General features: G+C 59.0%; 106 protein-coding genes, 1 tRNA gene and 3 pseudogenes (1 of these 110 cut by a window edge). 40 read left to right on the top strand and 70 right to left on the bottom strand.

Annotation, left to right across the window (positions count from 1 at the left end; genetic code table 11):
• Both treC and treP read right to left on the bottom strand, forming a co-directional pair.
• Positions 1-1,063, bottom strand: the 5' portion of a protein-coding gene (gene treC, locus J7E41_RS17050; RefSeq protein ID WP_214994533.1) for an alpha,alpha-phosphotrehalase. It extends 584 nt beyond the left edge of the window; 1,063 of the gene's 1,647 nt are visible here — the first part of the coding sequence; the start codon lies at positions 1,061-1,063; the stop codon falls past the left edge of the window.
• A gap of 69 nt (positions 1,064-1,132) precedes the next feature.
• Positions 1,133-2,575, bottom strand: coding sequence for a PTS system trehalose-specific EIIBC component (gene treP, locus J7E41_RS17045; protein WP_214994531.1), 1,443 nt, complete (start codon positions 2,573-2,575; stop codon positions 1,133-1,135).
• Positions 2,576-2,892: 317 nt separating this feature from the next.
• Between treP and treR the strand changes: the two genes are divergently transcribed.
• A complete protein-coding gene (treR, locus tag J7E41_RS17040; protein WP_214994529.1) occupies positions 2,893-3,597 on the top strand; it encodes a trehalose operon repressor in 705 nt (234 codons plus the stop codon).
• 57 nt (positions 3,598-3,654) lie between these two features.
• Here the strand turns inward: treR and J7E41_RS17035 are convergent, their stop codons facing one another.
• The 6 genes from J7E41_RS17035 to J7E41_RS17010 form a co-directional block, all read right to left on the bottom strand.
• Entirely contained in the window at positions 3,655-4,887 is a 1,233-nt protein-coding gene (locus tag J7E41_RS17035) for a type II toxin-antitoxin system HipA family toxin (protein WP_214994527.1), read from the bottom strand.
• Positions 4,880-5,125, bottom strand: a complete 246-nt coding sequence (locus tag J7E41_RS17030; protein WP_214994525.1) for a helix-turn-helix domain-containing protein — start codon at positions 5,123-5,125, stop codon at positions 4,880-4,882. Before J7E41_RS17030 ends, J7E41_RS17035 begins: the two co-directional genes overlap by 8 nt.
• Positions 5,126-5,320: 195 nt before the next feature.
• Complete coding sequence (guaA, locus tag J7E41_RS17025) at positions 5,321-6,898, bottom strand: glutamine-hydrolyzing GMP synthase (RefSeq protein ID WP_214994524.1); 1,578 nt, start codon at positions 6,896-6,898, stop codon at positions 5,321-5,323.
• 82 nt (positions 6,899-6,980) lie between these two features.
• Positions 6,981-8,450: an IMP dehydrogenase gene (guaB, locus tag J7E41_RS17020; RefSeq protein WP_016977684.1), complete on the bottom strand. Its 1,470-nt coding sequence runs from the start codon at positions 8,448-8,450 to the stop codon at positions 6,981-6,983.
• 219 nt (positions 8,451-8,669) lie between these two features.
• On the bottom strand, positions 8,670-9,218 hold the full coding sequence (locus J7E41_RS17015) for a sugar ABC transporter ATPase (protein WP_214994522.1): 549 nt from the start codon (positions 9,216-9,218) through the stop codon (positions 8,670-8,672).
• A gap of 155 nt (positions 9,219-9,373) precedes the next feature.
• Positions 9,374-10,141, bottom strand: a complete 768-nt coding sequence (locus J7E41_RS17010; protein ID WP_214994520.1) for a sulfite exporter TauE/SafE family protein — start codon at positions 10,139-10,141, stop codon at positions 9,374-9,376.
• A gap of 99 nt (positions 10,142-10,240) precedes the next feature.
• Here J7E41_RS17010 and J7E41_RS17005 point away from each other — a divergent pair, with 99 nt between their 5' ends.
• The 4 genes from J7E41_RS17005 (at position 10,241) to leuA (ending at position 15,395) form a co-directional block, all read left to right on the top strand.
• Positions 10,241-11,137, top strand: a complete 897-nt coding sequence (locus J7E41_RS17005; RefSeq protein WP_214994518.1) for a LysR family transcriptional regulator — start codon at positions 10,241-10,243, stop codon at positions 11,135-11,137.
• A gap of 30 nt (positions 11,138-11,167) precedes the next feature.
• The gene (gene xseA, locus J7E41_RS17000) at positions 11,168-12,547 is read left to right on the top strand and encodes an exodeoxyribonuclease VII large subunit (protein ID WP_214994516.1); all 1,380 of its coding nucleotides are present in this window, start codon (positions 11,168-11,170) and stop codon (positions 12,545-12,547) included.
• A gap of 3 nt (positions 12,548-12,550) precedes the next feature.
• Positions 12,551-13,372, top strand: coding sequence for a peptidoglycan DD-metalloendopeptidase family protein (locus J7E41_RS16995; RefSeq protein WP_214994513.1), 822 nt, complete (start codon positions 12,551-12,553; stop codon positions 13,370-13,372).
• 343 nt (positions 13,373-13,715) lie between these two features.
• Entirely contained in the window at positions 13,716-15,395 is a 1,680-nt protein-coding gene (gene leuA, locus J7E41_RS16990) for a 2-isopropylmalate synthase (RefSeq protein WP_214994511.1), read from the top strand.
• 131 nt (positions 15,396-15,526) lie between these two features.
• Here leuA and J7E41_RS16985 read toward each other — a convergent pair whose 3' ends face one another.
• The 21 genes from J7E41_RS16985 to trmJ form a co-directional block, all read right to left on the bottom strand.
• Complete coding sequence (locus J7E41_RS16985) at positions 15,527-16,318, bottom strand: amidohydrolase (RefSeq protein ID WP_214994509.1); 792 nt, start codon at positions 16,316-16,318, stop codon at positions 15,527-15,529.
• Complete coding sequence (locus tag J7E41_RS16980; RefSeq protein WP_214994507.1) at positions 16,306-17,454, bottom strand: pyridoxal phosphate-dependent aminotransferase; 1,149 nt, start codon at positions 17,452-17,454, stop codon at positions 16,306-16,308. The genes J7E41_RS16985 and J7E41_RS16980 overlap by 13 nt, the downstream gene beginning before the upstream one ends.
• 112 nt (positions 17,455-17,566) lie before the next feature.
• Positions 17,567-19,036 (bottom strand): ribosome biogenesis GTPase Der, encoded by a 1,470-nt coding sequence (gene der, locus J7E41_RS16975; protein ID WP_214994505.1) that lies wholly within the window; start codon positions 19,034-19,036, stop codon positions 17,567-17,569.
• A gap of 135 nt (positions 19,037-19,171) precedes the next feature.
• Entirely contained in the window at positions 19,172-20,323 is a 1,152-nt protein-coding gene (bamB, locus tag J7E41_RS16970; protein WP_214994503.1) for an outer membrane protein assembly factor BamB, read from the bottom strand.
• Positions 20,316-20,957, bottom strand: coding sequence for a YfgM family protein (locus J7E41_RS16965; protein WP_169353095.1), 642 nt, complete (start codon positions 20,955-20,957; stop codon positions 20,316-20,318). The genes bamB and J7E41_RS16965 overlap by 8 nt, the downstream gene beginning before the upstream one ends.
• A 40-nt stretch (positions 20,958-20,997) precedes the next feature.
• Positions 20,998-22,287: a histidine--tRNA ligase gene (gene hisS / locus J7E41_RS16960; protein WP_214994501.1), complete on the bottom strand. Its 1,290-nt coding sequence runs from the start codon at positions 22,285-22,287 to the stop codon at positions 20,998-21,000.
• Between the two features lie 23 nt (positions 22,288-22,310).
• Positions 22,311-23,420: a flavodoxin-dependent (E)-4-hydroxy-3-methylbut-2-enyl-diphosphate synthase gene (ispG, locus tag J7E41_RS16955; RefSeq protein ID WP_155581716.1), complete on the bottom strand. Its 1,110-nt coding sequence runs from the start codon at positions 23,418-23,420 to the stop codon at positions 22,311-22,313.
• 2 nt (positions 23,421-23,422) lie between these two features.
• A complete protein-coding gene (locus J7E41_RS16950; RefSeq protein ID WP_214994499.1) occupies positions 23,423-24,427 on the bottom strand; it encodes a RodZ domain-containing protein in 1,005 nt (334 codons plus the stop codon).
• Entirely contained in the window at positions 24,427-25,185 is a 759-nt protein-coding gene (gene pilW, locus J7E41_RS16945; RefSeq protein ID WP_214994497.1) for a type IV pilus biogenesis/stability protein PilW, read from the bottom strand. Before pilW ends, J7E41_RS16950 begins: the two co-directional genes overlap by 1 nt.
• Positions 25,186-25,197: 12 nt before the next feature.
• The gene (gene rlmN / locus J7E41_RS16940) at positions 25,198-26,346 is read right to left on the bottom strand and encodes a 23S rRNA (adenine(2503)-C(2))-methyltransferase RlmN (RefSeq protein ID WP_169353091.1); all 1,149 of its coding nucleotides are present in this window, start codon (positions 26,344-26,346) and stop codon (positions 25,198-25,200) included.
• A gap of 28 nt (positions 26,347-26,374) precedes the next feature.
• Complete coding sequence (gene ndk, locus J7E41_RS16935) at positions 26,375-26,800, bottom strand: nucleoside-diphosphate kinase (protein ID WP_017846179.1); 426 nt, start codon at positions 26,798-26,800, stop codon at positions 26,375-26,377.
• A gap of 88 nt (positions 26,801-26,888) precedes the next feature.
• Positions 26,889-27,089: a Fe-S cluster assembly protein IscX gene (gene iscX, locus J7E41_RS16930; protein WP_214994495.1), complete on the bottom strand. Its 201-nt coding sequence runs from the start codon at positions 27,087-27,089 to the stop codon at positions 26,889-26,891.
• A gap of 14 nt (positions 27,090-27,103) precedes the next feature.
• Complete coding sequence (gene fdx / locus J7E41_RS16925; protein ID WP_214994494.1) at positions 27,104-27,445, bottom strand: ISC system 2Fe-2S type ferredoxin; 342 nt, start codon at positions 27,443-27,445, stop codon at positions 27,104-27,106.
• 3 nt (positions 27,446-27,448) lie between these two features.
• Positions 27,449-29,311: a Fe-S protein assembly chaperone HscA gene (hscA, locus tag J7E41_RS16920; protein ID WP_214994492.1), complete on the bottom strand. Its 1,863-nt coding sequence runs from the start codon at positions 29,309-29,311 to the stop codon at positions 27,449-27,451.
• A 51-nt stretch (positions 29,312-29,362) separates the two neighbouring features.
• Positions 29,363-29,884, bottom strand: coding sequence for a co-chaperone HscB (gene hscB, locus J7E41_RS16915; RefSeq protein ID WP_214994772.1), 522 nt, complete (start codon positions 29,882-29,884; stop codon positions 29,363-29,365).
• A gap of 8 nt (positions 29,885-29,892) precedes the next feature.
• Complete coding sequence (gene iscA / locus J7E41_RS16910) at positions 29,893-30,216, bottom strand: iron-sulfur cluster assembly protein IscA (protein WP_133102080.1); 324 nt, start codon at positions 30,214-30,216, stop codon at positions 29,893-29,895.
• A gap of 27 nt (positions 30,217-30,243) precedes the next feature.
• Positions 30,244-30,630, bottom strand: a complete 387-nt coding sequence (gene iscU / locus J7E41_RS16905) for a Fe-S cluster assembly scaffold IscU (protein ID WP_155581723.1) — start codon at positions 30,628-30,630, stop codon at positions 30,244-30,246.
• Between the two features lie 101 nt (positions 30,631-30,731).
• A complete protein-coding gene (locus J7E41_RS16900) occupies positions 30,732-31,946 on the bottom strand; it encodes an IscS subfamily cysteine desulfurase (RefSeq protein ID WP_155581724.1) in 1,215 nt (404 codons plus the stop codon).
• Positions 31,947-31,996: 50 nt separating this feature from the next.
• On the bottom strand, positions 31,997-32,488 hold the full coding sequence (iscR, locus tag J7E41_RS16895; protein WP_003210305.1) for a Fe-S cluster assembly transcriptional regulator IscR: 492 nt from the start codon (positions 32,486-32,488) through the stop codon (positions 31,997-31,999).
• Positions 32,489-32,786: 298 nt separating this feature from the next.
• The gene (gene cysE / locus J7E41_RS16890) at positions 32,787-33,569 is read right to left on the bottom strand and encodes a serine O-acetyltransferase (RefSeq protein ID WP_214994491.1); all 783 of its coding nucleotides are present in this window, start codon (positions 33,567-33,569) and stop codon (positions 32,787-32,789) included.
• 2 nt (positions 33,570-33,571) lie between these two features.
• On the bottom strand, positions 33,572-34,342 hold the full coding sequence (trmJ, locus tag J7E41_RS16885) for a tRNA (cytosine(32)/uridine(32)-2'-O)-methyltransferase TrmJ (RefSeq protein WP_169353085.1): 771 nt from the start codon (positions 34,340-34,342) through the stop codon (positions 33,572-33,574).
• A gap of 145 nt (positions 34,343-34,487) precedes the next feature.
• Here trmJ and suhB point away from each other — a divergent pair, with 145 nt between their 5' ends.
• Positions 34,488-35,303, top strand: a complete 816-nt coding sequence (gene suhB / locus J7E41_RS16880; protein WP_003175971.1) for a type III secretion system regulator SuhB — start codon at positions 34,488-34,490, stop codon at positions 35,301-35,303.
• An 88-nt stretch (positions 35,304-35,391) separates the two neighbouring features.
• Here the strand turns inward: suhB and J7E41_RS16875 are convergent, their stop codons facing one another.
• The 6 genes from J7E41_RS16875 to queA form a co-directional block, all read right to left on the bottom strand.
• Complete coding sequence (locus J7E41_RS16875; protein WP_214994490.1) at positions 35,392-35,940, bottom strand: glycine zipper 2TM domain-containing protein; 549 nt, start codon at positions 35,938-35,940, stop codon at positions 35,392-35,394.
• Positions 35,941-36,063: 123 nt separating this feature from the next.
• The gene (gene secF / locus J7E41_RS16870; RefSeq protein ID WP_214994489.1) at positions 36,064-36,978 is read right to left on the bottom strand and encodes a protein translocase subunit SecF; all 915 of its coding nucleotides are present in this window, start codon (positions 36,976-36,978) and stop codon (positions 36,064-36,066) included.
• Positions 36,979-36,987: 9 nt separating this feature from the next.
• Complete coding sequence (gene secD, locus J7E41_RS16865; protein ID WP_214994488.1) at positions 36,988-38,856, bottom strand: protein translocase subunit SecD; 1,869 nt, start codon at positions 38,854-38,856, stop codon at positions 36,988-36,990.
• 62 nt (positions 38,857-38,918) lie between these two features.
• Positions 38,919-39,257 (bottom strand): preprotein translocase subunit YajC, encoded by a 339-nt coding sequence (gene yajC, locus J7E41_RS16860; protein ID WP_003175975.1) that lies wholly within the window; start codon positions 39,255-39,257, stop codon positions 38,919-38,921.
• Between the two features lie 43 nt (positions 39,258-39,300).
• Complete coding sequence (gene tgt, locus J7E41_RS16855; protein WP_214994770.1) at positions 39,301-40,416, bottom strand: tRNA guanosine(34) transglycosylase Tgt; 1,116 nt, start codon at positions 40,414-40,416, stop codon at positions 39,301-39,303.
• A 5-nt stretch (positions 40,417-40,421) separates the two neighbouring features.
• Positions 40,422-41,471, bottom strand: coding sequence for a tRNA preQ1(34) S-adenosylmethionine ribosyltransferase-isomerase QueA (gene queA, locus J7E41_RS16850; protein WP_214994487.1), 1,050 nt, complete (start codon positions 41,469-41,471; stop codon positions 40,422-40,424).
• Positions 41,472-41,579: 108 nt separating this feature from the next.
• Here queA and J7E41_RS16845 point away from each other — a divergent pair.
• The 4 genes and pseudogenes from J7E41_RS16845 to tnpC form a co-directional block, all read left to right on the top strand.
• A tRNA-Leu gene (locus J7E41_RS16845) sits at positions 41,580-41,664 on the top strand.
• A gap of 163 nt (positions 41,665-41,827) precedes the next feature.
• Positions 41,828-43,147, top strand: coding sequence for a tyrosine-type recombinase/integrase (locus J7E41_RS16840; RefSeq protein WP_214994486.1), 1,320 nt, complete (start codon positions 41,828-41,830; stop codon positions 43,145-43,147).
• A 989-nt stretch (positions 43,148-44,136) separates the two neighbouring features.
• A pseudogene (locus J7E41_RS16835) lies at positions 44,137-44,526 on the top strand (integrase domain-containing protein); the annotation flags it as partial.
• Positions 44,522-45,169, top strand: a pseudogene (tnpC, locus tag J7E41_RS16830) (IS66 family transposase); the annotation flags it as partial. The pseudogenes J7E41_RS16835 and tnpC, both read left to right, overlap by 5 nt.
• 33 nt (positions 45,170-45,202) lie before the next feature.
• On the opposite strand, the gene J7E41_RS16825 reads toward tnpC, so the two are convergent.
• The 3 genes from J7E41_RS16825 to J7E41_RS16815 form a co-directional block, all read right to left on the bottom strand.
• The gene (locus tag J7E41_RS16825) at positions 45,203-45,736 is read right to left on the bottom strand and encodes an NUDIX domain-containing protein (protein ID WP_131698003.1); all 534 of its coding nucleotides are present in this window, start codon (positions 45,734-45,736) and stop codon (positions 45,203-45,205) included.
• Positions 45,737-45,828: 92 nt separating this feature from the next.
• Positions 45,829-46,680, bottom strand: coding sequence for a universal stress protein (locus tag J7E41_RS16820; RefSeq protein ID WP_214994484.1), 852 nt, complete (start codon positions 46,678-46,680; stop codon positions 45,829-45,831).
• Between the two features lie 11 nt (positions 46,681-46,691).
• Complete coding sequence (locus J7E41_RS16815) at positions 46,692-48,179, bottom strand: SulP family inorganic anion transporter (RefSeq protein ID WP_214994481.1); 1,488 nt, start codon at positions 48,177-48,179, stop codon at positions 46,692-46,694.
• Positions 48,180-48,725: 546 nt separating this feature from the next.
• Here J7E41_RS16815 and J7E41_RS16810 point away from each other — a divergent pair.
• The 7 genes from J7E41_RS16810 to J7E41_RS16780 all read left to right on the top strand — a co-directional run bounded on the left by J7E41_RS16810 (position 48,726) and on the right by J7E41_RS16780 (position 52,567).
• A complete protein-coding gene (locus J7E41_RS16810; RefSeq protein ID WP_131698006.1) occupies positions 48,726-48,935 on the top strand; it encodes a hypothetical protein in 210 nt (69 codons plus the stop codon).
• Between the two features lie 346 nt (positions 48,936-49,281).
• Positions 49,282-49,611, top strand: a complete 330-nt coding sequence (locus tag J7E41_RS16805; protein WP_214994479.1) for a hypothetical protein — start codon at positions 49,282-49,284, stop codon at positions 49,609-49,611.
• A gap of 85 nt (positions 49,612-49,696) precedes the next feature.
• On the top strand, positions 49,697-50,065 hold the full coding sequence (locus tag J7E41_RS16800) for a PH domain-containing protein (protein WP_169353080.1): 369 nt from the start codon (positions 49,697-49,699) through the stop codon (positions 50,063-50,065).
• A gap of 43 nt (positions 50,066-50,108) precedes the next feature.
• Positions 50,109-50,399, top strand: coding sequence for a barstar family protein (locus J7E41_RS16795; protein ID WP_214994478.1), 291 nt, complete (start codon positions 50,109-50,111; stop codon positions 50,397-50,399).
• Between the two features lie 229 nt (positions 50,400-50,628).
• The gene (locus tag J7E41_RS16790) at positions 50,629-51,792 is read left to right on the top strand and encodes an S-type pyocin domain-containing protein (RefSeq protein WP_214994477.1); all 1,164 of its coding nucleotides are present in this window, start codon (positions 50,629-50,631) and stop codon (positions 51,790-51,792) included.
• A gap of 15 nt (positions 51,793-51,807) precedes the next feature.
• Positions 51,808-52,086 (top strand): colicin E3-like toxin immunity protein, encoded by a 279-nt coding sequence (locus J7E41_RS16785; RefSeq protein ID WP_214994476.1) that lies wholly within the window; start codon positions 51,808-51,810, stop codon positions 52,084-52,086.
• Between the two features lie 10 nt (positions 52,087-52,096).
• Positions 52,097-52,567: a hypothetical protein gene (locus J7E41_RS16780; protein WP_214994475.1), complete on the top strand. Its 471-nt coding sequence runs from the start codon at positions 52,097-52,099 to the stop codon at positions 52,565-52,567.
• 342 nt (positions 52,568-52,909) lie between these two features.
• Here the strand turns inward: J7E41_RS16780 and J7E41_RS16775 are convergent, their stop codons facing one another.
• Positions 52,910-53,299, bottom strand: coding sequence for a c-type cytochrome (locus J7E41_RS16775; RefSeq protein WP_214994474.1), 390 nt, complete (start codon positions 53,297-53,299; stop codon positions 52,910-52,912).
• Positions 53,300-53,345: 46 nt separating this feature from the next.
• On the bottom strand, positions 53,346-53,867 hold the full coding sequence (locus tag J7E41_RS16770) for a GNAT family N-acetyltransferase (protein ID WP_214994473.1): 522 nt from the start codon (positions 53,865-53,867) through the stop codon (positions 53,346-53,348).
• 192 nt (positions 53,868-54,059) lie between these two features.
• On the opposite strand from J7E41_RS16770, the gene J7E41_RS16765 reads away from it, so the two are divergent.
• The 6 genes and pseudogenes from J7E41_RS16765 to J7E41_RS16740 all read left to right on the top strand — a co-directional run bounded on the left by J7E41_RS16765 (position 54,060) and on the right by J7E41_RS16740 (position 58,934).
• A complete protein-coding gene (locus J7E41_RS16765) occupies positions 54,060-54,425 on the top strand; it encodes a response regulator (protein ID WP_214994471.1) in 366 nt (121 codons plus the stop codon).
• 256 nt (positions 54,426-54,681) lie between these two features.
• Positions 54,682-54,885, top strand: a complete 204-nt coding sequence (locus tag J7E41_RS16760) for a hypothetical protein (protein WP_214994470.1) — start codon at positions 54,682-54,684, stop codon at positions 54,883-54,885.
• Positions 54,886-55,011: 126 nt separating this feature from the next.
• The gene (locus J7E41_RS16755) at positions 55,012-56,922 is read left to right on the top strand and encodes an alkaline phosphatase D family protein (protein ID WP_214994469.1); all 1,911 of its coding nucleotides are present in this window, start codon (positions 55,012-55,014) and stop codon (positions 56,920-56,922) included.
• Between the two features lie 194 nt (positions 56,923-57,116).
• Positions 57,117-57,451, top strand: a pseudogene (locus tag J7E41_RS16750) (type II toxin-antitoxin system RelE/ParE family toxin).
• 10 nt (positions 57,452-57,461) lie between these two features.
• On the top strand, positions 57,462-57,767 hold the full coding sequence (locus J7E41_RS16745; RefSeq protein WP_214994468.1) for an XRE family transcriptional regulator: 306 nt from the start codon (positions 57,462-57,464) through the stop codon (positions 57,765-57,767).
• A 153-nt stretch (positions 57,768-57,920) separates the two neighbouring features.
• Positions 57,921-58,934: a diguanylate cyclase domain-containing protein gene (locus J7E41_RS16740; protein ID WP_214994467.1), complete on the top strand. Its 1,014-nt coding sequence runs from the start codon at positions 57,921-57,923 to the stop codon at positions 58,932-58,934.
• A gap of 33 nt (positions 58,935-58,967) precedes the next feature.
• Here the strand turns inward: J7E41_RS16740 and J7E41_RS16735 are convergent, their stop codons facing one another.
• Positions 58,968-59,996, bottom strand: coding sequence for an amino acid ABC transporter substrate-binding protein (locus J7E41_RS16735; protein ID WP_214994466.1), 1,029 nt, complete (start codon positions 59,994-59,996; stop codon positions 58,968-58,970).
• 246 nt (positions 59,997-60,242) lie between these two features.
• On the opposite strand from J7E41_RS16735, the gene J7E41_RS16730 reads away from it, so the two are divergent.
• The 6 genes from J7E41_RS16730 (at position 60,243) to J7E41_RS16705 (ending at position 66,803) form a co-directional block, all read left to right on the top strand.
• Positions 60,243-61,493, top strand: a complete 1,251-nt coding sequence (locus J7E41_RS16730; protein ID WP_214994464.1) for a 2-aminoadipate transaminase — start codon at positions 60,243-60,245, stop codon at positions 61,491-61,493.
• A gap of 137 nt (positions 61,494-61,630) precedes the next feature.
• Positions 61,631-62,605 (top strand): amino acid ABC transporter permease, encoded by a 975-nt coding sequence (locus J7E41_RS16725; protein ID WP_214994462.1) that lies wholly within the window; start codon positions 61,631-61,633, stop codon positions 62,603-62,605.
• 51 nt (positions 62,606-62,656) lie between these two features.
• Entirely contained in the window at positions 62,657-63,385 is a 729-nt protein-coding gene (locus J7E41_RS16720) for an amino acid ABC transporter ATP-binding protein (RefSeq protein WP_214994768.1), read from the top strand.
• A gap of 42 nt (positions 63,386-63,427) precedes the next feature.
• Positions 63,428-64,258 (top strand): transporter substrate-binding domain-containing protein, encoded by an 831-nt coding sequence (locus J7E41_RS16715; protein WP_214994460.1) that lies wholly within the window; start codon positions 63,428-63,430, stop codon positions 64,256-64,258.
• Between the two features lie 218 nt (positions 64,259-64,476).
• Positions 64,477-65,760, top strand: a complete 1,284-nt coding sequence (locus J7E41_RS16710; protein WP_214994458.1) for an NAD(P)/FAD-dependent oxidoreductase — start codon at positions 64,477-64,479, stop codon at positions 65,758-65,760.
• Between the two features lie 338 nt (positions 65,761-66,098).
• Positions 66,099-66,803 carry a hypothetical protein gene (locus tag J7E41_RS16705; RefSeq protein WP_214994456.1) on the top strand — a complete coding sequence of 235 codons (705 nt, stop codon included), beginning with the start codon at positions 66,099-66,101 and terminating at the stop codon, positions 66,801-66,803.
• Positions 66,804-66,867: 64 nt separating this feature from the next.
• Here J7E41_RS16705 and queC read toward each other — a convergent pair whose 3' ends face one another.
• The 8 genes from queC to hmpA all read right to left on the bottom strand — a co-directional run bounded on the left by queC (position 66,868) and on the right by hmpA (position 75,263).
• Entirely contained in the window at positions 66,868-67,563 is a 696-nt protein-coding gene (gene queC / locus J7E41_RS16700; protein ID WP_214994766.1) for a 7-cyano-7-deazaguanine synthase QueC, read from the bottom strand.
• Between the two features lie 115 nt (positions 67,564-67,678).
• Positions 67,679-68,566: a heme o synthase gene (cyoE, locus tag J7E41_RS16695; RefSeq protein ID WP_214994455.1), complete on the bottom strand. Its 888-nt coding sequence runs from the start codon at positions 68,564-68,566 to the stop codon at positions 67,679-67,681.
• A gap of 11 nt (positions 68,567-68,577) precedes the next feature.
• Complete coding sequence (cyoD, locus tag J7E41_RS16690) at positions 68,578-68,913, bottom strand: cytochrome o ubiquinol oxidase subunit IV (RefSeq protein ID WP_214994454.1); 336 nt, start codon at positions 68,911-68,913, stop codon at positions 68,578-68,580.
• On the bottom strand, positions 68,913-69,539 hold the full coding sequence (locus J7E41_RS16685; protein ID WP_214994453.1) for a cytochrome o ubiquinol oxidase subunit III: 627 nt from the start codon (positions 69,537-69,539) through the stop codon (positions 68,913-68,915). Before J7E41_RS16685 ends, cyoD begins: the two co-directional genes overlap by 1 nt.
• A 3-nt stretch (positions 69,540-69,542) precedes the next feature.
• Positions 69,543-71,561: a cytochrome o ubiquinol oxidase subunit I gene (cyoB, locus tag J7E41_RS16680; RefSeq protein ID WP_214994452.1), complete on the bottom strand. Its 2,019-nt coding sequence runs from the start codon at positions 71,559-71,561 to the stop codon at positions 69,543-69,545.
• Positions 71,562-71,564: 3 nt separating this feature from the next.
• Positions 71,565-72,506, bottom strand: a complete 942-nt coding sequence (gene cyoA, locus J7E41_RS16675; RefSeq protein ID WP_214994765.1) for a ubiquinol oxidase subunit II — start codon at positions 72,504-72,506, stop codon at positions 71,565-71,567.
• A gap of 798 nt (positions 72,507-73,304) precedes the next feature.
• Complete coding sequence (locus tag J7E41_RS16670; protein ID WP_214994450.1) at positions 73,305-73,811, bottom strand: disulfide bond formation protein B; 507 nt, start codon at positions 73,809-73,811, stop codon at positions 73,305-73,307.
• A gap of 270 nt (positions 73,812-74,081) precedes the next feature.
• Positions 74,082-75,263: an NO-inducible flavohemoprotein gene (gene hmpA, locus J7E41_RS16665; protein ID WP_214994448.1), complete on the bottom strand. Its 1,182-nt coding sequence runs from the start codon at positions 75,261-75,263 to the stop codon at positions 74,082-74,084.
• Positions 75,264-75,410: 147 nt separating this feature from the next.
• On the opposite strand from hmpA, the gene norR reads away from it, so the two are divergent.
• The gene (gene norR / locus J7E41_RS16660; protein WP_214994446.1) at positions 75,411-76,958 is read left to right on the top strand and encodes a nitric oxide reductase transcriptional regulator NorR; all 1,548 of its coding nucleotides are present in this window, start codon (positions 75,411-75,413) and stop codon (positions 76,956-76,958) included.
• Positions 76,959-77,080: 122 nt separating this feature from the next.
• Here the strand turns inward: norR and J7E41_RS16655 are convergent, their stop codons facing one another.
• Complete coding sequence (locus J7E41_RS16655; RefSeq protein WP_214994444.1) at positions 77,081-77,980, bottom strand: DMT family transporter; 900 nt, start codon at positions 77,978-77,980, stop codon at positions 77,081-77,083.
• 137 nt (positions 77,981-78,117) lie between these two features.
• Here J7E41_RS16655 and J7E41_RS16650 point away from each other — a divergent pair, with 137 nt between their 5' ends.
• On the top strand, positions 78,118-78,993 hold the full coding sequence (locus tag J7E41_RS16650) for a helix-turn-helix domain-containing protein (RefSeq protein ID WP_214994442.1): 876 nt from the start codon (positions 78,118-78,120) through the stop codon (positions 78,991-78,993).
• A gap of 128 nt (positions 78,994-79,121) precedes the next feature.
• Here the strand turns inward: J7E41_RS16650 and dacB are convergent, their stop codons facing one another.
• The 8 genes from dacB to J7E41_RS16610 all read right to left on the bottom strand — a co-directional run bounded on the left by dacB (position 79,122) and on the right by J7E41_RS16610 (position 89,711).
• Entirely contained in the window at positions 79,122-80,579 is a 1,458-nt protein-coding gene (gene dacB / locus J7E41_RS16645) for a D-alanyl-D-alanine carboxypeptidase/D-alanyl-D-alanine endopeptidase (RefSeq protein ID WP_214994440.1), read from the bottom strand.
• Positions 80,580-80,654: 75 nt separating this feature from the next.
• A complete protein-coding gene (locus J7E41_RS16640) occupies positions 80,655-83,024 on the bottom strand; it encodes a TonB-dependent siderophore receptor (RefSeq protein ID WP_251029548.1) in 2,370 nt (789 codons plus the stop codon).
• A 418-nt stretch (positions 83,025-83,442) separates the two neighbouring features.
• Positions 83,443-85,683 (bottom strand): TonB-dependent receptor family protein, encoded by a 2,241-nt coding sequence (locus tag J7E41_RS16635; RefSeq protein ID WP_214994436.1) that lies wholly within the window; start codon positions 85,681-85,683, stop codon positions 83,443-83,445.
• A 258-nt stretch (positions 85,684-85,941) separates the two neighbouring features.
• The gene (locus J7E41_RS16630) at positions 85,942-86,931 is read right to left on the bottom strand and encodes a FecR family protein (RefSeq protein WP_353049408.1); all 990 of its coding nucleotides are present in this window, start codon (positions 86,929-86,931) and stop codon (positions 85,942-85,944) included.
• Positions 86,928-87,506 (bottom strand): RNA polymerase sigma factor, encoded by a 579-nt coding sequence (locus J7E41_RS16625; protein ID WP_435304129.1) that lies wholly within the window; start codon positions 87,504-87,506, stop codon positions 86,928-86,930. The genes J7E41_RS16630 and J7E41_RS16625 overlap by 4 nt, the downstream gene beginning before the upstream one ends.
• A gap of 8 nt (positions 87,507-87,514) precedes the next feature.
• Complete coding sequence (locus tag J7E41_RS16620; RefSeq protein ID WP_214994434.1) at positions 87,515-87,841, bottom strand: DUF3325 domain-containing protein; 327 nt, start codon at positions 87,839-87,841, stop codon at positions 87,515-87,517.
• Positions 87,841-89,412 (bottom strand): PepSY-associated TM helix domain-containing protein, encoded by a 1,572-nt coding sequence (locus J7E41_RS16615; protein ID WP_214994432.1) that lies wholly within the window; start codon positions 89,410-89,412, stop codon positions 87,841-87,843. The genes J7E41_RS16620 and J7E41_RS16615 overlap by 1 nt, the downstream gene beginning before the upstream one ends.
• Positions 89,409-89,711, bottom strand: a complete 303-nt coding sequence (locus J7E41_RS16610; RefSeq protein WP_214994430.1) for a DUF3649 domain-containing protein — start codon at positions 89,709-89,711, stop codon at positions 89,409-89,411. The genes J7E41_RS16615 and J7E41_RS16610 overlap by 4 nt, the downstream gene beginning before the upstream one ends.
• Positions 89,712-89,891: 180 nt before the next feature.
• Here J7E41_RS16610 and J7E41_RS16605 point away from each other — a divergent pair, with 180 nt between their 5' ends.
• From J7E41_RS16605 to fecA, 3 genes are all read left to right on the top strand, one after another.
• The gene (locus J7E41_RS16605) at positions 89,892-90,380 is read left to right on the top strand and encodes a sigma-70 family RNA polymerase sigma factor (RefSeq protein WP_214994428.1); all 489 of its coding nucleotides are present in this window, start codon (positions 89,892-89,894) and stop codon (positions 90,378-90,380) included.
• Complete coding sequence (locus J7E41_RS16600; RefSeq protein ID WP_214994426.1) at positions 90,377-91,330, top strand: FecR domain-containing protein; 954 nt, start codon at positions 90,377-90,379, stop codon at positions 91,328-91,330. Before J7E41_RS16605 ends, J7E41_RS16600 begins: the two co-directional genes overlap by 4 nt.
• A 90-nt stretch (positions 91,331-91,420) precedes the next feature.
• A complete protein-coding gene (gene fecA, locus J7E41_RS16595) occupies positions 91,421-93,766 on the top strand; it encodes a TonB-dependent Fe(3+) dicitrate receptor FecA (protein ID WP_214994424.1) in 2,346 nt (781 codons plus the stop codon).
• A 228-nt stretch (positions 93,767-93,994) separates the two neighbouring features.
• Here the strand turns inward: fecA and J7E41_RS16590 are convergent, their stop codons facing one another.
• Both J7E41_RS16590 and J7E41_RS16585 read right to left on the bottom strand, forming a co-directional pair.
• Positions 93,995-94,405 (bottom strand): HPF/RaiA family ribosome-associated protein, encoded by a 411-nt coding sequence (locus J7E41_RS16590; RefSeq protein WP_214994422.1) that lies wholly within the window; start codon positions 94,403-94,405, stop codon positions 93,995-93,997.
• A 212-nt stretch (positions 94,406-94,617) separates the two neighbouring features.
• On the bottom strand, positions 94,618-95,565 hold the full coding sequence (locus J7E41_RS16585) for a LysR substrate-binding domain-containing protein (protein WP_214994420.1): 948 nt from the start codon (positions 95,563-95,565) through the stop codon (positions 94,618-94,620).
• Positions 95,566-95,702: 137 nt separating this feature from the next.
• Between J7E41_RS16585 and J7E41_RS16580 the strand changes: the two genes are divergently transcribed.
• From J7E41_RS16580 to J7E41_RS16570, 3 genes are all read left to right on the top strand, one after another.
• Entirely contained in the window at positions 95,703-97,079 is a 1,377-nt protein-coding gene (locus J7E41_RS16580; protein ID WP_214994418.1) for an L-serine ammonia-lyase, read from the top strand.
• A gap of 60 nt (positions 97,080-97,139) precedes the next feature.
• Positions 97,140-98,435, top strand: a complete 1,296-nt coding sequence (locus tag J7E41_RS16575; protein WP_214994416.1) for a serine/threonine transporter — start codon at positions 97,140-97,142, stop codon at positions 98,433-98,435.
• Positions 98,436-98,775: 340 nt separating this feature from the next.
• Positions 98,776-99,093 carry a DUF3509 domain-containing protein gene (locus J7E41_RS16570; RefSeq protein WP_214994414.1) on the top strand — a complete coding sequence of 106 codons (318 nt, stop codon included), beginning with the start codon at positions 98,776-98,778 and terminating at the stop codon, positions 99,091-99,093.
• Here J7E41_RS16570 and J7E41_RS16565 read toward each other — a convergent pair.
• Both J7E41_RS16565 and J7E41_RS16560 read right to left on the bottom strand, forming a co-directional pair.
• Entirely contained in the window at positions 99,090-99,578 is a 489-nt protein-coding gene (locus J7E41_RS16565) for a phosphate-starvation-inducible protein PsiE (protein ID WP_214994412.1), read from the bottom strand. The genes J7E41_RS16570 and J7E41_RS16565 overlap by 4 nt on opposite strands.
• 266 nt (positions 99,579-99,844) lie before the next feature.
• A complete protein-coding gene (locus J7E41_RS16560; protein ID WP_214994410.1) occupies positions 99,845-100,180 on the bottom strand; it encodes a DUF6124 family protein in 336 nt (111 codons plus the stop codon).
• Between the two features lie 432 nt (positions 100,181-100,612).
• On the opposite strand from J7E41_RS16560, the gene J7E41_RS16555 reads away from it, so the two are divergent.
• Positions 100,613-100,873: a YebG family protein gene (locus J7E41_RS16555; protein WP_214994407.1), complete on the top strand. Its 261-nt coding sequence runs from the start codon at positions 100,613-100,615 to the stop codon at positions 100,871-100,873.
• Between the two features lie 54 nt (positions 100,874-100,927).
• On the opposite strand, the gene J7E41_RS16550 is transcribed toward J7E41_RS16555, so the two are convergent.
• Positions 100,928-101,947 (bottom strand): Glu/Leu/Phe/Val dehydrogenase family protein, encoded by a 1,020-nt coding sequence (locus J7E41_RS16550; RefSeq protein WP_214994405.1) that lies wholly within the window; start codon positions 101,945-101,947, stop codon positions 100,928-100,930.
• 189 nt (positions 101,948-102,136) lie between these two features.
• Between J7E41_RS16550 and J7E41_RS16545 the strand changes: the two genes are divergently transcribed.
• Positions 102,137-102,940: a SirB1 family protein gene (locus tag J7E41_RS16545; protein WP_214994403.1), complete on the top strand. Its 804-nt coding sequence runs from the start codon at positions 102,137-102,139 to the stop codon at positions 102,938-102,940.
• Between the two features lie 9 nt (positions 102,941-102,949).
• On the opposite strand, the gene J7E41_RS16540 is transcribed toward J7E41_RS16545, so the two are convergent.
• The 4 genes from J7E41_RS16540 to hmgA form a co-directional block, all read right to left on the bottom strand.
• Positions 102,950-104,320: an MFS transporter gene (locus J7E41_RS16540; protein WP_214994401.1), complete on the bottom strand. Its 1,371-nt coding sequence runs from the start codon at positions 104,318-104,320 to the stop codon at positions 102,950-102,952.
• Between the two features lie 207 nt (positions 104,321-104,527).
• Entirely contained in the window at positions 104,528-105,172 is a 645-nt protein-coding gene (gene maiA / locus J7E41_RS16535) for a maleylacetoacetate isomerase (protein ID WP_214994400.1), read from the bottom strand.
• A 12-nt stretch (positions 105,173-105,184) separates the two neighbouring features.
• Positions 105,185-106,483, bottom strand: coding sequence for a fumarylacetoacetase (gene fahA / locus J7E41_RS16530; protein ID WP_214994399.1), 1,299 nt, complete (start codon positions 106,481-106,483; stop codon positions 105,185-105,187).
• A gap of 3 nt (positions 106,484-106,486) precedes the next feature.
• Positions 106,487-107,770, bottom strand: coding sequence for a homogentisate 1,2-dioxygenase (hmgA, locus tag J7E41_RS16525; RefSeq protein ID WP_214994398.1), 1,284 nt, complete (start codon positions 107,768-107,770; stop codon positions 106,487-106,489).
• Between the two features lie 118 nt (positions 107,771-107,888).
• Here hmgA and J7E41_RS16520 point away from each other — a divergent pair, with 118 nt between their 5' ends.
• Positions 107,889-108,677 (top strand): IclR family transcriptional regulator, encoded by a 789-nt coding sequence (locus J7E41_RS16520; RefSeq protein ID WP_214994397.1) that lies wholly within the window; start codon positions 107,889-107,891, stop codon positions 108,675-108,677.
• Positions 108,678-108,724: 47 nt separating this feature from the next.
• Here the strand turns inward: J7E41_RS16520 and J7E41_RS16515 are convergent, their stop codons facing one another.
• The 3 genes from J7E41_RS16515 to J7E41_RS16505 all read right to left on the bottom strand — a co-directional run bounded on the left by J7E41_RS16515 (position 108,725) and on the right by J7E41_RS16505 (position 114,999).
• The gene (locus J7E41_RS16515; protein ID WP_214994396.1) at positions 108,725-111,241 is read right to left on the bottom strand and encodes a LuxR C-terminal-related transcriptional regulator; all 2,517 of its coding nucleotides are present in this window, start codon (positions 111,239-111,241) and stop codon (positions 108,725-108,727) included.
• Between the two features lie 573 nt (positions 111,242-111,814).
• Entirely contained in the window at positions 111,815-113,182 is a 1,368-nt protein-coding gene (locus J7E41_RS16510) for a DUF1329 domain-containing protein (RefSeq protein WP_214994395.1), read from the bottom strand.
• A 26-nt stretch (positions 113,183-113,208) separates the two neighbouring features.
• A complete protein-coding gene (locus J7E41_RS16505) occupies positions 113,209-114,999 on the bottom strand; it encodes a DUF1302 domain-containing protein (RefSeq protein WP_214994393.1) in 1,791 nt (596 codons plus the stop codon).
• Positions 115,000-115,343 lie beyond the last annotated feature (344 nt).

Here is a 115,343-nt window from a genome sequence, read left to right as displayed (position 1 = left end):
CTTGGTAGATGAAGGGCGTGCCTTGCAGGAAGTGCAGCGCGGTGGCAAGCATCTTCGCCGAGACCACGCGGTGCTCGCCGTCGTCGCCAAAACGCGAGACCACCCGCGGCTGATCGTGGTTACACCAGAACAGTGCGTTCCAACCACCACCGGCCTGCATGCCCAGTTGCCAGTCGGAAAGAATCTGTTTGAGCTGCAAGAAATCGAAGTCGGCCCGCACCCATTTTTTCAGGTTCGGGTAATCCACTTTCAGGTGATGAAAGTTGAAGGTCATCGACAGTTCTTTGGACTCGGGACGCGAGTAGCGAATGCAGTGCTCAAGGCTGGTGGAGGACATTTCGCCGACGTTGATCAGGTCATGACCTTCGAAGACTTCACGGTGCATTTCCTGCAGGTATTCGTGCACATTCGGGCCGTCAGTGTAGAAACGGCGGCCGTCGCTGTTGTCTTCCGGGAAGTCCTTTGGCTTGGAGATCAGGTTGATCACATCCAGGCGAAAACCTCCCACTCCCTTGTCACGCCAGAAGCGCATCAGCTTGAAGACTTCGGCACGGACTTTCGGGTTATCCCAATTGAGGTCGGCCTGAGTGTGGTCGAACAGGTGCAGGAAGTACTGGCCGGTTTGCGCCTCGTATTCCCAGGCCGAACCGCCGAACTTGGACTCCCAGTTGTTCGGCTGATCACGCCAGATGTAGAAATCGCGGTACGGGTTGTCCAGGCTGCTGCGGGCCTGCTGGAACCACTCGTGTTCGATGGAGGTGTGGTTGACCACGATGTCCAGCATCAGCTTGATGCCACGCTTCGCCGCTTCATTGATCAGCAGGTCACAGTCGGCCATGGTCCCGTAGCTCGGGTCGATGGCGTAGTAGTCACTGATGTCATAGCCGTTATCACGCTGGGGCGAGCGCAGAAACGGCGTGATCCACAGGCAATCGACGCCGAGCCACTTCAGGTAATCGAGTTTGTCCACGACACCCAGCAAGTCACCGGTGGCGTTACCCGCGTGGCTGTGGAAGCTTTTGGGGTAGATCTGGTAGATCACCGAGTGTTGCCAGTCTTGCATGGTGGACTCCTTCAATTGAGTTTTGTGCTGGTCTTGAGACCCCTTCGCGAGCAAGTCGAAAGCGGTAGATCAGGCGACCCGATAACCAGGCCGAACAATCTTCATGCTCAACCCGCAAGTCAGAACAAACGGCACCACCATTGCGATGACCATGCCGATGACAAAACTCGGGATGTATTGCGGAATGATCGAGATAAAACCGGGCAAGCCACCGACCCCGATGGCCGAGGCCTGGACCTTGTTCAGCGAGAGGAAAATGCTGCCCAGCGCCGACCCGGTGAGGGCCGCATAGAACGGAAACTTGAAGCGCAGGTTGACCCCAAACATCGCCGGCTCGGTGATCCCGAAATAAGCGGAAATCGCCGAGGTCGAAGCCATGCTTTTATCCCGCGCATTGCGGCTCATGTAGAACACACCAAGCGCTGCGCTGCCCTGGGCCAGGTTGGACATGACGATCATCGGCCAGATAAACGTGCCGCCCTGAGTTGAAATAAGCTGCAGGTCCACGGCGAGGAACATGTGGTGCATGCCGGTGATCACCAACGGCGCATACAACAGGCCAAAGATCGCTCCGCCGACCATCGGCGCCAGGTCAAACAGAGTGACTACACCTTCGGTGATCAGGATGCCCAGGTGACGGGTCACCGGGCCAATGATCGCCAGCGCCAGCACGCCAGTGACGACAATGGTGGTAATCGGCACCACCAACAATTGAATGGCGTTCGGTACTCGCGCCCGCAGCCATTTCTCAATCACGCTCATGACGTAGGCCGCCATCAGGATCGGCAGAATTTGCCCCTGATAACCGACCTTCTCGATCTTGAACCAACCGAAAATATCGAAGTACGGCAGGCTCTGGCCGTCGAGCCCGGCCACCGCCTTGCCGTAGTTCCAGGCATTGAGCAGGTCCGGGTGTACCAGCATCAGGCCAAGGACGATGCCGAGGATTTCACTGCCGCCAAACCGCTTGGCCGCCGACCAGCCCACCAGCGCCGGCAGGAACACGAACGAGGTGTTGGCCATCAGGTTGATCAGGCTCCACAGGCCATCCAGGTTCGGATAAGCCTCAAGCAAGGTCTTGTCCGCAATGAACATGCCCTTGGCGCCCATCAGGTTGTTCACGCCCATCAACAGGCCGGCAATGATCAGCGCCGGCAGGATGGGCATGAACACATCGGAGAACACCCGTACCAGGCGCTGCATCGGGTTGGTTTTTTCGACGCCCTTCTGCTTCACGTCGGCGATGGTCGAGGCGGCAAGGCCGGTCTGTTCACGCAAGGCGGCGTAGACCTTCTCCACTTCGCCGGGGCCGATCACGATCTGGAACAAGCCGCCGGTAAAAAAAGAGCCCTTGACCAGATCAATCTGGTTCAGCTCCCCGTTCTTGACCAGGCTTGGGTCTTTGAGGGCCAGACGCAGGCGGGTCACGCAGTGGGCCGCTTGCTCAAGGTTGTCGCTGCCCCCCAGGCTCTGGAGAATCTCGCGGGCAATAGTCGGATAGTCGTGGCTCATGCTTGTTCTTCCACTTTAGATTCTTGTTATTGGCAGCACGCCGAGGGCAAAAGTACTCGTACAGACGAGTTAAAGCAACAACTCGTCTGTACGAGTTTAAAAAAATAATGGTTTTCGGTTTTCTGCAGGAGCGAGCTTGCTCGCGAAGAAACTGAGAGCGCTGCGGGGTATCAGGCTCTTCGCGTTATCGTTAACGATCTTCGCGAGCAAGCTCACTCCTACACAGGCCACAGTTTTCCAATGGTTCAATGGACAAACCCCACCTCTGGCTCTAAGGTTCCTGCCTTGAATACAAACGCGGCACAGAGCCCTCCCCCATGAGCAAATACAACCAGATCTATACCGATCTGCTTGCCAGCATCACCACTGAACGCCTGCAACGCGGCACTCGCCTGCCCTCCGAAACCGAACTGATGGACGCCTATCAGGCCAGCCGCGGCACCGTGCGCCGGGCTATCGAGCAGTTGCAGGAACGCGGATTCGCGCAAAAGATTCATGGCAAGGGCACGTTTGTACTGTCGCCCAACCCCATCGAGTTCCAGTTGGGCGGGATTGTCAGCTTCCGCGAAACCCATGCCGACCTTGGGGATGACGTGCGCACCGACGTCGTCGAGTTCTCTCAGTTCCCGCTGGAAGGCGCACTGCTGGAACATATCGAGGCCGAAGCCGGCAGCCTGATCACCCGGATCAAGCGAGTACGGCGCATCGGTGGCAAGCGGGTGATCCTCGACATCAACCACTTCGTCGCTGACCTGATTCCGGGGCTTGATCGGGAGATTGCCGAACAGTCGATCTACGCGTTTATCGAGCAGACACTGCAGCTACAGATCAGCTACGCCCAACGCACCATCGAAGCACTACCGCGCGGCAAGGATGATCAGTTGCACCTGGACCTGGATGGCCAGAGCCATGTGATTGTGGTGAGTAACCAGACGTTTTTGCAGGATGGGCGGCAGTTCGAATACACCGAGTCGCGACATACGTTGGACAAGTTTTACTTTTCGGATATTGCGCGGCGCTGAGCAAAGAAAGCGCCTGGCGAATCACCCAAAGCCCGGCAAAAAAAGCCGGGTTCCTTACTACGCAGCAATACTTCTCACTAGTCCTGTCGTCCAGGCAGCGATCATCTTTTCCCCCACCGCGTCGAACGCTGGATGGGTACTTCGATACTCGGAAAGCTCCTCCATCGCGCGACTCATGCCTTGGTGCACTCTAGCTAGCAATTCGTTGCAGCGAGCCTCTGTCAAACCACAGGAACTACGCCCGAACTGAACCAGCATCTTGCGCTTTGGCCAGGCTTTCGAGCCACCGAGCAACAGTCCCATGATGTCGTTGCCGTTGTACACGGTGGTGGTCACCAGATCGTAAGCCGGGGCGAGCCATACGTCAGCATCCTCGGCACAGTTTTCATAAAGCAGGCCGAAGTTTTTCAGGTGTCCGTCACCATTCTGGATACCGGCAGAGAGCGCCACCATCATGAAGAAGTCCTCCAGCGTCCTGGTTATACGACTTGGCGTGACAAAAGACCGGATCAGCTTCGCGCATCCCTGGTAACTGCCGTCGTATTTCTTCGCGGTTCCCCAACCCGATAGAACGCACATGTCCTCAAACCCGAGGTAGGCGCTTTCACCGATGTCGAAACGCTTCACCACCAGAAGCTTACCCTGCTGGCTGAGCTGAGATTCAGGCACCTCAAGACCGCAATACAATGCGGCCCGCATGCAGAAAAACTCATTGGCCGCCAGTTGCGGAAATTCTGACTCGTTGAACGCCTTCACCAGGTGCGTGGCGCCTCGATGGGTGAGACGCTCAATATCGGGAGCCCCATCGTCAACGTCGCGCACCAGCACCTTCGGTTGAACACCCGATACTCCCGAGTAGGCCGCGTAGGTGTTCAGAAGGTCAGTGAACAGGTCTTGCGCCCCGTCATAGGCCAACAGCTCGGCAAGCTTGACCTGAGGCAACGACCCGCCATCGGCTTCATGGGCAACGCTGATACGACCCAGTTGATGCGGCCCCACAATGCCCAGCAAAGCGAAATCGTCAAAGCCGCGCACTGACTTGCTGAAACGTCTCACAAGCTCGTTCTTGAGATGCCCCTCGGGGATGTGCATCTCGAACAATGGGTGAATCCCATACTCCCAGTTGTAGCTTTCCAGTCGCACCGGCATGGTCAAGGAAACGGCGTTCTCGTCGGCGACTCCTTCGTTATAGGAGAAGACCGAATCATGCCGATTTTCTGCACGTCGCCCGAGCGTTCCGGCAGGCACGCCGCCCGCGCCGATATACAGCCGGTCACGTTGACTAGTCATGGACGTTTCCTGATTTCAGTTCATCGAGGGTCTTGCGCCGACGCATAGGGATGGCGGTCAATTCGTATCCCAAGCCCTCAAGGATCGCAGCTACCTTGCGAATCCCTATTTCAGGGACGGTGTTGTTCTCAATCCCCGAAATGGTTGCGCGACTCATGCCGTGCCGTTGCGCGAGCTGGCTTTGTGAAAGACCAGCGGCTTTGCGGAGACTCTTGATCAGGATTCCTAAATCGCCCATCAACATACATCCTATACAATGCAAAATAGATAAAATCACATAAATGAACCATATACGATGCAATCTATCCTGAATAGTCCTTTATTCGAGTAAACGACCCAGTGCGACTCTCGCTTAAACATCCACACCCCAGAAACACAAAACCCCGGCCAAGGCCGGGGTTTTGTTATTCAGCGTTCATCTGCTACTGCAGGATCATTCCCACTCAATGGTCGCCGGCGGCTTGCTCGACACGTCATAAGTAACGCGGGAGATGCCTTCGATTTCATTGATGATACGGCCGCTGACGGTTTCCAGCAGTTCGTACGGCAGGTGTGCCCAACGGGCGGTCATGAAGTCGATGGTTTCCACCGCACGCAGGGCCACGACCCAGGCGTAGCGACGGCCATCGCCTACGACACCCACCGATTTCACCGGCTGGAACACCACGAAGGCCTGGCTGACCTTGTGGTACCAGTCGGCCTTGCGCAGTTCTTCGATGAAGATGTGGTCGGCGCGACGCAGCAGGTCGGCGTATTCCTTCTTCACTTCACCGAGGATCCGCACGCCCAGGCCCGGGCCCGGGAACGGGTGGCGGTAGACCATGTCGTACGGCAGGCCCAGTTCCAGGCCCAGACGACGGACTTCGTCCTTGAACAGTTCGCGCAGTGGCTCGACCAGCTTGAGGTTCATTTCCTCAGGCAGGCCACCCACGTTGTGGTGGGACTTGATCACGTGGGCCTTGCCGCTCTTGGCGCCAGCCGACTCGATCACGTCCGGGTAAATGGTGCCCTGGGCGAGGTACTTGATGTTGTCCAGTTTGTTGGACTGGGCATCAAATACGTCGATGAAGGTGCGGCCGATGATCTTGCGCTTCTTCTCCGGGTCGGACTCGCCGGCCAGGTTGTTCAGGAACTGATCTTCAGCATTGGCGCGGATCACCTTGACGCCCATGTTCTCGGCGAACATAGCCATCACTTGCTCGCCTTCGTGCAGACGCAGCAGGCCGTTGTCGACGAAGACGCAGGTCAGTTGGTCGCCAATCGCTTTGTGCAGCAGCGCGGCAACCACCGAAGAGTCAACGCCGCCGGACAGGCCCAGCAGGACGTTGTCGGTGCCGACCTGGGCACGGATGTTGGCGATGGCGTCTTCAGCAATCTTCGACGGGGTCCACAGCGCTTCGCACTGGCAGATGTCGAGGATGAAGCGCGACAGGATGCGGCCACCTTGCTTGGTGTGGGTCACTTCCGGGTGGAACTGCACGCCGTAGTAGCCGCGCTCGTCGTTGAACATGCCGGCGATCGGGCAGCTCGGGGTGCTGGCCAGGATGTGGAAGTCTTCCGGCATCTTGGTGACCTTGTCACCGTGGCTCATCCACACGTCGAGGCCGAACAGGCCATCGGCGTCGATGTGGTCTTCGATACCGTCCAGCAGGCGGCTCTTGCCGACGACGTCGACACGGGCATAACCGAATTCACGCAGCTCGGAACCTTCGACCTTGCCGCCCAGTTGCTCGGCCATGGTCTGCATGCCGTAGCAGATACCGAAGACCGGCACGCCCAGGTCAAACACGGCTTGCGGGCAGCGAGGGCTGTTGGCTTCGTGCACCGACTCGGGGCCACCGGCGAGGATGACGCCTTTTGGAGCGAATTCGCGAATCGCTTCGTCATCCATGTCGAACGGATGCAGTTCGCAGTACACGCCGATTTCACGCACGCGGCGGGCGATCAGTTGGGTGTACTGGGAACCGAAGTCGAGGATCAGGATGCGGTGGGCGTGAATGTCGAGGGCCATGAGATCAGTCTCGTCTAATGAATCAGAAACAACTCGGGGCTGAATAAGACAGCCCCGGTTACTTAACTATTTGCTTGAAGCATCAACCTACGCGGTAGTTCGGCGCTTCTTTGGTGATCTGTACGTCGTGAACGTGGGATTCGGCCATGCCAGCACCGGTGATCCGCACGAACTCAGGCTTGGTGCGCATTTCTTCGATGTCGGCGCTGCCGGTGTAGCCCATCGAGGAACGCAGGCCGCCCATCAGTTGGTGGATGATGGCGCTCAGGGTGCCCTTGTACGGAACACGCCCTTCGATACCTTCCGGTACCAGTTTCTCGGCGCCTGCCGAGGAGTCCTGGAAGTAGCGGTCGGAAGAACCTTGAGCCTGGGACATGGCGCCCAGCGAACCCATGCCACGGTATGCCTTGTAGGAACGGCCCTGGAACAATTCGATCTCGCCCGGCGCTTCTTCAGTACCGGCGAACATCGAGCCCATCATCACGCAGGAAGCACCGGCCACGATGGCCTTGGACAGGTCACCGGAGAAACGGATACCGCCGTCGGCGATCAACGGTACGCCAGTGCCTTCAAGGGCAGCGGCGACGTTGGCGATGGCGCTGATTTGCGGCACGCCTACACCGGCAACGATACGGGTGGTGCAGATCGAGCCAGGGCCGATACCGACCTTGACTGCATCCGCGCCCGCTTCGGCCAGGGCCTTGGCAGCAGCGCCGGTAGCAATGTTGCCGCCGATCACTTGCACATCAGGGAAATTCTGTTTAACCCAGCGAACGCGGTCGATCACACCTTTGGAGTGACCATGGGCAGTGTCGACCACCACCACGTCAACACCAGCAGCGACCAGGGCCGAGACGCGGTCACCGGTGTCTTTACCGGTACCGACCGCAGCACCTACACGCAGACGACCTTGGTCGTCCTTGCTGGCCAGCGGGTAAGCCTTGGCTTTTTCGATGTCGTTGACGGTCATCATGCCTTTGAGGGCGAATTTGTCGTCGACGATCAGTACGCGTTCGATGCGGTGTTTGTGCAGCAATTCGCGAACGTCGTTCTTGTCGGCGCCTTCCTTGACCGTGACCAGACGCTCTTTAGGCGTCATCACTTCGCGGACGGTGACCTCAAGGCGATTTTCGAAACGCACGTCACGGGAAGTGACGATGCCGACCAGGTCGCCATCGTGCAGCACCGGAACACCGGAGATATTGTGCAGGCGGGTCAGGTCGAACAGGTCACGCACGGTGGCGTCGGCTTCGATGGTGATCGGATCTTTCACCACCCCAGCTTCGTAACGCTTGACCTTGCGCACTTCGGCAGCTTGCTGCTCGATGGTCATGTTCTTGTGGATGATGCCGATGCCGCCTTCCTGAGCCATGGCGATTGCCAAACGGGCTTCGGTGACGGTGTCCATGGCAGCGGAAACCAGAGGAATATTCAGCTCGATGCCACGGGTTAGGCGGGTCTTGAGACTGACTTCGTTAGGAAGCACCTCGGAATAACCGGGCACTAGGAGAATGTCGTCGAATGTCAGAGCTTCTTGGCTGATACGCAGCATCGCGGGGGCTCCCGAGCGGGAAAATGGAAGCGCGCCATTATACTCAGACACCCCGGCGGGCTCAATGTAAAACTCTGACAATGTTGGGATTACTGATAGAAGGATAAAAACTGTAGGAGCGAGCTTGCTCGCGAAGAACGCAAAAGCACCGCGTTAAACCAGAACACTCGCGTTATCGTTGACGTTTTTCGCGAGCAAGCTCGCTCCTACATAGAAGGGCTACAACTCGACTTTGACCCAACTGATCTTCTGATCCAGCCAGTCGGCAAACTCGTCGATAAAGCTCTGCTTGAACCCCGCCTCCGCCCAGTTGTTGAAGATGAATCCCAGGTTGGAAAAGCCGCACTCCTGCAGGAACAGGAAGCCGTTGATGTCGTCTTCATGACCGCACAAGGGGCAGGTGAAGTTATCGGTGTGGCCGGGCATCCAGTCTTCCAGGCTTTCGAACAACGCTTCGCCCACCTCTTTCAGGCATTCAGAGCAGCCTGCTTCCTCGAGAAAACCCTTGGCCGGCGTGTAGATGCAGCGTTTATAGATGATCTCCAGGCCATTGACCGGCTCGTTGAACGGCAGCGCCTCGGGGTGCAGCACCACGGCGCGGGCACCGTCAGCCAGGGCGTAGGCCATGCGGTTGCCGGTACGGCCACAGGTGGTCAACTCTTCCTTGACGATGTTCTTGCGCACCAGCCAGCGCACAATCGCCCGGGCCCGGGGTTCGTGGACGGGCAATGTGGAAATCTTCGGGACAAGGATGCTTTGGGAATTCATGAGGCCTGGGTGTCCTGCGGTGTGCCGTCTAGCGCCTTCGCGAGCAAGCCCACATTCGACTGCGTTTATCCTGTAGGAATGCGTTCAAATGTGGGAGCGGGCTTGCTCGCGAAGAGGCCCTGAAGGTCGGCAGCTTAATCCCTGACACCCGCAGGTCAAGTACTCAAGTACCGGACAATCAACGCAATGCCGCTGGCCAGCACCAACCAGGTCACCAACCGCACGAACGCCTCGCGGGACATACGCAGGGTCAGCCGCCGGCTGACCCACAGCCCCAGGGCCATCGCCGGCAGCAAGCACACCGCCAACACCAATAAGGGTAGCTCGGTATACACCCCGGCGAGCAAAAACAGACTCAAACGCACCACAGTGCTGCAACTGATCAAGGCGCTCTGCGTCGCCCGCGCCGGGTCTTTGGGCAGGCGACTATTCAGATAGATCGCATATAAAAAGCCGCCACTGCCAAACAACGCCCCAAACAGACCGCCGACAGTGCCCATGGGAATGGCCCAACCGGCCGCCAACTGCTTGGGACGAGCTGTTACCAACAGGCTATAGATCGCGTAGGCACTGATGAACAGCCCCATCAGCAGCAATAAAAGCTTCGAGTGGAGATTGAGCAGAAAGATAACGCCCAGGGTGCAACCGATCGCCATGCACGGCAGCAGCCTCAACAGTTCCGGCTTATTCACGTCCCGTCGCGACTGCAGGAGGTTGCCAAAGGCGGCGACAAAGTCCAGCAGCACCAACAACGGGATGATCTTCGACAACGGCATGAACAGAATCAGGATTGGCCCCGCCACCAGAGCCGTGCCGAACCCTGCGATGCCAAACACGATATAGGCCACGACAATTCCCGCACCGATCACCAGCCAGTCGATACCACTGAAGGCCCATTGGTTAAGCAGTTCGACCCAGTTCATAAGGTAGTCCTTGAAGATGATGGCAGTCACTTTAGCCATCACCGTGAGTTGCGACTAATATCTTCAAAGCCACTCACCCATCTCGAAAAGGCATGACTTGTGATTTCCACCCGCCAACTGCGCTACTTCGTCGAAATCGCCGAGTGCGGCAGTTTCAGCGCCGCAGCCGAACGGCTGTTCGTCGCACAATCGGCCCTCAGCCGGCAGATCAAGGAACTTGAAATCCTCCTGCAAACCCCGCTGTTCGAACGCACGGCGCGCCAGCCGAGGCTGACAGCCGCCGGCGAGGCATTCTACCCACGAGCACGCAACCTGCTGAATGAATTGCATAAGGCCAGCGAGATGGCCACTCAAGTAGGCAATGGCCAGCTCGGCACCTTGCGCCTGAGTCATTCCAGCACCGTGCCCATGAGCGGCTACCTGCTGCAAGGGATCAGTGCTTATCTTGAACAGTACCCCGGCGTGTCGATGGACATCGCCAAACTGTCCTCCGAAGCACAACTGGAAGAAATCGCCGATGGTCGGCTGGATGTGGGGGTGTTGCGCTTGCCGGTATTGCGCCAGCGCGAGGGGGTGCGCATCGTGCCTTTATATAGCGAGCGGCTATTACTGGCAGTGCCGCCGAATCACCCTCTGGCGCAGAACGCACCCGCCTGCGGTATCGACCTGACTCAGTTGCGGGATGAAGCGTTTATTTCGATCCCTCACCCGCAACGGGGTGGGCTGAGTTATCTGTCCGCCGAGTTGTGCATGCGTGCCGGATTTTTCCCCAAAGCCGCACGGGTGATGTCGCGCAAGACCACCCAATTGCAGTTGATCCAGGCCGGGTTCGGTATCGCCTTGCTGCCTGAGTCGATGCAGGACATCGCGCCCGCCAACATCCATTTCTTGCCGCTGGCCGATCCCGACAGCCAAAGCACCATCGCCCTGGCCTGTCGACAAGCACCGACGGCGTTGGTGGAGCAATTCTGTCAAACCCTGCACGAATGCCTATAAACTGCCGCCCATGACTAAAGATCTCCTCCCATGATTAAAGACCCGTTTGCCCGTCTGGGCCTGGACCGCGAAGTCCTGACAGTCAGCCAGCTCAACGGCCGTGCGCGGGTGTTGCTGGAAGACGTGTTCACCAATATCTGGGTCGAAGGCGAAATCTCCAACCTCGCCCGCCCGGCCTCCGGCCACGTGTACTTCACCCTCAAGGACAGTGGCGCCCAAGTGCGTTGCGCGCTGTTCCGGCAAAACGCCGCGCGGGTGCGTCAAGCCTTGAAAGACGGCCTGGCGGTCAAGGTACGGGGCAAGGTCTCGCTGTTTGAAGGCCGTGGCGACTATCAGTTGATCCTCGACACGGTGGAGCCGGCGGGCGATGGCGCCCTGCGCCTGGCCTTCGATGCGTTGAAGGAGAAGCTCAGCGCCGAAGGATTGTTCAGCGCCGAGCGCAAGGTACCGCTGCCGGCTCATCCCCGGCGTATCGGCATTATCAGCTCGCCCACCGGCGCGGTGATTCGCGACATCATCAGCGTGTTCCGCCGCCGTGCGCCACAGGTGCAATTGACGCTGATCCCCACGGCCGTCCAAGGCCGTGAAGCCGTGGCACAAATCGTCCGCGCCTTGAAGCTGGCCGATGCCCGCGGCTTCGACGCGCTGATCCTGGCCCGTGGCGGCGGCTCCCTGGAAGACCTCTGGTGTTTCAACGAAGAAGCCGTGGCCCGCGCCGTGGATGCCTGCGTGACGCCGATTGTCAGCGCCGTCGGCCATGAAACCGATGTGTCCATCAGCGACTTTGTCGCCGACGTGCGCGCACCTACACCGTCCGCTGCCGCCGAATTACTCGCGCCGGACGCCAGCGACCTGGTGCGTCAGGTTGAAAGCCTGCACCGGCGCCTGGTGATGCGCATGCGCAACCGCCTGATGCATGACCGCCTGCGACTGGAAGGCATGGCTCGCCGTCTGCGTCATCCCGGCGAGCGGCTGCGTCAGCAAGCCCAACGCCTGGACGACCTGGACATGCGCCTGCGCCGCGCCTTCGAGCGCAGCCTCAATACCCGACGCGAACGCTTGATCCGCCTGGAAACCCGCCTCGCCGGCCAACACCCAGGCCGTCAGTTGGCCCTGCTGCGTCAACGCCTGGACAGCCTCGCCGAACGCCTGCCCCGCGCCATGCGTGAAGGCCTCAAGGCACGTCGCCTGCAGTTGCAAAGCCAGGTACAGACGCTGCAAGTGGTCAGCCCCCTTGCAACCTTGGGCCGTGGCTACAGCATTCTGCTGGACGAACGCGGCCAGGCGATTCGCAACGCCGCGCAAACCCACACCGGCCAGCGCCTCACCGCACGTCTCGGTGAAGGCCAATTGCAGGTTCGGGTGGAAGACAACCACCTGACCCCCGTCACCCTCTCGTTACTGGATTGATGCATGCCACGTTTTCTAAGCTTGTTGATGCTGTTGTGCCTGACCTTTAATGCCCATGCCGACAGCTACATTACCCGTGTGCTGAACAAACCGGTGCCCGGTGGCGTTGCGGTGGTTGACCTCGGAGCTAGCGCAACGGCACCGAAAGCCACCTTCCAAGGCAAACCGGTGTTGGTGGTCAGGGAGCAGAACAACTGGCTGGCGATTGTCGGCATCCCGCTGACCATCAAGCCTGGCAGCCAGCAGATCAGCAGCGGCGCGCGCAACTTGCCGTTCACGGTGGGCAGCAAGAAATATCCGGAACAACACATCACCTTGAAGAACAAAAGCCAGGTGAACCCGGACCCGGCGCAGCTCAAACGCATCGAAGGCGAACTGGCTGTCCAGCTCAAGGCTTACCGCAGCTTCAGCCCGAACACCCCAAGCAATCTGATACTGGACAAGCCGGTCAACGGGCCGCTGTCGAGCAAGTTTGGTGTGCGCCGGTTCTTCAATGGTGAGGAACGTAATCCTCATTCGGGCCTGGACTTTGCCGTAGGCGCCGGTACGCCAATCAAGACCCCGGCAGCGGGTAAGGTGATCCTGACCGGCAACTACTTCTTCAACGGCAACACTGTGTTCGTCGACCATGGCCAGGGCTTTATCAGCATGTTTTGCCATATGTCGAAGATTGATGTTGCCGTGGGCCAGCAATTGGCTCGCGGCGCGGTGGTGGGCAAAGTGGGCTCCACCGGGCGGGCGACCGGGCCGCACATGCACTGGAATATCAGCTTGAATGACGCACGGGTGGATCCGGCGATTTTTATCGGGGCATTCCAGCCTTAAGAGGAGATCACCTCAATTGCGCGCCCCGCAAAGGGCGTGCAAACAAAACCACCATCCAATCTTTTCTCAGCCATAAAATCTCGTATCCGACGCAAATAGAAGAACTTCTCTCAATTTTTTTCAACGGCTTGCCATCTTTCACCCCCGCGGTTAGGGTTGAGCTTATGAAAACCTCTCACACCCTCATTCAGCTTCGCCAGCACCGCAGCCTGTGCCTTGTCAGCGCACGACTGCCAGGCTGAATCGATCTGCCTCGTCCCCCTGTTTTATCCAATAGCAGTATCCCTAATAAACGCTTTCCGGCAGGCCGCCTCTTCTCGGCCCTACAACAAGGATTCTTCTGATGAGCATGCTCAAAGACCCGTCTTCGAAATACCGCGCGTTCCCGACCATTGATATCCCGGACCGTACCTGGCCGTCGAAGACCATCACCGCCGCGCCGATCTGGTGCAGTTCCGACTTGCGCGACGGCAACCAGTCGCTGATCGAACCGATGGACGCGGTGAAAAAGCTGCGCTTCTGGAAAACCCTGGTGTCGGTCGGCGTGAAAGAAATCGAGGCCTCGTTCCCAGCCGCTTCGCAAACCGACTTTGACTTCGTGCGCACCCTGATTGAAGACAACCACATCCCCGAGGACACCACCATTCAGGTGCTGACCCAGGGCCGTGAAGACTTGATCGCCCGCACCTTCGAATCCCTGCGCGGGGCGAAGAAAGCCATCGTTCACTTGTACAACGCCACTTCGCCGTCGTTCCGCCGTATTGTCTTCAACCAGGACAAGGACGGGATCAAGGCCATCGCGGTCAATGCTGCCAAGCTGTTCGTCAAATACGCCGCCCAGCAACCGGAAACCCAGTGGACCTTCGAGTACTCGCCGGAAACCTTCAGCGCCACCGAGCTGGAGTTCGCCAAGGAAGTCTGTGACGCCGTGATCGAGGTCTGGAACCCGACGCCCGAGCACAAGGTGATCCTCAACCTGCCGGCTACCGTCGAATGCGCCACACCGAATATCTATGCCGACCAGATCGAATGGTTCGGTCGTCATATCAACCGTCGTGACAGCGTGATCATCAGCCTGCACACCCACAACGATCGTGGCACCGGCGTGGCCGCCACCGAACTGGGTTTGATGGCCGGTGCCGACCGTGTCGAAGGTTGCCTGTTCGGCAACGGCGAACGTACCGGTAACGTCGACCTGGTCACCGTCGCGCTGAACCTCTACACCCAGGGTGTGAACCCTGAGCTGGACTTCTCCGACATCGACGGCGTACGTAAAGTCGTCGAAGAGTGCAACCAGATTCCGGTGCACCCACGTCACCCGTATGTCGGTGATCTGGTTCACACCGCCTTCTCTGGCTCCCACCAGGATGCGATCCGCAAGGGCTTTACCCAGCAGAAATCCGACGCTCTGTGGGAAGTACCGTATTTGCCGATCGACCCGGCCGACATCGGCCGCAGCTATGAGGCGGTGATCCGCGTCAACAGCCAGTCGGGCAAAGGCGGGATCGCTTACCTGCTGGAACAGGAATACGGCATCAGCTTGCCGCGTCGTATGCAGATCGAATTCAGCCAAGTGGTGCAAGCCGAAACCGACCGTGTAGGCCTGGAGATGACCGCTTCGCAGATTCATGCGTTGTTGCAGCGTGAATACCTGCAAGCCAACACCCCGTACGCGCTGGTCAGCCATCGCTTGCAGGAAGAGAACGGCAACAGCTCGGTGGAAGTCGAAGTCTCCGGCAAAGGCCAGGGCGAGACCAACCTGCGCTGGCATGGCAAGGGTAACGGCGCCCTGGAAGCGCTGGTGGCCGGCCTGCCGATCGGTGTCGAGATCATGGACTACAACGAACACGCCATCGGTGCAGGGACCAATGCCAAGGCAGCGGCCTACATTGAACTGCGGGTCAACGGTGAGCGTCCGGTGCACGGCGTGGGCATTGATGAAAACATCACCACAGCCAGCTTCAAGGCCGTGTTCAGCGCGCTGAACCGCTCCCTGAGTCAGTTGGAAGCTAAAGCGGCGTAACCTGCCGCTGAAATGCAAAAGGCCCCTGGGTGAGAACCCAGGGGCCTTTTTGTTGGGCTCTAAAAATATGGTGCCTGTGATGGCCCCTTCGCGAGCAAGTCGAAAGCAATCTATCAGGCAACGAAAATCCGTCAGATGAACTCGAAAGTATCAGCATCCAGGTTCGCCGGAAAGCGCGCGCGGTAGGCCGCCAACTCCGCCGCATCCAGGCACACCTGAAACACCCCATCCGCCTCCCCCGCGCTCAACAGGCTCTCACCCTGGAAATCCAGGACCTGGCTGTCGCCGGTGTAGGCAAAGCCCTTGCCGTCTGTCCCCACACGGTTCACCGCTGCCACGTAGCACAGGTTTTCGATGGCCCGTGCCGGCAGCAGGCGGTTCCAGTGCTGACGCCGCGCTCCCGGCCAGTTAGCGGTATACAGCAGCAGGTCAGTGTCCTGGGCATCGCGGCTCCACACCGGGAAGCGCAGGTCGTAGCAGATCAACGGGCGGACCCTCCACCCCTTGAGCTCGAACTGCACCTGGCGTTCGCCGGGGGTGTAGTGATCGTGTTCACCGGCCATCCGAAACAGATGGCGTTTGTCGTAGTGCCACACTTCGCCGTCCGGCCGCGCCCACAACAAACGGTTGCGATGGCTGCCATCGGCCGCCTGGATGATCACGCTACCGGTGATGACCGCATTGTATTTTTTCGCCTGGGCGCGGAGCCAATCATGGGTCGGGCCGTGCTCCGGCTCCGCGAGGGTGTGCGATTCCATCGAGAAGCCGGTGGTGAACATCTCCGGCAGGACAATCAGGTCAGCGCCTTGGGCCTGCTCCAACAGCAGTTCGAAATGCTCAAGGTTGGCCTGGCGGTCATGCCACACCAGGGTGGTCTGCACCAAGGCGATATTCAGGTTGGGCAGTGCACTCAGATCACGCATAGCTTTTCTGCTGCTTGGCGCAGCGTCTCCTCGCGTTTGGCAAAGCACAGACGCACCAGGCGCTGGCCTTGCGGCGGGTTCTGGTAGAACACCGAGACCGGAATCGTCGCCACGCCGTGTTCGCGGGTCATCCACAGTGACATGGCGACGTCATCCAGGTCCGGGCGAATCTGTGAGTAATCCACCAATTGGAAGTAAGTACCGGTCACCCGGGTAAAGCTGAAACGCGAAGGCGCCAGCAGGTCGCAAAACAGGTCGCGCTTGGCCTGATAGAACGCTGGCAACTCCTCGACATGTTCCGGGTGTTCGGCCATGAAGTCCGCCAAAGCGTACTGCAATGGGGTCACACCACAGAAGCTGACATATTGATGCACCTTGCGCAATTCGGCGCTGAGGGCCGGTGGCGCGACCACGTAGCCGGTTTTCCAACCGGTGACGTGGTAGGTCTTGCCGAAGGAGCTGACCACGAAGGCGCGCTGATACAGCTCCTCATGGGCCAACACACTGACGTGAGGCACGCCATCGAATACCAGGTGTTCGTAGACCTCATCGCTGACCAGATAAATATCGCGGCCACGAATCAACTCAGCCAACTGATCCAGTTCGGCACGGCTGATCAGGGCACCAGTGGGGTTGTGCGGGCTGTTGAGAATGATCATGCGGGTACGCGGTGACAGCACGGCCTTGATCTGCTCGAAATCCAGGGCGAAGTCATCCAGGCCCAGTTGCACATGTACGCAGCGACCGCCCGCCAGCTCTACCGAGGGTTCATAGCTGTCGTAAGCGGGATCGAAGACGATGACTTCATCGCCGCTGCGGATTACCGCCTGGATCGCGCAGAAAATCGCCTCGGTGGCACCCGGGGTGATGGTCACTTCGGTGTCGGCATTCACCGTGGCACCATAGCTGCGAGCAATCTTGGCCGACACTTGCTCGCGCAGCACCGGCAAGCCGGTCATGGGTGCGTATTGGTTATGGCCGAGGGCGATATGCTTGCCCACCGCGTCGAGCAAACCTTGAGGCCCATTGAAATCGGGAAAGCCCTGGGACAGGTTGAGCGCGCCGGTTTGGGCGGCGAGTTGCGACATGGTGGTGAAAATGGTGGTGCCGACATTCGGCAGCTTGCTGGTGATCATCGGTAAGTCCCTGCTGAACACCCGGCTCTACGGCGGCACGGGAAGCCCCGAGGATAGCCCATACGGCGGGCATGAAAAAGGGCGCCAGAGGCGCCCTTTTGACCGATCAGGATCAGCGTTTGTCACGACGCTTCTTATCGGCCTTCTTGTGGTGAGTCATCATCCGACGCTTCTTGTTTACCTGGCGATCGGTGAGGCTGTTCTTGTTGCCCTCGTATGGGTTCTCGCCACCTTTGAACTCGATGCGGATCGGCGTACCGACCAGTTTCAAGACACGGCGGTAAGTATTTTCCAGGTAGCGGACGTAGGACTTCGGCACCTTCTCGATCTGGTTACCGTGAATCACGATAATCGGCGGGTTGGCACCACCCAAGTGGGCGTAACGCAGTTTGATCCGACGGTTGTTAACCATCGGCGGTGCGTGCTCGCCTACGGCGTCTTCGAGGATCTGGGTCAGACGGTTGGTCGGCCAGCGGGTTACTGCGGACTTGAACGAGTTCTGCACCGAGGCGTAGAGGTTGCCCACGCCAGTGCCGTGCAGTGCCGAGATAAAGTGAATATCGGCGAACTCGACGAAGAACAGGCGACGCTGCAGCTCGATCTTGACGAAGTCGCGCTCGCTCGGCGTCATGCCGTCCCACTTGTTGATCGCGATCACCAGTGCCCGACCCGCTTCCAGGGCAAAGCCCAGCAAGTTCAGGTCGTGGTCGACCACGCCTTCGCGGGCGTCCATGACGAAGATCACCACGTTGGCGTCTTTGATCGCCTGGAGGGTTTTCACCACCGAGAACTTTTCAACTTCCTCGTGGATCTTGCCGCGCTTGCGCACACCAGCGGTGTCGATCAGCGTGTACTTCTCGTCGTTACGTTCAAACGGGATGTAGATACTGTCGCGGGTGGTACCGGGCTGGTCATAGACGATAACCCGGTCTTCACCGAGCATGCGGTTGACCAGAGTCGACTTGCCAACGTTCGGCCGGCCGATGATAGCGATCTTGATACCGTCTTTTTCGCTCGGGCCAGGAATGCGCTTGGCTTCCTCACCTTCGGCAACGATCTCGCCTTCGCCCTCTTCTTCCTCGATGTCATCCCGAGGGAAGTCACGCAGGCAGATTTCCAGCATCTGAGTGATGCCACGACCGTGGGCACCGGCGATCGGGATCGCATCGCCCAGGCCCATCGGGCTGAATTCGGCGCGGGCCAGTTCCGGATCGATGTTGTCGATCTTGTTGGCCACCACGTAGGAACGCTTGTTGCGCTTACGCAAGTGCTCGCCAATCATCTGGTCAGCAGCGGTGTAGCCCGCACGGGCATCCACCAGGAACAACACGACATCGGCTTCTTCAATGGCGAGCAACGACTGCTCGGCCATCTTTTCGTCCATGCCATGCTCGTCACCGGAGATACCGCCGGTGTCGACAAGAATGTAGGAGCGCCCTTGCCACTTTGCCTCACCGTATTGGCGATCACGGGTCAGACCGGACAAGTCGCCGACGATGGCGTCGCGAGTCCTGGTCAGGCGGTTGAACAAGGTGGACTTGCCGACATTGGGTCGGCCCACCAGGGCGATTACGGGAACCATGCGGCTCTCCACTTCGTTATTTCAGAAAATACAAAAGCCGCTGCAAGGCAGCGGCTGGTGCTCGGGGCAGCACCCGAAGGTGCCGCATGCCCTGCCAAAGCAGGGCCGCCTGGGGGTTACCCCAAGCATAGTTCTTTACTTGATGGTCAGGGCTTCCAGCTTGCCACTGTTACCAAACACGTAAAGCATATTACCTACCACCAGCGGACGAGAACGCAGGCCGTCGCTGTCAATACGTTCGCGGCCGACAAAACGACCGTCTACCTGGCTCAGCAGATGCAGGTAACCTTCAAAGTCGCCTACCGCTACGTAGCTGGAGAACACTTCAGGTGCCGACAGCTGACGGCGCGCCAGGGAGTCGTTGCTCCACAGTGCGGTGGTGGAACGTTCGTCGACACTTTCAACAGTGCCGGACGCCAAGCTGACATAGACGCTGCCAAACCCTTGGGCGACACCGGCGTAGCTGGATGCATCACGCTGCCAGTTGATCCGGCCGCTTTGCAGGTCCAGTGCAGCCACACGGCCCTGGTAAGTCGCGACATAAACGGTTTCACCCGACAGCAGCAAGCCACCGTCGATGTCCACCACGCGATCCAGTTCCGAACGACCCTGTGGAATCGCTACTCGGGTTTCCCAGGCCGGCACGCCGTTCTGGATATTCAAGCCGACCACTTTACCGGTCGACAAGCCTGCCACGGCCAGGTTATTGGTCACAATCGGACCGCTGGTACCGCGCAAGGTCAGAACTGCCGGGGTGCTGTCGTACAACCAACGCTGGGTGCCGGTGGCGGCATCGAGGCCGATCACACGGTCATCCTGAGTCTGCACAACAACGACATCGCCGTTGTTGGCCGGCGGTGCGAGCACTTCACTGGTCACGCGAGCGCGCCATTTCTCTTCACCGTTGATCGAGTCCAGCGCAATGATTTCGCCTTTCAGCGTACCCAGCATCACCAGGCCGTAACCCACACCAATGGCACCGGATACCGGTACGTCGAGGTCTTTCTTCCACTTGACGTCGCCGTTCATGCGGTCCATGGACATCACGACGCCAGTGGAGTCAGCGGCCACAATGCTGTCACCGTCGATTGCCGGCACCAACAGGTTGTAGAGGTCGCCCTGACCGTCACCGACGGAGCGGCTCCACTGCTTTTGCAGGACCACTTCTTCCTTGAAGCTGGTCAGCTCGGCAGGAGGCAGTTCTTTTTTGCTGTTGCTGCTGCAACCCGCGGCCAAAACGGCCAGAGCCAGCAATGCTGCATGTTTCCAACGGATCACGTCATGCATCCCCTTTGGCCAGGTCGTCGAGCTTGATTTGTAAACCACCGACTGCTGCTTCATCAGACAGCGCAGCCTTCGCTTTTTGGTACGCAGCATTGGCTTCGTCGGTACGACCCAATTGGACCAACAGGTCGCCCTTGAGCTCTTCACGAGTAGCCAGGAATGCCTTGTCAGCATCGCCGTCGAGCAGTTTCAGCGCATCGTCAGGCTTGTTCTGTGCCGCCAGCACCTGCGCCAGGCGCTGGCGTGCGATTTCACCCAAGGTCGGGTTGACCGGCTTGTCGGTGATGGCTTTCAGCTCGGAAGCTGCGTCATCCAGCTTGCCGGTATCGACCGCGACTTTTGCGACGAACAGGCTGCCGTACTGGGCGTAGGCGCTACCACCAAATTCACTTTTCAGCTTGCCGGCCAGGTCCGCCACCTGGGCAGGATCAGGCTTGCCATCCGGCGTCAGCGTGGTTTCCAACAGTTGCTGATAGAGAATCGAGGCACCTTGAGACTGGTTGCCCTGATACTTGTGCCAGGCTTGCCAGCCGAACACCACCACTAAAGCCAGCAAGCCGCCAGTGACCAGGGGCTTGCCGTTGCGCTGCCACCAGTCTTTCAACTCGGCCAGCTGGTCATCATCAGTACTCGACACCCCAATACTCCTTAATCGCTAAATCGGCTGTTTGACAGCTTCAACCCTGCACGATGCAGGTGGCCAAGTGCGCAGCAAGCGCATCAAAGGCAATGCTTTGTTGTTCGCCCTGGCCACGCAGGGGTTTGAAACCTACCACTTGCTGGGCCAACTCGTCATCGCCCAGGATCAGCGCATACAACGCACCGCTCTTGTCGGCCTTCTTGAACTGGCTCTTGAAGCTACCGGCACCGGCATTGATCTGCAGGCGCAGGTCAGGCACTTGGTCACGGACCTTCTCGCTCAAGGTCAAGGCTGCCAGCTCGGCGGCCTCACCAAAGGCACACAGGTAAACATCTACCTGACGGGAAATCTCTTCGGGGATTTGCTCCAGGGTTTCCAGCAGCAGGATCAGTCGCTCGATACCCATGGCGAAACCCACGCCAGTGGTCGGCTTGCCGCCCATCTGCTCGACCAGGCCGTCGTAACGACCACCCGCACACACGGTGCCCTGGGCGCCGAGCTTGTCGGTGACCCACTCGAATACGGTCTTGCTGTAGTAATCCAGGCCACGTACCAGTTTCGGGTTGATGACGTAAGGAATACCGGCCGCATCCAGGCGAGCCTTGAGGCCCTCAAAGTGCGTGCGTGATTCGTCGTCCAGGTAGTCGGCCATTTTTGGCGCATCTACCAACACAGCCTGGGTATCGGCGTTCTTGGTGTCCAGGACCCGCAACGGGTTGGTTTTCAGACGGCGCTGGCTGTCTTCATCCAGTTTGTCCAGGTGGGCCGACAGGAACTCCACCAGGGCTTCGCGGTAGCGGCCCCGGGATTCGCTGGTGCCCAGGCTGTTGAGTTCAAGCTTGACGGCGTCGCGGATGCCCAACTGGCCCCACAGGCGCCAAGTCAGCACAATCAGCTCGGCATCAATATCCGGACCGTCCAGGTTGAACACTTCGCAACCGATCTGGTGGAACTGGCGATAACGGCCTTTCTGTGGACGCTCGTGGCGGTACATCGGGCCGATGTACCACATTTTCTGGGTCTGGCCACCACCGGTGATGCCATGTTCCAGCACAGCGCGCACGCACGCGGCAGTACCTTCCGGACGCAGGGTCAGGGAGTCGCCGTTGCGGTCTTCAAAGGTGTACATCTCTTTTTCGACGATGTCGGTCACTTCACCGATCGAGCGCTTGAACAGCTCGGTGAACTCGACGATCGGCGTGCGGATCTGCTTGTAACCGTAGTTATCCAGCAGGCGCGCGACAGTCGCCTCGAAATAACGCCACAGGGGCGTCTGCTCAGGCAGGATGTCGTTCATGCCACGAATGGCTTGCAGAGACTTGCTCACATCAAATCCTTAAATTCGTTCGATCAGCCGCGCGCGATAACCGCAGCGTCAGCTTCGACCTTTTCGGCCGCTTTCTGGCGGATCAACCGTTCCAGCTCATCCACCAGATTGTCATTCGTCAATTTCTGCGACGGCTTGCCGTCGATATAAATCAGGTTCGGCGTACCGCCGGTCAGGCCCACATGAGCCTCTTTGGCCTCACCCGGCCCGTTAACCACACAACCGATTACCGCAACATCCAGCGGCACCAGCAGGTCTTCCAGGCGAACTTCCAGTTCGTTCATGGTTTTCACCACGTCGAAGTTCTGCCGCGAGCAGCTCGGGCAGGCAATGAAGTTGATGCCACGGGAGCGCAAATGCAGGGATTTGAGAATGTCGTAACCGACTTTCACTTCCTCTACCGGGTCTGCCGCCAGGGAGATGCGAATAGTATCGCCAATCCCGTCGGCCAGCAGCATACCGAGACCCACCGCAGATTTCACTGTGCCTGAGCGTAAACCACCGGCTTCAGTGATACCCAAGTGCAGCGGCTGGACGATTTCCTTGGCCAACAAACGGTAGGCTTCTACTGCCATGAACACGTCGGAGGCCTTTACACTGACCTTGAAGTCCTGGAAATTCAGGCGTTCGAGGTGTTCAACATGGCGCAGCGCAGACTCAACCAGCGCCGCCGGAGTCGGCTCGCCGTATTTCTTTTGCAGGTCTTTTTCCAGGGAACCGGCGTTGACGCCGATGCGAATCGGGATCCCGCGATCACGGGCAGCATCCACCACGGCGCGCACCCGGTCTTCGCGACCGATATTGCCCGGGTTGATCCGCAGGCAATCGACGCCCAGCTCCGCCACGCGCAAGGCGATCTTGTAGTCGAAGTGAATGTCGGCCACCAGCGGCACCTTGACCAACTGCTTGATGCGGCCGAAGGCTTCGGCAGCATCCATGTCCGGAACGGAAATCCGAACAATATCGACGCCGGCCGCTTCCAGGCGGTTAATCTGGGCGACGGTGGCCGCAACATCGTTGGTGTCGCTGTTGGTCATGCTCTGCACCGCGATAGGGGCATCGCCACCCACCGGCACCGAGCCGACCCAAATTTTGCGCGATACGCGACGTTTGATTGGAGATTCGCCGTGCATGACTATTGTCCCAACTTCAGGCGAGCAGTCTCGCCACTGGTGAACGGCGCCACGTCCACAGCCTGGCCGTTGTAGGCCACTTGCGCGCCACGGGCAAAGCCCAGACGCAGCGTCAAAGGAGGCTTGCCGCCTTGGTCAAGCGTATCTCCTTTACGCTTCAAACCGCTAAACAGCACTTTGCCATTGCCATCGGTGACTTGCGTCCAGCAGTCAGCGACGTAAGTAATCTGTACACGTCCATCGCCCGCGATAAGCGCAGGAGCTGTAGGCGCGGCGACTGTCGGTGTAACCGGCGCGACCGGAGCCGTTGTGGCTGGGGCCTGGACTGGAGTTGCCGGGGCATGAACCGGGGCCGTTGGCGTTGCAGGCACAGCCGGAGCTGGCGCAACCGCCGTCGCGGCCGGATCAACACTGGCCTGGGCAGCCGGCTGACCCGCTTGCAGCTCCGGATTAGCCTGGGCTTCAGGCGTCGTTTGGGCCTGGGCAACGGCCTGGTCTTCCGGCTCGTCCAGCGGATGAATCTGGGTGGTACCGTCGGCACTTTCGACTTCGACATGTTCCATGGCGTTGCTGACCAGGTCCTTGGAGCGCAAGGACGTCTGGTCCTGCCACCAGACAAAGCCACCACCGATTACAGCGATCAGCAGCAACAGGCTGACGATTCGCAAAATAGTGTGGGAAACCCTTACCGGCTCTTCAATGTGGCCCAGGCCATGGACATTGCTGCCTTGGGAGTCGGTACCGGTGAACTGGTCGAATTCCTGGACCAGAACGGTCTGATCAATACCCAGCAATTTGGCATAGGCGCGGATATAGCCCCGGGCAAAGGTATGCCCTGGCAGCTTGTCGAACGCGCCGGTTTCCAGGTTGCCCAATGAAGTGGTGGTCAAATTGAGCTTGAGGGCCACTTCTGCCAGCGACCAACCATTACTTTCGCGGGCCTGACGCAAGGTCTCGCCTGGGTTTATGCGATTAGCTGCTACAACTTCCGGGTGCGCCGCTTTCATCATTGCTCCGACAGGTATTGCTGATATTCCGGCGTACCGGGATAGAGTCGTTCTAATTGCTGGCCAAAACGTGCGGCCTTGTCGCGTTCTTCATGAACCGTCGCCAAGCGCACACCGAGCAATAGACTACGTGCATTTTGCCCGCTGAGCAGGCTAAAACGCTCGTAATAGTCACGTGCCGGCACATAATGCCTGTCTTCGAAGGACAACTCAGCCATTTCGAGCAATGCTCGTGGCTGGTGTCGGTTCAGGTGCAAGGCTTTTTCAAGTTGCTGACGGGCGGTGTCGCGCTGGCCGAGAAGCATTGAAGTCACCCCAAGGTTCTCGAAAACCCGCGAGCGCTCAGGGTAAAGGGTATCAGCCGCAGCCTGCTGGAAATAATCGGACGCCAGATCATAACGTTTCTGCTGAAACAAAAAGCTGCCGTAATTATTCAGCAAGCGTGGATCGGCAGGACGTGAAGCCAGGGCCTTCTGGAAATACTGGGCGGCTAACTCAGGTTCGGCCTGGGCCTGAAACACCAGGGCCAATGCCGCGTTGGCGTCGGCATCGTTGCTATCCAGCTCAAGAGCCTTCTTCAATGGAACCTTGGCCTGCTCGGTCATCCCTTGCTGCAAGTAGCCCAAGCCCAACTGCACATAAGCAGCACGCGCCTCACTACGGCCCTTGCCGGTTTGCAAAGGGCTGTCATAACCCGATGAAACACAGCCAATCGTGAGACTGGCAACCAGCAACAGCAGCGCAAGGCGCAAGGGCATAGAGGTCCTCTCTCAGGTTCGAGTCGCAGCGCTTTGCGGCATATCGCTGTCAGCGCTCAACTCACGCACGGCGATATAACGTTCGCTACGACGGGTGCGATCCAGCACCTGTCCTACCAGTTGGCCACATGCCGCATCGATGTCTTCACCACGGGTGGTGCGTACAGTGACATTGAAGCCGGCATGGTGCAGTTGATCCTGGAAACGGCGGATGGCGTTGTTGCTCGGCCGCTCGTAGCCAGAATGGGGAAACGGGTTAAACGGAATCAAGTTGATCTTGCACGGTACATTCTTGAGCAGCTCGATCATCTCGACCGCGTGCTCGACCTTGTCGTTGATGTCCTTGAGCATGGTGTACTCAATGGTCAACACACGCTTCTCACCCAAGGTCGCCATGTAGCGCTGGCAAGATTCGAGCAGCATCTTAAGCGGATACTTCTTGTTGATCGGCACCAATTGGTTACGCAATGCGTCATTCGGTGCGTGAAGGGACAACGCCAGGGAGACGTCGATGTGCTTGGCCAGCTCATCGATCATCGGCACCACGCCGGAGGTCGACAGGGTCACACGGCGCTTGGAGATGCCGTAGCCCAGGTCGTCCATCATCAAATGCATGGCCGCGACGACGTTGTCGAAGTTCAGCAGCGGCTCACCCATGCCCATCATCACCACATTGGTGATGGCACGGTCGGCGGTCGCCGGGATGCTGCCGAACGATTTATTGGCAATCCACACCTGGCCGATGACTTCGGCGGCGGTGAGGTTGCTATTGAAACCTTGCTTGCCGGTGGAGCAGAAACTGCAGTCCAGGGCACAGCCTGCCTGGGACGAAACGCACAGAGTGCCGCGCTTGCCCTGGGGAATGTAGACGGTCTCGACGCAGCTGCCGGACGCCACGCGCACCACCCACTTACGGGTGCCGTCGGTGGAGATATCCTCGCTGACCACTTCGGGGCCACGAACTTCGGCAATGGTCTTGAGCTTGTCGCGCAGGGCCTTGCTGACGTTCGTCATGGCGTCGAAATCATCGACGCCAAGATGGTGAATCCACTTCATTACCTGAGCGGCACGGAAACGCTTCTCCCCGATTGAGTCGAAGAATTTTTCCATTTCCTGTTGAGTCAGACCCAGCAGGTTGGTTTTTGCAGTCAATGTAGTCATGGATTCACCTTCACTCTTAAGCCAATACTTAGCGAGTGGTTACTTCAGTAGCTGCGAAGAAGTACGAGATTTCGCGAGCAGCAGCGGCTTCGGAGTCCGAACCGTGTACAGCGTTGGCGTCGATGGAGTCAGCGAAGTCAGCACGGATGGTGCCGGCAGCAGCTTCTTTAGGGTTGGTAGCGCCCATCAGCTCACGGTTCAGAGCGATAGCGTTTTCGCCTTCCAGAACCTGGACAACAACAGGACCGGAGATCATGAAAGCAACCAGGTCGCCGAAGAAACCACGAGCGCTGTGCTCAGCGTAGAAGCCTTCAGCTTCAGCTTTGGACAGTTGCTTGAGTTTCGAAGCTACAACCTTCAGGCCGGCTTTTTCGAAACGAGTGGTGATCTCGCCGATGACGTTTTTTGCAACAGCGTCAGGCTTGATGATGGAGAAAGTACGTTGAACAGCCATGGTGTAACTCCAGAAACGGTAATTTACGAAAAATTAAACCCGCGAATTATACGCGGGTTCTTGGGTATTGCCTAACCTGCGGGGATGATCAGTCTATTTCTTCGATCCAGAGCGTCTGGACGGCCTCCAACACCTTCTCGCCGCAGCGACCGGAGGTATTGTCGAAATCAGGCAACTCCATGATCCATCGTTGCAGGTCGACGAAGTTGACCGTCAGCGGACTGACACCCGGCTTGGCTTCAGCCAGTTCTTCAGCAATGCGTTGTACATCATTCCAACCGTAACTCATGACAGTTCTACCAGTCAGTGCGGCGCTTCGGCGGCATGGTTAAGCGAGTATTTCGGAATCTCGACGGTAAGGTCTTCTGTTCCCACTTTCGCCTGACAGCTCAAGCGCGATGTCGGCTCCAGCCCCCACGCCCTATCAAGATAGTCCTCTTCCAGGTCATCAGCCTCTTCGAGACTATTGAAACCTTCACGGATAATGCAGTGACAGGTGGTGCAGGCGTTGACGCCGCCGCAGGCGCTTTCGATCTCGATATGGTTGTCGTGAGCGACTTCGAGAATGGACTTGCCGGTCTCAGCCTCCACAACCATACCGTCCGGGCAATGCTCGGCGTGGGGCAGAAAAATGATCTGCGGCATCAGTTAATCCTCAAGTTCATTCAAGTTGCGGCCCGCCAGAGCGGCTTTCACCGTCTGATCCATACGACGGGCGGCAAAAGCATCGGTCACTTGCGACAGGCGCTTGGTCTGCTGCTCGATGGCGTAACCATCGGTGCCTTTCATCATTTCGGCCAACTCCTGCATCTGCAGGTTGATGACCAGGCGTTCTTCAGCATCCAGCAGGCGGTCGCCATCAGCATCCAGGGCGCCCTGCACCGCTTCGAGCAGGCGCTGGGCATCGACCTGCTGCTCACGCAGTACACGGGCGACCTTGTCGTCGCCGGCGTACTGGAACGAATCCTTGAGCATCTTGGCGATTTCGCCGTCGGTCAGGCCGTAGGACGGCTTGACCTGAATGCTGGCTTCAACGCCTGAACCCAACTCGCGGGCAGCAACGCTGAGCAAGCCATCGGCATCGACCTGGAAGGTCACACGAATCTTCGCCGCGCCGGCAACCATCGCCGGAATACCGCGCAATTCAAAGCGCGCCAGGGAGCGGCAGTCGCTGATCAGCTCACGCTCGCCCTGCAGCACATGAATCATCATGGCCGACTGGCCATCTTTGTACGTCGTGAAGTCCTGGGCGCGAGCGACAGGAATGGTGGTGTTACGTGGAATCACCTTCTCCATCAGGCCGCCCATGGTTTCCAGCCCCAGGGACAACGGAATCACGTCGAGCAGAAGCAGTTCGCCACCATCACGTTTGTTGCCGGCAAGGGTATCGGCCTGAATCGCAGCACCAATGGCCACCACTTGATCCGGATCGATTTCGGTCAGCGGCTGGCGACCAAAGGCTTCGGCAACGGCGTCGCGAACGCGTGGCACCCGAGTCGAACCACCGACCATAACCACGGCGCCGACATCTTCCAGCTCAATACCGGAGTCACGAACAGCGCGACGGCAGGCTTTCAGGCTGCGGGCGACCATTGGCTCGATCAGCGCGTCGAAGGCTTCACGGGTCAGTTGGGCCGACCAGCTACCGTAGGAAACTTCAACCGACGCAGCGTCAGTCAGCGCTTCTTTAGCGGCGCAGGCGGTTTGCAGCAGGTTACGTTGCGCGCCCGGATCCAGGTCGGCAGACAAACCGGCGCTGGTGATGATCCAGCCAGCAATGGCGTGATCAAAGTCATCCCCGCCCAGGGCGCTATCGCCACCGGTGGCCAGGACCTCGAAGACACCGCCGGTCAGGCGCAGAATCGAGATATCAAACGTACCGCCGCCCAGGTCGTAAATAGCGACCAGGCCTTCGGCGTGTTGATCGAGGCCGTACGCCACAGCGGCAGCGGTCGGCTCGTTGAGCAAGCGCAGTACGTTCAGACCGGCGAGTTTCGCCGCATCCTTGGTAGCCTGACGCTGAGCGTCATCGAAATACGCAGGAACAGTAATTACCGCCCCCACCAGCTCGCCGCCCAAGGTAGTTTCTGCACGCTGGCGCAGCACCTTGAGGATATCGGCCGACACTTCCACCGGGCTTTTCGGACCCTGGACGGTGTCGATGAACGGCATATGGGATTCGCCGCCGACAAAGCGGTACGGCAGTTGATCACCCAACTGCTTGACGTCGGACAGGCCACGGCCCATCAAGCGCTTGACCGAAAGCACGGTGTTCAGGGGATCGGCAGAGGCCGCCAGCTTGGCCGACTCACCGACCTCGGTGTGGTCAGCGTGATAGCGCACGGCAGACGGCAGGATGACCTGGCCATCGGCGTCGGGCAGCGGCTCGGAAAGACCGCTGCGCAGCGCAGCGACCAGCGAATTGGTGGTGCCCAAGTCAATCCCGACCGCCAGACGACGCTGGTGCGGTTGAGGACTTTGGCCGGGTTCGGCGATCTGCAGTAGGGCCATGGTAATCAGGTCTTATCTGTCTGTCAGGCGTGCAACGTGGGCAGCACTGGGTTAATCGTCGAGGCGCTCTTCTAACTGGCGCACTTCGTAGGTGAGCTTGTCGAGGAACTGCATGCGCCGCATCAGGCGTTCGGCCTGTTCGCGTTGCGCCGCATCATCCCAACAAGCCGCGAAGCTTTCGTTGAGTTCATCCTGGGCCACTTTCAGACGGCGCTTGAAGACGACGACGCCAGCCATATCGGCCTCGTCCTGCAAGTCTTCGAGTTCTTCACGCCATTGCATCTGCTGCATCAGGAAATCAGGGTCTTGAACCGTGACCTCAAGTGGCAGCTCGCGACCGCCCATGGCGAGCAGGTAGCGCGCGCGTTTGGGAGGGTTTTTGAGCGTCTGATAGGCTTCATTGAGGCTGGCTGATTGCTCCAGCGCCAAGCGCTGCTCACGCTCGGAAGCGTCAGCGAAACGGTCCGGATGCACCCCACGCGCCAATTCACGATAGCGCGTGGCAAGCTGATCAAGATCCAGGCGAAAACTCGGCTGCAGCTCGAATAAAGCGAAATGACAAGGAGTACCCACAATCAGCCTCAGATGTTGAAGCTTTCGCCGCAGCCACATTCACCGCGTACGTTGGGGTTGTTGAACTTGAAGCCTTCGTTCAACCCTTCCTTGACGAAATCGAGTTCGGTGCCGTCCAGGTAAGTCAGGCTTTTCGGGTCGATGATCACTTTCTCGCCGTGACTTTCGAACACCTGATCTTCCGCAACCACCTCGTCGACAAACTCCAGCACATAGGCAAGGCCGGAACAGCCCGTGGTGCGAACACCCAGACGAATCCCCTCACCTTTGCCGCGCCCGTCAAGGGAGCGTCGCACGTGTTTAGCCGCCGCTTCTGTCATGCTGATAGCCATCGTGACTCCTTACTCGTCGCCAAATGCTTAGATCAAGCCTTTCTTCTGCTTGTAGTCGCGAACGGCCGCCTTGATGGCGTCTTCTGCGAGTACCGAGCAGTGGATTTTCACTGGCGGCAAGGCCAGCTCTTCGGCCAGTTGGGTGTTGCTGATGGTGACAGCCTCATCCAGGGTCTTGCCTTTCATCCATTCGGTCGCCAGGGAGCTGGAGGCGATGGCCGAACCGCAGCCGTAAGTCTTGAACTTGGCATCTTCGATGACGCCTTGATCGTTGACCTTGATCTGCAGGCGCATAACGTCGCCGCACGCCGGAGCGCCGACCATGCCGGTGCCGACATCTGGGTCTTCCGCGTCCATCTTGCCGACGTTACGCGGGTTTTCGTAGTGGTCGATGACCTTTTCGCTGTAAGCCATGGTACTGAATCCTCACTCATCAGGGCCGCTCTGGAACCCTGTAAAAACGCCTGCGTTTTCCGCCACGTTTTTACAGAGCCTTTGGGTGGCGGCTTCTATATTTAGTGTGCCGCCCACTCGATCTTGGAAATATCGACGCCGTCTTTGTACATGTCCCACAGCGGCGACAAGGTGCGCAGCTTGGTCACGGCCTCGCAGACTTTCTGCGCGGCGTAGTCGACTTCTTCTTCGGTGGTGAAGCGGCCGAACGTAAAGCGGATCGAGCTGTGCGCCAACTCGTCGTTACGGCCCAGGGCGCGCAGGACGTAGGACGGCTCAAGGGAGGCCGAGGTGCAGGCCGAACCGGACGAAACCGCCAGGTCCTTGAGCGCCATGATCAGCGACTCGCCTTCGACGTAGTTGAAGCTCAAATTCAGGTTGTGCGGTACACGGGCGGTCATGCTGCCATTGATGTACAGCTCTTCAAGGTTTTCGACCTGCTTGTAGAAGCGATCGCTCAGGGCCTTGATGCGCACGTTTTCGGCAGCCATGTCTTCCTTGGCTACACGGAAAGCTTCGCCCATGCCGACGATCTGGTGGGTCGCCAGAGTGCCGGAACGCATACCGCGCTCGTGACCACCGCCGTGCATGGTGGCTTCGATACGTACGCGAGGCTTGCGGCTCACGTAGAGGGCGCCGATGCCTTTAGGGCCGTAGGTCTTGTGGGCAGAGAACGACATCAGGTCGACTTTCAGTTTCGACAGGTCAATGTCGACCTTGCCGGTGGACTGAGCAGCGTCGACGTGCAGCAGGACACCTTTGGAGCGGGTCAGCTCGCCGATGGCCGCGATGTCGTTGATGGTGCCGATTTCGTTGTTCACGTGGATCACGGAAACCAGGATGGTGTCTTCACGCATCGCAGCTTCGATCATCGCAGGGGTCACGATACCGTCGGTGGTTGGCTCGAGGTAGGTGACTTCAAAGCCTTCACGCTCCAGTTGGCGCATGGTGTCGAGGACAGCCTTGTGCTCAATCTTGGTGGTGATCAGGTGCTTGCCTTTGGTGGAGTAGAAATGCGCGGCGCCCTTGATTGCCAGGTTGTCGGACTCGGTGGCACCGGAGGTCCAGACAATTTCACGCGGGTCGGCATTGACCAGGTCGGCGACCTGGCGACGCGCATTTTCCACGGACTCTTCGGCTTTCCAGCCGAAAACGTGGGAACGGGACGCAGGGTTGCCGAAGTTTCCGTCAACCAGCAGGCATTCGCTCATCTTTTGCGCGACACGCGGATCAACCGGGGTGGTCGCTGAGTAATCAAGGTAAATCGGCAATTTCATGGACTTTCTCCTAAATCAGGCTGGCTGGCGTGCCGTTAGCTCTTCGGCTGTCACTCGACGGCGGACGCTTCAATCTTGTCCAGACGCGGCGCCTTGGTGTTGCAACGGCGCTGGTCCTGACGCTGGGCTACTTCTTGCACCTCACGGCGAGTCACAAGATCAGCCAAGCTGATACCACTCAAAAATTCGTGGATCTGCAGGCTCAGATCGCACCACAAGTGGTGCGTCAAGCAGGTGTCGCCGGCGTGGCAATCACCCAGGCCCTGGCATTTGGTGGCATCGACGGATTCGTTGACCGCGTCGATCACCTGGGCCACCTGGATGCCCTGCATATCGCGGGACAATTGATAGCCACCACCTGGACCACGAACACTGGAAACCAGATTGCTGCGCCGCAACTTGGCGAACAGCTGCTCGAGGTAGGACAGGGAAATGCCTTGGCGCTCGGAGATATCGGCCAGGGACACCGGCCCATTTTGCGCGTGCAAGGCCAGATCAAGCATGGCGGTTACCGCGTATCGGCCTTTTGTAGTCAGTCTCATGGACAAGTACCAAGGTGTTTCAGAATGGGAGCAAGTATGCGATTCCCGAGTATTTAAGTCAACTATAAGACCTAGTACTTTAGTCAGGATTACCCGTAAAAAGGGCGCGCAAATAATAGCAGGGTGGGGTGGGATCGAACAGCCGCAGTGGACAGCAGGCAGTCTTGAGCACGATGAAGATCAAATGCGGGAGCGGGCTTGCTCGCGAAGGCGGTGGGTCAGCCAACCTATTTATCAACTGACACTCCGCTTTCGCGAGCAAGCCCGCTCCCACATGGAACTGTGTGGGACTTGAGATTTAGCCAGCCTTACTGGCGCTTTCGTCCTTGATCTCGGCGAAGTCTTCTTCGCGCAGTTCAGGCAAGTCCTTGGCGCAGTAGCTGCTACCCAGCTCCTTCAGGGCACCACACATACCGTCCAGCTTGCCGTCCACCGCCTGCAGGTGGTCAAGCAATTGGCCGATAGCGCGAGCCACCGGATCGGGCATGTCTTCGCTCACACCATAGGCATCAAAGCCGATCTTCTCGGCCATGGCCTTGCGCTTCGCTTCCTGCTCATCACCGACTTCCGGCTTGACGATAATCCGCCCCGGAATACCCACTACGGTAGCGCCAGGCGGCACAGCCTTGGTGACCACGGCATTGGAGCCAACCTTGGCCCCGGCACCGACAGTAAACGGGCCAAGCACCTTGGCGCCCGCCCCAACCACCACACCATCTTCCAGGGTTGGGTGGCGCTTGCCCTTGTTCCAGGTGGTACCACCAAGGGTCACACCCTGGTACAGGGTCACATCATCGCCAATTTCAGCCGTCTCACCGATAACGATGCCCATGCCATGATCGATAAAGAAGCGACGCCCTACCTTGGCCCCCGGGTGAATCTCGATCCCGGTCAACCAGCGCCCGAAGTTCGACACCAGCCGCGCCAGCCACTTCCAGCCCATATTCCACAAGGCGCCGGACAGGCGGTGAATCCAGATCGCATGCATGCCCGGGTAGCAGGTCAGCACTTCAAAGGCGTTGCGCGCCGCCGGGTCACGGTGGAAAACACTCTGGATATCTTCTCGCAAACGCTCGAACATTTTTAATCCTTCCGCTTAAGAAGCTCGCCACGGGCCGCTTTCTGGGTTTCCGTGAGGATGCCACGCAATATATTCATTTCCGCCCGACTGACCGAGCTACGTCCGTACAACCGACGCAGGCGCGCCATCAAGTGCCGTGGTTTTTCCGGATCGAGGAATTCAATGGCCACCAGAGTCTGCTCCAGATGCTCATAGAACCGTTCCAGCTCATCCATGGTGGCCAACTCGCCGCTTTTGGTCGATGCAACCTCGTCCTTCTCTACCTTGCTCGGCTGGCCTTCAGCCGCCAGCCAGGCCATGCGCACTTCATAACTCAACACCTGCACCGCTGCCCCAAGGTTCAGCGAGCTGAACTCAGGGTCTGAGGGGATATGCACGTGGTAATGACATCGCTGTAGCTCGTCATTGGTCAGGCCGGAGTCCTCACGGCCGAATACCAGAGCGATTTCAGCCCCGCCGGCGGCCTCTTCGACCACTTTGGTGCCGCATTCGCGGGGATCGAGCAGTGGCCAGGGAATACGACGGTCACGGGCGCTGGTGCCCAACACCAGATTGCAGCCCACCAAGGCATCTTCCAGAGTGGCAACAACTTGCGCACTTGCGAGGATGTCATTGGCGCCGGACGCGCGGGCATCGGCCTCGTGATGCGGAAACAGGCGAGGCTCGACCAGCACCAGGCGCGTCAGCCCCATGTTTTTCATGGCTCGCGCCACCCCACCGATGTTGCCGGGATGACTGGTATTGACCAAGACGACACGAATGTTTTGCAGCAAGGGAGGCGCTCTCGGACACGGGAAAGGGGAGCAAATCTTACAGAACAGCCTAAGGTTATGCCATGAAAGCTAACGTCGTCCTTCACCTGAAGAAAGTTTCTGCTAGAATGCTCGGCTTTCTTTAACAACCTTAGGTGACACATCCATGCAGCCCATGCTGAATATCGCGCTGCGCGCCGCCCGCAGCGCCAGTGAATTGATCTTCCGCTCCATCGAGCGCCTGGATACCATCAAGGTCGACGAAAAAGACGCCAAGGATTACGTATCCGAGGTGGATCGCGCCGCCGAACAGAAAATCATCGACGCCCTGCGCAAGGCCTACCCTACCCACGGCATCCTCGGTGAAGAAACCGGCCTGCACAAAGGTAGCGGCGAAGGCGAAGACTACCTGTGGATCATCGACCCACTGGATGGCACCACCAACTTCCTGCGCGGCATCCCGCACTTTGCCGTGAGCATCGCGTGCAAATACCGTGGCCGCCTGGAGCACGCTGTTGTTCTGGATCCGGTTCGCCAGGAAGAATTCACCGCCAGCCGTGGCCGTGGCGCCCAGCTCAACGGTCGCCGCCTGCGCGTCAGCGGTCGCACCAGCCTGGACGGCGCCCTGCTGGGTACCGGCTTCCCGTTCCGTGACGACCAGATGGACAACCTGGAAAATTACCTAGGCATGTTCCGCGCCCTCGTAGGCCAGACCGCCGGCATCCGTCGCGCCGGCGCAGCAAGCCTGGACCTGGCTTACGTGGCCGCTGGTCGTTTTGACGCATTCTGGGAGTCGGGCCTGTCCGAGTGGGACATGGCTGCAGGTGCGCTGCTGATTCAAGAAGCAGGCGGCCTGGTGAGCGACTTCACCGGCGGTCACGACTTCTTGGAGAAGGGTCATGTGGTTGCCGGCAACACCAAATGCTTCAAGGCAGTACTGACGGCGATCCAGCCGCACCTGCCAGCTTCGCTGAAGCGCTAAGCGAGCGAGCACAAAAAAAGCACCCTAAGGGTGCTTTTTTTATGCCTGGACTTTGAGTGAGCCCTGAAGAACACTCAATCAAGGCGACTTATTGGCCCGATTGATTCTGGCCAAGTACCAACTGCCCTTCCTTGTTCACCGGAATCTGGCCACCTGGATCACGATCCATGCGCACGGAACCTTCCTTGCCATCCAGCAGATACCGCACGTCATACCCGACAACCTTGTCACTGATGTCATTCACAGTGTTACAGCGGGTTTGAGTCGTAGTGTAGGTATCACGATTCTGCATGCCCTCCTGAACCTTGTTACCGGCATAACCGCCACCGACCGCACCGGCCACAGTGGCCAGCTTCTTGCCATTACCGCCACCGATCTGATTACCCAACAGACCGCCCGCCAGGGCACCGACCACGGTACCGGCGATTTGATGCTGATCCTGCACCGGCCGCTGCCGGGTCACAGTGACATCCTTGCAGACCTCACGCGGGGTTTTGATCTGGGTTTTCACCGGCTGCACCGCCAGCACTTGCGCATACTCAGGGCCGCTTTTTACCAGGCTGTAGGTGGCAACAGCGCCCCCGGCAGTCACACCGACAGCACCCAATACCGCACCAACCAGCAACGACTTGTTCACATGAACCTCCTGACCATCACAAACGGACCGAAACGTCCGCGCTATACCCAGCCTTGGAGCAAAAAAAAAGGCGCGAGTTCAATACTCACGCCTTCTTTGTAGCTGCAGATCAACAATCGCCCATCAAGGACGGTCGTCGACCTCCTTGCCTGTACTGGCCGGAGGGATCAAGTCTTCGCTGTTGAGGTTCAGCCAGATCAGCACCACGTTGGCGATGTAGATCGACGAGTAGGTACCTGCCAGCACGCCGATAAACAGCGACAGCGAGAAGCCCCACAGGTTGTCGCCACCGAACACCATCAGTGCAGCAATCGCCAGCAAGGTGGAGATCGACGTCGCCATGGTCCGCAGCAGGGTCTGGGTAGTGGAGATGTTGATGTTCTCGATCAGCGTCGCCTTGCGCAGTACCCGGAAGTTCTCGCGAACCCGGTCAAATACCACGATGGTGTCGTTGAGGGAGTAACCAATAATCGCCAGCACCGCCGCCAATACCGTCAGGTCGAAGGTAATCTGGAAGTAAGCCAGGATACCCACCGTCACGATCACGTCATGGATCAGCGAAACAATGGCACCAACCCCGAACTTCCACTGAAAGCGGAAAGCCAGGTAGATCATGATACCAACCAGCGCCATCAGCATGCCGAGACCGCCCTGATCGCGCAGCTCTTCACCCACTTGAGGGCCCACGAACTCGACGCGCTTGACCGAAGCCGGGTTGTCGCCACCGACCTTCTGCAAGGCCTCGGCTACCTGGTGACCCAGTTGCGGGTCTTCGCCCGGCATACGCACCAGCAGGTCGGTGGTCGCGCCAAAGCTCTGCACGATAGCTTCGTGATAGCCGGCCTTGACCAGCTCGTTGCGCACCAGGGTGACATCAGCGGGTTTCTCGTAGGTCAGCTCGATGAGCGTACCGCCGGTGAAGTCCAGACCGTAGTTCAGGCCCTTATGGAACCAGCTGAACAACGCCAGAACGGTAAGGAGCACAGTGACGCCGAACGCAACGTTGCGAACGCCCATGAAGTTGATTGTACGTAACATGGCAGCCCCTTAAATCCACAACTTCTTGAAGTCACGCCCGCCAAAGATCAGGTTGACCATTGCGCGGGTCACCATGATGGCCGTGAACATCGAGGTAAAGATACCGAGGGACATGGTCACCGCAAAACCTTTGACAGGGCCGGTGCCCATGGCAAAGAGAATCCCGCCGACCAGCAAAGTGGTCAGGTTGGAGTCGAGAATCGCGGTAAATGCCCGGCCGAAGCCTTCGTTGATTGCCCGTTGCACGGTCATGCCGGCGGCGATCTCTTCACGAATCCGCGAGAAGATCAGTACGTTGGCGTCCACCGCCATACCCATGGTCAGTACGATACCGGCGATGCCTGGCAGGGTCAGCGTAGCCCCTAGCAGCGACATCAAGGCCAGCAGCATGACCATGTTCCCCGCCAGCGCGACAGTGGCGATGACGCCAAAGAAGCGATAGATGGCGATGATGAACAGGGAAACAAACAGCATGCCCCAGAGTGCCGCATCGACACCCTTGGTGATGTTGTCGGCACCCAGGCTCGGGCCGATGGTGCGCTCTTCAGCGAAGTACATCGGGGCAGCCAAGCCACCAGCACGCAGCAGCAGTGCCAGCTCAGACGACTCGCCCTGGCCGTTCAGGCCGGTGATGCGGAACTGAGCACCCAGCGGCGACTGAATGGTCGCCAGACTGATGATCTTCTTCTCTTCCTTGAAGGTCTGCACTGGTACGTCTTTCTCGACACCGTTGACCATCTGCTTGGTGTAGGTGGTGACCGGACGCTGCTCGATGAAGATCACCGCCATGCTGCGACCGACGTTGCTGCGGGTCGCGCGGTTCATCAGTTCGCCACCATGACCATCCAGACGGATGTTCACTTCAGGCGTGCCGTGCTCGCCGAAACCTGCCTTGGCATCAGTCACCTGGTCACCGGTGATGATCAAGCCACGCTCGATCTGAGCCGGAGGACGGTTGCCTTCGCGGAACTCGAAGGTTTCGGAAGTGGCTTTCGAAGCACCTGGCTCTGCAGCCAAACGGAACTCGAGGTTGGCTGTCTTGCCGAGGATCCGCTTGGCTTCAGCGGTGTCCTGCACGCCTGGCAGCTCAACCACGATGCGGTTGGCACCCTGGCGTTGAACCAGCGGCTCGGCCACACCCAGCTCGTTGACGCGGTTACGTACCGTGGTCAAGTTCTGCTTGATGGAGTATTCGCGGATTTCCGCCAGCTTGGCCGGGGTCATCGCCAGACGCAGTACCGCCTGACCATTGAGGTCGGCCGGAACAATGTCGAAATCGTTGAAGTTCTTGCGGATCAGTGCACGGGCCTGTTCGCGGGTTGCTTCATCAGCAAAGCCCAGCTGGATGGCGCCGTCGAGCTGCGGCAGGCTGCGATAACGCAGACGCTCTTTACGCAGCAGGCTCTTCACGTCGCCTTCGTAGACCTTCATGCGAGCGTCGAGGGCCTTGTCCATGTCCACTTCCAGCAGGAAGTGCACACCACCGGACAAGTCCAGACCCAGCTTCATCGGGTGCGCGCCAATGCTGCGCAGCCATTTGGGCGTGGTCTGTGCCAGGTTCAGCGCGACGACGTAGTCATCACCCATGATCTTGCGCACAACGTCTTTGGCCGGTAATTGGTCTTCTTGCTTGGTCAGGCGCAACAAGCCGCCCTTGCCATCAGCTGCCAATGTTGCCGCTTTAACCTGGATACCCGCATCGGTGAGCGCTTTGCTCGTGCGGTCCAGGTCAGCCTGATTGACCTGCAGTGCAGTGCTGGCGCCAGTGATCTGGATCGCCGGGTCATCAGGATAGAGATTGGGAGCGGAATAAATAAAACCGATCGCCAGCACCGCCAGGATCAGTACGTATTTCCACAGAGGGTATTTGTTCAGCATCACGCCGCCCGCTTATAACGCGGGGCGCCTTGCGCGCCCCGTCGATTGGTAAAGGTTGGAACTTAGATCGCTTTGAGCGTGCCTTTTGGCAGCGTGGCGGCGATGGCGCCCTTCTGGAACTTCATTTCTACGGTGTCGGAGACTTCCAGAACCACGAAAGCGTCGGAAACCTTGGTGATCTTGCCAGCGATACCGCCGGTGGTCACAACTTCGTCACCTTTCTGCAAGCTGCCCAGCAGGTTCTTCTGCTCTTTGGCGCGCTTGGCCTGTGGACGCCAGATCATCAGGTAGAAGATGACCAGGAAGCCGACCAGGAAAATCCACTCAAAACCACCACCCATAGGACCGGCAGCGGCCGGTGCAGCGGCATCAGCCATGGCATTAGAGATAAAAAAGCTCATTTAGCACTCCAGTTGCAAATAGTGAATCTTAGGGTCGGAAAACTCAGTCCAAGGGCGGCACAGGCAGCCCGCGCTTGGCATAGAAGGCATCGACGAAGGCGGCCAATGTACCCTGTTGAATAGCCTCGCGCAAACCAGCCATCAGGACTTGGTAGTGACGCAAATTGTGGATGGTATTCAACATGCTACCCAGCATTTCCCCACACTTGTCCAGATGGTGCAGATAAGCACGGGAGAAGTTCTGGCAGGTGTAGCAGTCACAGGTGGGATCCAGCGGCGAATCATCATGGCGATGGAACGCGTTACGGATCTTCAGCACGCCGGTATCGATGAACAGATGCCCATTGCGGGCATTACGGGTTGGCATCACGCAATCGAACATGTCCACACCGCGGCGCACACCCTCTACGAGATCTTCCGGTTTGCCAACGCCCATAAGGTAACGAGGTTTGTCAGCCGGCATCAGGCCCGGCAGGTAATCCAGCACCTTGATCATCTCGTGCTTGGGCTCGCCCACCGACAGGCCGCCGATGGCCAGGCCGTCAAAGCCGATCTTGTCCAGGCCTTCCAGGGAACGCTTGCGCAAGTTTTCGTGCATGCCGCCCTGCACAATACCGAACAAGGCCGCGGTGTTGTCACCATGGGCATTCTTCGAACGCTGGGCCCAACGCAACGACAGCTCCATCGACACCCGAGCCACTTCTTCATCGGCCGGGTACGGCGTGCACTCGTCAAAAATCATCACAATGTCGGAACCCAGGTCGCGCTGGACCTGCATCGACTCTTCCGGCCCCATGAACACCTTGGAGCCGTCTACCGGGGAGGCGAAGGTCACGCCCTCTTCCTTGATCTTGCGCATGGCGCCCAGGCTGAACACCTGGAAACCACCGGAGTCGGTCAGGATCGGGCCTTGCCACTTCATGAAGTCATGCAGGTCGCCGTGCTTCTTGATCACTTCCGTGCCAGGGCGCAGCCACAGGTGGAAGGTGTTGCCCAGGATGATCTCGGCGCCGGTGGCGATGATATCCCGTGGCAGCATGCCTTTTACCGTGCCGTAGGTACCGACCGGCATGAACGCCGGCGTCTCGACGGTGCCGCGCGGGAAGGTCAGGCGACCGCGACGGGCCTTGCCGTCGGTGGCCAGCAGTTCAAACGACATACGACTCATACTTGTTCCTCTGGGCCGCGCGGCGCCGGATTGCGGGTGATAAACATCGCATCACCGTAGCTGAAAAAACGGTATCCATGCTCGATGGCGGCCTTATAGGCAGCCATGGCTTCGGGATAACCAGCGAACGCCGACACCAGCATCAACAGCGTGGATTCCGGCAAATGGAAATTGGTCACCAGGGCATCGACCACATGGAACGGCCGGCCTGGGTAGATAAAGATATCGGTGTCACCGCTGAAGGGCTTGAGCACGCCATCGCGCGCCGCGCTCTCGAGGGACCGCACGCTGGTGGTACCGACCGCCACCACACGCCCACCGCGCGCCTTGCACGCGTTGACCGCATCCACCACGCCCTGGCTGACTTCCAGCCATTCGCTGTGCATGTGATGGTCTTCGATGTTATCCACACGCACCGGCTGAAACGTCCCGGCCCCCACGTGCAGGGTCACAAAGGCAGACTCGATACCCTTGGCGGCAATCGCTTCCAGCAGCGGCTGGTCAAAATGCAACCCCGCCGTCGGGGCGGCCACCGCACCCAGGCGCTCGGAATACACCGTCTGATAACGCTCGCGGTCCGAGTCTTCATCCGGGCGGTCTATATAAGGAGGCAACGGCATATGCCCGACCCGCTCCAGCAACGGCAATACTTCCTCGGCAAACCCCAGCTCGAACAACGCATCATGGCGCGCCAGCATCTGCGCTTCGCCACCGCCATCGATGAGGATCTTCGACCCCGGTTTCGGCGACTTGCTGGAGCGCACATGGGCCAGCACGCGATGACTGTCCAACACCCGCTCCACCAGAATTTCCAGCTTGCCGCCGGACGCTTTCTGGCCAAACAGCCGCGCCGGAATCACCCGGGTATTGTTGAAAACCATCAAATCGCCTGGGCGCAAATGCTCAAGCAAATCAGTGAATTGACGGTGTGCGAGGGCACCACTGACCCCGTCCAGGGTCAGCAGTCGACTGGCGCGACGCTCGGCCAAAGGGTGGCGAGCGATCAGCGAATCAGGGAGTTCAAAAGTAAAGTCAGCAACGCGCATGATGGGGTTCGTCTAGCAGGGCCGGGAAGTCTAGCGGAAATAGTGAAAATAGACCATGAAACGTGATTGACCAACGGTAATCTCATCTCTATACTTCGCCGCCATTGAGCCCTGATGGCGGAATTGGTAGACGCGGCGGATTCAAAATCCGTTTTCGAAAGGAGTGGGAGTTCGAGTCTCCCTCGGGGCACCATTTGCAGTACATAGACGACTACCAACGTCTACACAACACCCCTAGAGCCCGCTAACTGCGGGCTTTTTGGTCTCTGGGGTTCCACCCCCATCTCTTGCAAGCCAGCCTCTTTTTGGTACATTTTCTGTACATATTCCAGTTCGAGAACCGGAGGTGTACAGCGATGCCATTGACCGCCTTACAAATCAAAGCGTCCAAGCCTGCCGACAGACCGTTCACCTTGAGTGATAGTTCGGGTCTTGCCCTGCTGGTGAAACCCAACGGCAGCAAGTATTGGCACTTCCGGTACACGTATCAGGGTCGGGCGGCGCGCATGTCACTGGGCGTGTATCCGCATATCTCCTTGCAGGAAGCCCGTGAACGAGCTGCAGAATGCCGCAACCTACTCAAGCAAGGCACTAACCCCGGCGCCAAACGCCGCGATGACAAGCTGCGACAGCAGGAGGCCGGGCTCAACACCTTCAGGCGAGCCGCGGAGTACTGGTACCAATTCAAATCGGACTCCGGCCGCAGCAGCGCGACGCTGAAAAAGATCCGCGACTATCTCGACAAGGATCTACTGCCCGCTCTCGGCGAGAAGCAACTGGAGCTCATCACGCGAAGCGACTGCGCAAAACTGCAGGCCTGCATCGAAAAACGAGGAGCCTTCAATGTTGCGGACAAGACCCGGACCTGGCTGAAACAGATTTTCAGTCAAGCCATTGCACGCGGCCTGTGCGAACACAATCCAGCCTCCGAACTCCATGCCATTGCGATAGCCCCACCGCCCACTCAACACTATCCACATCTGCACGAACACGAACTACCTGAGTTTCTCCGGGCCTTAAGCAAGACCACCAGCCGGCTACCAGCGAGGATTGCATCATGGATGACAATTCTGACGGCGAGCCGACCCGGCATGGTTCGCTACGCAAAATGGGAGGAAATCGATTTTGAGGAAGGGATTTGGACCATCCCGGCCGCCCGCATGAAGATGCGCAGAGACTACGTCAGCCCTCTACCTCATCAATTGATCGCCATGCTTACCAAACTGAACCAAAGCACTGGCCGCAGTCGGTATCTATTCCCAGGCAATGGTGAAAAGCAGCCAGTCATCAGTGAAAACACGATCAACTTGGTGTTCGCCAAGATCGGCTATAAAGGACGACTCGTCAGCCATGGCACTCGTCATACCGCAAGCACGCTGCTGCGCGAACATGGCTGGTTGAAGGACCATGTCGAAAGCCAGCTGGCTCACGTCGAGGGCGGCATCTCTGGTGAGTACAATCAAGCCCTATATCTGCCGCAACGTCGGATCATGATGCAATGGTATGCAGACTATCTCGACGCCCTCAAAGAAGGCATTACAGCCAACCTTCGCGATCAATTTGATACTCGCGTTAATCAGTTCCTCGCACGCCCTTCTGCACCGCCTATAACAGCATCCCATACACACAAAGATGATCACCTCCAAAAGGAGACAGACTCAACGGCGACTCAGTGATCACGTGGCACCTCACCAATTCGACCAGTTCAACGACAACATCATCGCCTTGCAAAACTACGGTGGCGCACTCCAACAATGGTAAGACGGTGAGATCTCCACAGCCCAGCCTTCCACGCGGGTCCATCCAAGCAGGGCTGCAAAGCCGCCCTGCTTGGATGGACCTCACTTAAAAAATCTAAAACCCACACAACTGTCTGTGGAAAACCACTGATTTCCGCCGGTGGATAATTTCATCCACCGCCGCAGAATTCCCGAAAATTCGAGCCTTGACCCGAATTCTCCACAGGCGTAGAAAAGATCGGGCAAAGCGCTGTCGTTGACAGCAACCCAGGTAGCCAGAACCTTTAAGGCTACGCCACACCGTGGTGGTTCTCCCAAAGTGCGATTAGCATCCGGCGGCTCGCACGGTCACAGCGATGTGATGGATGCCTACTTTTACCAGTGTGCCCACTGCGGCAACTTCCCCCTTTCATAGCTGCCCTGCAGCAACCTATCCGCTTGGCCATTTCACTGCGCCAACCTGCGCCCGTCTCTTTCTCCCGGAAAGAGACGGGCGCTCCTACCGCTGCTGCAGCCCAACTCGTACAAGGCTTTGCGGCATTTCCCCTCATGACAATCGGCGTGACAAACACCGAAGTCACCAGCAACAGCGACGCAGATGATGGTGCCGCAACCCACGGAATGGACTGCACCTGACTGACAGTCAGGCATGCCCCAGTCATCGCATCACTGCCTTCACCCGACTCAGGATCTCGCGGCGCTGGTCTCGTCAGCCAGTGCAGCCTCCACCCGCCCACTTCTTCGGAGGTGTTCAGGAGGCCAGATCATGAGATGCCCAAGCTCCCGGTAGTAAAGAGCCGTCAGTCCCGCGTTAGTGGACAACCCTCACAGGTCGCAGGGGCCTTGATCCCTGATAACACTCAGCATTCTTGGCGGGATGACGTGGGGAAAGTTTTAAAGGTTTTGGCTTCGAGAGGTGTTCGATCATGGCACTGGTGGGCAGGCGAGATGGACGCAATTTTGGCTATGGCCGGCAACTGAGCTATGCCGGGCCACAAGCGCTAAAAGATCTGTTTGGCGGCGGGCATTACGGGACTGTCAAAGCGCACAGTGATCGGTGGCAGGCGTTTGTACGCTGGTGTCGTTCGGAGGATGTACCAGGGTTCAACGATACGCGAAAAACTGTTCGGCAGACCTTACTGGACTACGCCGGGCATCTGCGGCAGCAAGTCGAACAAGGAGCTATCGTCATCGCGACCGCGCAAAACCGATTGTCCAGCGTGAACCGAACCATGGCCGCGCTTCGCGGTGATCCGTATGTGAAAGTGCCGAGTCCGAGCAAGGCGTTGGGAATGCAGCGGACCACTGTTCGAACATGCGCGTAACTTCCTGGGCGCGTGGAACGGTAAGCTGGTCTGTGATGACTTCGCCGGCTACAAGGCCAGCTTCGAGCTGGGCATCACCGAAATCGGCTGCATGGCTCATGCACGTCGCAAATTCTTCGACCTGCATGTAGCCAATAAAAGCCAGTTGGCAGAGCAGGCGCTTCACTCGATTGGCGGGTTGTATGAAGTCGAGCGACACGCCAAGGAAATGAGCGACGAAGACCGCTGGCGATTACGTCAGGAAACAGCGGTGCCCATCGCTAAAAAACTGCATGAGTGGATTTTGGCCCAACGCGAACTTGTGCCCGAGGGTTCGGCCACGGCCAAGGCCCTGGATTACAGCCTTAAACGCTGGGTAGCGCTGACGCGCTACCTGGAAGATGGTGCTGTGCCCATCGACAGTAACCAGATCGAGAATTTGATCCGGCCGTGGGCGCTTGGGCGCTCGAACTGGTTTTTTGCCGGGTCGCTGCGCAGTGGAAAAAGGGCGGCGGCAATCATGAGCCTGATCCAGTCGGCGCGTATGAATGGACGCGATCCGTATGCCTATCTCAAGGGTGTGCTGATGCGGCTTCGGACACAGCGGGCGAGCGAAATCACGCAATTACTCCCGCAGCATTGGATGCTTGCCTGAGACAGGCTAAGTGGACTTCGCCAAATAGTCAGCTCAAAGGCTGATTGGCACCAACAACTCGGAAGCGACTTTTCTCAGCATGTAGGTTTCGCGCAGAATTGATTGCCCCATCGAAGACTCGTGACGCTGCATGACGGCTTCATTGTGCGTGATGGCTTCATGCAGGTTGATCCAGACAGGCCGCATACCATTAGCGATTTCGTGGCTTTCCATTCTCACGGGCTCTAGCTGGGGCGCTACTTCGCATTGATAAAAATGCGAGGTCATGTGCATCAGATCGTAGTGTGGCTTCCAATAGGGCCGGTACTCCTCGATGTAACCGTAGTGCTGGAGCACCTGTATTTCACGAGCACCAGTCTCTTCCTCAAGCTCACGCTTCAGGCCTGTGACAATGTCCTCGTCACCATCAAGGCCGCCTCCAGGAAAGCTGAAGTCGTTATAGCGCTCGGTGAACAGCAACAGGATCTGTTCACCCCGCATCACGATGCCCCGTGCTGCATGTCGACGGAATACTCTGCCCTGCTTGGATTTCAGCTCGGGGTGAACAATTTCAGTTATGAGTTGCATGGGGTCTCGTTACGGCAAAATCAGTTAGTCATCGTCCAGGGTGGCCACGGCATTTCCGCAGTTCTGGAAATACTGTGGCCAGTGGAACTGGCTCAGCGAAGCAGCAATACGGGTAAAGTGGATGTTCGCAGCATCGTCGTGGTCGTGCTGCCTACCAGAAACTGCCTGATGCGTGAGTGCCCGTACGCCCCCATGACCAAGAGGTCAATGCCGTGCTCTGCCTGATACGCATGAAGTACCGACTCTACTTCGCCTGGGCGGATCTCGGCATGCACTAGCAGCCCAGAAGAGGCAAATGTGGTTCGTGCTTTCTCCAGCTCGTTCTGGTTTTCCTCAGAGTCCGTACCAACCATGACGATATGAATTGGCAGGCCTTCGCACAGCGGGCTTGAAGCAAGCATCTGTACGGTCTTGTGGCCTGTAGCGCTGCCGTCAAATGCCACCATGACCGTTTCAGGTTTCCTAAAATGGCTGGTTGTAATCAGGATGGGGCGGTGGATAGTTCGGACTACCGCTTCAATCTGGCTGCCAAGACTTTGGGCACTGCGAGTGCTGTCCTCACCGACTCTTCCAATCACCAGTAATCGAATATCGTCTTGGAGATCGCTCAGGCTCTCGACGAGATGGCCATGGCGCTGCTTCAGATCAGGTGATATGGCGCCAGAGATGAGTGTTCGCTCGCGAGCTTTTTCAAGCATGTGCTGCCCATGCTCCAAGGCCAGTTTTGCCCGCTGCGCATCCAGCGTGGCCAACTCTTCCAGTAGATGTTCTCTGCTACCGAGACCGATATTGCCGCTGAGGTCAGCGGATGCAGGATATTTCTCCTTATCCAGCACATGAAGCAAGGTCAGGGGAGCGCTGAGTCGTTGCGAGGCCCATGCTGCGTAATCGCAGACCGCCAATGAGGATTGTGAGTTATCAATGCATGCCATTACGTGGGTCATTGTCGTTCTCCTTAGTGGCTCATGAGCTTGTCGATGGCACCGGGCTTGTCATGCACGCCGAAGCGGTCAACGATTGTTGCGCTGGCTTCATTGAGACCGAGCACTTCAACCTCAGCGCCTTCGCGTCGGAACTTGATCACGACCTTATCCAGCGCTGCGACGGCGGTGATATCCCAGAAATGCGCCTGTGTGAGATCGATGGTGACCTTGTTGAGCGCTTCCTTAAAGTCAAAAACCTCAGTGAACTTGTCCGCAGAGCTAAAGAACACCTGGCCCACGACGTGGTAAGTCCGATGTGATTTCGTCTCTTCCAGAGTGCTCTTGATATCCAGGTAGTGCCCGACCTTATTGGCAAAAAACAGCGAAGCCAGCAGCACACCTACCAGTACGCCGTAAGCCAGGTTGTGAGTGGCCACGACGACCACGACGGTCGCCACCATGACAAGGTTGGTCGACAGCGGATGCTCTTTCAGATTACGCAAAGAATCCCAGCTAAAGGTGCCGATGGACACCATGATCATCACAGCCACGAGTGCCGCCATAGGGATTTTGGAGAGCCATTCGCCAAGAAATACCACCATCAGCAGCAGGAAAACGCCGGCACACAATGTCGAGAGACGGGTGCGGCCACCAGATTTCACGTTGATGATCGACTGGCCGATCATGGCGCAACCTGCCATGCCGCCAAGCATGCCGGCAGCGATGTTGGCCACACCCTGGCCTTTGCACTCGCGGTTTTTGTTGCTGGTGGTATCGGTAAGGTCGTCGACGATGGTCGCGGTCATCATTGATTCGAGTAGACCCACTACTGCCAACGCAGCCGAGTACGGGAAAATGATGCGCAGGGTTTCAAAATTCAGCGGAACTTCAGGCCAGAGGAAGATCGGGAGCGTATCAGGCAGTTGGCCCATGTCACCGACGGTGCGGATATCCAAACCGAGGTAAATGGCGATGGCAGTCAGCGTCAGAATGCACACCAATGGAGAGGGAATCAGCTTGCCGATTTTCGGTACATACGGAAACAGGTAGATGATTCCCAGGCCCGCTGCGGTCATGGCATAGACATGCCAGGTGACATTGGTCAGCTCAGGCAATTGCGCCATAAAAATCAGAATCGCCAATGCGTTTACGAAGCCGGTGACTACCGAGCGTGAAACAAAGCGCATCAACGAGCCAAGCTTCAGGTAGCCGGCAAGGATTTGAAGTACGCCACATAGTAGAGTCGCGGCCAGCAGATACTGGAGTCCATGCTCTTTTACCAGCGTAACCATCAGCAGTGCCATGGCGCCTGTCGCCGCCGAGATCATTCCGGGGCGACCGCCGACAAAGGCGATGACAGCACAGATACAGAAGGAGGCGTAGAGACCGACTTTGGGATCTACGCCGGCGATGATGGAAAAGGCGATGGCTTCCGGGATCAGCGCGAGTGCGACCACCAGCCCCGCGAGCACGTCGCCACGGACGTTGGAAAACCACGTTTGTCTAAGTTTTTGCAGCATAGAAATATCCAAGGCAAAGCATCGCGCACGCCAAGGGAATGGCGAGCGAATCGATACAAATTCAAATTTTGAGGATTCTTTGCTGTGTGCTTAAGGTGTAAAACCAGGCGTACAGCAATACGCACCCGCGAGCGAGGCTAGCGGAAGCAGGGTGTTGCGAGGGGGCGTAGCGCTAAGGCGGCGTAGGCTGCCAGTAGATCGTTTGGAGTACAGTCATGCTGATGTTCCTGTAGCTCAAGGGGTATGCGGAGCAGAAGTATACAATGAAGCCATCGTCGATTGCGACCCGCTGCCAAGCTCCGCATGAGCTACGTCAGATACAGACTTATTCAATGGGTATACCTGCGGGCAAGGCTTTGTTTTCCAACCGTTCTTGTCTGAGCTGGTTCTGTGTGCTGAGAGGTGAGTTGGCCAGACGGTTACGTAATTTCAAAAATACTTTCAGACCTTCTCGCCGTTGCCCGTTCGACAATCCGACCATGCGCAACTCCCCACCTAGGTCAGTAATCCCCCTGCTACGCTGAAGACTTCACGGAGGATTGCACGATGCCAAACTCAGACTTACTCCCTTCCCTGCTATACAAGATCAACGAAAACCAGCTCGCCTTGGAGGCCGCCATCATGGAGCTTTCGAACTGGGTAGAGATGCGCGGATCGGCGGACGTCGCCGACAATGTTCGGGGTGCCCTGGACACAATCGATCGAAACGAGGAGTTCATCAAGATAACGCTTGCTGTGCTCATGACGCCCGACTAATTGTGAATGCTAACCATAGGAGTTCCGCTTTTTTGGCAGGCCAAGGAGTCTATCCGTAATCAGTTTCTTGTAGATGTTACTCACCGCTCGTCGGAAATCGGATAGAGAGATGCGATCCGGCTCCTCCCCACATCAGTCCTTATTGGCGGCTGGTAGGGTGTACACCTCACGGTACAACGCGGAAGTGTACACATGCAAAAAACCATGTTAATTATATAGTTATGCTATTATTCGAGTCTCCCTCGGGCACCATCTTAAAAAAAGACCTTGAAATTCAAGGTCTTTTTTTTCGCCTGTAGAAAAGTGGCGGTTGGCGGACGCACGAGACAGCAGAGGAACCTGGACCATGGAATTGACGCTGGAGACGGTGGCGCTATTCGCCCTCAAATTGGCTTATGAGACGGACGGTGGCAGCCCGGTTTTGCGGGATGATCTGATCATGAGCGAGTATGAGAGGGAAGTGTTTGGGTTGCTCGTGCGCAAGGGTGATATCGACGCTATCCAATCTAAAGTCTCGGAGTGCATCGGATTGGCACTGGTGGCTTTGGGTGGTGCGGACAAGCCGCTCGGGCGCGAGCTGCAGCGGCTGGCGGCTAATGTCGGCCAAGCGCAGACACTTGAGGAACTGAACCCACCGCTCATCACACTCAAGGGCTACCTGAAAGATATCCAGTGACGCAATCTCCTGTGGGAGCCGGGCTTGCCCGCGATGGTCGTCAACGATAACGCGCCCTCACTGGCTCACCACAAGGACCGTCAACATGATCGACTTCAACAACAAAGGCTTCTTCAAACTCAAACAGAACAACGAATACGCCGAACGCGTATCGTCCCTGCTGCTGGATGACGAGCACGTCATCGATTCCTACAAAGCCATGCGCGACGGCGTGGTCTTCACCACCAAGCGCATCATCGCCGTGAATGTGCAAGGCATCACCGGCAGCAAGAAAGACTTCACCTCCCTGCCCTACAAAAACATCGTTGCGTATTCGGTGGAAACGTCTGGCACGTTTGATCTGGATTCGGAACTGGAGATTTACTTTTCGTCGGTGGGAAAAGTGAAGTTTGAGTTCACCGGGAAGACTTCGATTGTTGAGATATCGAAGTTGATTTCCAGGCATGTGCTCTGACAACACTTACCAGGCTCAAACCTCCAGGCATCTCGGAGAATAAGTGGCTAGATTACCCGTTGTAGAAATTGACTTAAGTAGCGTCAAGAACTCAGGCGAACTCCATTCAACCCTGAGCAACACACTCGGTTTCCCCGACTGGTACGGCCAAAACTGGGACGCTTTCTGGGATGCCATCACCAGTCTGGTAGAGATGCCAATAAAACTGGAGCTCTCTGGCTGGAGTGTTTTCTCGGAACGTTTGCCCCGCGACGCAAGGCTCATGCGACAGAGCCTTACGGATATGACGATCGAATACCCGGATCTTGCGCCAGAGGTTCATTACCTAAGCTGATTGAGCCCTGCGCGTGCCCTAAGTGTTCTCCACACGACCACCTAGTGTGAAACCACCCAGTACGAAAACGTCAAATAAACGACAGCCCGAGCCTTGCCGCTCCTAGGCTGAGTTATAGAAGCCCATTGCTCAAACTGACTTTTCCCACGCACACCATCGAACAACGAGAATTTCAGCCTCTCGACCGTTCTCATAGGCTCACTCCCCTGCACAGGGAAGTGAGCCAGTCATGCCAGAACGCGCTTATCCGATTACCGAAAAAGAACAGCTGAGACGGCGAATTCTGACCCCGCAACCTTCGCGGGCGCCTCATCCACTGGTCATTGATGTTCCCGATACCATTCCCGCTCCCACGCCTGAACCCGCCAAGGTTCCAGGCTACGTATTCGCCAAGTCGTGCCAACTGCCCAACGGCATCATCAGCTACAACAACCCGACCGGTTACGTATCACTAGAGCTGATCAAGGATTACGGCCACTTCACCCTACTGGGCGGGCGTGAGGTGGACAGTCGCGGTGACGTGTCCCTTAAGAAGATCAGTGGCAGCGCCCTGCCCGTCGGGCTTGGCCAGCTTGTGTTGCGCACCGCGGCGCTGGAGTCAGCTGCGGCGGCCGTCGGTGCCGCAGCGGGTGGCTTGCTGACAGGCCTGGTGGCACTGGCTTGGCCGTCGGAGCTGGGGGACAGCGCGCTCTATAGCGAAGACCAACTCCGGAACCTGCAACAAGCCCGCTCGCAGATGCGCCTGCATGTCGAGCAAAGCGCCGACGGGACGCTAAAGGGGTATGGGTTCTACACCGGTAAAAATGCCGATTGGCAGATGATTGATGTGGTTCAGTTTCAGAGCCATGACAGTCAATTTGTGGCGGATCTCGGTGAAGGTGTGAAGCTGATTTGGACACCCGCCGTTGATCCTGGCGACACCCTTGGCATCCCGGCATTGGAAGCTGCGCCGCAAGCGCCGCTGATGTGGATCTATCCGCCGACCGAGGCGGCCAAGCAGATTCTGGTGAACCCGATTTACCCGCCGGAGTATCGGGATTTTATTCTGGTGTTTCCGGTCGAGTCGGGGGTTCGGCCCCTGTATGTAGTGGTTAGCCAACCTCGGAAGGGACTGAGAAACCGGGATCATGATTACTTTCCAGCGCCCAAAACTGAAGACATAACAGGCTTCCCAGGCCTGATAGAGCAAAGACCCGTGACGCCAAGGCAAGGTGGGGGCGGCTTACGTGAGCGTTGGATAGATGCTAAAGGGAGGAAACTCTATGAATGGGATTCCAAAAAAGGCGAATTAGAAGCTTATCGAAACAGTGACCTGAGTCACCTCGGTGCATTCGATCCCTACACCGGTGAGCGTCGAGGCCCTGCAAAACCAGAACGTCGAATTTACAGATAACGTGGAGAGTTCAGAATGGTTATGAAAGTCAGATTGCGGTGGTACGACAAGCACAGCAATTACGTTAAGGCGGATGAATACTCAGCAGAGCTTGATGATGGCGACAGCTTTTTTGAGGCGTTAGGTTTGAACCAAGAACCTGCGATATATGCCGATGTGTTCAACGTTCTTCCAAGCTGGATAACGATTATCCAACCGCATTTCCAACATGTGATTGAACCCGCGCAGTTCGATTACCAAATATCTTTCCGCTACCAAGGTAAATGGCCACCCCAACCCGCCAAGCAGCCATAAAAGAAATCCAATGAAAAAACCACCGCTCTATCGCTCAGTCAACACCCGAACCCGGAATGTGCGCCACGGCAGTTTTCGCGCCTATCGACATGAACGCCACAGCAAAAGCGAAAAAAGCTCTTTGTCCAACCGTGGTTCGATGCACAGTCATCATCGACACGGCTTTGATTACACACCGCTATTCAGGTTTCTACTGTCCAGGGTTGGTCATCAATGGGATGAAGTTTTCAGTGAGGCTAATGCCCGCCTGGATCGGTCGGAGCCGGTATTCTGGATGGTTGCCCTGCATGATGCAGATAAAACAGAGTACGTAAGAGTGGGTGAATCGACCTACTACAGCGGACTGTACGTCGATAACACAGGCCTACTGCAAAAGGTCAATCCACAGCTGAATGCAGAGCACATGAAACCGTTTTGCGACTGCTGCACTCACACCTTCAACGGCGTGGTATTTCTCCAGGCTCTACCCCACAGGAACTGAAACTCACCCGCGTGCATAACCCACCCGCCGCGTCGAACCATACAATGCCGTGCGCTTGCTGGACTACAACATCGGCATAGGCCGCCGGATGGAAATCGCCAAGGTCAGTGGTGACCACGACAACACAATTTTCGTGTTCTTCGGCGACCACAACACCCGCATCAGCCAGATCCCACACATGGCGACATGGGTCGTGACATCATATTCATGCCGCCCCTAAATCAAACCAAATCACCGCACCCTGGCATACAGATAGAAACATTCAGCCGCTCTCGAGCTGAACCGGCTCACACAAAAATTGGCGTGTTTATCAGGTTGCACTAAAAGCCATAATACTGCTGATCACTGCGCCTGAAACGTCTCAAGGTACGCCAGCAAATTTTCGATCTTCTCCGGATCGCTGATGCCCCAGAAAATCATCCGGGTGCCACTCACGACTTTCTTCGGTGCCTCGATATAGGCCGCCAGTTTTTCCCGCGTCCACACAACACCTGAATTTTTCATCGCGTCGGAGTACTGATAATCCGTGGTAGTCCCCGCTGGCCGGCCGATAATCCCATTGAGCTCTGGCCCGAAGCCGCCGCGTGCATTAACACCGATGCTATGGCAGCCGCCGCAGGTTTTGCTGAACAGTTTTCCACCAGCCTCGGCATCGCCGGCCGCGAATAACGGGGCGCTGAACAACCCTGCCGTGAGCGTCACGGCGCAGGTCAATAGGGCGACGTATTTCATGGGTGGCTCCCGATCAGGTAGGGCTGGCAACAAAGTACGGCCGATTCTATCGCGATACACGCCGCACCATGGCGCAACGACTGTTCGAGGCAAAACCGTGGGCATATTCATCACGTAGAATCTGCGCCAGACGCGGATCCGGCTTCGCCAACGAATCCCGCTCAAACCCCAGTCGCTGGTAAAACGGCGCATTCCAGGGGACGTCGCAGAAGGTAGTCAAGGTCACTGCGCGCAGATATCGCGACCTTGCTGCGTCCATCATGGCCTCGATCAACCGCCGCCCGACTCCTTGGCCTTGCCGGGTCCGCATGACGGACAGTTCATGGATGTGCAGATCCTTGCCATACAACTGCGCACTCAAAAATCCCTGGGGCTGATTGTCAGCGTCAATCGCCACCCAGCAAGTAGACAGCGCGATCTGTTGACGATGGCGCTCAATGCTCATTACCTCGGCCTCGGCAAGCCAGCTCAAACCCTCCATGAGATGGAAGGCCTGGGCGGCCGAACGTTCAATCGCGGGCAGAAACGCAGCGTCATCGGGAGTGGCAAGACGAATCACGATAGGCATGGGGTTGTCTCTTGCGGGGCAGTCTCATGGCGACGGTATCCTGACGTATCCTGCACCGGACCTGCAAGCCATGTGCCCTGTGGGTTGAAAGCCCGCCAAATGACCATCCATCTAATAAAAAACATTCAACCGAACCTATTCAACCGCACCTGACTCCACCTTCTACTGACCCCCGATGGAGGAGTAGTGATCATGGCTCAGCCATCAATTTTGGTGCTGGAAGACGACGAGATCATTCGCGCGTTGATGGTGGATGTGCTCGAAGACTTCGGCGCGCGCGTGACGTCCTTTCCCTCGGCGGACGAAGGGATGACTTTTCTGGAGCGCGCAAGCGATCCGGTAGATCTGATTGTCAGCGATATCCAGATGCCGGGCCTGCTCAATGGCTATGACTTGAGCAAGGTAGTGGCTCATCGCTGGCCTTCATTGCCGGTGGTGTTGACCTCGGGGGACACCGTGATGCCGGAGCAATTGGGCAGCACCGTACATTTCCTTCCCAAGCCATGGAGTGTCGAACGCCTGATCGATTGCGTGCAGTTGGTACTGTCCCGCCATTGATACCCTCGCGACCACCCCTTCCAGCCCGGCCTCTACAAGGGAACACGTGCACTGCCTGATTGATCAAGGAAAAACCTCGGCTACGGCGATAAGCAACCGTTCTGACACCCGGTTTCCAGCGTCATAATTTGACGCGAGGCGTTTATAGCTCGGCCCTTCCGCCCTCTGTAAGTTCACGCTCTTCTTGATAACCAGATGGCTGATCACCCCTGGGTTGCGTATCGGGAAAATCCATTCTTACAGAAGGAAAACTTCCATGCTTAACGTCACTCCCCCCTCTTTTGGAAACGTACACAACAACCTTCCCAAAAATGACGAACAAGCGCCTGTGCGTAACAAGCGAAGCATTGAACAGCCGCGTGTCGAAGGGCCTGCGATTGACTTCAGCGGCGCGTCGGCCAACGACAGGCCAAAAAGCTCCGGTGGGTTGGACAGCCTCGGTCGTGGCAACCTCCTTTAAAGCATAAGACCAGGGAACTGTGCCATTGCGCAGTTCTCTGTTTTGTCTCCGAGCCCGCCTTAACAAAACACTGACATCCGCTGCGCTACCCTTGCCGGTCAAACCTTGCACAGAGCCACTTCCTGCATGCCTCAATCCAACACACTGCCCTCCGTGCTTGCCGGTCCACTGCTACGCCGTCTGGAACCCAGGCGCCTGGTGCTGTGGCTGGTGGGAAGCCAGGCACTGGCGTTGACCCTGAGGCTGCAACTGCCGGGGCAGACCCTCGATCTCGAACTGGACGCTACGCGCTGCCAGGTTGTTCCTGTGGGACGCCAAGCCTTTATCCACCTGATCGATGTGGCATTGGCCGACGCCCTGCCCCAAGACGTAATCATCGGTTATGACCTGCTGATCACCGAAGCCCAAGGTCGCCCATCCGGTATCGCCCAATGGGCGCCGCACCTGATGTACGCAAACGCGCAAAACCCGAACTTTGTCCTGCACAGCCACATTCACCAACTGATGCACGGTTCCTGCCGTAAACCGCATCACTGCGCCGATGAAGGCTTGTTATGCGTGGACCGCTTGTTGGTCGAAGCCCACACACCGGATGAACGTCCGGCCTTGCTGATGATGAGCGGCGATCAAGTCTACGCCGATGATGTGGCGGGGCCGATGCTGCGGGCCATTCACCAATTGATCGATCGTCTTGGCCTGTTCGGCGAACACCTGGACGGTGCCGTCGTGGACGACAGCGCGAAGCTCTACGAGCACCCGGCCAGTTACTACCATCGCGCCGACCTGCTGCCCGCCCTCAAGCGCAACGAAACCCTGCGCGAGCGATTTTTCGGCGGCGTGAAAAAACCGATTTTCACCAGCAGTAGCGCCGACAATCACTTGGTGACCTTTGCCGAAGTGATGGCCATGTACCTGCTGGTGTGGTCACCAATGCCCTGGACCCTGATCAGCCCGCAAGCACCACAACTGACACCCGAAGAACAGGCGCGCTATACCCTCGAGCAGGTGCAGATCGACACGTTTCGCGACGGTTTGACCGGCGTGGCCAGAGTATTGGCCCACCTGCCCTGCCTGATGATCTTTGACGATCATGACATCACCGACGACTGGAACCTCAGCGCGCAATGGGAAGAAACCGCCTACGGTCATCCCTTCTCCAAGCGCATCATCGGCAACGCCCTACTGGCCTATATGCTGTGCCAGGGCTGGGGCAATAACCCGGACGCCTTCAAGGAAGTGCTCAGCCAGACCTGCGCCCTCACCGCCCAGGCCCGTGACAACTACCTGAACGCTCATGCCCAGGACCAACTGATTGATGAGCTGCTGAAGTTCCAGCAATGGCATTACGTACTGCCCACCACGCCTGCACTGGTGGTGCTCGACACCCGCACCCGACGCTGGCGCAGCGAGTTCAACCTCAAGCAACCGTCCGGCCTGCTGGACTGGGAGGCCTTGAGCGAACTGCAACAGGAACTGCTGGACCACCCTTCGGCGATCATCGTTTCACCGGCACCCGTGTTTGGGGTGAAACTGATCGAGACCGTACAAAAAGCCTTCAGCTGGTGCGGCTACCCACTGCTGGTGGACGCCGAAAACTGGATGGCCCATCGCGGCGCCGCCCAGGTGATCCTGAATATTTTTCGCCACTCCCGCACCCCGGGCAACTACGTGATCCTCTCAGGTGACGTGCACTACTCATTCGTCTACGAAGTGTTGATCCGCCACCGCAACGCCGGGCCAAAGATCTGGCAGATCACCAGCAGCGGCATCAAGAACGAATTCCCCAGACGCTTGCTGGACTGGTTCGACCGCCTCAACCGCTGGCTCTACTCGCCCCGCTCGCCCTTGAACTGGCTGACCCGTCGCCGCCCCATGCAAGTGGTGCCACATATTCCGGAACACGCCCGAGCAGGTGAACGGTTGTGGAATTCGGCGGGCATTGGCCAGGTGTTTTTCAATGAGCTGGGGCAGCCAGAGGCGATCTATCAACATAACGCCAATGGGACGCCTCGGACGAAGATGGAAGCACCGGAGTAAGCTTTCCTACCCCTGCTCTGCTGACTTCCCGCGTCCTCTCCGGAAACCACTGAATACCCGGTTTTCGGCGCCATTTTTGGCAACATTTCAATCCCCACCGTTGACAGAACAACGTGCGAGTCTCTGGCCGCTTTTTGCGAAACGGCCTCACTCATCGCTGATTGTCAGATGAACCTTTTTTGGTACATTCGCCTGTGAACGATATCTGTCTTGTCTTGAACGTACGTTTCTTTTGCACTGACGCGGGGAACGAGCCCGTTCGTGACTGGTTGATAGAACTGCCACGGGATTCGAGAAGACTCATAGGCACAAGACTGTCCAGTTCGGCTGGCCTTTAGGGATGCCATTGGTGCGCAAACTTGAGGACCGGCTCTGGGAGGTTCGGACAGATCTGGGTAACAACATCGCTCGAGTGATATTCACACTGGTTGACCACGACATGGTGTTACTTCATGGGTTCATCAAGAAGAGTCAAAAAACACCGATGGCCGAGCTGTACACCGCCAGGCAACGCAAAGCCAGACTATGAGGCATACATCATGAACAACCCTATCGGCTCCGACTTTGACGACTTCCTGGATGAACAGGGGCTCATTGAAGAGGTTTCCGCCGCAGCCTTGAAACGTGTCATCGCCTGGCAGTTGGCCGAAGCGATGAAAGCCCAACGAATCAGCAAGAAAGTACTGGCAGAGCGCATGCACACCAGCCGTACTGCGGTAGACAGAGCGCTGGATCAAAATGATGCCGGCATGACCCTGACTACCCTGGCAAGTGCTGCCCGGGCATTGGGACAGCGCGTTGAAGTACGCCTGGTGCCGGACCTCCATGCTACACAGGTGATATAGCCTGGAATAGCGAGCACGGACGCCCGCAATAATGGCATATAGCCACATACTTCTAACCACAAAATCCCCGCTGTACAGTACGGCCAGCCACGGAGTATCGGCGTTAACACTTGACTGGCCATTTCGAGCCAGCCCCTCGCAGGGAGCGCGCAGATGTGCGATACAGCCGATACCGGCCCCTTGAGCAATGATTTTTCCGACCTCAATGCCGACATATTGCATGCCATCATGGAATTGGTCAGTGATGGCATCTGGGACTGGAACGCCAATAGCGGATTTGTCTATCGCAATCCGGGCTGGTACGAAATGCTCGGGTACCCCAGCCATTCACTGGAAAACAGCGTCTTCACCTGGGAAAACGTCATTCATCCCGACGACTATCCCCAGGTGATGAAGGTGTTTGATGATTACACCAACCGTCGCACTACCCACTATCGAGCCGAATACCGCTGTCGCAAGAGAGACGGCACTTTCCTGTGGATCGAAGACCGAGGCTACGTCATTGCACGCAACGACGATGGCAGCGTGGCGCGAATGGTCGGTGCCCACCGAAATATTCAAGCACGCAAACGCACTATCGAGCAGCTTGAGCGCCGCAACAAATCCCTGGAGGCGCTGGTGGCCGAGCGCACCCTCGAGCTGTCTCGGGTCAATCAGCAACTTCAACGGCAACTGGATGAAAACCGCTCCCTCGCCGAGCACGATGCCCTGACTCACATCGCCAATCGCTATCGCCTGGAGAAAGTCCTGCTGCAAGAATGCGAGCGCGCGCAGCGGTTTCGCCTGCCGCTGTCGGTGATTGCGATGGACATCGATGACTTCAAACCGATCAACGATCGGCACGGTCATGCGGTCGGCGATCAGACGCTGGTGCAGGTGGTGGAATGCCTTGAAGCCTGCGTGCGCCAAGGCGATTTACTGGCCCGTTGGGGCGGTGATGAGTTCATGGTCATCCTGCCCAAAAGCACCCTGGAAACGGCAAAAACCCTGGCAGCACGCATGCGCCAGGAACTGAGGAAACTGCCGACCGTGGGCGACTTCAAGGTGACGTTGAGCCTGGGAGTCGTGCAACGCTTCTCTGACGAGTTGCCCACCCGCCTGATGGCTCGCGCGGACCAGGCGCTGTACCGCTCCAAGGCGGCGGGCAAGGATGGCGTCTCAGAGTGATGCAGGAGCGAGCAAACTCGCTCCTGTCACCGTTTAACGAACCGGCGGTGCGTATTGAATACCGCCGTTGTTCCACAAGGCATTGAGGCCACGCTTGATCTTCAGCACGCTGCCCTGGCCGATGTTGCGCTCGAACACCTCGCCATAATTGCCCACCTGCTTGACGATCTGCACCACCCAATCCTTGCGCAGCTTCAAGTCCTTGCCGTACTCACCGTCGGCGCCCAGCAGGCGGGCGACATCGGGGTTCTTCGTGCTCTTGGCCTGCTCTTCAACGTTCTGTGAGGTGATCCCCATCTCCTCAGCATTGAGCATGGCGAACAGGGTCCATTTGACGATACTGAACCATTCCTCGTCGCCCTTGCGCACCAAGGGGCCCAACGGCTCCTTTGAAATCACCTCTGGCAGCACCACGAACTCGTCCGGATGGGCCATCTTGATCCGCTGGGCGTACAGACCCGACTGGTCAGTGGTCAATACATCGCAACGACCGGCCTCCAGGCCCTTGGCGCTTTCATCGGCGGTGTCGAAGGTGATCGGTGTGTACTTCATGCCGTTGGCGCGAAAGTAATCGGAAACGTTCAACTCAGTGGTGGTACCGGCCTGGATGCAGATGGTCGCGCCGTCGAGTTCTTTGGCATGGGCCACCCCCAGCTTGTTGTTCACCAGAAAGCCAATGCCGTCGTAATAGGTGATCCCGGTGAATACCAGGCCCATGCCGGCATCCCGTGAGCTGGTCCAAGTGGTGTTACGCGAGATCAGGTCGATTTCTCCGGACTGCAACGCGGTGAAACGCTCCTTGGCGGTCAACTGGCTGAACTTCACTTTCGAAGCATCGCCGAACACGGCAGCGGCGACGGCGTGGCAAACATCAACGTCGATACCGGTCATCTTGCCCTTGGCATCCGGCACGCCGAAGCCAGGCAAACCGTCACTGACGCCGCACTGGATAAAGCCTTTCTTCTGGATGGCGTCCAGGGTCGCGCCCGCCTGGGCGGCCCCAGTCAGCCCCAATAGCGCAATGGCGGTGAAGGTGGCCAACGTGGTTTTCAGGTTATTCATGCAAGGCGTTCCCTGTCGTTTTTTATTATTCGGCGCCGCAAACCCGCGCCGGCTGATAGCGAGCGATGAGTATCAACCGCTTTACACCTCGGCTACAAACAACCTTTGGCCAATAGAGCACGCCTGCTCGCTACAACCGCACATCCCGACTTTTAATAATGACCCGGCGACTTTATTTCGTTTGCGGGGCAGCGCGGCTCACGGCTTAGATAAAAAGAAGCACCCTCACTTGCGAGTCCGAGATCCATGAGCCGCGAAACCATCAGCCAGTCGATTTCCATCGTCCACCCCATTAGCCTCAGCCACGGCAAAAACGCTGAGGTCTGGGACACCACCGGCAAACGCTACATCGACTTCGTCGGGGGCATCGGCGTGCTCAACCTCGGCCACTGTCACCCGCGTATCGTCGAGGCGATTCGCGAGCAGGCGACAAAACTCACCCACTACGCCTTCAACGCCGCGCCCCACGCGCCCTATATCGAACTGATGGACCGCCTCACCGCCTTCATCCCGGTGGATTACCCAGTCAGCGGCATGCTCACCAACAGCGGCGCGGAGGCGGCGGAAAACGCCTTGAAAATCGTCCGTGGCGCCACCGGCCGCACGGCGGTCATCGCCTTTGACGGCGCCTTCCACGGCCGTACCCTGGCCACGTTGAACCTCAACGGTAAGGTCGCGCCCTACAAACAAAAAGTCGGTGTGCTGCCTGGCCCGGTGTATCACCTGCCCTTTCCCAGCAAGGATAACGGCGTGACCTGCGATGAGGCGTTGAAGGCCATGGAGCGGCTGTTCAGCGTAGAAATCGATGTGGATGACGTCGCCTGCTTCATCATCGAACCGGTACAGGGCGAAGGCGGTTTCCTGGCCCTCGACGTGGAGTTCGCCCAAGCCCTGCGGCGCTTGTGCGATGACAAGAAGATCCTGCTGATTGCCGATGAAATCCAGTCCGGTTTCGGCCGCACCGGCCAGCGCTTCGCCTTCTCGCGCCTGGGCATCGAACCGGACCTGATCCTGCTGGGCAAAAGCATTGCCGGCGGTGTGCCGCTGGGAGCGGTGGTGGGTCGCAAGTCGTTGCTCGACACCTTGCCCAAGGGCGGCCTGGGCGGTACCTATTCCGGCAACCCGATTGCCTGCGCAGCGGCGTTGGCCACCCTTGATGTCATGACGGATGAACACCTGCACAGCTGGGGCACGCAGCAGGAAGAAGCGATCGTTGGCCGCTACGCGTCGTGGCGAGCCAAACAGCTTTCACCCTACCTGGGCCGCTTGACCGGCGTCGGCGCCATGCGCGGCATCGAGTTGGTCAACGCCGATGGAACACCGGCATCCAAACAACTGACCCAACTGCTGAGCCTGGCACGGGATGCCGGTTTGCTGCTGATGCCCAGCGGTAAATCCCGCCACATCATCCGCCTGCTAGCGCCGTTGACCATCGAACCCGCCGTGCTGGAGGAAGGCCTGGATACTCTTGAAGCTTGCCTGGCTGCACTGGATTGAACCGCCAAACCCAGGATGACCTCAGGGACTGACATAACGAATTATGGTCGCTTGTCGTGGGCAATTTTGCCCGGCAATACTGGCCGATATCCCCTCTACCTGACGAGATCAGTACCCCTGACAAGCCAGAGGCATCCATGTATCACGACAATATAATTTATAAAAAGAAGTCCAATGATCCTCGGTTCCTGCTCGGCGTAGCCGTCGTGCTGTTCCTCGGCGCGTACCTGATGAACCTGGGTAACAGTGCCCTGAGTCATTTCCTGCAGCCCCTGTTGGGTAACGCGCCGGACAGTTTGACGGCGCGCAATATCGCCATCGGCCTGGCCATTGCCGTGCTCGGCACACTTAACTTTCATGTTCTGGGACGCTTGAAGCTCAAGGTGCAGACGACGGTGGTCTGGGTCGAGTTGCTGATCCTGTTCCTGGCGTTCTTCGACACCTTCAACCTCTCCTACAGCTTCATCTTCGACAAAGTGGGCTTCCTGATCATCCAGGGCGCGGCCACCACGCTGTATATCTCTGCCATCGCCATCGTGATTGCCTTCGTCCTGGCGCTCATCGGTGCCGTGGCCAAGCTGTCGAACAACGGTGTGGCCAACGCGCTGGCCTCGTTCTACACCTCGTTCTTTCGCGGTGTGCCGCTGCTGATCCAGATCTACCTGATTTACCTGGGCCTGCCACAACTGGGCTACGTGGTCGACGCGGTGCCGGCCGGTATCCTGGCCTTGTCACTGTGCTACGGCGCCTACATGACGGAGATTTTCCGCGCCGGTATCCAGAGTATTCCGGTGGGCCAGTGGGAAGCCTCCCGAGCCCTGGGCATCAGCCCGTTCAAGACCTTGAGCCGAGTGATCATGCCCCAGGCCTTGCGGGTGATCATCCCGCCCACCGGCAACCAGTTCATCGCCATGCTCAAGGACAGCTCCCTCGTCTCGGTGATCGGTGTCTGGGAGTTGATGTACCTGGCCAAGACCCAGGGCCGCGCCGACTTTCGCCACCTGGAAATGCTGATCACTGCCGCAATGATTTACTGGGCGATGTCCTTCATCCTCGAACGGGTGCAGGCGCGGATTGAAAAACGGGTCAACCGATCCACGGCAAGGGGTTGAACCATGACGACTCAGATTCATATTACCGAGCGCCCGACCCTCGCCCCGTCGATGATCGCCATCACCGGCCTGAACAAGTGGTATGGCAATTTCCATGCGCTGCGTGACGTCGACCTGAACGTCGCCAGCGGCGAAATCCTGGTGGTGTGCGGCCCATCGGGCTCGGGCAAATCCACGATGACTCGCTGTATCAATCACCTGGAAAACTTTCAGAAGGGGCATATCCAGGTCAACGGCATCACCCTCACCAGCGAAGCGGAAAGCGTCAGCGCGGTGCGCCGGGAAATCGGCATGGTGTTCCAGAGCTTCAACCTCTTCCCACACCTCAGCGTCCTGGACAACCTGACCCTGGCCCCGCAGCTGGTGCAAGGCGTGTCCTCGGCCGAGGCGAAAAAACGCGCCCAGGTTTACCTCGAACGCGTGCGCATTGCCGAACACGCCCACAAGTACCCGTCCCAATTGTCGGGCGGCCAACAGCAGCGAGTGGCGATTGCCCGGGCGCTGTGCATGAACCCCAAGGTCATGCTGTTCGACGAACCCACCTCGGCGCTGGACCCGGAAATGGTGCATGAAGTGCTGGAGGTAATGGGCGAGTTGGCCACCGACGGCATGACCATGATCTGCGTGACCCACGAGATGGGGTTCGCCAGCAAGGTCGCCGACCGGGTGCTGTTCATGGACCAGGGCCAGGTCATCGAACAAGCCACCCCCGCCGAATTTTTCAACAACCCGCAGACCGAACGCGCGCAGAAATTCCTCTCGCAAATCATCGGTCACTGAGTGCCGCTTTACCCATAACAATAACCAGACGTGGAGATGGACATGCTCAGCAAACAACGCGCAATCACCCTGGCGGCAACCCTGTCGCTGCTGTTCGTCGGCACGGCCAACGCCGGTGCAGTCCTGGACAAGATCCAGAGCAGTAAACAAATGACCGTGGCGACCTCGGCCATCTGGCCACCCCAGGGTTTTATCAACGACAAGAACGAAATCGACGGCTTCGACATCGACGTGTCCAAGGAAATCGCCAAACGCTTGGGGGTGGAGGTCAAGTTCATCACACCGGACTGGGACGTGATCACCGCCGGCAAGTGGAATGGGCGTTGGGACATGTCCGTGGGCTCCATGACGGCGACTAAAAGTCGTGCACGAATTCTCGATTTCCCGGCCACTTACTACTACGTGCCCTATGTGTTCGCGGTGCACAACAAGTCCACCGTCACCGACCGCCAGGCCCTCAATGGCAAGACCATTGGCGTAGAAGGCGGCACGACGTCCGAGGACTGCCTGAATCAGGCCCTGGCCATCGAAACCAGTGATATTCCGCCTGCCTCTTGCGACGTCAAGGCCGGCAAACTGAAGACTTACGCGGGCTCCCTGGCACCACTGGACGACTTGCGCCTGGGAGATGGCGTGCGCCTGGACGCTATCCTCACCCAGCGCAGCACCCTGGAAGCGGCGATCAAGAAAAACTACCCGCTCAAGGCGATCGATGGCGTGGTGTTCTACGAGCCATTGGCCATTGCCACCGACAAAGGCGACGCGGAACTCAAGGCCAAACTCGCCGAAATCGTCGGTGCCATGCATGACGATGGCACGCTGAGCAAGCTGTCGACCAAGTGGTATGGCGTGGACTACTCAACCGTCAAATAGCACTGCACACAACCATTGGCTGACGAATCCCCTGTGGCGAGCGGGCTTGCCCGCGTTGGGCTGCATAGCAGCCCTGAAACCGGCCACGGAACGCTGCCTGAACAACGCGTTGTTCTTACTGGGACCGCTTCGCGGTCCAACGCGGGCAAGCCCGCTCGCCACAGGGATCCGTGTTCACGAAAATAACGGCAGATACCTCTGTACTGAGCTTTGAAGGAATGACCATGCCCACTACCTGGTACTCGCAAACTTCGCTTCCCCGTGTACCGCGCCCTAGCCTGAGCACCGACGAAACCTGCGACGTGTGCGTTATCGGCGCGGGAATCGCCGGCCTCACGGCGGCGCTGGAGCTGACCCGGCGCGGCAAACGGGTGATCGTCCTCGACGCCCATCACATTGCCTGGGGCGCTTCCGGACGCAATGGTGGCGTGGTTTCGCCGGGCTGGGCCGAAGGGTCAGGGGCCATCCGCAAAAAGCTTGGGCTGGAACACGCCCAGGCCTTGTTCAACCTGTCGGCTGAAGGTGTCGAGATCGTGCGGCATAACATCACCGATCTGGCGCTCCCCGGTTGCGATCCCGCACCGGGCACGATTCGGGTCAAGCGCTACGACGACAGCGTCAGCGTGAAAAACCATATCGAAAGCATGCGCCGGGACTTCGGCTATGAGCTCAACTACCTCGACACCCACCAGGTACGCGAGCGGGCCCATACCCAACGCTATTACCAGGGCGTCGAAGACCCCAAGGCCCTGCATTTTCATCCATTGAATTATTGCCTGGGCCTGGCCCAGGCGATCGAAGCCGCTGGAGGGCGGATTTTCGAACAGTCGAAAATGCTCGCCTGGCACCGCGAAGGTAATGACCGCATAGTCCAGACCGCCGATGGCACAGTGTGCTGCAAGGACCTGGTGTTCTGCGCCGGTGGCTACGGCGGCGCGGAGTTGCAAAAGCTCAGCCGCGCCTACCTGCCCATCGCCACCTACGTGGTGCTGACGGAACATTTGGGCGATGGCATCAAAAACGTCCTCGACTCCAACGCAGCCTTCTCCGACGACCGTCGCGCCTCAGACTATTACCGCGTCGTGGAAGGTGATCGCCTGCTGTGGGGCGGGCGTATCACCACTCGCAACGAACAGAACGAACAAGCCCTGGCAGCCATGCTCAAGGCCGATATGGTCGCGGTGTATCCACAACTGGCACCAGTGAAGATTGAACTCGCCTGGTCAGGCCTGATGGGCTACGCGACCCACAAAATGCCCAACCTGGGACTGCTGGAACCGGGCGTGTGGGCCTGCACCTCGTTTGGCGGGCATGGCCTGAACACTGGCTCCATCGGTGGCCGGGTAATCGCCGAAGCTGTCTGCGGCGAGACCCGCAGGTATGAGCTATTCAAGCCCTACCTGCTGCCCTGGAACGGCGGGCCGTTCGGGCTGGTCGCGGCGAATGCCATCTATCGCTCATTGAAGGTGATGGACTTTGTGCAGGAGCGGCTGCGCTCTTAGTTAGTACCATGCCTTTCAAGGCCTTTGAAAAGTCAGTCGTATCAGGCCAGGGATGAAGATCTAACCGGCGACGTAAAACCCTTATGGGAGTTGTCGATCTTCACTGCCTTGAGCTGGATGTTTCACCGTATTGGGCTGCGCGATCAAAGGCCTTGAAAGGGCTGGTTTGTACCAGGAAATGGGCTATGAAATACGCGCCTTCGAGATGGGCAAGCGCCTTGATCAAACAGATGGATGATCCAATGAAGGCAGAGTGCTGCCTTGACCTGATCCGCCTCCCCGCTGAAAATGCCCGACGCTTTTCCCGTCTCCCCGTTTAACGAAGTAGTGAAATTTCAATGTCTGATGCCCGTATCGAAGAATCCGTAGACACCTTGCAGTCCAAAGCTGAATACGAAAACGCCATCAACCTTTCACAGCACGTGCCAGCGGCCAAGAGCATCAGTGAGATGGTGCTGGACGCGTTCCACACCTCCAAGGAAAGCGACCAGATCCGCGAACTGCGCCTCGCCATCCGCCAGGCCCACGACGCCTTCGACGACGACAAGGCCTACGACCTGATGGGCCAGCTCAAGCAGCTCAAGGACGCCGAAGCCGCCGACAATGCCGCCCTGGAAGACCTGAACAGCAAGTTCTCCATCAGCCGCATCCTGTCCAGCTTCAAGGACGACCCCGAGTTTCAGGAGCTGGTCTACGGCCTGGCCCTCAAGGTGCTGAACCAGACTCACCAGGCCATCAGCAACCCGAGCGCAGGCAAAGGCAAGGCTGCACGGGCCAAGAAAGAAGCCGAAGTGTTCGCCATCAGCAAGGACGGCATCAGCGTTACCCTGCCGCTGCGCTCGCCACGTTCCAAGCCGAATGTCGACCGCGAGGCGTTTGAGTTCCTCGGTTTCAGCTTTGTGGGTGAAGGTGATGAAGCGGAACTGGAAGTCGAGACCTTTGTGGATAACGCTGGCACCGAACAGCCGTTGACTCGCAAAAGCATCGTCACCGCGTTGCAGCAGCAGACCGCGTTCGACGGGTACAGCATCGCCCAGCAGTAAGCCGTTTCACGTCCGTTAAAAAGCCCCGTACTTCTCTCGAAGACGGGGCTTTTCAGTGTCATGCCTATCCGGCCAGTTTGCTTTTCAGGCTCTGCATGACTTCTGTTTTGTTTTCCAGATAATCATTCAAGCCTTTAGCGCGAAGATTGCAGGCATCGCAGTTGCCGCAGCCACTGCCGATAATGCCGTTGTAGCAGGTCAACGTCTGATTTCGAATCAAGTCCAGTTGATTGTGGTAATCCGCCAACGCCCACGTCTCTGCCTTGTTCAGCCACATCAGCGGCGTTTCAAGGCGCACGTTGTATTCCATGCCCAACTGAAGGGCTTTATTCAGCGCTTTGACAAACTCGTCACGGCAATCCGGATAGCCGGAGAAGTCGGTTTCACACACACCGGTGATGACCGTCTCAGCCTGTACTTGATAGGCATAAATAGACGCCAGGGTTAAAAACAGAATGTTTCTTCCCGGCACGAACGTGCTTGGCAGGCTTTCACCTGAACTGTTTACCGTCGGCACCGGGATGTTGTCGCGGGTGAGGCTGCTGATGGCCAACTCATTGAGCAAAGAGGTGTCGAGCACTTTATGCACGGTGGCGCCTAGCTGCTTTGAGAGCTTCTGTGCGACTTCAATTTCCGCAACATGGCGCTGACCATAATCAAAGGTAATGCAATGCACTTCGTCATACAGAGGCAGCGCCTGGATCAAACAGGTCGTCGAATCCTGCCCGCCACTGAATACGATCACGGCTTTTTTCTTCATCATTCTGCTTCCTGCATTAAGAGCAATCACAACAGTTTAAACGGCCCGTTGAAGGGCACTCAATAAAAAACCCCGCGTTTCTCTCGAAGGCGGGGCTCTTTTACTGCATTACCACTCAGTGCGCGTAGGTCACCAGCAGTTCACTCGGCACCCGGAAATCCAGGGACATCATCACGCTCAAAGCGGTGATGGTGAAGATCGAGAACACGAACAGCTTGCGCGCCCAGACGGTGTCATCCACCGCCTTGTAGCCGGTCCAGGCCATGTACAACCAGTACATGCCCATGGCGGCGGCGACGGCGAGGTAGCTCATGCCGGCGTAGCCACTGAAGGTCAACATCAAGGTCGCCACAAGGAAGGCCAGGATGTAGAGCAGGATGTATTTCTTCGCGACCTGGATGCCGCGCTTGACCGGCAATACCGGAATCGAAGCTGCCAGGTAGTCGTTGAAACGGAAGATCGCGATGGCGTAAGAGTGCGGCATCTGCCACAGGCTGAACATCACCAGTAGCACCAGCGCGGCCATGTCGAAGCTATTGGTCACAGCCACATAACCAATCACCGGCGGCATCGCCCCCGACAGACTGCCCACCAGCGTGCCGTGAACCGACTTGCGCTTGAGGTACAGGCTGTAGAGGCCGACGTAGATGACAAAGCCGATCACGGCAAACAGCGCCGCCAGCGGATTGGCCACCTTGTACAACAGCACCACACCGGCAACACCCAGGACGGTCGCGAAGATCAGTGCCAGCTTCAGGGAGATGAGGCCCTGGACCAGCACACGATTCTTGGTGCGCTCCATCTTGATGTCGATGTCGCGGTCGATGCAGTTGTTGAACACGCAACCGGAAGCCACCACCAGGGACGTGCCAATCATCGCAGCCAGGAAAATGGCCAGATCGACATGTCCCTTGGAGGCCAGGAAGAAGCCGCCTGCCACAGAAAGCACGTTACCGAAAATGATCCCCGGTTTGGTGATTTGGATAAAGTGCTTAAGCGACATCGGGTCTTACCTCACTTCGCCATCATGAACGTATGGATGCTGAACATGATCCATACCGACAGGCCAACCAGCAGGAGGATTACCAAACCTGCGAACACGAACGCAATCACGTTATCGCGCTGAGCCTTCGAACGGTCCAGGTGCAGGAAGTACACCAGGTGAACCAGAACCTGAATCACCGCGAATGCCAGAACGATCATCAGCGTGATGGATTTCGGCAGAGTCGGGTACATCACCAGACCGAACGGAATCAACGTCAGGATTACCGACAGGATGAAGCCGATGGCGTACGACTTTACGCTGCCGTGGCTCGCATCATGGCTGTCATGGGAGTGCGAATTAGCCATTACAGGGTCCCCATCAAGTAAACAACGGTGAAGACGCAGATCCAGACCACGTCCAGGAAGTGCCAGAACAGGCTCAGGCAGCTCAGGCGAGTCTTGTTGGTGTTGGTCAGGCCGTGCTTGTTGACCTGATACATCATCACCGCCATCCAGATCAGACCGGCAGATACGTGCAGACCGTGGGTACCGACCAGCGTGAAGAACGCCGACAGGAAGCCGCTGCGGCTAGGGCCGTAGCCTTCGGAGATCAGCAGGTGGAACTCGTTGATCTCCATGCCGATGAAGCCCAGGCCGAACAGGAAGGTCAGCGCCAACCAGCTCAGCACGCCCTTCTTGTTGCCCCGGTAGAACGCCAGCATGGCGAAGCCGTAGGTGATCGAACTGAACAACAGCAAGGCGGTTTCGCCGAGCACGTAAGGCAGTTCGAAGATGTCGTGGCCCGACGGGCCACCCGCTACGTTGTTTACCAGTACCGCGTACACCGCGAAGATCGACGCAAACAAGATGCAGTCGGTCATCAGGTAGAGCCAGAAACCGAAGACGGTCATCGGGCCCGAGTCGTGGTGATGGTCATCGTGCCCATGGTCATCGACATGGGCGTGTCCAGCATTGGTCACTAAGTTCGACATGGTTTAAGCCTGTTCCAACGAGGTTTCAACACGGTTGGCCGGGATCTTCTTCTCGGCTACCAGGCGAGCGTGTTGCTCGGCTTCGATGCGTTCGATCACGTCGACCGGCACCATGTAGCCTTGATCGTCACGGGCAGCGTGGACGACGAAGTAACCGATGGTACCCACCAGACTAACGATGGCCAGCCACCAGATGTGCCAGATCATCGCGAAACCGAACACGGTCAACAGCGCGCCCATCACCACGCCAGTGGCGGTGTTGTTCGGCATGTGGATCGGTTCGTAGTGAGCCGGCTTCTGGTACGCAGTACCATCTTCCTTGGCTTCAGTGAACGGATCGATGCTGTTGGCTTTGGGCAACACAGCGAAGTTGTAGAACGGAGGTGGCGAGGAGGTCGACCATTCCAGGGTGTGTGCATTCCATGGGTCGCCGGATTCGCACATGTTCTGCTTGCGATCACGCACGCTGACATACAGCTGAATCAACTGGCAGGCGATACCGACAGCAATCATCACCGCACCGAACATGGCGACGTACAGGTACGGCACCCACTCAGGGTTGGTGGTGGCGTTCAGACGACGGGTCATGCCCATGAAGCCCAGTGCATAGAGCGGCATGAACGCGACGAAGAAGCCCGAGATCCAGAACCAGAATGCAGCCTTGCCCCAGCCTTCGTGCAGCTTGAAGCCGAACGCTTTCGGGAAGTAGAAGCTGAAACCTGCGATGTAGCCGAATACCGCGCCGCCGATGATCACGTTGTGGAAGTGAGCGATCACGAACAGGCTGTTGTGCAACACGAAGTCAGCACCCGGGATGGCCAGCAGTACGCCGGTCATGCCGCCGATGGCGAAGGTCACCATGAAGCCCAGGGTCCACAGAACCTGGCTGGTGATGCGCAAACGGCCGTGGTAAATGGTGAATAGCCAGTTAAATAGCTTCACCCCCGTCGGGATCGAAATCAGCATCGTCGCCAGTCCGAAGAACGCGTTGACGCTGGCCCCCGAACCCATGGTGAAGAAGTGGTGCAGCCAAACCATGAAGCCCAGCACCGAGATCGCGCCCGAGGCGTAGATCATCGAGTGGTGACCGAACAGGCGCTTGCCGGAGAAGGTCGAGATCACTTCAGAGAAGATACCGAACGCTGGCAGGATCAGGATGTACACCTCAGGGTGACCCCATGCCCAGAACAGGTTCACGTACATCATTGGATTGCCACCAAGTTCATTGGTGAAAATGTGGAAATCCAGGTAACGGTCAAGCGACAGCAACGCCATGGTTGCAGCCAGAATCGGGAACGAAGCAACGATCAGTACGTTGGCCCAGGTGCAGGTCCAGGTGAAGATCGGCATGTCCATCAGCTTCATGCCAGGGGCGCGCATTTTCAAGACGGTGGCCAGGAAGTTGACCCCCGTCAATGTCGTCCCGAGTCCTGATAGCTGTAGCGCCCAGATGTAGTAGTCCACACCCACGCCCGGACTGTATTGCAGGCCCGACAATGGCGGATACGCAACCCAACCGGTCTTGGCGAATTCGCCGACGCCCAGGGACAGGTTGATCAGCACCACGCCGGATACCAGCAGCCAGAAGCTCAGGGAGTTCAGGAACGGGTAGGCAACGTCACGCGCACCAATCTGCAGCGGCAAGGCAAGGTTCATCAGGCCGGTGAAGAAAGGCATCGCCATGAAGATGATCATGATCACACCGTGGGCGGTGAAGATCTGGTCATAGTGTTCAGGTGGCAGGTAGCCAGGCGAACCTTCGGTGGCCATAGCCAACTGGGTACGCATCATGATGGCGTCGGCAAAACCACGCAGCAGCATGACCATGGCAACGATGACGTACATGACGCCGATTTTCTTGTGGTCGACGGAAGTCAGCCACTCGGTCCACAGGTAGGTCCACTTCTTGAAGTAAGTGATACCTGCAAACAGTGCCAGACCACCCAGCGCGATCATGGCGATGGTCACCATCACGATCGGCTCGTGGAACGGGACCGCATCCCAACTTAATTTACCAAACATCGTTTACTCCTCTGCCCCAGCAGTTGAATGCGAGCCCGTGTCAGAACCTTCAACCGCGGCCACTTCTTTCTTCTCGTGCTTGACCGGCTTGCCTGGCTTCATACCTTCGTACTTGTCGACGATTTTCTGAAACAGGTCCGGCTCGTACGTGGAGTACAGGGCGACTGGGTTGTTTTGGCTTGGTTTGGCAAGGGCTTCGTATTCAGCTTGATCAAGCTGTTTAGGTGCGGCCTTGACTTCGGCTACCCAGGCGTTGAAGTCTTCCTGGCTCGTCGAGATCGCTTTGAATTTCATGCCGGTGAAGCCAGCACCGCTGTAGTTGGCGGAGATGCCTTCCATTTCAGCTTTTTCGTTCGCGATCAAGTGCAGGCGGGTCTGCATGCCTGCCATCGCGTAGATCTGGCCGCCGAGCGCAGGGATGAAGAACGAGTTCATCACGGCGTCGGAGGTGATCCGGAAGTTAAGCGGGGTGTTTTCCGGGAACTGGATCTCGTTGACCGTGGCGATACCCAGGTCCGGGTAGATGAACAGCCACTTCCAGTCCAGCGCGACCACTTCGATGTTGATCGGCTTGACGTCGGAGTCCAGCGGACGGTAAGGGTCCAGCTCGTGGGTCGACTTATAGGTGATGTAACCCAGGGCGATGATGATGAGTACCGGGACCAGCCACACCGCGATTTCGATCTTGGTGGAGTGCGACCACTTCGGCGCGTAGGTCGCCTTGGTGTTGGACGCGCGGTATTTCCAGGCGAACGCGAACGTCATGATGATCACGGGCACCACGACCAACAGCATCAGCAGGGTGGCAGTGATGATCAGGTTTCGTTGATCCAGACCGACCTGTCCTTTTGGGTCCAGCAAGGTCCACTTGCAGCCTCCCAGCATTAAAAACATGCCGAGCAGCGGCAAAAAGCCTAGTAATCGGGGGTACCTGTTTTTACTCATCTCACGACCTCTAAAGCAGCTTGCGCAATGCAGTTGGGTTTTGATCGCCAACACTTCACCCTGCCAAGGGTTGGCATTTCTCTTCGATTGAATAAGGGCCCGCTCGTCACGCTATGCGCGATCGACACGTCCGGGTTAGCGGGAAGTTCTTATTCGAATTCGTGGGTCAAAGGCCTTGTTACAGACCAATTCCATTTGGTGCGGATAGTTGAAGGCTGCCGGCACCTGGGGGTCGCATGAAGCAGTTCCTGCGCCTCTCGACCGCCCTGAAACTCATGGGATGAGCAGCACCGGACATTCAGTGCGGGCGATTGTAGATAGGTAAGGATGTAGAAACCATGTCTTATCCAGAAATAATTTTTATCGTTTCCAGCAATAATCCTTCACCATTATTGCAAAGGTGCGCGATCGTATCGCGTTTGATTCTCAACAAAAACCCCAAAAAGTGCCGTGTTATAGGGCATTACGCCACAGCCCCTACACCTCGTAAGGGATTAGGAAACGCATCCAAGCCCCCTAAAAACAAGGCATTCAGACATCAGCCAATGTCATGGACAGCCTGTGGCTCGTGGCATTGCTCAAACGATGAACTGACAGCCAGAATTCTCGCGCGGATGCAAATTTACTTAGCTGCCTAAGGGGTGGGAAACCTCCTGCGACATCTCCACTGTGACAACATGTCGCACACTGCGCGCACCCAAACTTGCCCCGCATCACGGTCCCTTCACAAAATGCCTACAAACAAAAACGCCCCGGCCTTCTTTATAAGGAAGGCCGGGGCGTTTGATTGTTTACGGCTCAGGCTTTGTTCTGGCGATTGCGGTAAATGCCCAGCGGTACCAGGATCACCGTCAGCACAAAGGCCACCAGCGCCCATTGGGCCAGGGACAGGCCGAGGATCGGTGGGTAAGGCGTGCTGCAGAAACCATCCACCTGAAAACCCAGGGGAAACACCTTGGCCAGGGGCAGATCATCGACAATCGGCTGCAGCACATCGATACCACAGCTGACCTGGGGGTAGAACTGGGTGTACACATGATGGCCCGCCGCGGCCACGCCACCCAAGGCACTGAGCACTACCAGCCCTTCAAACAGCGTGACGCCGCCCCGGGTGCGCATGGCGGCGCCGATGAACGCGAAAACTGCGATCAGCAGCAAGGCATAGCGTTGCAAGATACACAGCGGGCACGGCGCCTCGCCCAGCACCACTTGCATGTACAGCGCCCCGCCGATCAGCGCCAGGCAGATAATGCCCAGCAGCACCAGAAAGCGTCGTTCCCGTCCCAAACGCATGTCGTTACTCATCCCCGTATCCCTTTGCCAATAATGGTTGCTGCCAATGGCCGCAAGTTTACACGCCGCGCGTGAACGTTGAGCAGTTGGCGTCACAAGCGTTAAACAGAAGGGTTAACGGCGGATTAATCCCAGGCAATGAGGAACAGAATGTGGGAGCGGGTTTGCTCGCGAAGACGGTGTATCAGTCAATCCTTCTGGGACTGAACCACCGCCTTCGCGAGCAAGCCCGCTCCCACACAAGCCCGCTCCCACCTATTCGACCATGTGGGTCCTAGTGATTTATTCCAACGCCGCCGCCGGCCCAAAGAACTCATACCGGCTCTGCTTCTCCGGCACACCCAGAGCTTTGAGGTGACGCTTCATCGCCGCCATAAACCCTTTAGGTCCCAGGAAGTACGCATCCACGTCCCGCTGCTCAGGCAACCACGCCGCCAGTTGCTCCTCGCTCAGCATCCCCACCTTGTCCGCCGCCGGGCTCACGCCATCGTCTTCGGCATAGCAATAGAAGCGCTTGAGCTGCGGATGACGCGCAGCGAGGGCGTCCACCCAATCACGGAACGCATGCACCTCACCGTTACGGGCGCAGTGGATAAAGTGCACCGTACGCTCGGTGGCCAGCGCCGCTTCCAGCATCGGCAGGGTTGGGGTGATGCCAACACCACCGCTGATCAACACCAGCGGCTTGTCGCTGGCCACCAGGGTGAACTCGCCCGATGGCGGGAACAGGTCAATAGTTGCACCGACCTGAAACTGATCATGCAGGTAGTTGGACGCCCGTCCACCGTCTTCACGCTTGACGCTGATGCGGTACTGCCCCTTGTCGCTAAGCGCCGACAGTGAATAGTTGCGGCGCACTTCCTCGCCATCGAGCAGCAATTTCATACCGATATACTGGCCAGGTTCAGCCGCCAGGATCGGGCCTTTATCCACAGGTTCGAAGTAGAAAGAGATGATTTCACTGCTCTCCTCCACACGTTTGACCAAGGTAAACGACCGCGCACCGCGCCAGCCGCCCGGCGCCTGGGCTTTCTCGTCGTAGATGGCGGCTTCGGCCCCGATCAGGATATCGGCCAGTTGGCCATACGCGGCGCCCCAGGCACTCATCACTTCAGGCGTGGCAATCTCGCTGCCCAATACTTCGGAAATTGCCCGCAGCAGGCAGGTACCGACAATAGGGTAATGCTCCGGCAGGATCTGCAGGGCCACATGCTTGTTGATGATCTTCGCCACCAAGTCGCCCAACTGGTCCAACTGGTCGATGTGGCGGGCGTACATCAGCACGCCGTTGGCCAAGGCCCGGGGCTGGTCGCCGCTGGCCTGGTGTGCCTGGTTGAACAGCGGGCGAACTTCCGGGTACTCGGACAGCATCATGCGGTAGAAATGGGTGATCAGGGCTTCGCCGCCACTTTCCAGCAGGGGCACGGTGGATTTGACGATGGCACGGTCTTGGGCACTAAGCATGGCAGACTCCTGAGTCTTCTTACTGATTACCCTTTGTTACTCAGTATTCGTGCCAACTTATAATCAGTTATAAATCAATGACTTAAATTATTTGTAGTCAGTATGACTTCCTACACACTATAGTCAGTATGACTACAAGGAGTCATTATGACTGCACAATCGCTGCTCACCACCCTGCTGCCCCTGGTCGCCGACCTGTCCCGCGAACTGCCCGAAGGCGAACGCTATCGACGCTTGCTCCAGGCCATGCGCGCCCTACTGCCGTGCGACGCCGCCGCGTTGCTGCGCCTGGACGGTGAATGGCTGGTGCCCCTGGCAGTGGATGGCTTGAGCGCCGATACCCTCGGGCGGCGCTTCAAGATCAGCGAACACCCGCGCTTCGAGGTGCTGCTCAGCAGCCCTGGCCCTACCCGCTTTGACAGTGACAGCAAACTGCCCGACCCCTACGACGGCCTGGTGGATGGCCTGCACGGTCACTTGGAAGTCCACGACTGCATGGGCTGCCCGCTGTTTGTCGACGACCGCCCTTGGGGCCTGCTGACCCTCGACGCCCTCGACATCGAGCGTTTTGAACGGGTCGAGCTGGATGCCCTGCAAGCCTTCGCCAGCCTCGCCGCGGCCACGGTCAATGCCGCCGAGCGCATCGAACGCTTGTCCATCCGTGCCGAAGACGAACACCAGCGCGCCGAGATCTACCGCCAGGCCAGCGGCCAGCAGCACAAGGAAATGATCGGCCAGAGCAAAAGCCACAAGCGCTTGATGGAGGAGATCAAGCTGGTGGGCGGCAGCGATCTGACGGTATTAATCACCGGCGAAACCGGCGTCGGCAAGGAGCTGGTGGCCCAGGCCATCCACGCCGCCTCGCCGCGGGCCGAGAAACCGCTGATCAGCCTCAACTGCGCGGCGCTGCCGGAAACCCTGGTGGAAAGCGAACTGTTCGGCCATGTGCGCGGTGCCTTTACCGGCGCGCTGAATGAGCGCCGGGGCAAGTTCGAACTGGCCAATGGCGGCACGCTGTTTCTCGACGAAGTGGGCGAGTTGTCGCTCAGTGTCCAGGCCAAGCTGTTGCGGGTGCTGCAAAGCGGGCAGTTGCAGCGCCTGGGTTCGGATCAGGAGCATCAAGTGGATGTGCGCCTGATTGCCGCCACCAACCGCGACCTGGCCGAGGAAGTGCGCAACGGGCGTTATCGCGCCGACTTCTACCACCGCTTGAGTGTGTACCCGTTGCAAGTCCCGGCCCTGCGCGAGCGTGGTCGCGATGTGCTGCTGCTCGCCGGATTCTTCCTTGAACAGAACCGGTCACGCATGGGCCTGGGCAGCCTGCGCCTGACCAGCGACGCCCAGGCGGCCTTGCTGGCATATGCCTGGCCGGGCAACGTGCGCGAACTGGAACACCTGATCGGCCGCAGCGCCTTGAAAGCCCTGGGCAATTGCCGGGAGCGGCCGAAGATTCTCAGCCTGAGTGCACAGGACCTGGACTTACCGAACGTCTCGGCGCCGCAGCTCGAAGAGCAACCGGTTGCGGCCTTGCCAGAGGTGACAGGCGATCTACGCCTGGCCACCGAAAACTATCAGCGCCAGGTGATCAGCGATTGCCTGGAACGGCACCAACACAATTGGGCCAACGCCGCCCGGGAGCTGGGACTGGACCGAGCGAACCTGGGGCGGATGGCCAAGCGATTGGGAATGAAATAGCCCTGTAGCCGCTGCCGAGGTACGAGGCTGCGATGCGTGTCCGCAGGATCGCCCTTGGGGTCGCTTCGTCGGAATGCCGCACCAAACCCATCGCTGCCTCGTACCTCGGCAGCGGCTACAGGTCATGCCAGGGTTCGAGCCCCAACAACCACCGGTTTGGGCTTACGAAACACCAGCACGTTCCCCAACATCACCAGCACCAATCCCGCCAACGCCGGCGCCGTCCATTGATAACCTTCGGCAAAGGCCGAGACGTTCAGCGCCACCACCGGGAACAGCACCGTGCAATACGCCGCACGCTCTGGCCCCATACGCCCCACCAGCGTCAGGTACGCCGTAAACCCGATCACCGAACCCGGGATCACCAGGTACAGCAGCGAGCCGATATAACGGGTGTTCCACTCCATGTTGAAAGGAATCCCCTGGAACACGCAGTACAGCGCCAGCATCGACGCGCCATAAGCCATGCCCCAGGCATTGGTGGTCAGCGGCTTGAGTCCGGCTTTCTGTTGCAGGCTCGACAACATATTGCCCGCCGAGAAACACATCGTCCCCAGCAGCGCCAACCCCAGGCCGAGCAACGTCTGCGGGCTGGTGGTGTGCCCGGCCAACTCCGGCCAGAACAGCAGCCCCAAGCCCAACAACCCAAGGCCGCCGCCCATCAATACGTTGCGGGCGACTTTCTGGCCAAAGAATACCCGCGCGTTCAGGGCGTTCCACAAGGTTGCCGTGGAGAACACCACCGCCACCAGACCGCTGGGGATCCATTGGCTGGCGGTCAGGAAGCACATGAAGTTGACGCAGAACAGGCACAAGCCCTGGGCCAGACAGATCAGATGCCCACGACGGTTCATCACCTGCAGCTTGCGGCTGACCAGCAGCAGCACAAACAACACCAGCGCTGCCAGGCCGAAGCGATAGACGATCGACACGGGAATCGCCACCACGCCCAATTGCAGCTTGAGGGCAATCCAGGTGGTGCCCCAGATCAGCACGGTAAGTAAATACAGGGAAAGGTTCATGGCGCACTCCGGTGGTCGAGCCTCAGTGTCGCCCCGCAGCGGTCGGCGCCTCTTGCACATTCTTGCGCTTTTGTCGGCTGATGGGATCACAGCGCCTGTTACGGGGAGTAGGATGCAAGTCGTCAGAGAGAGCCGCCATGCCGCCACTGGAAACCCTGCAAGTCTTTCAATCCCTCAACCGCTCGCCCAATGCTCGCCTTGAGCGGTGCGCCGAGCTCGGTGACGGCTTGTCAGCAGCCTTGTGGAGCAACCATCACGATGCCCAGGATTATGAAGCGCCCAGCCACCACACCTTGTCCTGCTACGTGGGAGGCGGCACCGGGACGTTCCGGCGCGACCAGCCCGGCACCAAGGGCGGCCCGGACAAACTGTGCATTCTGCCCGCCGAACATCAGTCGGCCTGGGTGATCAACGGCGAGATCCGCCTGGCCCATGTGTATTTCAGCCCGGAACAGTTCGCCCTTGGCTGCGTCACCCTGCTGGACCGCGAACCCCGGGAACTGCAACTGCGGGAAAGCACCTTTCTGGAAGATGCCCCGCAAGCCCGTCGCTTCCACCAGTTGGTCGGCCTGAACTGGCACGAGCCCGCCGAGCGTTTGCTCACCAGCAGCCTGGCCCATGAAATGCTCAGCCACACCTTGCTCAGCCAAGTGGGCATGCGCGAGGGCTTGCGCTTGAAGGGTGGATTGGCCGCCCACCAACGCCGGCAGTTGGCGGAGTACATCGATCAGCACCTGGCCGAACCCATCAGCCTCGGGCAACTGGCGGGGATGTGCGCGTTGTCGGAGTACCACTTTGCGCGGATGTTTCGCGAGAGTTTTGGCTTGCCACCGCATCAGTATTTGCTGGCACGCCGGGTGAACCGGGCCAGGGAGTTGCTGCGCAGCAGCTCACTGCCATTGAGCGAAGTGGCCTTGGCCTGCGGCTTTTCCAGTGCCAGTCATTTCACCAATCGGTTTCGCCAGGCGATGGGGGCGACGCCAGGGGAATACCGCCAGGCGTTCCTGGCCTGAAAAATCACACAGGACCAATGTGGGAGCGGGCTTGCTCGCGAAGGCGGTGGGTCAGTTAATACATAGTTGGCTGACCCGACCCCTTCGCGAGCAAGCCCGCTCCCACATTTGATCTCCATGTACTCCCTTCAGTCCGCCCCTTGCGCCAGCGCAACGGCCAACCGATTTTCCAATACCTTGATCCTCGCGCCCTCGACCACGTAGTTATTGGTCACCATCGAAAACACCAACTTACGCCCCTGTGCATCCGTGACGTACCCGGTCAACGACGAAACCCCGCCCATCGACCCGGTCTTGGCGTGCAGGTTGTTCTCGGCCAAGGTGCCTCGCAAGCGATAGCGCAGGCTGCCACCGGTCATGCGGTCCGTGTTGCCTGCAATGGGCAGGGCGTTGTACCAGGCATCGAACCAAGGCTGTTTGCTCACGGCCAACAACAAATCGGTGAGGTTTTGCGATGACACCAGATTGCGCCGGGACAAGCCCGAGCCGTCCACCTGGCTCAACGTCGCCGGGTCCAGCCCCTGGCGTTTCAGAAAGCCTGCCACCGCTGTCACACCCGCCGCCGCCGTGCCGGCGTTGGCGGTCTTGCGACCCATGGCCTTGAGCAGCGCTTCAGCCATGCTGTTGTTGGAGAGCTTGAGCAACGGCGTGATCAGTTCCTGCAACGGCGCCGACTCATGCATCGCCAACACCGTTGCCGTGGTTGGACTGGTGCCACCGATCACCCGACGCCCCTGAACGCTAATCCCCTGCTCCGCCAATGCCCGTTCAAACAGGTTGGCTACCAATTGGGTCGGCTCCCAGACGCTGACCGCCTGCCGACTTTGCTTGCCCGGCGCCACCGCACCGCTGAGCCGCAGCAGATTGGTCCCATGCTGGCGGTTGAGCCCATAGTTGTTGCCCGGCCCACTGATCGCCCGATTGCTGATTTGTACGTAATCGGTGGCTGGACTGATCTCGACCGTCACTGGCCGGCCGGCAACCACCGGCGCCTTGGCCGTAACGAGCAAAGTGCCCGCATCAAAATCCGTATCGGGCGACACCGTCAGCGCCGAAATCTGCGCGCCGTAGTAGGTGCTTTCATCGTCATGGGCCCAATCAACGCCTAGGCGTTCGGCGTCGAACCAAGTGTCGTCGAATACCAGGTCACCCTGGACCTGACGAATCCCCTGGCTCGCCAGTTGCGCGGCCAACGCCTGATAGTCCGTCCACTGAATCGTCGGATCCCCCAGGCCGCGCAAGTACAAATTGCCGTTCAAGCGCTCACCCTGACGGGTGCCGTTGCTCAGCAATTGCGTGGAAAATCGATACTGCGGCCCGAGGACATCCATCGCCGCCGCGGTGGTCAGCAGTTTGAGGCTGGAAGCCGGGGTCAACCGACTGCGAGGGTTGTGCTGGTAAAGCGTGCTGCCACTGCGGGCATCACGCACCATCAACGAAACGCTGGCACCCTTCAGTGCAGGGTCGGCCAACAGGTGGTCAAGAACCTGGGTGGTTGAAGGGTTCGGCGCCGTGGCGCAGCCGCCCAGCAATAAGCTCAAGCCCAGCAGCAAACCGCCGGTGTGTATCCATCGTCCCAACTGCATCAGTACGGTGTTCCCAGGAAGTCATCAGAGGCGGCAACGCTAGCAGTTCAAGCCGCCAGCGTCACTGCCCAAGGGTCAGAACTCCAGCGTGCTCGACACCGACACCTGCCGCGCATCGCCAATGGAGACAAATGAGGTGCTGACAGCGGAGGTATAGTAGGTGCGGTCGAACAGGTTCTTCACGTTGAGCTGAAACTTGACCTTCTGCCCGTCGACCTTGGTGTCGTAGGTGGCAAACACATCGGCCACGGTGTAGCCCGGCAACTCGAAGCTATTGGTTGCATCCCCGGCTCGCTCACCGACGTAACGCGCACCGGCGCCCACCCGCAACTGATCGCCGCCAACAATACTGCCCAAGTCATAGACCGCCGACAGCGAGCCCGTATTCTTCGCCACGTTTTGCAGGCGCTTGCCTTTCAGCGCCGGGTCTTCGGTGACCTCGGCATCGGTGTAGGCATAACTGCCGATCAAGCTCCACTGATCGGTCAACTGGCCACTGAGGTCCAGCTCCAGACCACGGGAGCGCACCTTGCCGGCGACGCTGTAGACCGAGGTCAGGCCTTCGCCCACCGATACCAGCACGTTGCGTTTGTCGATATTGAACAACGCGGCGCTGGCGGTAATACGCCCTGGCATGTCGAGCTTGGTCCCCAATTCCCAGGACTTGGATTCTTCCGGCTCCAGGCTGCCATCCAGCACGCTCTTGTTGGCCAAGGGCGCGATGGTGGAGTTGGGTTTGAACGACTCGGTATAGCTGCCGTAGAACGACAACTCATCGGTGTAGCGGTATACCAAGCCGACGCGCGGCACCCACTTCTGGCCATTGCCGTTGGTGTTGGCGGTAAACGGCACGCCTTTGCCGGCGTACTGGTCGTATTTCTGGAAGCGTGCGCCGCCCACCAGAATCCACTGATCAGTCAGGTGAATGGCGTCCTGGAAGAACAGCGAGTCACTGCGCAGCAAGTCGGTCTGGTTGCTGTCCGGAGCGCTGACGGTGCTGCCGGCCACTTCCCGGCCATACACCGGGTCGGTGTAGCTGAAAGTGCTGCGGCTGGCCTGGCGAATCAGGTCGGCACGGTAGATCTTGCGGTACTCGTCATCCAGGCCGAGCACCAGGTCATGGCGCATGCCGGCGACATCGACCTTGCCTTCAAGGCTGACGGTAGCGAAACGGTCAGTGGTCAGCGCGCCCTGGGTGCCGTCCATGCTGCGGGTCAGGGTGCCGTTGGCGTTGACCTTGCTCACACGCACCTGACTGGCGTCATAGGTTTCGCGGTTCCAGCTGTAGCCGAAGTGGGCTTTCCAATCGTCGTTCAGGTCGTGATCGGCTTCGAAACGATAGAGGTCGGAGCGGCCTTCCATATTATTGAAAGGCTCATCCAGACGGCGGGTGGCCGGGATGTCCAGCGGGTGATGGGTCTTCGGGTCGATGGCGGTGCCACGGTCGAAGGGCGAGAGAAATTCCCGGTGCTCATACGCGAACAGCAACTGGGTGTTCTCGCCATACCAGGCCAGGGACGGTGCGATCAGGCTTTCACGGTAGGTGCCAAAGTTACGCCAGTAATCTTCATCTTCATGGTCGACAATCAGGCGATACGCCAGGCCCGAGTCCCCGATGGGGCCGGTGGTGTCGAGGTTGCCACCGCTGCCGTTCTTGCCGCTGCCGAAGGTCGAACCGCGCACAGTCAGGGCGGTGGACTGGGTCAGTTCCGGCTTTTTGCTGACGATATTGACCACACCGCCCGGGTCCTGGATGCCATACAACAACGACGCCGGGCCCTTGAGCACTTCAACCCGCTCCGCCGTGGAGTTCAGCGCCCTGCCCTGCACCACCGGCATGCCGTCGCGCATGACCGAACCGTTACGGTTGTCGCCAAAGCCGCGCAGCATCACTGCATCCTGGGTACTGCCGAGGGTGTTGGCTTGAGTGATCCCGCTGACGTTGGCCAAGGCATCGTCAAGATTGCGCGGCACCTGATCGCGAATGACCTGAGCCGGTACCACGTTGACGGTTTGCGGGGTTTCCAGCAGCAGGCCCTGGGAGCGCATCACCGAACTGGTGGGCGGCGGCTGATAGCTGGTGGTTGCCTCGGATTGACCCAGGCCACTGATGGTGGTGGCGCCCAGGTTCACCGCACCTTCGGTGGGTTGCGGCTCCAGGGCCAGGGTACGGGCGTCGATCTGGCGGAAGGTGAAACCGGAGTTGCCGAGCAAACGCTGCATGGCCTGAGCCGCGCTCATCCGTCCGTTGACCGCTGGGGCGTTGATGCCATAGGGCGCTTCATCGGTGTAGACCACACTGATCCCGGTGACCCGGCTGAACTCACTCAACGCCTGGGGTAACGGCTTGGCCGCAAGGGCAAAACTGAACACCGCGCTTTGCTGCTCCGGCTCCGCCGCCTGTGCCACCGACAAGGGCAACAACGCCAGCCCCGACACCACCATCACCGAGGCTCCCAGCCATTGCTTAACCAAACCACCTGCCGCCGACGTTGCCCTGGACTTCATGCTTGAGAACCCGTGTAGAGAAGCGCTGTTAATGCGAATTAATCGCAGTTTCAAGCACTACACGGATGAGGGATGGGTTTACCTCACGGGAAACTGAAAATATTTTTCTGAAAGGGTGCTGGGGAGGTCTTGGGGTGAGCCTGCTTTCTGTGACAGCCGGGCATCCTGTGGCAAGCGGGCTTCCTGTGGCGAGCGGGCTTGCCCGCGTTGGGCTGCGAAGCAGCCCCATAAGGTCACCGCGCTCTTTCAGAAGAAACGCGGTGACAGGTTTCAGGGCCGCTTCGCAGCCCAACGCGGGCAAGCCCGCTCGCCACAGGAAGCCTGGTTGTCACAGGAAGCCCGCTCGCCACAGCGGTTAGAAATTGGCTTCCAGGGAAACCATCGCCGTACGCTCTTCACCCACGTTGTAAAACGCGGTGCTTGCCCCCAGGCCGTTGACCGGTGCCGAGTTGAACGACACGGTGCGCGCCGAGCTCAGGTATTCCTTGTCGAACACGTTGAGCATCGAGAAGCGCAGGGTCGCCGACTTGATGACTTTTTTATCCACCGGCAGGTAGATACCGGCGTTGAGGTCAAACACGGTGCGGCCTTCGATTTTCTCGTTGTTGGTCAAGTCGCCATAGAAGCTGCCCACGTATTTGCCCGCGACGTTGCCGTAGAAGCGCGCATCGTCGTAGCCGAAGACCAGGTTGAACATGTTTTCCGGCACGTTGGCCAACTGCTTGCCCGAGGTCGGTAGCAGCACGTTCTTGCTGACGAAGTCGTCCTGCTGTTCAGACTTGGTGTAGGTGTAGGACGCGTAGTAATTGAAGTTGTGCGGCAGCAGGCCGCTCCACTCCAGCTCCAGGCCCTTGTTGGTCACGTCGCCGACGTTGGCCATCACGAAGTCACCGTTGAGGTCGGTGGTCGACAGTTGACGGTCCTTGAAGGTGATGTAAAACAGGGTCGCGTTCAGCGCCATGTTCTCTTCGGTGTAGCGCCAGCCCAGTTCCTGGTTCCAGCTCAACTCGGGGCTGAGGCTTAAGGAATCACCTTTGTTGTACAGCACGTAGTTGGGGGGTGTACGCATATTTCGGGTGACGTTGTAGAACGCTTGATTGCTCTCGTCGACCTGGTACTTGGCGCTGAAGTTGGGCAGGAACTGATGGTAACGGGCGTTACGCTTTTCCGCCTTGTCGTACAGGCTGCCCAGGTTGTTGCCGTCACGTTCGACGTACTGGTAGGCCACGCCGCCGACAAAACTCAGGTCCGGCGTTGCTTGCCAGTTGTCCTGGACCCAGAGCTTTTGCGCCGGGGTCTCGGTGTAGTAGTGGCGGCCCTGGACGGTCGCGCCGTTCTTGTCGACCACCTGGTTGCCGCTGTTGTAATCGCCCCACACATCATTGGGTGCGCCTTCACGGTTGATCCCGATAAACGGCTGGGTCTGACGCTGGCGTGCGCGTTCGTACCAGTAGCCGTAGTCCAGGCTGTGCTCTTCATTGATGTCCCATTTCATTTTGGCGGTGACGCCAGGACGCCAGGTCTCGGTCCACGATGGACGGTAATAGTTGGCCGACTGCAGGTTACTCAGGTCGTAGTTGCCGGCCTTGTCGGAGTTCGGCCCCAGGTTGGAAGCGGTCTGGCCGCTGAAGCTGCCGCCGCTGGCCCAGTAGTAATACGGCGTGACGGTCAGGGACAGGTTGTCACGCAGCTGCCAGCGCTGGATGAGCGTCGCGTTGACGCTTTCAAACGGGTTGCGGTTGAGCTTGTAGGAAGATGACAGCAAGCCGCCCTTATAGACCGGCGTTTCAGCGTAGTCCAGGCGCCGCCCCTGCTGTTGGAACTGTGCCTTGCTCAAGGAGTTGTAGTTGTAGTTTTCCTGCTTGTTGTATTTCACGATGGCCTGCGTGGAATTGCCGTTGTCCTCTTCGAACAGGCCGCTCCATTCAACCTTGTCACTGCGCATCGTGCCCTCGCCGCGCCACTTGTCACCTTCAAGATGGGACGCCGAAATCCAGGACTTGAAACCACCCATCTCACCGGTGTTGATCCGGGCGAAGGTCTTGCGCAGGGCATTGGCGCCAACGATCTGTTTGACGAAAACCCCGGACTCCTTGGTCGGCCGAACCGTGACCATGCCGATGTTGCCACCGCTGGAGCCAATGTGCGGGCCGTCCGCTTCCGAAGAGCCCTGGGTGACAAACACTTCCGCCAGGTTTTCCGGGTCGCCGAACTGGTTCGAATAAACGGCGTAGTTGCCGGAGTCGTTGATCGGCACACCGTCCATGGAAACGCCGACCTGATCGGAGTTCATGCCGCGCATCGTGAAGGTGGTGCCGCTGGTACCGCTGGCGTCATCGCTGGAGACGTTGATGCCCGGCGTGTATTTGAGCTTGTCGATGGCGTTGGCGGTGGCCGACATTTCGTCCATGGCTTCCTTGGTCACCGTCGACCGCGCCTTGGCGCTTTCTTCCCGGATCATGTGGCCGTTGCCCAGGGTTTGTTTACCGGCCACATTCACCGAGCCGACATCTTGGGTGTCGTCCGCCAGAACCAGCGGCGCAAAGCTGCCCAGGCCCGATGCAAAAAGCAGGGCAGAGAGAGTGTTGATCTTCACGAGTAGACCCTTACTTACATTGATCTGTTGTATGGGGAATGTGCGTCGGGACTGAGCTGACAGAAGACGCCAATCTTCCTAACCATCTGCTCAGGAATCCGGCGATCATCCGCGTCTCGTGTAACGGTTTGGTGACAGGTTTGGGTGATTGCGATGAAGGTTAGATGAAAGGTCTGCAGGCGCCGTAGTGCCTGACCTAGAGCGACAGGCAAAAAAGCGATGGAGGAAAAATACTGATGCCTGCGCCGCAATTGATGTCTAGCGCAACACAATCACTCGGCCCAGCACGCTGTGCTGCTCGAACCCCAACACCGACTGCAACGCGTTGATAACCGACTGCGGATCCTGGCTCGGAAAGCTGCCACTGACGCGGCGGTTGCCGAGGTCGTCATTGAGCAGCAGGATGCGCCCCGGGTAGTAGCGACGCAGGTCCTGGACCACATCGGCCAGAGGCGCCTTGTAGTAGTTGAGCCAGCCGTCACGCCAGGCCAGACGGGACTCGCTGTCGACAGCATGCAGCTCATCGGCGACGCCGTCGGTGTAGGCCACTTGCTGGCCGGCGCTGAGAATCTGCTGCGGCCCGCTCTTGGATGGCGTGACGCCAACGCGCCCGGCCAACACCGTCACCTGGGCGCCCGCCGGTTGCAGACGCACTTCGAATTGCGTGCCCAGCACCCGCGCCTCACCACTGCCCGCCTCTACCACAAAGGGTTCGCCGGTGTGGGTCACGCTGAAAAAACCGGCGCCGCGACGCAGTTGGATATGGCGTTCGCCATGACTGAAATCCACGGCGATGGCGCTGTCGGCATCCAGGGTAACCCTGGATTGATCCGCCAGGATGACGGTCTTCACCTCCCCCGGTGCCGTCACGTAATCGGCACCGAAGTCATCGACCCAACGCGACGGCTGCCAACCGGCACCCAGGGCCACCATCAACAACAGACACGCGGCCATGGCCAAGGCACCCGACCAGCGTCGTGTGTTTGAGCGCTTTGAACGGTCCATCGCATTCAGATAGCCCTGCAACGCCACGGCCTCTTCCTGCGCGAGTGCGCGCGCCGGCACTTCGCTCAACTCCCACAACACCTGGGCCTGAGCGTAGGCACTGGCGTGAGCCGGGTCGGCGCGCAACCAACGGCTGAATGTGGCCTGGTCACCACTGCTGGGCTGGTCGTGCAACAGGCTCAACCAGGCCAGCGCGGCCTGTTCCTGCTCGGGCGTCGGGGTGACGCGGAAAGGGGTGATCACGGTGCTTTCCCTGGCGAACGTGGCAACGAGGGTTCACGAAGACTGGCCTTGCAGGCTTCGAGGGCACGCATCATATGTTTTTCCACGGCGCTTTGGGACAGGCCCATGGCCTTGGCGATCTCGACGTACTTGCGACCGTGAATGCGGTTGAGCAAAAAGATCTGCCGCGTACGTTCGGGCAAGCTGCGCAAGGCGGCTTCGACATGGCGCAGGTCGTTACCGGCTTCCAGCGCGGCCTGGGGTTCATGACTCTGGTTGTGCTGTTGTTCCGGCAGCCAGCCCTCGTTGCTGCGCACGCGCGCGCCTTCGCTGCGCAGGTGGTCGATGGCGATATTGCCGGCACAACGCAGCAGGTAAGTGCTGAGCTCTTCGACCTGTACCAGCGGCCGGCGCCAGAAGCGCAGGAATAAATCCTGGACCAGATCCGCCGCCGTCGCCCGGCAACCGACGCGACGGCTGACCAGCGCTTCCATCTGTGAACGCTGGGACAAAAACACCTGCAAAAAATGCGCACGGCCACCCGCCGATTCAGCGTGCTGGCGATCCTGGGATTCGGGTGGCGTGGTGATCATCAAGGGCATGCTCAGAGTATTGCGACGGCCGCAACCGGGCTGGCCAACAGGCTGACGCCCGCCAGAGTCAAGGCCAACCTTGGCCGGTACGGCAACAGCAACACCAGCAGCAAAGCACTGCACATCAGCACCGCGCACCACTCCACCAGGCCCTGGCCCCAACCGACGGTATGCACCGCTGGCCAGATCGACACGATCAGCAGCCACCCACCGCCGAGGCGCAAGGCCAATCGTCGACCGGGCGATGGTTTGCTGTGCAGCAGCTCGTCGTGGTGGCGATCCGTGGACAGGCACAACGCGGTGAACCCGACGTAACACAACAGCAGCGCCAGCAGCATCAGTTCACCTCGCCCTTGAGAGACACAGCGCGGGCACGCTCGGCTTTGGGCTGCGCAACAGCGCGGTGCTGCATTTTCCAGGCAGCCCAGGCGAGGAATATGCCGCTGCCCAGGCAGGTCAGGTCGAAGCCAGCCATGGCCCAGTCGCCCTGAACCAGCGACACCCCAAGGTGCTGGGAGGTGGTCAAGGCGTTCAGCAACGGCACACCGATAAACAGCAACGCGCCCAGGCTCAGTTGCTCGACCCAACCCTGGCGACCGCGCCGCAGCATGGCATGCAGTACGGTCAGGCCCCAGGCAATAAAGAAGCTCTGCACTTCCCAATTCGAGCGCTCGGCAAACCCGACCGGCAGCAGCCGATTGGCCCAGAAGAACGCGCCGATAGCGATCATCAGCCCGGACATGCTGGCAATGTTCAGCACTTCCACCAGCCGCAACTCAAACGGCATGACACCGGTCCTGGCATGTTTGAGCTGACGCTTGCTCAACCAGATCACCAACCCGGTGCCAATCATCGCCGTGCCCGCCAGGCCACAAATGAAATACAACCAACGCAACACCGGGCCGGCGAAATGCCCCATGTGCAAACCGTAGAAGCTGCCACTGATGGCCATGGGCAGGGACTGTTCGGTACTGACCCGCACCACTTCACCGCTGGCGCCGTTAAACGACACGACACTGCCAAAGTCATGCACCACACGGTCAGAACCTGCGCGAATGACATTGACCGTCGCGTTCACATCCCCCGGGTTGTTCACCACCAACCGTTCGACGTGGCCACCACCCCATTGCCGGCGAGCCTCGTCATACATCGGGCCCAGCGCCAACAACGGCGCAGGCTGCCCCAAGGCCGGCGCATTATTGGTGGCCGGGAACAGGTCATCGAAAAACGCGTCGGTATTGCCGTAGGAGGCCACGATAGTTGCCGGCATCACCATGCTCATGAAAATCACCAGGCTGCTGTAGGTGATCATCAAATGAAACGGTAGCACCAGCACACCCACCGCGTTATGCCCATCGAGCCAGGAGCGCTGGCCCTTGCGCGGACGGAAGGTAAAGAAGTCCTTGAAGATTTTCTTGTGGGTGATGATCCCGGTGATCAACGCGATAAACATCACCATCGCCGCCATGGTCGACAGCCAGCGGCCCCACGGGTAAGGCATTTGCAGTTGGAAGTGGAAGCGGTAGAAGAACTCGCCACCCATGCTTTCCCGGGCCTGGACCTCGCTGCCGGCGAGCGAGTCGAGGCGTTTGCGGATGAAATTACCGCGTTTGCCGGGGTCGACCTTGTCCTGCCACATCACCGACAGACCCGGCTGGCGACTGTCAGGTAATGTGATAAACCAGCGGGCTGCATGAGGTGCCTGTTGTTGCAAATAGGTCTGGGCCATCGCCAGGCTGCGGGCGTTGTCCAGCGGATGGGCCTGCACCTCGGGCTGCATCCAATGGGTCATTTCGCCCTTGAAATAGGCCAAGGTGCCCGTCAGGAAAATCGCGAACAGCAGCCAGCCGAAGATCAACCCAACCCAGGTGTGCAACCAGGCCATGGCCTGACGGAAACCCTCTTTCATGGCTGGACCATCCAGTGGCTGACGCCCGCCAGCGTCGCCAATACCGCACTGGGTACCAGGATGCCAAACCAGGCTCGCCAGGCACTCCGGCAGGCAAAACACCAGATCACCGCCAGCAGGTAGAACACAAAGGCACTCATCATCGCGCTGACCACCGCATCGGCCCGTGAAATGGGCAGCCAGAAGGCCATGCAGATACTGGCCAGGGAAGCCAGCAGGTAGCCGCCAAAGACAGCCGCCAGCGCGCGCGATGTCACGGCGAGGCGGTAGGAGACGGGAAGTGAGGCTCTACTTTTCATGCGGGCAACGCCTGATTTATCAGGGTGCAATATTAATGATAAATATTCTCATAAGCAAAAGAGAACAGATGTATTCGCATTCCATCGGTCTGCCACTGATTGCCGAACGCCATCTGTCGCCACTACAATGCGAACAATTCTTGTTCTCTAAAGCATGCAGATGCTGCCGGAGTATGCACGTTGCGGCCGCCCACTACTGTCGAAGTCCTCTACCACGACCATCACAACTGGCTTACCGGCTGGTTGCGACGCAAGCTCGGCTGCCCGGACAGTGCCGCCGACCTGGCCCAGGACACATTCATCAAAGTGCTGACGGCACCGCAAACGCCGACACTGATCGAGCCCCGCGCCTTCCTTACCACCATCGCCAAGCGCGTGTTGTTCAACCATTTCCGCCGCCGAGACCTGGAGCGCGCCTACCTCGACGCCCTGGCGCAAATGCCTGAATGCGTGGCGCCCTCGGAAGAAGACCGGGCGATCATCCTGCAAACTCTGATCGAGCTCGATCAATTGCTGGACGGCTTGCCCACGGTGGTCAAGCGCGCCTTCCTGCTGGCCCAGCTCGACGGTTTGACCTATGCGCAAATCGGCAGAGCGCTGGGAATCTCCATCGCCACCGTCAAACGCCATCTCAACAAGGCAGCCCTGCGCTGTTACTTCGCCCTATGAACCCAGCCACGAACTTCTCCACCCAAGTCGCCGAACAGGCGGTGCACTGGCTGATGGAAATGCAGCAGGCACCGCTCAACTCGCGCAAGCAGGCCGCCTGGCAGCAATGGCTGGATGCCCACAGCGAACATCAACGCGCCTGGGACCATATTCAACGGGTCAACCAGCGGCTGCGTGGCATGCCGTCGCCCTTGGCCCACGCGGCCTTAAATGCACCGACGTCCAGCAGCCGGCGCCACGCCTTGAAACTGTTACTGATCCTCGGTGCCGGCTCGGCCTTGACCTGGGGCCTGCGGGAAAAACACCTGCTGCCACCGTTGAGCGCCGACTACCGCAGCCCGGTGGGCCAGCGCCGCAAGGTGCAACTGGCCGATGGCAGTCAGTTGCAGCTCAACACCGGCAGCGCGGTGGATGTACATTTCGACGGCCAACAACGCCTGATCCGTTTGCTTGAAGGCGAAATTTTGCTCACCAGCAACGCAGGCACCACCCCGCTGCGCGTCCTGACCGGCCAAGGGCTGCTCAGCGCCCAGGCGGCACGGCTGAATGTGCGGCAGTTCAGCGATCACACCCAACTGGCAGTCTTTGACGGCCACGTCGAGGTCACGCCCAAGGCCTACTCCGGCCTGCCGCTGAGCGTGGAAAAAAAACGCCAGGTGAACTTCACCCGCAAAGGCTGGGACACCGCGCAACCCGTCGATGCCGGCAGCGGCGCCTGGGCGGACGGCATGTTGGTGGCGGCCCACATGCGCCTGGCGGACTTCCTCGACGAACTGGGCCGCTATCGCCGTGGCCACCTCAATTGCGACCCGCAAGTGGCCAACCTGCTGATCTCCGGCAGCTACCCGCTGGACGACAGCGAGCGAATTCTCGACCTGCTGGAAATCAGCCTGCCGGTGAAAGTGCGGCGTTTTACCCGCTACTGGGTGACGGTCGAAGCCCGCGCCTGAATTATTTTTTGCACCTGTGAGCCGTTTTCCACACCTCGCGTGACAGAGAAGGAAAGCCACCCAGACTTCCCCTTCTCAGGACCGCCTTCCATGCCCCAGCAACCGACTCGCCTGACGCCTCTCGCTCGCACCCTGCGCCACCTGCTGCTGGGTGCCAGCCTCAGTTTCACGGTACTGCCCCACGTCGCCGCCGCCGAGGCCAAGCCTTACCGTATCGCGCCCGCCTCCCTGGAAGCGGCGCTGAACCAGTTTGGTCGTGAAGCCGGCGTGTTGATTTCCTTTGGGTCCCAAGTGACCGCTGGCGTGCAGAGTCATGGTTTGTCGGGCAGCTATACCGCCGAAGAGGGTTTGCAAAAACTGTTGGAGGGTACCGGCCTACAAGCCCGTGCCGAAGGCGATAACGCCTACAGCCTGCAATCAATCAACGCGCCGGCCACCCTTGAGCTGGGTACTTCAAGCGTGGTCGGCGACTGGTTGGGCGACGCCGCCCAGACCAACGTCTTCGAACACCCCGGCGCCCGTGACGTGATCCGCCGCGAAGCGTTCGAACGCCAGGGCGCGACCCAGGCCCGCGACGTGCTCAACCGCATCCCCGGCGTCAATGCCCCGGAAAACAACGGCACCGGCAGCCACGACATGGCACTGAACTTCGGTATTCGCGGGCTCAATCCACGGCTGGCGTCGCGCTCTACCGTATTGATGGACGGCATTCCAGTGCCCTTCGCGCCGTATGGCCAGCCGCAGTTGTCCTTCGCCCCGATCAGCATGGGCAACATGGACGCGGTGGATGTGGTGCGCGGCGGCGGCGCAGTGCGTTACGGCCCGCAGAACGTTGGCGGCATCGTCAACTTCGTGACCCGCGCGATTCCCGATGCACCCACGGTCAAAGGCGGCTTGCAGACCGAGACCAGCCCGTCCTCCAGCCACGATGGCTTCAAGACCACCGGCAATCTGCTGGCGGGCGGCACGGCCGACAATGGTCTGGGCGGCGCGATCCTGTACTCCGGCACCCGCGGCGGCGACTGGCGTGAACACAGCGACACGCAAATCGACGACCTGATCCTCAAGGGTAAATACCAACTGGACGACGCCAACAGCTTCAACGCCATGGCCCAGTACTACGAAGGCCAGGCCGATATGCCCGGCGGTTTGAGCGCGGCGGACTACAAGGCTGATCCGTATCAGTCCACCCGTCCCAACGACAAATTCTGGGGCCGGCGCACGATGTTCAACGTCGGCTATCGCTATCAGGAAGATCGCCGGGAATTCACCGTCAACAGCTTCTTCACCAAGACCCTGCGCAGCGGTTACCTGGACCAAGGCAATTTCCTCTCGCTGTCACCCCGCGAATATTGGGTGCGCGGCCTGGAAACCCGTTTCGCCCAAGGCTTCGACCTTGGTGAAACCAGCCACGAAGTCGGCGTTGGCTATCGCTACATCAACGAAGCCGGCCACGAATTGCGCTACCGCACGCCGATGACCGCCAACCAGCAATTGCCCACCACCAACAGCCGCAACGATCGCGACACCCGCGGCAGCACTGAAGCCCATGCGTTCTTTATCGATGACCGGATTGATATCGGCAAGTGGACCATCACCCCGGGCGTGCGCTACGAGATGATCGAGTCGCAACAGACCAACAACCTGACCAACGTCAAATACAAGGGTGACTACAACACGGCCTTGCCGGCGCTGAACGTGCTCTACCACCTGAGCGACGACTGGAACCTCTACGCCAACACCGAAGGCTCCTTCGGCAGCGTGCAATACAGCCAGATGCCCAACCGCGTGAACAGCGGCGAAGTGAAACCGGAAAAAGCCCGCACCTGGGAACTGGGCACGCGCTATGACAACGGCACCCTGCGGGCGGAAATTGGCGCGTTCCTGATCAACTTCGACAACCAGTACGACAGCAACCAGACCAACGACACGGTGATCGCTCGCGGTGAAACCCGCCATCAGGGCATCGAGTCCAGCATCAACTATGCCCTCGACGGGATAAGCCCGGCCCTGGCCGGTTTTGATGTGTACGCCAGCTATGCCTACGTCGACGCGACCATCCGCGAAGACGGCCCGAACAAAGGCAACCGCGTGCCCTTCTCGTCCAAGCACAAAGGCACCCTAGGCGTCGGCTACACCGAAGGCGCGTGGAAACTAAATGTGGACAGCAGCTACCAGAGCAGCCAGTTCGCCGACAACGCCAATACCCAAGCGCAAAGCGCCGACGGCAGCACCGGCCGGATCCCTGGCTACATGTTATTCAGCAGCCGTGCGGCGTATGACTTTGGCTCACAGTTATCGGATTTGACTGTGGCGGTTGGGGTGAAGAACATCTTCAACAAGCAGTACTACACGCGCTCGTTTGACGATAACAACAAGGGCAAATACGTGGGGGAACCGCGGACGGTGTATGTGCAGACGTCGGTGGCGTTCTAAAAGCTCGACGCCAGTACCTGGGGAAATGGAGATCTAATGTGGGAGCGGGCTTGCTCGCGAAGGCGGTGTATCCGTCACCAGATACTTTGACTGATCCACCGCCTTCGCGAGCAAGCCCGCTCCCACACTTGATCTGCGCTGAGTCCAAGAGCCGACGCTACCCTGAAATACAAAACGGGCCTGCATCTGCAGGCCCGTTTTCAGTGGGGTTGAAAAAACCATCAGCTATCAGCCGTTAAGCGCAGCCTGTTCGTTTTCCAGGAATTCCTCTTCAAGCTCGGCCTCGTCGGCCTTGGTATTCGGCAAGCCCTGGCCTGCGGCGCGCGGTTTGCCACGCAGTTTGCCGTACAAGTGCTCCAGCGCATGCTCCAGCTTGGTAGCCGCACCATCGATCGCTTGTTCCAGCGTATCGGCTTTATGGCAGACCGAAACCGGTTGATGGCCCTTTGGCCGTGCTTCCAATCGGCAACTTAAATCGTGGGGACCGGGCTTGTCGCCATTCTCATCCCGCAGGTAGACCTCAACGCGGGTCAGGTCTTCTTCATAATGTTCGAGCGTGCTCTCAATGGTAGTACGTACCCACTCCTCCAGTCGGATGCTGCTTTCAATATGGTTATCGCTATTGACTTGGATTTGCATAGTTCTTCCCTTATTTCAGCTAGCTCGCGAGAAGTCATTCCTGCTTCACCGGATGGGTGAAAACCATGACCTCTTGATTACACAATTGAGCAGACCGAGGAACAATTCAACCCCTCTGCAAAGATAAATCCCACATTACAAATTAAGTCTGACAACCGTTGAAAGCGCTGTTAGGGTGGGGAGTTAGTTACATCTTCTTACGCCCATCTTCCTTACAGTTGCCCCTCTCCCAACGGGTGCAATCCGCGAAAAATCTCTGCTTCCTCTACCAGCCAGTCATGCACCGCCCGCACGCCCGGATGGCTCAGCGCGCCCGGTGCGTACAGCAACACATAACGCTTGTGGTTGGGCACGGCCAGGCCGAAAGGCACAATCAAGGTACCGCGCTCCAGTTCGTCATTGAGCAAGGTGCGCCGGGCAATCGCCACGCCCATGCCGGCGATGGCTGCTTCGATGGTCAGGTGATTGCGGTTGAAGGTATGCCCACGCCGCACGTCCGCCGCGTCATAGCCGATAGCATTCAGGTAGAACTCCCACTCTGCATACTCATAACTCCCACGCCAGGCGGTGATGTCGTGGAGCAGTGGAAAATGCACCAGGTCTGCCGGGCCGTGGAGCGGCGGCCGGCCTCGCAGCAGGCTCGGCGCGCACACCGGGAAGATCTGCTCATCCAGCAAGGCTGTGGATAACAAACCGGGATAGCTGCCATCATTGAGGTCGATGGCCAGGTCAAAGTCGCCCTCGTGCAGGGCCACGCTGCTGTCTTCGGCCACTAGGCGCAGTTGAATGTCCGGAAAGCGCTGTTGCAGGCGCGGCAAACGCGGAGTCAGCCACTTGCCCAAGAACGAGGGAATCGAACGCAGGCGCAGGGTGCCGCTGATCATTCCGGCATCCAGGCGCTGCAACTCGGCGTCGATACTGCCGTACGCCTCACCCACGGTAATCGCCAACCGCTGGCCTTCGGCGCTCAACTCCACCCCGCGCGCGCGCCGATGAAACAGGCGAAACCCCAAACGCTCCTCCAACTGGCGAATCTGCTGGCTGACCGCCCCCGGCGTGATGTGCAGTTCTTCGGCGCAACGGGTGAACGACAAATGCCGTGCGGCGCACAAAAACACGTGCAGCCAAACGTAAGTCTGACCATGAAACGGGCGGCTCATAGGGTTTAGTCCTGCTAAAGGGTGTCTTAGGATAATTCGTTGGTCAGTGCCGATCCAGAGGCTCAGTATCGCGCCGATTCCGCTTGTCCTACAAAACATGGCAGCGATTCCTACTCCATTGCTTGTAAGGCTTTAGCATGGCTATCAGTGTTTTCGATCTATTCAAGGTGGGCATTGGCCCGTCCAGCTCCCATACCGTCGGTCCGATGCGTGCGGCGGCGACCTTCGCCCAAGCCTTGGCTGACCAGCAGTTGCTGAGTGACACCCGCCGCGTGGAGGTCCGCTTGTACGGCTCCCTTTCCGCCACCGGCGTCGGTCACGCCACCGACCGTGCCTGCGTCATGGGATTGATGGGCGAATGGCCTGATAGTGTTGACCCCACCAGCATCGGTCCGCGTATTCAGCAACTGCGTGAGTCGGGCCAACTGCTGCTGGCGGGCAAAGCGTCGATTGCCTTCAACTGGCAACACGATCTCCTGCTGCTGGACGAAAGCCTGCCCTACCACCCCAACGCCATGTCCCTGCATGCCTACGGGGAAAATGGCCTGCTGATCGAGCAGACCTATTACTCGGTGGGTGGTGGTTTCATCATCGAAGCCGCCGAAGCCGAATCAGGCATTGCGCCCGCCAGCGATGTGCAATTGCCCTACGACTTTTCCAGCGCCGCCGAATTGCTGAGCCTGTGCAAAAAGCACGGCCTGCGGGTCTCGGAACTGATGATGGCGAATGAACGGGCCTGGCGCAGCGATGCCGAGATTCGCAACGGCCTGTTGCATATCTGGTCAGTGATGCGCGAATGCGTCGAACAGGGCCTGCGAGATGAAGGCATCTTGCCGGGCGGCCTGGATGTGCCACGACGCGCGGCGAAATTGCACCGCAGCCTGCTGGAAATCGGCAAACCCAACGTCATCACTTCAACCTTGTCAGCCATGGAATGGGTCAACCTGTTCGCCCTGGCCGTCAACGAAGAGAACGCGGCCGGCGGGCGCATGGTCACCGCGCCGACCAACGGCGCAGCGGGGATCATTCCGGCGGTGCTGCATTACTACATGAAGTTCAACGCCGAAGCGTCTGACGACGATGTCGTCAATTTCTTCCTCGCGGCGGCGGCTGTCGGCATTCTCTGCAAGAAAAACGCCTCGATCTCCGGCGCCGAAGTCGGCTGTCAGGGCGAAGTCGGCTCTGCCTGTGCCATGGCCGCTGCCGGTCTGGCCGACATCCTCGGCGCCACCCCGGAACAGCTGGAAAACGCCGCTGAAATCGGCCTGGAACACAACCTCGGCCTGACCTGCGACCCGGTCGGTGGTCTGGTTCAGGTGCCGTGTATCGAGCGTAATGCGATCGCCGCCGTCAAAGCGATCAATGCCACGCAAATGGCCCTGCGCGGTGACGGCAAACACTTCATCTCCCTGGACCGGGTGATCCGCACCATGCGCGACACCGGCGCCGACATGCACGACAAATACAAAGAAACTTCACGGGGCGGCCTGGCCGTTAGCTGGGTGGAATGCTGAGGAGCATTCGCTGACCGTCCCAACGTGAGCCCGCGCAAGAATAATAACGAGGCAATATCGATGACCGATGTACGTACACCTGCTGCCGAAAATCCCGCTGTAGACCTGACTGCAAGCACCGTCACAAAAGGCTGGAACAAACACGACACCACCTGGATGCTCGGCCTCTACGGCACGGCCATCGGGGCCGGCACCTTGTTCCTGCCGATCAACGCCGGCGTCGGCGGCTTTTGGCCGCTGATCGTGCTGGCGCTGCTGGCTTTTCCGATGACCTTCTTCGCCCATCGTGGGCTGACGCGTTTTGTGTTGTCAGGCAAATCCGGCGACATCACCGACGTGGTGGAAGAACACTTCGGCGTCGGCGCGGGCAAGCTGATCACCCTGCTGTATTTCTTCGCGATCTTCCCGATCCTGCTGGTGTACAGCGTGGCGCTGACCAACACCTTGAGCAGTTTCATGGAACACCAACTGCACATGGCGCCGCCGCCCCGGGCGATCCTGTCCCTGGTGCTGATCCTCGGCCTGATGGCCATCGTACGTTGCGGCCAGGGCGTGATCGTCAAGGCCATGAGCGTGCTGGTCTACCCGTTCGTCGCCGCCTTGCTGTTGCTGGGCCTGAGCCTGATCCCCAACTGGAACGGTGCATTCTTCGCCTCCGCCAGTGAAGGCATGCCGCTGCCGCTGTTCTTCAAGACCCTGTGGCTGGCGATCCCGGTGATGGTGTTCTCCTTCAACCATTCGCCGATCATCTCCGCCTTTGCGGTCGACCAGAAGCGCGTCTACGGCCCACAAGCCGAGCGTAAAAGCAGCGGCATCCTGGCCATGGCCCACGGCATGATGGTGCTGACGGTGATGTTCTTCTGCTTCAGTTGCGTACTGGCCTTGTCCCCGGCAGACCTGGCGGCAGCCAAGGAACAGAACATCTCGATCCTGTCTTACCTGGCCAACCACTTCCAGACCCCAGTCATCGCCTACGCCGCGCCGTTGATCGCGCTGGTGGCAATCACCAAGTCGTTCCTGGGCCATTACATCGGCGCCAGCGAAGGCTTCCAGGGCCTGATCGTCAAATCCCTGCGCGGGCGCAACCGCTCGATGTCGGCCAAATGGCTGGAACGCTGCACCGCGCTGTTCATGGTCCTGACCTGCTGGGCCGTCGCCACCTTCAACCCGAGCATCCTGGGCATGATCGAAACCCTGGGCGGGCCGATCATCGCCTGCCTGCTGTTCCTGATGCCGATGTACGCCATTCGTCGCGTGCCATCTTTGCGCCAGTACTCGGGCCAGGCGTCGAACGTGTTCGTGGTGTTGATCGGGCTGATTGCGCTGTCTGCGATCGTTTTCTCGTTTATGCCCTGAAACCGGGCACTGCTCTCAACAACACCACCGACTCAATGTGGGAGCGGCGGTGCGACGATTCGACTTGCTCGCGAAGGCGGTCGATCAGTCAACACATCTGGTGACTGACCCAACGCCTTCGCGAGCAAGTCGAATCGTCGCACCGCCGCTCCCACATGGGTTTTGTGGCTACCCGTAGAATCGCATCTTGCCTAAACGGCACGGCCTTTGCTCTACCCCTCATGAGGAAAACGGACCTTGTGAAAACCTCAGCGAGCGAATGGCCGATGGTCTGGAAACACAAACTAATCCCGACACCGGCCGTCAATGACTGCATGCTCTTATCAGGCGGTAGCGCACCATGGACAATCCTTTTCAGATCATCACCGACACCTTTACCCCCCAATACCGGGTCAATCTGAGCATTCAACGGCTCGATGGCAGCATCATGCTGACCCTTTCCGACGATAACGGCGTGGTGGCCAAACGCATGATCAGCGCCGCACAACGCAACGACCCGCAACGGCTCAGGCGCTTGGTGCAAAGTGTGCAGTTCGGCATCGCCATCGAACAAGGCCACTGCGCCATGGAAATCCTGGCGGTGATGACCGATGGCGATAGTCCTCTACCTCTTCAACGGCCGCCCAACAGTCGACCGCCATTAACCACCGGGTTTTAAAGCTCGCCCTTCTCCGTCTCCTGGCTCGCTTGGCCTTTGCGCCGCGGGCCTTCAACCTTCACCGACGGAAACTGCGAGGACGCATAACGCACCACCAGAATCGCGAAGGCCAACAACAGAATCCCGCCGCACAGGTAGATGATGCCGATGTCCGGCGGGTTGTGGTGGGAGACGTTGGAAATCAGCAGACGGGTCAGCGCGGTGATCGCCACATAAATCAGGAACCGCACCGGCATGTGGTTGGTCTTGAAATAAATCCCGACCATCGCCCCCAGTTCCAGGTAGATGAACAACAGCAAGATGTCATCGATCTTGATGTGCCCGTTTTCGAGCATCCCCAAAAACTCCATCACCGCCGCCCAGGCCGTCACCGCACCAATGGCAAACAACGCCAGGTAGTGGAACGTCTCGACGAACAGATTACCCAGGGACTCGGCCAGTTGATGCACGTTATGCCGCAGTTTTTCGGCCCAGTTGATTTTCACGATGATGCTTCCTTAGGTCGGCTCGACCGGATAATGCGGGTTGGACGTGACGGTTTCTCTGCATGCAGAAAAAAGGCCAGGGACAGAGGGTGAGAAGGTGGCCGGATGATATTAGGCACTTCTTGGCGCTCTGTAGCCGCTGCCGAGGTACGAGGCTGCGATGCGGGCCGCAGGACCGCCGCCTGGGGGGCTACATCGGAATGCCGCCCAGCCCCATCGCAGCCTCGTACCTCGGCAGCGGCTACAGGGTTTCGGTTGCATCACCCTCAAGCGGGGGTGGCTTGCTCCAACGCTCGCTCGACCAACAAGCCGCTCATTTCCACCAGCTGATGGATGGCCAGCAACAGGCTTCGTTGCGAGCCCTCAAGTTCAAAAGCCAGACTGCTTGCCATTTCACGAGCACTGTTCAAGGTTTCGCTGGCATTGACCAGTAACGTTTCCGTATCAGCTCGAGACGTAACGCTGAAAAGCCTCGCGGGGGATTCGGGTGAAGGCTGAGATGACTCAGATCGCAGACAGTGATCAATGGCCCGATTGGCGGCAGCCTGGAGCCGACCGTCATTGCGCGAATTGTCAGGGGGGTTGGGGGAGTGCTTTTTCATGGTGTATCTCTTCTTGAATGGAAGGGAATCCACCACCGTCTGCCGCCAAGCAGATTGGGTGACGGATTGCACAAGGTTGGCGGACCGGTAAGAAGGCAACCCAGCACCCCGAAGGGTCCTTGCGCAACCCGCCATAACATAGGAATGCGGACGTAAAAAACGTCTGCAATCTTGTTGGGGGGCAGTTGCGCCATCTTACACCGGGCCGCCAAGCCCGTTTGCTGCATGTGCAGCGAACGGCGAAGGTAAGCCACCGGACGAAACCGGCGCAACCCCGGCAAGTTGTCAGAAATTTCTTCTGCTGCAAACCCCCATTTACCGACTACATTAAAAACCTGCTATCCAAATCAAAGCGTTTGGCTTATCCTTTTTGCTGTATATAAATACAGTAGCCGCAAAAGACAACTATCGTGAAGGCATGTGAGGTGGTGAATGGCCGTCGAAGTGGTATACCGCAGCAGCCGAGATCTGGAGCGTTTGTTCATGGATAAAGCCGAAGCTGACCGTCATGACAAGATGCTTGAACTCGCCGAGTTGCTGGCAGAAGTGTTGCAAAAAGCCGTGCCTTCCCTGAGCGAGCAGCAGGTGGAGGAAGCCGGAATCTACATGGCGAAGAATCGCGATGTGTTTGCCAAGGCGTTCAAGAACCAACCGGACGCGCTGTCCGAGTTGCTGAACCCGCCGGCGGAATAAAGCCCGAATTGAACAGGCTCTGAATCATTGGTTCAGGGCCTTTTTAATACCTGTTTATCGGTACAACAGCCGCTCCGCCAACTCATCCGCCACCCGCGCAGGCGAGCGCTTTTCAGCCTGGGCATGGGCGAAGATTTCCGTCAGGCGCGTACCGATGTTCGATAAGTGCGCCGTGATGGTCGCCAGCTCTGCGCCGCTATGTTTGAGGGCGACGTAGATCAGCCCGCCCGAGTTGATGACGTAGTCCGGGGCATAAAGGATGCCGCGCCCTTCCAACTGATCGGCCACTTGCAGGTTGGTCAACTGGGCACTGGCGGAACCGGCCACGGCGGCGCAGCGCAACTGGGCGACGCTGTGGCGGTTGAGCACGGCGCCCAGGCCGCAGGGCGCGAGAATGTCGCACGGGGTACTGAGCAAGGCTTCATTGGCAATCGGGTGAGCGCCCAGTTGCTCCATGGCCAATTGCACTTTGCCGTGGTCGATATCACTGACCAGCAGTTCAGCCCCCGCCGCATGCAGTTGCTCGGCCAGGGCGTAGCCGACGTTGCCCAGGCCCTGAATCGCCACGCGCAGGCCTTCCAGGTTATCGCTGCCCAAGCGGGCCATGGCGGTGGTGCGGATGCCGGCGAATACGCCCATGGCGGCGTGGGGCGAAGGATCGCCAGCGGCCGTGGTGCTGGTGACAAAGCGAGTTTGCTGGGCAATGCAGTCCATGTCGGCGACCGAGGTGCCGCTGTCGATGGCGGTGATGTAGCGGCCGTCGAGTTGCTCGATGCAGCGGCCAAAGGCTTCGAACAGGGCCGCGCGGCTTTCAACGTGGGCCGGGCGGACGATCACGGCGTTACCGCCGCCGACCTGTAAACCCGCCAGGGCAGCCTTGTAGCTCATGCCCTGGGCCAGGCGCGCAGCATCCGCGACGGCGCTTTCGTCGTCCGGATAGGCCAGGTAGCGACACCCTCCCAGGGCGGGACCCAGGCGAGTGCTGTGGATGGCAATGACCGCCTTCAACCCCGTCACCGGGTCGACACTCAGGTGCAGCGATTCAAGGCGTGAGCTGTGCATGAGCGCAAACATCGTCGAGCTCCCGAATCACTTCGTGTAATCGCCAAGTATAGGCCTGCGGTAAAAGCTTGCCGAAGTACGCAGGAATAAGCCGAGCGGTTTTACAGGCTTTGCGACATAAACAGGTGGGGGGAATTTCTTATAAGGCACTGGACGAAAGTGTTCTGCAAGGCTAAAACGAACCATCCGCCGGAGACCGTAATGAATCCCCGCCAAGCCTTTTTCGCCTGTCTGGAACGTTCACCCCCCGCGCTGTTTGAAGCCGCGCTGTGGATGGCTGCCGAACACGACCCCGCTGTCGAGCCGCTCGCCATCCTGCACGACTTCAAAGAGCTGGCGCAGCGGATCAACCTCGGCATGCCCACCCTGCCACCCGATGAACTGGGCCAACCGCTGCTGCGGCGCATGAATGACTTGGGCTTCGCCCAGGACGACTACACCCCGTTACGCCCCGCCGCCGCCCTGCTGGACAAGGTGCTGCAACGCAAGCGTGGGCAACCGCTGGCTCTGGGCCTGATCGCCCTGGAGCTAGCGCGACGGCTGGATATTCCCATGGTCGGGGTCAACTTTCCGGGGCACTTCTTGCTCCGCGTGCCCGGTACCGATCATCTGCTGGACCCCTGCGGCGGACGGCGCCTGTACCCCAACGATTGCCGCGAACTGCTGCAACGCCAGTACGGGCCGAACCTCAAGCTGCAGGCCGATCACCTGCACACCGCCGAGCCTCGGGAGATCCTGCAACGGCTGTCACGCAATCTGCGCCAGTTGCACCTGTCCAACGACGATCACCTGGCCGCCCTGGTGGACGCCGAACGCGTGTTGGAGTTGGGCAATGCCAGCGCTGCCGACTACCTTGCCCGCGCCAGCTTGTACCAGCGCCTGGACTGCCCGAATGCCGAGCGCTTTGATCTGGAGCACGCCTTGATGCTCAGTGAAGACCCGATCCAGCGGCTGCGCCTGACCGAGCGGCTGGGGCATCTGCCGCCCAATTCAGTGGTGCATTGAAGCCACCGCTCACGACTTTGTCGGTGCCTTGAGGATATCGCTGTACAACGGATCTTTCGGTACGTCGCTGCTCGGCGAACGCACTTGAATGATCAACAACGCCGCAATCACCGCCGGAATCGCGCAGAAAAAGAAAATCTGCTGCACCGGAATATGCATCGCCAACAGCATGCTGCCGAACAGCGGCCCCAGGATCGAACCAAATCGCCCCACGCCCAACGCCCAACCCGTGCCGGTGGCACGTACGTGGGCCGGGTAGAAGTTGCTGGCGAACGCATTGAGGGTCAACTGGCCGCCGATGATGCAGAAACCGGCCGCGAACACGCTGGCCACCAGATAACGCGGATTGTCGTGATTGAGCCCCAGCAAGATCGTGCACACCGCCGCAGCGGCCAACACGCCAGACAGCAGCCGCACTTTGCTTTTTAGTCGGTCAGCAAACCAGGCCATGCCGATAGCGCCCAAGGTACCGGCGAACAGGAACATCGAGGTCACCAGGTTGGCTTCGTTCATGCCCAAGCCACTTTCCAGCAGCAGCGACGGCAGCCAACTGATCATGAAATACAGCAGGATCAGGCTGACAAAAAAGGTCGCCCAGATCAGCAGGGTCGGACGGGCGTAACCATGGCGAAACAGCTCTACCACGGTCAGTTTGCTGCCCTGCTCCTGACGATTTTCTGCCTCGCTCGCAGCAGGTGGCTGCCAGCCGGGCAGCATGCGTGCGGTGACTTTTTGCAGGCGCGCATAGGGTGGTGCGTCACGCAGCAAGCGCGGCAGTGACTCCGGTAGTAACCAGGCCAGGAACGGGAACAGCAGCAACGGTGTGATGCCACCCGCCAGGAACACCGCTTGCCAGCCGAAGCTGTCGATAAACCCGGCCGCGACAAACCCGCCTGCTGCGCCACCGAACGAAAAGCCACACGCCGCCAACGTCACCATCAAGGTACGCAGGCGCGGCGGCGAGTATTCAGACATCAGGGCCATGGCGCTGGGCATCGCGCCGCCCATGCCGATGCCGCAGATGAAACGCGCGGCCATCAGGGTATTCAGGGAATCCGCGAAGACCATCAGCACCGTGAGGCTGGCGTAGATCAATACACAACACAGCAGGATGCGCCGCACACCGAAGCGATCCGCCAGCGGTGTCACCGCCAGGGAGCCAAGGGTCAGCCCCAACAGGTTGGCGCTGAAGACCGGACCAAACGCGGCTTTTTCCAGGCCCCAGTCCCTGGCCAACGCTGGCACTACGTAACCCAGGACCTGAGCGTCGTAGCCGTCGGTGACCAGCAGCAACGCCAGCAACAGGAGAATCAACCACTGGTAGCGCGACACCGGACGGGCGTCGAGAGCCGCGCGAAAGCTGGCAATCTGATTGTGCATCGCAAAGTACCTGTGTTGTTTTTTATAGGTATCCGCCTTCATGCGAGGCGGTTTTGACCAGGCAAATCCAATCGAAACAATCGCAGGTGTAGCCGCTTGCGATGGGTTGCGTAGCGACCCCAAGGGCGGTCCTGCGGACACGCATCGCAGCCTCGTGCCTCGGCAGCGGCTACACCCATCGCGGGCAAGCCCGGCTCCTACATTGTTTTAGGGTGTGGCAGGGGTGTCCGGTTGATTGGCCGGGTGCGCCTGCACGAACGCCGGATGCTTTGCCGTCAGCTCAGCCACCCGCCGAATGCGTGGGTAGGCATCCAACGGCACCTTGAAGCGCTCTGCCGCGTACAGCTGCGGAATAAGAAACGCATCCGCCATGCCGGGCTGATCACCAAAGCAGTAACCCTGATCACCAATCAACTGCTCCACCGCCGCCAACCCCTGACTGATCCAATGGCCAATCCACTCCAGCACCTGCGCCTCGTCGTGCCCCCACTGTTTGAGCAGGTTCTGGGTGCTGGAGTTGTGCAAGGGATGGATGTCACAACCGATGATCGACGCCACCGCCCGCTCATGAGCCCGGCTTGCCAGGTCCTTGGAGAGCAACGGCACCTGTGGATAACATTCTTCGAGGTACTCGATGATCGCCGGCGACTGAATCAACAGCTCGCCGTCATCGGTGCGCAAGGCGGGCACGCGGCCTTGCGGGTTGATGGCAAGGTACTCCGGCTGGCGATTGGCGCCACCCTTGGGCACCAGCAGGTTGACCGGCACCGCCGTAAAGTCCAGGCCCTTGAGCGCGAGCGCGATACGCACCCGATACGACGAAGTGGAGCGGTAGTACGTATAGAGTTCCATAACCCTGCCCTCTCAGCGCGCCGCGATCACAGTGCCCCGGCATTCGCCGAAGCCGATGGAAGCAAACCCTTCACGGGCGCAACGGGCCCGCAGGATGATTTCGTCGCCGTCTTCAAGGAATTTACGGACTTCACCGGATGCCAGTTCAATCGGCTTTTTACCGCCTTCGGTGATTTCCAGCAGGCTGCCGAACTGCCCCGCCTGCGGCCCCGACAACGTGCCCGAACCAAACAGATCGCCGGCCTGCAATTGGCAGCCGTTGACGCTGTGGTGCGTGACCATCTGCGCCACGGTCCAGTACATGTGTCGGGTGTTGCTCAGGGTCAGGCGGTGGGCCGGCAGATTCTGCTCGCGCATCGAGGCGGTGGTCAGCAGCACTTCCAGTTCAATATCGAAAGCGCCGCCTTTCTGGTCGCGTGTGTCCAGCAGGTACGGCAGCGGTTGCGGGTCGCCTTCAGGGCGTGCCGGTTGTGCCTTGCGGAAAGGCTCCAGCGCTTCGGCCGTCACTACCCATGGCGAGATGCTGGTGATAAAGCTTTTCGACAGGAACGGCCCCAGAGGCTGGTATTCCCAGGCCTGGATATCTCGGGCCGACCAATCGTTGAGCAGGCAGAACCCGGCGATGTGATCCGCCGCGTCACCAATGGCAATCGAGTCGCCCATGGCGTTGCCCTGGCCGATCCAGATCCCCAGTTCCAGTTCGTAATCCAGGCGAGCGCACGGGCCGAAGGTAGGTTCGGTCTGGCCCGCAGGCAGTGTCTGGCCCTTGGGACGGCGCACCTCGGTACCCGAAGGGCGAATCGTCGACGCACGGCCGTGATAACCGATGGGTACGTACTTGTAGTTGGGCAGCAACGGGTTGTCGGGACGGAAGAGTTTGCCGACGTTTTGTGCGTGTTCGATGCCGACGTAGAAGTCGGTGTAATCGTTGATCTTCGCCGGCAGGTGCATCTGGCAATCGGCGGCCAACGGCAGCACTTTCGCCCCCAGCGCTTCGAGCTTGCCACGCAGGCTGCTGTCTTCAGCCAGCAGTTCCAGCAGGCGCTCGCGCAAGGCCACGCGAGGGCCACGGCCCAGCTCGAAGAAAGCGTTCAATTGACCGCCAACGGTGGCTTCCACGGCACGACGAGCCTCGCCGTCAAAGAAATCCAACGCCGCGTGCAGGTCGAAAATATGCTCACCAATGGCCACGCCACTGCGCGGCGCCGAACCGTTAACACTGAACACACCCAGCGGCAGGTTTTGCAACGGGAAGTCGTGGTGACCGTTGGCCGAGGCCACCCAACTGCGGGTGATGGTGGACTGAGTCATGGGTTATCTCCGATTCGGGTTGAAGGTTGCGGGCAGCGAGGCCCAGCAAGCGTCGTAATTGTTTTGCAGCTGCGTGCATTCCAGGGCAAACCGGGTGGGACGCAGCACCTGGCTGGTCTCGAACATGAAGGCCATGGTGTTATCGATCTTGTGGGGCGCCAGGTCTGCGGCAATGGCCTTGGTGCAGCTCTCGCCGTCCGGACCATGGGCGCTCATGCAACTGTGCAGGGACGCGCCGCCCGGCAGGAAGCCTTCGGCCTTGGCGTCGTAGGCGCCCTGGATCAGGCCCATGTATTCGTTCATCAGGTTGCGGTGGAACCACGGTGGCCGGAAGGTGTTCTCGGCGACCATCCAGCGCGGCGGGAAGATCACGAAATCGAGGTTGGCCAGGCCGTGTACGCTGGTGGGTGAGGTCAATACGGTAAAGATCGACGGATCAGGATGATCGAAGCTCACGGTGCCGAGAGTGTTGAAGCGGCGCAGGTCGTATTTGTACGGCACGTTATTGCCGTGCCAGGCCACCACGTTCAATGGTGAATGATCCAACTCGCAGCCCCACAGTTCGCCGAGGAATTTCTGCACCAGCGTCGTGGGTTGCTTGAGGTCTTCGTAATGGGCCACGGGGGTGAGGAAGTCCCGTGCGTTGGCCAGGCCGTTGCTGCCAATAGGGCCAAGATCCGGCAGGCGCAGCGGCGCGCCGTGGTTTTCCGCGACATAGCCACGGGCCTGGGCATCCAGCAGTTCGACGCGGAATTTCAGGCCGCGGGGCAGCACGACGATTTCCAGCGGCTCGACTTCCAGCACACCCAATTCGGTGGCGATGCGCAGGCGGCCTTGCTCGGGAACGATCAACAGCTCGCCGTCGGCGTTGAAGAACACCCGGTCCATGGAACGGTTGGCGCGATAGTTATAGATGCTGATGCCGGCGGGCTTTTCCGCTCCAGAGTTGGCAACCATGCCCACCAGGCCGTCGATGAAATCGGTGGGGTCGCTCGGGATATCCAGCGGGTTCCAGCGCAGGCGATTGGGGGTCACGGCGCCCAGTGGGCCGCCGGCCAACTGCCGCTCAAGCTTCACAAATGCCGGGTGATTGGCCGACGGCTGAATGCGGTACAGCCAGGTACGCCGCGCTTCGCTGCGCGCCATGGTGAAAGCCGTGCCGGAGAACAGTTCGGTGTACAGCCCGTAGGGCGCTTTTTGCGGGGAGTTCTGGCCGACGGGCAAGGCACCGGGCAAGGCTTCACTGGCGAATTCATTGCCAAAGCCCGATTGGTATTCGAGGGTCATGGATCTTCCTCTGCGTAGAAGTTATTTTTATCGTAATCCAATTACGCATAACGTAATTTGATTGGTATTGACCGTCAAGCTATAAAGACCGCCATTCGTCTTGGGATACACGCCTTCCATGGAAAAGCTGCCCGCTACCCGCGACACCGGTAAACAGAAAGTCCGCTCGGCCGAGGTCGGCACCGATATCCTCAAGGCCTTGGCCGAACTGTCGCCGGCGACATCGTTATCGCGTCTGGCCGAGCATGTGCAAATGCCGGCGAGCAAGGTCCATCGCTACTTGCAGGCCCTGATCGCCAGTGGTTTTGCCGAGCAGAACACCGCTACCAACCACTATGGCCTGGGCCGCGAAGCCTTGCGCGTGGGTTTGGCCGCACTGGGCAGTATGGACGTGCTGAAAGTCGCTGCCCTGCCCCTGGCGGAACTGCGGGACGAGTTGAATGAAACCTGCTTCCTTGCGGTGTGGGGCAATCAGGGCGCCACCGTGGTGCACATCGAACCGGCCGTGCGGGCCGTGACGGTGGTGACGCAACTGGGCTCGGTGCTGCCGCTGCTGAGTTCGTCCACGGGGCTGGTGTTCAGCGCCTTTCTGCCCTCGCGGGAAACGGTCGAGTTGCGTGAGCGGGAGATTCAGGCGGGTATCGCCCATGCCCTGGTGGATGATCAGGCGTATGCCGACACCTGTGAACAGATTCGCCAGCGCGGGCTGCATTTTGTCCACGGCCTGCTGATGCCGGGCGTGGACGCGCTGTCGGCGCCGGTGTTCAACGCGATGGGGCAAGTGGCGGCAGTGTTGACGGTGGTGGGGCCGACGTCGTTGTTTCATGCCGATGAGGATGGGCCGGCGGCCAAGCGATTGCTCGCGGCGAGCCAGGCGGTGAGTTGGCGGATGGGGTATCAGCCCTGATTCAATTCTGCTGACACATTGGCCTGCGTTGATTTCGAGATTGGCGATCAGGCCATCAAACCTAACGTCTTGGCCTTCGCCACCGCCTGAGTCCGCCGCTCCACTCCTAACTTGCTATGTATGCGCCGCGCATGGGTTTTCACCGTGTGCAGCGAGATAAACAGTTGGTCGGCAATCTCCAGGTTGGAGTTACCCAAGGCGATCAACTGCAACACCTCCAGCTCCCGCTGACTGAGGGGATTGTCCCCGACACACGCCTGATACTCCCGAGGCTCCAGCCCAAACTCACTCAACAACCCCGGCTGGCGCAAACGCAATTCGCGAATCGCCTGCTGCACCTGACAACGGCCCGCCAGTTCCAGCCCGACTTCCAATGAGCGCAAGGCCAACGGCCGATCGGCCATTTGCCAGGCCACCTCCCCCAATACCAGATGCAATTCAGCCTCAAGGCACAGCATGCCCCGTTGGTGGGCGCTTTCAAGCAAGGCGTTAAGCCGCATGATGGGCGCATCAAAACGGCTTAACTTCACCTCGGCCAACACCTGCAAATACTCAAGGCGCGGAATCAATTCCAGCGTGGCCGGCGGCGCCTGTTTCGCCTTCGGCCCACGGTAGTGACGCAGCACGCGAGTCACCGCCTCCAGGGTCAACTCGGCACGCCCCTGCTGCAGCCAGAAATGCCCGCTGAGCAACAACAGCACGGCCCGGTACACGGTGTCCGGCACCTGCCGCTGTTGCATCAAGCGTTCAGCGTCCCGCAGTTGGATAAACGCCTGGGCATAATCACCCTTGTTCGCCGCGAGCAACGCCAGCCCGAGAAAACCGTACAGCACACGCTTGTCCTGGCTGTGCAGACAGATGCCCAACCCCGCCTCGAAGCATTCTGCGGCCACGGCATCGTGCCCCTGGCGCAAGGCCAGATGCCCACGCCGCAGGGCAATTCTTCCCACCAACGGCCCAGCCTTGAGGCGTTGCCTGGCCAACATCGCCTGGACATTTTCCAGCAAACTCTGGGCTCGATAAGGCGCACCACGCTGCTCCAACAACTGGGCATGATCGAGTTCCAGTAGCGCCTCCAGCAACAATGAACCATGAGACCTGGCCAGGCACAGCGCTTCTCGGTTCAAGCCTTGGGCCACGTCCAGCTCGCCCCGCAACAAGGCCTGTTGGGTCAGCCCGGACAAGCACATCAAGCGCGATGTCCAGGCACCGTCCGGCAGATACGCCAAGGCTTCGAGAAAGTGCTCACGGGCGCGCAACGCCTCGCCCCCCAGATGCAACAACCAACCCCACTGCGCCTGCCAACGGGCCAACAACTGACGCTGCAATTGCGCGGTCGGCTGCGGTGTGAACCGTGCCAACTGGTCGACACATTGCGCCGCCTGATCGAAGCGTCCGGCAAACAACAGCGCCGCCGTCACCAGCCCCACCAACTGCGCAGAACCCAGCATCAATTCATCACCATGCTGCTCATGCAGACGCAACAACAGCATCGCGTTTTGCTGGCGGAACAGATCCTCAAAACTGAAATGACGCAGCAGGCTGACAGCCACTTCGTACTCCTCGGCCAATAGCGCTTGCTCGAACGCCACCTGCCAATCCTCGGCCAAGGTGAACCATTGGCAGGCGCGCCGGTGCCAGGAACGCTTGGCCGGCCAGGGCTCGTTCTGCAGCCGCTGCGCCAGGGGCGGGAAGACTTGCAGCCAGTCGGGGGAATCCTCCCAGGGTTCGATAAAGGCGCCCAACGTCTGCAAGTCCCGCAGGTAGTCGGCGCCATCACCAAAACCGAACAGGTGCTCACACAAACCAGGATTGAAACGCGGCAAGTGCGCCAACACGCGCCAGGCTTCGGCCAGCTCAGGTGTCAGCGTGCTGAACAGCTCATGCTGCAGGTAATCGAGCAGCGTTTTGTCCGGATGCCCATCCGCTTCAAGCAGGGCGATGCGCACGCCAGCACACCAACCCGCACTGAAGTGCAGCACCTTGTCGGCGATTTGCCGGGCGTGGGGACAGCGGGTGGTCAATTGCTGGATTTCGGCCTGATCAAAGGCCATTTCCGCGCCGCTGCATTCCCACAACTCATCATCGAGCAGCAGCCGGGGCCAGTTGCACATCGGCCGTCGCCGTGCGCCCAACCACCAGGTCAGGGCTGGACTGCTGGCGACCAGCAAGCGGTCGAGCAAGGCATCCAGTTCCGGAGCTGGAACCCGGCAATAGTCATCAAGGAAGACCCAGGCCGTGCCCTGCCAACGGCTGAGATCCATCGACAATGTCGCTTCATCGACAAACACCAAGCCGAGGCTTTGCGACAGGCGCTGGCACAAATCGCGGGCGCCGAGGGCTGCACCGTTCAAGGGCAGCCAATACACCTGGCACGTAGTGGGCGCCTGTAACGCGCACTCGGCGAGCAAGGCACTCTTGCCGCTGCCGGCCGGTGCACAGAGTAACTTCACCCGCGCCTGTGCCGTGAGCAAAGGCTCGGCCAAACGCGGGCGTAACAGATGGTGGGAAGACAAACGGGGCATGAATCCAGGACGGTCCAGACAACGGGTCATGGCGGTCATTGCAGCGTCCCTGTTTTTTATTATTAGGCGGCGTGCCTCCTACCCTAGTCCTGTGGTGGGTGGTTGTTGAGGAGTATTCAGCAGGCTGATTGCCGGGCATAAAAAATGCCGGGCGCCCGAAGGGTCCCGGCATGGGACCTGAATGTGGAACGCGGTCAAATGTGGGAGCGGGCTTGCTCGCGAAGGCGGTGTATCCGTCAGCAGATGTGTTGTCTGACCCACCGCATTCGCGAGCAAGCCCGCTCCCACACAAGCCCGCTCTTATCAAACTTAAAATAATTTACTGAGTTTAAAGGGTTAAAATTTCACCCTAAAGTCTTGAGTCCTGCATAAACAATTTCAGGCGACCGCATTCTTGTGGCGAGCGGGCTTGTCCCGCGTTGGGCTGCGCAGCAGCCCCAAAACCAGGCGCAGAGGAGTGCCTGATACACCGCATTCGTCTTCATCAGGGGCGCTTCGCACCCCAACGCGGGACAAGCCCGCTCGCCACAGAGGTCCCAGTTTGCTGCGCGACAGCGCTACGTCGAAGAGGTAGTGGGACCTCCCACATTTTGATCGTATTTCAAACGAGGATCAGCGTACGCCCGAGGCCCTCAACGCCGCCGGTGTGTAGTCCGCCGCCTTGGCCGCAAAGCCGAACTCGAAGCTGTGTTTCTCCTCGTTCTTCATCCCCAGGGCGATGTAGCGACCGGCAATGATGTCGTACAGGGTTTCGACGGTGTAGGCCGGCACCTGGTGGTCGTAATAGAACTGGGCATGCCCTTCAGCGACGCGCCACAGTTGGCCACGACCGTCATAGTGATCCACCAGCGCCACTTGCCAGCTGTCTTCGTCGATGTACATGTGGCGCTTGGCGTAGATGTGCCGCTCGCTCGGCTTGACCGTGCCGATCACTTCCCAGACCCGGTGCAGTTCGTAACGGGTCAGGTCCTGGTTGATATGCCCGGCCTTGATGATGTCGTCGTATTTGAGGGCGGGCGAGTCGAGCTTGTAGCTGTTGTAGGGGATGTACATTTCCTTCTTGCCCACCAGCTTCCAGTCGTAGCGGTCCGGGGCGCCGGAAAACATGTCGAAGTTGTCGGTGGTACGCAGACCATCGGAAGCTGTGCCTGGCCCGTCGTAGGACACTTGCGGCGCACGGCGAACACGACGCTGGCCGGCGTTGTAGATCCAGGCCAGGCGCGGCTCTTTCACTTGGTCGAGGGTTTCATGCACCAGCAGGACGTTGCCCGCCAGGCGAGCCGGAGCCGTTACCGATTGCTTGAAGAAACTCAACACGTTGGCGCCCTTGGCCGGGTCCATATCCGGGATCGATTGCGGCACCGCCACTTCTTCCTCAAAGCGAATCGACGTGTAGCTGCCGTTGGTCTGCGGCGTGGCCTGGGTGATGATCCGCCGCAGATTGCCGCCGTGGTAACGGGTGATGTGGTTCCACAGCACCTCGACGCCGTTCTTCGGAATCGGGAACGCGTAGTAGCGGTTACCGGTGAAGTTTTCCAGGCCGTTGCCGTCGTTGATGGCCTTGACGTTCAACGCACTGCGCTTGATCGACTCGTAGATCTCCGGCGGCAGATTGACCGTGCGGTGGGTCGGGTAGACCGGAATTTTGTAGGTCTCGGGATAGCGCTTGAACATCGCCACCTGGCCGTCGGACAGTTTGTCCTTGTACTTATCGACGGTAGCGGCGGTGATCACGAACAGGGGTTTTTCATTGGCGAACGGGTCGGCCAGGAAGCCCTTGCTGTCCACCGCGCCAGCGTTTTTCGGGATGCCACCGGTCCACGCCGGGATCGAACCGTCGGCGTTGCCAGCTTTCTCGGCACCCACGGGAGTGAGGCTAGTGCCCAGCTTCGCCGCTTCCTCCGGCGATACCGCCGCTATCACGTTGGCGGCCAGCAGGCTCAGGGCCAATACGCCGCACTGCAAAATCATCTTATGCATAGTCTTTTGTCCTTCTTTAAGCCAAATCAGAAGTTCACGCCGAAGCTGAGGGCGAGGAAGTCACGGTCGGTCAGGGTGTTGTAGTCACCGCCGAAAAAGTCGGTGTAGCTCAGGCTGGCGGTATAGGTGTTGCGGTAGTCGGCATCGACGCCGACGCTGATGGCCTTTGCCCCTTCGTTGAACAGGCCGTTGGGACCATAACCACTGACGTCATGGGACCAGGACAGGTTGGGCTTGAGATTGATTCCGGCGATCACGTTGTTGTAATCGAGGATCGCCCGGGCGCGATAACCCCAGGAGGTCGCCGTGACAAAGCCATCGGTATCGCCGCCAAAACCGTACTGCCCATAGACCGAATCGCGGCCGTAGCGCAGCTTGCTTTTCGCTTCCAGCCCACCCACGTGCACGATGGCCGCTTCACCCACCAGAGTCAGGCGTTCGGCGCCCAGCACTTGGTCGAAGAACTGGGTCATGGTGCTTTGGATCTGGGTGATTTCCTTGCGTCGGTAGCCCGCGTTATCCGCGCCGAACGAACTCCTGATCGGTGAGGCGGCGTTGCCGGCAATCGGGTTGACCAAGGCCAGCGTCAGGTCCGTGGTGTTGAGTTGTACGGGAGCATTGGGCCGATAGCTGACTTCCCCGGTCCAGGCCGTGCCGGTGGGCAAGGTGGTGGAGAAACTGGCGCCGTACAGGCGGATGTCTTCCGGGTAGTCGAGGTAGTACTGGCCGCGACCGAGCATCACGCTCTGGGCCAGCCCGGCGCCAGTGCCGGGGGCGATGCGGTTGGCGGCATTGATGATGCCTCCGATCGTCGCCAGGTTGGTGTTGGCGGTGATCGTCCCCACGGTCGGTGTGCGGCTGTGATAATTCATGAAGTACAAGCCGTACTCGGTGTCATCGCCCAGCCAGCGTAAAGCCGCGCCGAACTGGCCGGAATCCCGGGCATCACGGTCGCCGGCACGATGGACGATCACACCCTCGTTGGTCACGTCGAACCCCTGGCCGAATGCCGCGGCCACCGGTTGCAGCGGTCGGATCGCCGGGCTGCCGACGGTGTAGTTGTTATTGCAGCCGTCAGCCGCTACGTCGCCGCCAAAGAAGGTACCGCAGTTATCCAGCACCGTCTGGTCCCACTCCAACTGATAGAACCCTTCCACGGTCAGTTGGTTGGTCAAGGTCTGGGAGGCGAACAACATGTTGACCGGAATCAAGCCTTCCTTGATCTCGGCGCCCGGACGGCGAAAGGCTGAGACGTCGATGGGGTTAATGCTGTTGATGGAGTTACCGATGAAGGTACTTTCGCCCCAACTGACCACCTGCTTACCGGCACGCACGGTGCCCGGCAGATCGCCCAGGGAATAGTTGTGATAAATGAAGGCATCGAGGATCTGCGCACCGCTGGATTTGGCGCCTTCCTTGCGGTTGTGGTCGCTGATCTGCTTGAACTCGCGGTCTTCATCCTTGAGCTCGAAGTCGTACCAGTACTTGCCACGGACAAACACACCGGTGTCGCCGTACTTGAGCTCCAGGTCGTGCAGGCCCTTGAAGATCTTGGAGAAGGTTTCGCCTTTCTTGAAGTTCAGCCGACCGTCGTCCCCAGTCGAGGCTTGTCCCCTGCCGCCGTTGGGAATCCCCACCAGCTTGCTGTCGGCATCGCGCATGCCCCAACTGGCACCCACCGAGAGCGAGGAATCGAATTGCCCTTCGATTTCCCCAATGTTGAACGAAACAGCCTGTGCCTGGGCACAGCAACCCAAAGCAACCGCAGCGGCCAGCGCCTGTGGCCTGAAGATGGCGCGCATTGTTGTTTTTGTCATGCGTCTTCCCCGGTGGTGTGACAGAAGGCCCCACCCTACTGCCCCGCATCAGGAGCGATAAGCGCACCAAGGAGGTATTCGTGTTGTCGCTCGAAAGGATGAGAGGGGGCGCCGAGCGGGGTTTTGGCGAGGGTATCGATTGGGTGGATGGCGGGTTATCAAGGGGATGGATGAAGAAGGGGAACACCCCATGACTGTTGCTGATTTGGTAACAATCCTTGTCTCGAATTGGTGTTTTTCACTCTGTAACAAACGACTATGCTTATCTGGCTTTCACGGCAAACGAACGCTTCCCAGTGTGCGCCCGCCAGGCAACAGAAAGCCGAATTCAAACGGATTGGCCA

Source organism: Pseudomonas fluorescens, assembly GCF_018614655.1.
Lineage (GTDB): Bacteria > Pseudomonadota > Gammaproteobacteria > Pseudomonadales > Pseudomonadaceae > Aquipseudomonas > Aquipseudomonas fluorescens_BX.
This window is presented reverse-complemented; position numbering and strand designations above follow the sequence as displayed.

Excerpts from the sequence above, each read along its gene's own strand:
- treP (WP_214994531.1), bottom strand. The coding sequence starts at position 2,575 with ATGAGCCACGACTATCCGACTATTGCCCGCGAGATTCTCCAGAGCCTG.
- treR (WP_214994529.1), top strand. The coding sequence starts at position 2,893 with ATGAGCAAATACAACCAGATCTATACCGATCTGCTTGCCAGCATCACC.
- J7E41_RS17035 (WP_214994527.1), bottom strand. The coding sequence starts at position 4,887 with ATGACTAGTCAACGTGACCGGCTGTATATCGGCGCGGGCGGCGTGCCT.
- J7E41_RS17030 (WP_214994525.1), bottom strand. The coding sequence starts at position 5,125 with ATGGGCGATTTAGGAATCCTGATCAAGAGTCTCCGCAAAGCCGCTGGT.
- guaA (WP_214994524.1), bottom strand. The coding sequence starts at position 6,898 with ATGGCCCTCGACATTCACGCCCACCGCATCCTGATCCTCGACTTCGGT.
- guaB (WP_016977684.1), bottom strand. The coding sequence starts at position 8,450 with ATGCTGCGTATCAGCCAAGAAGCTCTGACATTCGACGACATTCTCCTA.
- J7E41_RS17015 (WP_214994522.1), bottom strand. The coding sequence starts at position 9,218 with ATGAATTCCCAAAGCATCCTTGTCCCGAAGATTTCCACATTGCCCGTC.
- J7E41_RS17010 (WP_214994520.1), bottom strand. The coding sequence starts at position 10,141 with ATGAACTGGGTCGAACTGCTTAACCAATGGGCCTTCAGTGGTATCGAC.
- xseA (WP_214994516.1), top strand. The coding sequence starts at position 11,168 with ATGATTAAAGACCCGTTTGCCCGTCTGGGCCTGGACCGCGAAGTCCTG.
- J7E41_RS16995 (WP_214994513.1), top strand. The coding sequence starts at position 12,551 with ATGCCACGTTTTCTAAGCTTGTTGATGCTGTTGTGCCTGACCTTTAAT.
- leuA (WP_214994511.1), top strand. The coding sequence starts at position 13,716 with ATGAGCATGCTCAAAGACCCGTCTTCGAAATACCGCGCGTTCCCGACC.
- J7E41_RS16985 (WP_214994509.1), bottom strand. The coding sequence starts at position 16,318 with ATGCGTGATCTGAGTGCACTGCCCAACCTGAATATCGCCTTGGTGCAG.
- J7E41_RS16980 (WP_214994507.1), bottom strand. The coding sequence starts at position 17,454 with ATGATCACCAGCAAGCTGCCGAATGTCGGCACCACCATTTTCACCACC.
- der (WP_214994505.1), bottom strand. The coding sequence starts at position 19,036 with ATGGTTCCCGTAATCGCCCTGGTGGGCCGACCCAATGTCGGCAAGTCC.
- bamB (WP_214994503.1), bottom strand. The coding sequence starts at position 20,323 with ATGCATGACGTGATCCGTTGGAAACATGCAGCATTGCTGGCTCTGGCC.
- ispG (WP_155581716.1), bottom strand. The coding sequence starts at position 23,420 with ATGCACGGCGAATCTCCAATCAAACGTCGCGTATCGCGCAAAATTTGG.
- J7E41_RS16950 (WP_214994499.1), bottom strand. The coding sequence starts at position 24,427 with ATGAAAGCGGCGCACCCGGAAGTTGTAGCAGCTAATCGCATAAACCCA.
- pilW (WP_214994497.1), bottom strand. The coding sequence starts at position 25,185 with ATGCCCTTGCGCCTTGCGCTGCTGTTGCTGGTTGCCAGTCTCACGATT.
- rlmN (WP_169353091.1), bottom strand. The coding sequence starts at position 26,346 with ATGACTACATTGACTGCAAAAACCAACCTGCTGGGTCTGACTCAACAG.
- ndk (WP_017846179.1), bottom strand. The coding sequence starts at position 26,800 with ATGGCTGTTCAACGTACTTTCTCCATCATCAAGCCTGACGCTGTTGCA.
- iscX (WP_214994495.1), bottom strand. The coding sequence starts at position 27,089 with ATGAGTTACGGTTGGAATGATGTACAACGCATTGCTGAAGAACTGGCT.
- fdx (WP_214994494.1), bottom strand. The coding sequence starts at position 27,445 with ATGCCGCAGATCATTTTTCTGCCCCACGCCGAGCATTGCCCGGACGGT.
- hscA (WP_214994492.1), bottom strand. The coding sequence starts at position 29,311 with ATGGCCCTACTGCAGATCGCCGAACCCGGCCAAAGTCCTCAACCGCAC.
- iscA (WP_133102080.1), bottom strand. The coding sequence starts at position 30,216 with ATGGCTATCAGCATGACAGAAGCGGCGGCTAAACACGTGCGACGCTCC.
- iscU (WP_155581723.1), bottom strand. The coding sequence starts at position 30,630 with ATGGCTTACAGCGAAAAGGTCATCGACCACTACGAAAACCCGCGTAAC.
- J7E41_RS16900 (WP_155581724.1), bottom strand. The coding sequence starts at position 31,946 with ATGAAATTGCCGATTTACCTTGATTACTCAGCGACCACCCCGGTTGAT.
- iscR (WP_003210305.1), bottom strand. The coding sequence starts at position 32,488 with ATGAGACTGACTACAAAAGGCCGATACGCGGTAACCGCCATGCTTGAT.
- cysE (WP_214994491.1), bottom strand. The coding sequence starts at position 33,569 with ATGTTCGAGCGTTTGCGAGAAGATATCCAGAGTGTTTTCCACCGTGAC.
- suhB (WP_003175971.1), top strand. The coding sequence starts at position 34,488 with ATGCAGCCCATGCTGAATATCGCGCTGCGCGCCGCCCGCAGCGCCAGT.
- secF (WP_214994489.1), bottom strand. The coding sequence starts at position 36,978 with ATGTTACGTACAATCAACTTCATGGGCGTTCGCAACGTTGCGTTCGGC.
- secD (WP_214994488.1), bottom strand. The coding sequence starts at position 38,856 with ATGCTGAACAAATACCCTCTGTGGAAATACGTACTGATCCTGGCGGTG.
- yajC (WP_003175975.1), bottom strand. The coding sequence starts at position 39,257 with ATGAGCTTTTTTATCTCTAATGCCATGGCTGATGCCGCTGCACCGGCC.
- tgt (WP_214994770.1), bottom strand. The coding sequence starts at position 40,416 with ATGTCGTTTGAACTGCTGGCCACCGACGGCAAGGCCCGTCGCGGTCGC.
- queA (WP_214994487.1), bottom strand. The coding sequence starts at position 41,471 with ATGCGCGTTGCTGACTTTACTTTTGAACTCCCTGATTCGCTGATCGCT.
- J7E41_RS16840 (WP_214994486.1), top strand. The coding sequence starts at position 41,828 with ATGCCATTGACCGCCTTACAAATCAAAGCGTCCAAGCCTGCCGACAGA.
- J7E41_RS16825 (WP_131698003.1), bottom strand. The coding sequence starts at position 45,736 with ATGCAACTCATAACTGAAATTGTTCACCCCGAGCTGAAATCCAAGCAG.
- J7E41_RS16820 (WP_214994484.1), bottom strand. The coding sequence starts at position 46,680 with ATGACCCACGTAATGGCATGCATTGATAACTCACAATCCTCATTGGCG.
- J7E41_RS16815 (WP_214994481.1), bottom strand. The coding sequence starts at position 48,179 with ATGCTGCAAAAACTTAGACAAACGTGGTTTTCCAACGTCCGTGGCGAC.
- J7E41_RS16810 (WP_131698006.1), top strand. The coding sequence starts at position 48,726 with ATGCCAAACTCAGACTTACTCCCTTCCCTGCTATACAAGATCAACGAA.
- J7E41_RS16805 (WP_214994479.1), top strand. The coding sequence starts at position 49,282 with ATGGAATTGACGCTGGAGACGGTGGCGCTATTCGCCCTCAAATTGGCT.
- J7E41_RS16800 (WP_169353080.1), top strand. The coding sequence starts at position 49,697 with ATGATCGACTTCAACAACAAAGGCTTCTTCAAACTCAAACAGAACAAC.
- J7E41_RS16790 (WP_214994477.1), top strand. The coding sequence starts at position 50,629 with ATGCCAGAACGCGCTTATCCGATTACCGAAAAAGAACAGCTGAGACGG.
- J7E41_RS16785 (WP_214994476.1), top strand. The coding sequence starts at position 51,808 with ATGGTTATGAAAGTCAGATTGCGGTGGTACGACAAGCACAGCAATTAC.
- J7E41_RS16780 (WP_214994475.1), top strand. The coding sequence starts at position 52,097 with ATGAAAAAACCACCGCTCTATCGCTCAGTCAACACCCGAACCCGGAAT.
- J7E41_RS16775 (WP_214994474.1), bottom strand. The coding sequence starts at position 53,299 with ATGAAATACGTCGCCCTATTGACCTGCGCCGTGACGCTCACGGCAGGG.
- J7E41_RS16770 (WP_214994473.1), bottom strand. The coding sequence starts at position 53,867 with ATGCCTATCGTGATTCGTCTTGCCACTCCCGATGACGCTGCGTTTCTG.
- J7E41_RS16765 (WP_214994471.1), top strand. The coding sequence starts at position 54,060 with ATGGCTCAGCCATCAATTTTGGTGCTGGAAGACGACGAGATCATTCGC.
- J7E41_RS16760 (WP_214994470.1), top strand. The coding sequence starts at position 54,682 with ATGCTTAACGTCACTCCCCCCTCTTTTGGAAACGTACACAACAACCTT.
- J7E41_RS16755 (WP_214994469.1), top strand. The coding sequence starts at position 55,012 with ATGCCTCAATCCAACACACTGCCCTCCGTGCTTGCCGGTCCACTGCTA.
- J7E41_RS16745 (WP_214994468.1), top strand. The coding sequence starts at position 57,462 with ATGAACAACCCTATCGGCTCCGACTTTGACGACTTCCTGGATGAACAG.
- J7E41_RS16740 (WP_214994467.1), top strand. The coding sequence starts at position 57,921 with ATGTGCGATACAGCCGATACCGGCCCCTTGAGCAATGATTTTTCCGAC.
- J7E41_RS16735 (WP_214994466.1), bottom strand. The coding sequence starts at position 59,996 with ATGAATAACCTGAAAACCACGTTGGCCACCTTCACCGCCATTGCGCTA.
- J7E41_RS16730 (WP_214994464.1), top strand. The coding sequence starts at position 60,243 with ATGAGCCGCGAAACCATCAGCCAGTCGATTTCCATCGTCCACCCCATT.
- J7E41_RS16725 (WP_214994462.1), top strand. The coding sequence starts at position 61,631 with ATGTATCACGACAATATAATTTATAAAAAGAAGTCCAATGATCCTCGG.
- J7E41_RS16720 (WP_214994768.1), top strand. The coding sequence starts at position 62,657 with ATGATCGCCATCACCGGCCTGAACAAGTGGTATGGCAATTTCCATGCG.
- J7E41_RS16715 (WP_214994460.1), top strand. The coding sequence starts at position 63,428 with ATGCTCAGCAAACAACGCGCAATCACCCTGGCGGCAACCCTGTCGCTG.
- J7E41_RS16710 (WP_214994458.1), top strand. The coding sequence starts at position 64,477 with ATGACCATGCCCACTACCTGGTACTCGCAAACTTCGCTTCCCCGTGTA.
- J7E41_RS16705 (WP_214994456.1), top strand. The coding sequence starts at position 66,099 with ATGTCTGATGCCCGTATCGAAGAATCCGTAGACACCTTGCAGTCCAAA.
- queC (WP_214994766.1), bottom strand. The coding sequence starts at position 67,563 with ATGAAGAAAAAAGCCGTGATCGTATTCAGTGGCGGGCAGGATTCGACG.
- cyoE (WP_214994455.1), bottom strand. The coding sequence starts at position 68,566 with ATGTCGCTTAAGCACTTTATCCAAATCACCAAACCGGGGATCATTTTC.
- cyoD (WP_214994454.1), bottom strand. The coding sequence starts at position 68,913 with ATGGCTAATTCGCACTCCCATGACAGCCATGATGCGAGCCACGGCAGC.
- J7E41_RS16685 (WP_214994453.1), bottom strand. The coding sequence starts at position 69,539 with ATGTCGAACTTAGTGACCAATGCTGGACACGCCCATGTCGATGACCAT.
- cyoB (WP_214994452.1), bottom strand. The coding sequence starts at position 71,561 with ATGTTTGGTAAATTAAGTTGGGATGCGGTCCCGTTCCACGAGCCGATC.
- cyoA (WP_214994765.1), bottom strand. The coding sequence starts at position 72,506 with ATGAGTAAAAACAGGTACCCCCGATTACTAGGCTTTTTGCCGCTGCTC.
- J7E41_RS16670 (WP_214994450.1), bottom strand. The coding sequence starts at position 73,811 with ATGAGTAACGACATGCGTTTGGGACGGGAACGACGCTTTCTGGTGCTG.
- hmpA (WP_214994448.1), bottom strand. The coding sequence starts at position 75,263 with ATGCTTAGTGCCCAAGACCGTGCCATCGTCAAATCCACCGTGCCCCTG.
- norR (WP_214994446.1), top strand. The coding sequence starts at position 75,411 with ATGACTGCACAATCGCTGCTCACCACCCTGCTGCCCCTGGTCGCCGAC.
- J7E41_RS16655 (WP_214994444.1), bottom strand. The coding sequence starts at position 77,980 with ATGAACCTTTCCCTGTATTTACTTACCGTGCTGATCTGGGGCACCACC.
- J7E41_RS16650 (WP_214994442.1), top strand. The coding sequence starts at position 78,118 with ATGCCGCCACTGGAAACCCTGCAAGTCTTTCAATCCCTCAACCGCTCG.
- dacB (WP_214994440.1), bottom strand. The coding sequence starts at position 80,579 with ATGCAGTTGGGACGATGGATACACACCGGCGGTTTGCTGCTGGGCTTG.
- J7E41_RS16640 (WP_251029548.1), bottom strand. The coding sequence starts at position 83,024 with ATGGTGGTGTCGGGGCTGGCGTTGTTGCCCTTGTCGGTGGCACAGGCG.
- J7E41_RS16620 (WP_214994434.1), bottom strand. The coding sequence starts at position 87,841 with ATGCTGCTGGCGCTGCTGTTGTGTTACGTCGGGTTCACCGCGTTGTGC.
- J7E41_RS16615 (WP_214994432.1), bottom strand. The coding sequence starts at position 89,412 with ATGAAAGAGGGTTTCCGTCAGGCCATGGCCTGGTTGCACACCTGGGTT.
- J7E41_RS16610 (WP_214994430.1), bottom strand. The coding sequence starts at position 89,711 with ATGAAAAGTAGAGCCTCACTTCCCGTCTCCTACCGCCTCGCCGTGACA.
- J7E41_RS16600 (WP_214994426.1), top strand. The coding sequence starts at position 90,377 with ATGAACCCAGCCACGAACTTCTCCACCCAAGTCGCCGAACAGGCGGTG.
- fecA (WP_214994424.1), top strand. The coding sequence starts at position 91,421 with ATGCCCCAGCAACCGACTCGCCTGACGCCTCTCGCTCGCACCCTGCGC.
- J7E41_RS16590 (WP_214994422.1), bottom strand. The coding sequence starts at position 94,405 with ATGCAAATCCAAGTCAATAGCGATAACCATATTGAAAGCAGCATCCGA.
- J7E41_RS16585 (WP_214994420.1), bottom strand. The coding sequence starts at position 95,565 with ATGAGCCGCCCGTTTCATGGTCAGACTTACGTTTGGCTGCACGTGTTT.
- J7E41_RS16580 (WP_214994418.1), top strand. The coding sequence starts at position 95,703 with ATGGCTATCAGTGTTTTCGATCTATTCAAGGTGGGCATTGGCCCGTCC.
- J7E41_RS16575 (WP_214994416.1), top strand. The coding sequence starts at position 97,140 with ATGACCGATGTACGTACACCTGCTGCCGAAAATCCCGCTGTAGACCTG.
- J7E41_RS16570 (WP_214994414.1), top strand. The coding sequence starts at position 98,776 with ATGGACAATCCTTTTCAGATCATCACCGACACCTTTACCCCCCAATAC.
- J7E41_RS16560 (WP_214994410.1), bottom strand. The coding sequence starts at position 100,180 with ATGAAAAAGCACTCCCCCAACCCCCCTGACAATTCGCGCAATGACGGT.
- J7E41_RS16555 (WP_214994407.1), top strand. The coding sequence starts at position 100,613 with ATGGCCGTCGAAGTGGTATACCGCAGCAGCCGAGATCTGGAGCGTTTG.
- J7E41_RS16550 (WP_214994405.1), bottom strand. The coding sequence starts at position 101,947 with ATGTTTGCGCTCATGCACAGCTCACGCCTTGAATCGCTGCACCTGAGT.
- J7E41_RS16545 (WP_214994403.1), top strand. The coding sequence starts at position 102,137 with ATGAATCCCCGCCAAGCCTTTTTCGCCTGTCTGGAACGTTCACCCCCC.
- J7E41_RS16540 (WP_214994401.1), bottom strand. The coding sequence starts at position 104,320 with ATGCACAATCAGATTGCCAGCTTTCGCGCGGCTCTCGACGCCCGTCCG.
- maiA (WP_214994400.1), bottom strand. The coding sequence starts at position 105,172 with ATGGAACTCTATACGTACTACCGCTCCACTTCGTCGTATCGGGTGCGT.
- fahA (WP_214994399.1), bottom strand. The coding sequence starts at position 106,483 with ATGACTCAGTCCACCATCACCCGCAGTTGGGTGGCCTCGGCCAACGGT.
- hmgA (WP_214994398.1), bottom strand. The coding sequence starts at position 107,770 with ATGACCCTCGAATACCAATCGGGCTTTGGCAATGAATTCGCCAGTGAA.
- J7E41_RS16520 (WP_214994397.1), top strand. The coding sequence starts at position 107,889 with ATGGAAAAGCTGCCCGCTACCCGCGACACCGGTAAACAGAAAGTCCGC.
- J7E41_RS16515 (WP_214994396.1), bottom strand. The coding sequence starts at position 111,241 with ATGACCGCCATGACCCGTTGTCTGGACCGTCCTGGATTCATGCCCCGT.
- J7E41_RS16510 (WP_214994395.1), bottom strand. The coding sequence starts at position 113,182 with ATGCATAAGATGATTTTGCAGTGCGGCGTATTGGCCCTGAGCCTGCTG.
- J7E41_RS16505 (WP_214994393.1), bottom strand. The coding sequence starts at position 114,999 with ATGACAAAAACAACAATGCGCGCCATCTTCAGGCCACAGGCGCTGGCC.